Origin of the sequence: Flavobacterium psychroterrae, from assembly GCF_018380615.1 — a bacterium.
Taxonomy (GTDB): domain Bacteria; phylum Bacteroidota; class Bacteroidia; order Flavobacteriales; family Flavobacteriaceae; genus Flavobacterium; species Flavobacterium psychroterrae.
This window is the reverse complement of sequence record NZ_JAGYVZ010000017.1, coordinates 1-115,343: the sequence shown is the minus strand read 5'-3', so window position 1 is coordinate 115,343 and position 115,343 is coordinate 1. Positions and strand designations below refer to the sequence as shown.

Here is a 115,343-nt window from a genome sequence, read left to right as displayed (position 1 = left end):
ATGCCGGACTTGCTGCAATACAGCACAATTACCGTTGCTGATCTAGATGCGATTGAAATTTATTTTGGAATAAAAACGGATAACAAAGATTCAGACGAAGATCGTTTTCATAAAACATTTGAATTATTAAAAGCAAAAATGCCTTTTCTAAAAACACTGGCAATGAGTTTTAGAAAATCAGACGGACCTGCACATTTATACAAAGGTTTATTGATTCATGAAGGCAATTTTTATCAGACACAAGAACATAAAATACACGTTGTAACAGACCAAATTGGTTCCGGAGACGCTTTCAATGCAGGATTATTATATGGATTATCCCATAAATTTTCCGGACAAGAATGTATCGAATGGGCAACGGCTTGCGGCGTCATCAAACAAAGTATTCACGGAGATTTTGCCATAACAAGTCTGAATGAGATAAGTCATTTTATTAAAAACGGCTCAAGTAATAGAATTAACAGATAAATAAAGAATATGTACAGCATTTTAAAAGCACAAGGCGTACTTCCGTTAGTAACACAAATCAATATTGAAACCGCACAGATTGTATTACAATCGGCGGCTGATGCTGGCATAAAAATTATCGAGTTTGCTGCTCGTGCAGATAACGCTAAAGAAGTTTTTACTCAAATGATCGCCTTTAAAAAAGCGAATAATCTTGATGTTAAAATAGCTGTTGGATCGATTTTAAGTGTTGATGATGCTGAAACTTTTCATCAATTAGGAGCAGATTGTATTGTTTGCCCTCACACTGATTTAGAGATTGGCAATTATTGTTTCAAAAATAATATTTACTGGATTCCCGGCGCTGCGACTTTAAATGAAATACTGCACGCTAATAAATTAGGAGCCGAAATTGTAAAGCTTTTTCCAGCCGATAAAATTGGCGGTCCAGGATATGTAAAAGCCATTAGAGCACCTTTCCCAAATTTGAAAATAATGCCAACCGGAGGCGTAACGCTTGAAGAAAGCAATTTGAAATCATGGTTCAAATCCGGAGTCGTTTGTGTGGGAATTGGTTCTAATTTATTTTCGAAAGAAATGCTTTTGAACTTAAGTTATGAAGAATCATTAAACGCTTTTCAAAATTTAATTGAAGTTGTAGAAAAAACCAGAAACTAAAAGTTATGCAAGACAATTGGTGGAAAATTAATTCCGAAATCCGCGTTGATACGCCATTTTTAGCTGTTTACGAAGATCGTATTCAGTCAAATATTGAGCGTTTAATTGAATCCGTAAATGGCGAAACTCAAAATTTACGACCGCATATAAAGACACATAAAATTGGTGAGATTCTGGATTTATTTAAAACCTACAACATCAATAAAATAAAATGTGCTACAATTGCCGAAGCTGAACTTTCTGCCATACATGAAATTTCAGATGTGCTTCTCGCCTATCAGCCCGTTGGAGTAAAAAAAGAAAGATGGATTTCATTGATTCAAAAATATCCAAATACTGCTTTTTCGACTATTGTTGACAATTTTGAATCGGCGAAAGCCTTAAATGAAATTGCGGAGAAAAATAATTTGAAACTTACTGTTTATCTGGATCTCAATACCGGAATGAACAGAACCGGGTTTTCAACTTCTGAAAATTGGAGTGCGTTGATTATTGCCATTATTCACTTAAAGAATCTTCACTTTACAGGAATTCATATTTATGATGGTCATTTAAAAGGCGATCTGGACGAACGAATTGCTGCGGCTTCAAATGCCTTTTTCAGCATCAATGAAAAGATTAAGGAAGTAGAGCAGAATTTAGATTATAAACTAAAAATTGTCGCCGGAGGTTCAAATACATTTCCGTTTTATTCATCAGAAAAAAATGTAGAATCAAGTCCCGGAACTTTTGTTTTTTGGGATTCAAATTATCAAATTCATTTACCGGAACAAAATTTTGAACCGGCTTTGGTTATTGTTGGAACCTTAATTTCAAAACCAACGAGTACTACATTTTGTATTGATATTGGATACAAAGCTGTGGCTTCTGAAAGTCCTATTGATAAAAGATTATTGATTTTAAATGATGAAAATCTAATCCCAACGGCACATTCAGAAGAACATTTGATTATAGAAAACAGAGGAAAAAACGAGTATGCTATTGGCGACACGATTTATGCCGAGCCTTATCATGTTTGCCCAACTTGCGCCCTTTATGATTCGGTTCAGGTGGTAAATGCAGCGCATGAAATTTGCGATCAATGGCAGGTTGTTGCCCGCAGCAGAAAAATTAATATCTAGCAGCAAAAAAAGAGAATAAAGGAAAAAGAATAGAAAATAGAGCGAAGAAGAAAGAGAAGAGATCTCATAATAACACTTGTATAAAACCTCTGAGCCTTTGGAACTTTGTGCCTTAAAAAATAATACTATGTTTATAATAGACGCCCATTTAGACCTGAGCATGAATGCGATGGAATGGAACAGAGATTTAAGAAATGATGTTCCCACGTTGCGCCATCTCGAAAAAGGAATGACAGACAAACCAGATCGCGAACGCGCTACGGTTTCTTTTCCTGATTTACGACGCGGTAATATTGGTATTGTTGTGGCAACTCAAATTGCAAGATTTGTAAAACCTGACAGCATTATTCCGGGTTGGAATTCTCCTGAACAAGCCTGGGCACAAACTCAGGGACAATTGGCGTGGTACAAAGCAATGGAAGAAGCCGGAGAAATTACAGCAATTACCGACAAAAAATCATTACTAAAACAAATAGATTTATGGAATGACGGAACGCCAAACGATAAAAAACCTATTGGTTATATTTTGAGTCTGGAAGGTGCTGATTCTATTATTGATGTTTCGTATTTAGAAAAAGCATACAATTACGGATTGCGCGCGATTGGACCTGCGCATTACGGACCCGGACGTTACGCAAACGGAACGGACGCAACCGGAAAAATGCAACAAAACGGACTTGATTTATTGAAAGAAATGGAGCGTTTGAATATTATTCTGGATGCAACGCATTTATGCGACGATGCTTTTTGGCAGGCTTTAGATCATTATAACGGGCCTGTTTGGGCAAGTCATAACAATTGCAGAAGTTTGGTTGATCATAACCGTCAATATAGCGATGAAATGATTCAGGCTTTAATTTCTCGCGGAGCAGTTATTGGCGGAGCTTTAGATGCGTGGATGTTAGTCCCGTATTGGGAACGAGGCGTTTCGACTCCAAAAGGCACGAATTGCAATCTGGAAAGTATTTTCAAACACATGGATCACATTTGCCAATTGGCCGGAAATGCAAATCATATTGGTATAGGTTCTGATCTTGACGGTGCCTTTGGCACAGAACAAGGTCCGCATGATTTAGATACGATTGCCGATTTACAAAAATTAGTTCTGATTTTTAAAAACAATGGCTATTCTGATGACGATTTGGATAAAATCTTTCACCAGAACTGGATCAATTTCTTAATAAAAAATTGGGATTAACTAATATGGCAGTCTGCAAAGAATATCAAACTTGTTTTTTTGCCACAAATTTCTCGAATTTTCTCGAATTTTTATTTTGAAACTGCTTAAAAAACTAGTCCTAAATTGCACAGATTTATACAGATTTGCTAATCTGTATAATTAAGTAATTCGGGGTAATTCGAGAAATTCGTGGCAAGCTTTTTTATATTATTTTGGTTTGGTATTTGCCACGTATAGTCATATTAAATAAAAACTAAACTGGGAACTGCCTTCTTATACGATTGTAATTTTTCGTCGTTTGGATCAACTTCCGTGACAACGTAATCAACCTCGGATAAGTTGGCAATTTTCATTTTTAGAACTGTATCCAGTTTTTCAGAAATAGTAAGAATCGCTGTTTTTTCAGAAGCCTGAATCATTGCTTTTTTTACCTGAACGGTTTCCCAATCAGAATCTGAGAAACCACCTTCGATATCAAGAGCATTGGTTCCTAATATTAACAAATCGACTTTGATATTAGCCAACTGATTATAGACATCACCGCTCACACACATTTGACTATAAGACGAAATGCTACCGCCAATCATAATAATTTTAACATTGGGTTTGTCCAGAAGTTCAACGGCTGACAAAACGGTAACGGTAAAAATAGTAAGATTTAAATCATCAGGAATCAAACGGATGAACTCACGAATTGTAGTTCCTCCACCAATTAACAAAACCATTCCGTCATGAAGTAATCCTAAGGTTTTTTGCGCAATGATTTGCTTAGATTCACCTGCATAAGTTTGATTATTAGTCGAAGAATGGTGATATGCTTTTGTCATCGCACCGCCTTTTACCTTAATCAATAAAGATTCTGATTCAAGTTCGTTAATATCACGTCTCACAGTATCTTCTGAAACAAATAATTTTGCCGAAAGTGTTTCAAAACTTACACGGGTATGCAAATTTATCTCTTTTAGAATAAGATTTTTACGCTCTTCCTTGGTGTAATTCACCACTTCATTATCAGTATTCATGCAAATATGTTTTTGTTGGAACAAATGTAAACAATAAATGCAATATTATTGCGAAACAAATTACAACACTAAGTGATGAAAAAGTTAATTGCGCTATTTTAAAGACATTTAAAGACAAATAAGTTTTGCAAAAAAAATGCAAACTTAACATACAAAACATAAATTTGTTTAACAAACCAAAAAAGCAACCATGCACAAACGTATACTCCTCTTTTTGATATTTTGTTATTACTTTGGGAACGCTCAAACTTCTTCTGATAATACTACTATAATTCCTGCTCCAAATTCATATAAAGCAACCGGAGATAGCATTCGTTTAAACGGAAAAATAAAAGTTGTTTTTGAGAATCATAAATTCAGTGCAAAAGAATTCAAAACGGCACAAATTTTCGAAGCTGCCATAAACTCAAATTTAATAAATAAAAAAAGCAATGTTGAAGTTTTGTTCATTACCAAAAATCCGTCTTCATCTTTAAAAAAAGAAGCGTATAAAATCAATATTACGCCTAAAAAAATTACCGTTACAGGAAGCGAGGAAGGATTATTTTATGCAGTTCAGAGTTTATTACAGCTTTTACCCAATAAACCAAAAAATGAGGAAGTAAAATTGCCTTGCCTAACGATCGAAGATGAGCCCAGATACAACTACCGCGGGCTTCATCTGGATGTTTGCCGTCATTTTTTCTCCGTCGATGTTATAAAAGATTTTATAGCACAAATGTCCAGTTATAAGTTAAATAACTTTCACTGGCATTTAACGGACGATCAGGGATGGAGAATTGAGATAAAAAAGTATCCAAAACTAACTGAAGTAGGTTCAAAAAGAGCACAGACTTTAGTGGGAAATAAATTCGAAAGATCACCCTATTTTTTTGATGGAAATCCGTACGGAGGTTTTTATACTCAGGAAGAAATCAAAGACGTCGTGAAATTTGCCGAAGATCATTATGTTAATATTATTCCGGAAATCGAAATGCCCGGTCATGCAACTGCAGCCGTTACGGCTTATCCAAATTTATCCTGTTTTCCGGATCGTCAATATAAAGTTATAGAATATTGGGGTGTTTTTGATGATATTTTCTGCGCTGGAAAAGAGGAAACCTTTACTTTTTTAGAAGATGTTCTAACTGAAGTTATCGCTTTGTTTCCGAGTAAATATATTCATATTGGCGGAGACGAATGTCCGAAAACAAGATGGAAAGAATGCCCGAATTGCCAAAAACGAATCAAAGATTTAGGATTAAAAAACGAACACGAATTACAAAGTTACCTGACCACCCGAATAGAAAAATTCCTAAATGCACACGGAAGACAAATTTTAGGCTGGGATGAAATGCTCGAAGGCGGGCTCGCACCAAACGCAGCTGTAATGTCATGGCGAGGTGAATCGGGCGGAATTAGCGCAGCAAAACAAAAGCATAATGTAATCATGAATCCGGAACAAGTTCTTTATCTGGATTATAACCAAGGCTATTCACCACAGGAACCTTTAACCGTAGGAAGACTAATTACGGTTGACAAAATATACAATTACAATCCAACTCCTGTTGATAGCTTAACGGTGGATGAACAAAAATACATTATGGGTGTTCAGTCTAATCTTTGGTCAGAATATATAACAAGTCCGGCTAAATTAAATTATCAGCTTTATCCACGAGTATTTGCCTTAGCAGAAATTGCCTGGACAGAACCTCAAAACAAAAATTACAATCATTTTATTTTGAACCAAATTCCTTATCATTTAGAAAAACTGGAAACTCAAAAAAGATTATACAAAGTTCCAACTCCTTTCGGCTCGACCGAAACCGCTTTAATCGCATATAAATATGTTTTGGATTTAAAACCAACCATCAAAAACGGACAAATTTTCTACACGATTGACGGTTATAATCCGGATGAAACTGCAGAACTTTATACAAAGCCTGTAACGATAAATATTCCGAAAGGAGAATATCGAATTATCAAAACCGTTCAAATCAGTCCGAGCGGAAGAAAAAGTTCTATCAATAAAATACTGGTTAGAAACCCAGATCTAAAATCGGCCTTAGCCATAAAACCAACGAAGAAAGGTTTGAAATTTGATTATTACACAGGAACATCATTCCAACAAGTACAAGATCTAGAATTAATAAAACCTATTAATTCGGGTATTTTTGAAGGCGCAGTTAGAAGTGAAAAATGGAAATCAAAAACAGAGCGTTATATCGGCTTAAAATTTGACGGATATGTCTATATCGCAGAAACGGCAAATTATACCATTTCGACGCTTTCAGACGACGGGTCTAAGCTTTTTATCGATAATGAATTAGTGGTTAATAACGATGGCATTCATTGGCTCAACGAAGCTTACGGAGTCGTAAAACTCGAAAAAGGTTTTCACAAATTGAACATTAGTTATTTTGATCAGATTGGCGGGACTACTTTAAGTTGTTTTATCCAGCAGGAAGGAAACGAAAAACAAGAAATTATTGCTTCGCAATTGTACTATGAATAGGATATAAAAAAAAGCATTCGCCACCGCGAATGCTTTTTATTTAAATTTCGTAGAAATTATTTGCTTATAGCTTTACTTAAATCTTCAAAATCATCATCTTTTAGATTGTAACTTCCGCCGCCATAAAAATAATACGCAGGTGATCCAGTTTTTGCATTTACAACTTGTAGATATTTGTTTGCATTCATACTCACATATCTTAAATAATAGATGTCTTCATTATTTAAAATCTTCTTTTGCAAATCCTCATCTTTTATAAACTGATACTTATATTTATAATCTTCTAAAAGTTTTTTAAGATCCTTTTCATCTCTAAGTTTATCAGTAATTTTCCAAGGACTAAACTCCATCATATATGCCTCAGGAATATAAAGTGTAGCTTCTTTTAAATTTTTAATTTCCGGTTTTGTAAAATCATCATAAAGCCCGCTATGTTCTCCTTTGCTAATGATTTGATTAATGTCCTGAAAATAATTTTTCAACATTCCTAAATTGGTATTAGTAAAACTATTTTCTGTATATATTTTTTCAAATACAATTTGTGCTTTTTCATCCGTTCTTGCTTTCATTGCCTCAGCTATGTAAACAGCATTAGCAGATAAAGGAGCTCTCGCAATATAAATTAAATCTTCTCTGAAAAGCTCTTTTATTTTTCGGTCATAGTTTTTGTCGTCTGGTTTTAACTTTTTTAATCGCTTATCGATTTTTTCTTTATCTAAAATTCTTACAGCAAAATTGGTATGAACAAACGTAGTTCCTTTTGAAGTTATTTTTATATCTGCGTCAAAATCAGCAATTGAATAAGTTCCATCAGCATAATCTAACATTTTAAAATCTTTATATTCCACGACTTTATATGGTGTAACTGTCCAGACTTCTTTCAGGATTTTTTCATAATCTTCTTTTTTGTTAATTTGAGGTAATACAAAAATAGTAGTTGTAGCCTTAAATCTTTCTAGCTCTCCTTTTTCAAAAGGATCATTTGCGCCACGATAAGAAGGAGTCACAGCTACCTGAGCATAATTTTGAATGCTTAGGGCAAGCATTACAATAAGTAAAATTCTTTTCATTTAATACGATTTTTTTTTGGTGTATATTATTTTTAGGTGCGGTAAAAATAGTACAAAAAAAACGCATTCAATTTAATGAATGCGTTTTTATATCAACTAAATATATGTTTAGATTATCCTTGTAAACTTGCTGATAAATATTCACGGTTCATACGTGCGATATTTTCAAGAGAAATTCCTTTAGGGCATTCTACTTCACAAGCTCCAGTATTGGTACAGTTACCAAAACCTTCGTGATCCATTTGGTGAACCATGTTTAAAACACGATCAACTGCTTCAATTTTACCTTGAGGTAATAAAGCATATTGAGATACTTTTGCAGCAACGAACAACATTGCCGATGAGTTTTTGCAAGTTGCAACACAAGCTCCACAACCAATACAAGCAGCAGCATCAAATGATTTATCTGCATCGTGTTTGTTAATCGGAATTGTATTCGCATCAATTGTATTTCCTGAAGTATTTACAGAGATAAATCCTCCTGCATGTTGAATTCTGTCAAAAGAACTTCTGTCAACTACTAAATCTTTAATTACCGGGAAAGCTTTTGCTCTAAATGGCTCGATAAAAATCGTGTCACCATCTTTAAACATACGCATGTGTAATTGACAAGTTGTAACTCCTCTGTCTGGTCCGTGTGCTTCTCCGTTAATGAATAATGAACACATTCCGCAAATTCCTTCACGACAATCGTGGTCAAATGCTACTGGCTCTTCACCTTTGTTGATCAATTGTTCGTTAAGAACATCAAGCATTTCAAGGAAAGACATATCTGGTTCGATTCCGTCAATTGGGTAATCAACAATTCCCCCTTTATCTTGGGCGTTTTTCTGACGCCATATTTTTAATGTAAGTTTCATACTGTTTTAGTTTGAAAGTCCTAAAGTCGAAAGTCGAAAGCCTTCTTTGAGACTTTTGACTTTCGACTTTCGACCGAATTTTATTTGTAGCTTCTTTGAACTAATTTAATGTTTTCGTAAACCAGAGGTTCTTTGTGTAATACGGCATCACTTGGTTTTCCTTTATATTCCCAAGCTGCAACATATGCAAAGTTTTCATCATCACGAAGTGCTTCTCCTTCTTCTGTTTGGTATTCTTCACGGAAGTGACCTCCACAAGATTCATTACGGTGCAATGCATCTTTCGCGAACAATTCTCCTAACTCTAAGAAATCGGCAACACGTGTCGCTTTCTCTAATTCCTGATTAAATTCGTTAGCGCTTCCAGGAACTTTTACATCTTTATAAAACTCTTCACGTAAAGCAGCAATTTCTTCGATAGCTTCAGATAAACCTTTAGCATTACGAGCCATACCAACTTTATCCCACATGATTTTTCCTAATTTCTTATGGAAATAATCTACAGAATGAGTTCCTTTATTATTGATAAATCTGTCAATTTGATCTTTTACTTCTTTTTCTGCTGCTACGAATTCTGGTAAATCTGTAGAAATTTCTCCCATTTTAATATCCGGAGCTAAATAATCTCCAATAGTATAAGGTAATACGAAATATCCATCAGCTAAACCTTGCATCAAAGCAGAAGCTCCAAGTCTGTTTGCTCCGTGATCAGAGAAGTTAGATTCTCCAATAGAGAAACATCCCGGAATTGTAGTCATTAAGTTATAATCAACCCATGTTCCACCCATTGTGTAGTGAACCGCAGGATAAATCATCATTGGCGTTGTATAAGGATCTTCGTCAACGATTTTGTAATACATCTGGAATAAGTTTCCGTATTTACTTTTCACGATTTCAGCTCCTAATTTAGTTACTAATGCTTTATCATTAGCATCTAAACCTTTTACAAAAGCTTCTTCAGTTCCGTAACGATTAATTGCTGCTGCGAAATCTAAGTAAACAGCTTCTCCGGTTTTGTTAACTCCAAAACCAGCATCACATCTTTCTTTTGCAGCACGAGACGCAACGTCACGAGGTACTAAGTTACCAAAAGCAGGATATCTTCTTTCCAAGAAATAATCTCTCTCAGCTTCAGATAAATCAGTTGCTTTTTTCTTTCCTTCACGAATTGCTTTTGCATCTTCTTGTTTTGCAGGAACCCAAATACGACCGTCATTACGCAACGATTCAGACATCAAAGTCAGTTTTGACTGGTGATCTCCAGAAACCGGAATACATGTTGGGTGAATTTGCGTGTAACAAGGATTTGCGAAAAACGCTCCTTTTTTATGTATTTTCCAAGCTGCTGTTGCGTTACTTCCCATAGCATTTGTTGAAAGGAAAAATACGTTTCCGTATCCTCCTGAACCAACTACTACCGCGTGAGCAGAATGTCTTTCTATTTCTCCTGTAATAAGGTTACGAGCGATAATACCTCTCGCTTTTCCGTTCACGATAACAATGTCTAACATTTCGTGACGGTTGTACATTTTTACTTTTCCACGACCAATCTGACGGTTCATTGCAGAATAAGCTCCTAGCAATAATTGTTGTCCGGTTTGTCCTTGTGCGTAAAAAGTACGAGAAACCAAAGTTCCTCCAAAAGAACGGTTATCTAAAAGTCCACCATATTCACGAGCCAATGGTACACCTTGAGCTACACATTGGTCAATAATATTAGCCGAAACTTCAGCCAAACGGTGAACGTTTGCCTCACGTGCACGGTAGTCACCACCTTTTACAGTATCATAAAATAATCTGTAAACCGAGTCACCATCCCCTTTATAATTTTTTGCTGCATTGATACCACCTTGTGCCGCAATAGAGTGCGCACGTCTTGGTGAATCCTGAAAACAAAATGCTTTTACGTTATATCCCTGCTCAGCCAAAGTAGCCGCAGCTGAACCTCCAGCCAAACCTGTACCAACGATGATAATATCTAAATTACGTTTGTTTGCAGGGTTTACTAAATTAATATGATCTTTATAATCTGTCCATTTGTCCGATATTGGGCCGTGTGGAATTTTTGAATCTAATGCCATTATAATTGATATTAATTATTGAAATGATGAAATAATGCGATAATTACGAAAAGTGCCGGTACTACAACTGCAAAACCGTAACCTACTTTACTTAAAAATCTTGAGTACTTATTATGCATCCCCATTGATTGAAGAGATGAACCGAATCCGTGCCAAAGGTGAAACCCTAATAACACAAATGATACACAATATATTCCGGTACGAATTGGGTCATGAAATTTATGAACTAATTCATCATAATATCTTGTAGCATCTGGTGCAACACCTGCAATATATTTATAGTTAACCTCCGGAAACCAGAAATCATAAAAATGCAATCCTAAGAAAGCCAAAATAACCAATCCAGAAATAATCATATTTCTAGAACTCCATGAAGCATTTGCAGCTCCGTTGTATTTTGCATAAGCAATTGGTCTCGCAGCAGTATTTTGAGCAGTCAATACGAATCCCATAACGAAATGGAAGATTACTCCGATTGCCAAAACTGGTTGCATTACATATTGAATCAGCGGATTGTATCCCATAAAGTGAGATGCTTCGTTAAAAACATCTTTACTAATAATAGAAATGAAATTTAAGGAAACATGCAGCGCTAAAAACGTGATTAAGAATATTCCCGAAAGGGCCATAGCCACTTTCTTTAAGATGGAAGCATTCAATAGTGCAGATTGTGCCATAAGTGTTTAAGTAGTTTGTTTTAAAAAATTACACAAAAATAACTCAATTAACAAAGAACTACAACCATTTCGCTGTTATTTATAATGATTTTAAAATACATTATACATAAGTACTTTTACGTATGAAAAATAATCAATACCAAATAATTTTATTATAAAAAGCTATTAATATACCTTTTAAAGAAGCGAATTAGTACAATCCCATACAATCCGGATCATCTCAAAAATTTATCATATTAGTATTTTAAGTAAACTTTTAATTTGTTTTCTTCAAAAGTGTCGTTCGGTACAATTTTTATAGATTTAAAAAGTTGTCATTCCATAACATAATTTTACCTTTATCAGCTTCAAAAAAAATGATAATGAAAACAGGAATTGACGCTATCTCTTTTGATGTAGCCAACATACATTTGCCCATAAAAACTTTGGCAATAGCCAGAAATATTGAACCCGAAAAATTAGAAAAAGGTCTCGGATTAATTAAAATGACTTTGCCTGACGTTCATCAGGATGCGGTTGTTTTTGGAGCGAACGCTTTAACCAAACTAATTCTTGACAGTGAAATAAACTTAAACGAAGTTAGTCGGATTTATGTGGGAACAGAAAGTGCAATCGATAGTTCAAAACCAATTAGTTCTTTCTTAATCAGCTTGATGGAACAGAAATTTGGAGAAGATTCCTTAACTGAATGCGATGTTGTCGATTTTACTTTTGCCTGTATTGGCGGTGTTGATGCTTTGCAAAACTGTATTGATTTTGTAAAACTAAATCCGACCAAAAAAGCAATTGTGGTTACGACCGATTTTGCGAAATACGATTTAAATTCCACCGGAGAATATACACAAGGCGCCGGAGCTGTTGCAATGCTGATAACTTCGAACCCAAAAATTATTGCTTTTGATGAAAATTGGGCAACAAGTACAAAAGGTGTTTTTGATTTTTTCAAACCCTACAGAACTATCTCAAAAGAAGCCATTAACCAAAACGAAAACAACGATCCGTGGTTTGATAATTTAGAAGCCGAAATAGAAATCCATAAAGATCAACCGGTTTTTGACGGACAATATTCGAATCAATGCTATATGGATCGTACGAGATCTGCTTACTTTTCATTCAAGAAGTTAAAAAACACGACCGAAACATTATATAATTCATGGAATAGTATCATCATGCACCTTCCCTATTCTTTTCAGGGACGCCGAATGTTATCTGAAATATATGCTTTAGATCATGCTGATAAAATTATTGCAGAAAATATCGAACCAGCAGATTACCAAACTAAAATTAAGGAAGTTGGAAAATCTGATGAATATAAAAAGTTCGTAACCGAGAAATTACAACCCGCAGAATTAGCTTCATCGCTAATCGGGAATCTTTATACAGGATCTATTTTTATGGGATTATTATCAACTTTGGCGCATTATTATGATACAAAAACAGATGTTGCAGGAACTAAATTCGGATTTCTTGCTTATGGAAGCGGATCAAAATCGAAAGTTTTTGAAGGAACAATTCAACTGGAATGGCAATCGGTTTTAGCCAAAGTCAAACTTTTTGAGAATCTGAAAGAAAGCACTGAAATTGATTTTGAAACTTATGAAAGTCTTCATAAAAAAGAACAAAAAGAAAGCATTCGAACTCCTAAAAATGAATGGGTTTTAGATCGAATCGAAAAAGAAATTCCTAATTTGATTGGAGCGAGATATTATAAGTGGGTTGAATAGTTAAATTAGGAATTTTCTAAATTCCTAATTCCAATAAAAAAAAAACCGAAGCTAATTGCTTCGGTTTTTTTAACCTTATTCTTTATTTAATTCTTCATCATAATGTTCTTTGATTTCTTTCAGGATTTCAAAAACTACCTCATTGTTCTTTTCTTTAAAACGCCTTGCCCAAAAGCTATAAATCCAGGTTGTGGTAAGTTGTGAACTATACTCTACATTACTATTATTTCTTTCTGAATCTGTTTCTGAATTTTTATTTACTAAATCCAAAACGGCTTCTGACGCGTAAGGACTTATCTGGTCATAATAATATTTAGGAAATTCCTTTTGAGAACCAAAAATCATTGTTTTGTAAATCTTATTTAAAGCCTCTTCAGGATTTTCAGTTTCATAAATATCTTCATGACTGTTTAATAAAGCATCGACAATAAGATTCAAATTGGACTCAACATAAATTTTATCTGATAAAAAAGCGTAAAGAAAAGGACTGTAAGTATCAAAAGTTTCCTTTATCGCTTCAGGATTTTTTCTTATCTTTTTATCAACCTTTTTTATTTCTTCATCATAGGCGAACCCTCTTTCAATTGCACTTCTTAATTCCATAAAAGACTGACCTTTTTCCAATTCCATAAAGCTGAACAAAAAGATCTTTGTAAGATCCTGCGTTTTTTCATTATCATAATTCTGATCTTCAAAGAGTTCTTTAAAGTATTCTTTTGTATCAATATCAGGAAAACTCATTTCGTTAAAACCGTAATAATCAGATTCTGACTCTGGCTCTTCACCCTCTCCTTCCCCTTCACTTTCCTGATAAACCGTTTCTTCTGTTTCATTTACCGTATTTATGGTTCCTATCATACTATCACCACTATAAGATCGTACTTTTAAAACATTTAATATAGACAGATATAAGGAAAAAGCAAAAATAAGGATTGAAATAAAGACCAATAAATAGTTAGATAACTTATTTATTTCACTAACTGATTCTTTTATTCTTAAAAAAAGACTTATAATCAAACTGGAGATCATTATAATTCCTATGGAGAGAAAAAATCTATAAATATAATCAGAACTAACAACTCCGACTTCCAATTTTAAAACGGAAGAAATAATAGAAGAAAGGAAAGTTAAAACACCAAAAATCGCATTGATAAAAAATGCGTTCTTCCAAAATTTATCAATCGACATTTTCTCCTTATCTATTTGATCATTTGTTGAATCTGAATAAATAACAGCAACTATCAATTTTTGAATTATTATTGAAATTGTCAATAAAATTAAAGGCGAAAAGCCAATTATCAATAACTGAATTGTTGGTATTAACTGAATATCATCATAATATTGTGCTTTAAAAACAAAACCAAAAATCAGTAATATTATAGACTGGGTTATTAAAATTATTTTATAAGATTTTATCATTCTTCGTCTGAGTTTGAATTTGGGTCGTAATATTGTTTTATTTCATTTAAGATTATCGCAATTTCTTTACTATTTCCCTCGTGATTTCGTCTGGCCCAGAAACTGTAAAACCACATAATATCAGCGTCCCTAAATTCAGAATTATCCAAAAACTTTTGAGATTTAAGTTTTTCAATTGTTTCGTCAGAGAAATGTTTTTCAAAGTCTGAATAATGCTGCTCCATATTAGGTCGGGGAGTATCGTAAGGAACATCCATGGCCTTATAAATTTCACTTAATTTTTCGCTTTCTGCACCAATATCATCATAAGTCAACAATAAGCCTTCTACAATTTTGTCGAAATTAGCATTGCGATACGTTTGTGGTGAAATAATACTGTAAATAACTGATCTGTAATTCTCGAACCCTGAATAAAGATCATTAGGACGTTCTCTCAGATTATCAATATACTGAACCAAATAATAATAGTCGTTTTCAGTGATATGATCGTCTAAACTTCTGCCAATCAAAATCCTGACATCATAAAAATTATATTTTCCGGTAATTCCTCCCCAATCCGGAATTAAAGAATTCCAAGACGAAATTAATTTCGATTTTTCGACCTCGGCATCTACTTCTTCGCTTTCATCACTTTCACCTGAATAATCTTCTGATGCTTCACCAGTATCAGATGACAGTCCTTTTTCATCTCTTTCTTGAATATATGTTGCAGAGCGCTGCATAGAAACAATTATGAATATCGAATCGAAAATTACGGAGCCACCAATAATTAAAAGACTGAAGATGAGAATTACGATTCCCATTGATTTATTTGTTTTCCAATAAATCCCTGCTGCCAACAAAAATGACGCTGTCACTAAACTTAATAAAATTACGAGCAGTGATCTGGAAAGCACTATACTGTAAAAAATAATAGGATAATCAAGTACTAATGGATCTCTTTGGGCAATACCAATTAAAAAAATGGTAATGATTACCAAAAAGAACAAATTGCAATAAAAAGCGAATTTCCAGAAATTTTTCTGACGCTTTTTCTTTTGTATTTCTTCTTCAGTTTCTTCAATAGTTTCAGGCTCTGAAAACAAAGTAACAGTTGAAAGAAGAAGACAAACAATAAAGAAAATTAAAGGAATTGCATATCCATAATTAAATTCATATGGATGAAGTCCTCTAATATTAAGTAATTTTTGAGGTCTGTAATTCATTACAATTAAAAGACCAAGTAAAAGAGCGGGAACAAATTGAAGTAAAAGTACAGTTTTAAAAAATTTGGTTTTTTTGTCCATAATTAGGATTAGTGGTTGTGTAGGAATTTGCCCAAAACTATTAAAAAAAATTAACATTTAATCTAAAAATCATTTTTTTGACATAAAAATGAAATATATTTTAACTTGAGTTATATTACAATTATAATAATTTGATTTACAGTAATTTAACATTTATGAATTTATTAAAGCAAAAAACCGAAGCTAAAACAGTTTCGGTTTTTAATCAATCCTTTTTATGCTGTTCTGTATAATTCTGTTTTCCTTTAATGGATTCATCTTGCGTTTGCATTCCGTTCGCCATTCCTAACATAAAGGCAGTCATAATTACAAGTATTTTTCGTTTTAACCAATGAAGTGGTCGTTTAGATTGCGCTAAACATGTTTTGTTTTTGTGTTTATACATTTTGAAAATGATAAATGATTAGACATTATTTTATCATCATATGCGTTGAAGCGCATAAAAGCCTAGGATTTCTAAGCGCTGTATAAACTTTGGTAAAAATTATTTGAAGTGATTATTTCGTTTACAAAGACAGATCGTTTTATAAATGAATTTATATTTTGATAAAGATATGTTCGCCATTTTAAAAAAACCAGAACCTGAAAAGTGCAGATTTGCTTCACTTCCAGAAAATTTATAGGAATTAAAAATGCGATTTTTATTCGGGAAATAAATTGATTGAATATGTAAACACGAGAAGTTGCAAAATCTAATTCTCTTCTTAAAATAACATACGAAGATCGATAATAATCTGATTTTTTCGATTGAAAATCTACCGTACAATCATTCGCAATCAGACTAAAAGCCAGAAAGAGTGAAAGCAGATATTTTAGATATTTATTCAATCGATTTGATTTGGATTATTTTTCCAGTTGAACGAAAATACGAATTAAAACAAAACCCACAATTTTATGACTCATTTTGTTTATTGATTACTTTTTTTGCTTTCGGTTCTATAAAGCAACAAACCCAATCCCAAAACAAAAACGACGCAACTCAACAACATACAAACTCCGTTTTTCAATACAAAAAAAGAAAATCCTATTGCTGGCGAAGCAAGAATAACCATTAAGGAACTTGTTGTATTTGTTTTGATAAAATTGAACGCATGAATAGAAAGCCCAACAAATAATAATGACGGACCAACAATAATAAATGGGTATAAAATTGATGGAGTATTACTAATTTGTTGACTTAATGCTTCTCTGGCGAGATCATTATTACCAAAACTCCACATTATAAAATCGATTGTACAAAGACCAATATGCGCCATAACACCTAAAGCGGTGACAATTGAAGCTATAGTATTTAATCTGTTTTTAGGAAACATGTTATTAAAGAATAATAAAAAACATGCTCCCATAAGATTAAACCAATGAGCAAAATCGATTGGTTTTTGAAAGTCCGGCAAAACTTTAGAAAATAGTAAATAACTGATCAGAAAAAATAATAATCCCAAAAGGCAAAGGTGTTTAGTTGTCATAATTAATTTTTAAAATTGATGAGACAAAACTAAATCATGAAACTTGCTCAGATACCAATATTATTGACTTTGGTACAAAACGCATTGTTTTAGGTACGAAATTATAAGGTCAATAAACTTTCTTTATAATTTTTAGAAACCGGAAGCTCAATTTGAGTCAGAATAATTGTATTTTGGTTTCTCCAGGATTTAAAATGCAATGGATTTATTAAATGAGAACGATGAATTTGCATTAAAAAAGTAAAATCTTCCTGGACTTTTTTAAGCGAAGACCGAATTATTTTTGAACTGAGTTTACCATTTTCTAAATAAAAAATCTCGACATAATTTTGTGCATTAGAAATACAAACCAAGTCAGCTTTTTTGATTTTTAGAATATCTAGTTTATTTTCTCCTTTAAAAATCAGAATATCATCTTTTACTGGAATCAATTTTATCAAATATCGCCTCGCCAAAACAATTACAGGAGTTAAAATCAAAGTAACTTTGATAAATATTATCGAAGAGAACTCCGCTAAATTATATCCACCTTTTAAAATCGGGCTTTTATAATAACCGAAAATCCCAGTTAAATAAATCAAATAGAAAAATAGAATACTTGCTATTTCTAAGCTAATATTCCATTTTCCTGTTTTTTTGTAGATCATTTTTTGAAGAAAAGCAAGAATTGAATAACCTAAAAATGCCAGCAAACTAAACCCAAAACTCATTAAAAACCAAGATCTGAAATTTAAAGTTCCGTCATCAAAAGGTTTTATAATAATGGCGAAAATAAAAATCCATAACGCAATAAGTAATCCTACTATTAAATTATGTTTTATCGACGGATTTAATTCTTTCATCTTTTTTAAAGCAATTATTAATGTACAATATTAGAATAAAAACACAAAAAAAGAAGGAATTTACCCCAAATTTATCTTGAAAAAACAAAAAGATTGCAGATTCTCAAAAAATAAATCCAAATCGAAAAAGCTCTTTTTTGTAAGTATTTATCTAAAAAATAATTTGTATTTTTATCACAGTCGTATCCGAAAAACTTATAGAGTAGGAAACCCAAAAAACAAATTACTATGAAAAATTTCCAAAAATTATCAAAAGAAGAATTGAAATCAATTAACGGTGGCACTGGTGCACCCTGCACACCATGGCCGTTATGTAATGGTCAAGAAGTCACTTTTTATACCATAAACTCATGTGGTTGGTATTTATACAAAACATCAACAAATAGTATCTGTATGGAATACGGAGCGACATAATCATCAATTTATTAAAAACTGCTATCAACAAGATGGCAGTTTTTTTATGCTCAATCTTTTCATTACTGAAAAGATTAATCTGTTTTATAATTAACTTATATCCCTCAATCTAATAATTTTATTATCTAAAAACTCAAAAACAGACTTTCCTGTTAAGTTTAATTGTTCTCCTGTTTTCATTCCGTTCGGCAAATCCATTGCTAAAACACCATGATAATCAATATCTATTTCGGTCTTAGAATCTGAATGTCTGAAGGTTTCCACAGTTTGAAATCTTTTCGAAAAATACTTTTTTGCTTCTTTCGCCTGATTTTTAAATTCTGCGAATCCTGTTAAAGTCATATTTACTTCACCATTTTGGATATTCTCAAAAATAATTTTATCATCAAAATCAGCAATCATTTTATCAATATCAAATTGATTGTAACCATCAATATAATTCTGTATTATTTTTTCTCTGTCAATCATAATATTAAAATAGATTATTATTAATTACAAATATTCAGTCAAATCCAGTCGCTCAAATTTAACTTTATATTTTTGAACGTATTCATTCCATTCTGGTTTATGTGGTTCATTATTATAAATTGAAGCTGCATAATCAACAATTTCTTTACTAAAATGATTTCCAAAAACAGCGTTAAGATTTTGTATTCCGGAATCAATTACGCGTTTTAAAATCGATACTTTATCTATTCCGTTCTCTTTACAAACCTTATCGAGCCATAAACCTTTGCCAATTTTCACATATTCTTCGAGCAAACTTTCTGTAATAAATTCAGAAGGAACATCGTTTATATTCGGTTCATGTTTGCCATTTTCAAATGTCGTTAAAATCAATTCTTCAGAATAAAATTCACTTGGAAACAACGAAATCAAGGTTCCGCTTTGAGCCGCTTTTAAACAGAGTTCTTTTGTTATAAACTGATCCGGAATTTTCTGAATCGCAAATCCATTTTTACCAACTATTTTTTCACAAAGTTCCGGCGTAATAAAGTCCTTATCGACATAATCCAAAGCATGAAATGTAATTTTCAATGCTAACTCAAACAATTCTTTGGTTTTAAATTGAGGCGGAACTATTTTTAAATCTCTATAATTTGAAGCGACTCTTTTTTGCCAATATTCGTAAGTTTTCGGCGGCGGATTATTTTGTTTTAAAACCAATTCTCCATGCTCTAATTCGCGCATTAATTCTTCGAAAGTTGTTATTAATGGATTATCCAGATGTTTTCGCAATTCATCTGAAATAATATATTCGTCAGTTTCAGAATCGTATTCGCAATCATTTTTTAAATCCGAATTCTCTGTTTTATCATTGTAATAAAACAAATCATTTTTTCGTCCTGAAAATGTCGTATAATGATCGTCAACAATAAAAACAGGAGATTCAATAATGCCGGAACATTTAAAATTACCATGATTATAGGATGTCATGACAACTTCTTCAGCTGTGACATTTCCTTTTATTTCAACATAAGAACCGCCTAATAATAAACTTTGGCAAGTCACATTTCCGCTAATAAAAACATACGGTCCATAATCTCCTTCGGCATTTATGATGGTGCCGTTTGTGGTGAAATTTCCGTTTATTAAAATGCCTTCGATTCTTATGGAATCAATTTCTTTTAATGGAAGATTCAATATACTGGAAAGCCATTTTTTATGTTCATCTTCATAAAGATCGAGATAAAAATCGCCTTCAAAATTTACATTTTCATCAGAAACTAAAAAGAAATCTTCGTCTTGCCAATCTTCAGAATAATCAAATCCTTCGTGATCGATTAAAAATGGATATTGCGTTTTAACGTCTTTAATGGTAACTAATTTGAAAACTGAATTGTGCATTTTATTTTTTATTGAATGGCTTCGGAATTTATATATCAAGATTACGCAATTCTATTATAAAAATCAACAACAGTCAGAAAAATTGTATTTTTATGCCACGAGAAACAAATCGCAAAATGTATTTTACAAACAAAGACTTGTTTCCCACCGAAACCAAAAACGTAACCGAATTTTAAATATCTTTGAACTATGAGCACAGATACAAAACCAAAACATATTGGGCGAAACATTAGCCGAATCAGGGAACTTAGAGATATGAAACAAGACGCACTTGCAATTTCAATGGGTGTAAGTCAGCAAACTATTTCTATTATTGAAGGAAGTGAAACCGTTGACGACGAAAAACTAAAAACAATAGCCGGACTTTTGGGCGTTACTCCTGATGTTATAAAGAATTTTTCAGAAGAAGCTGTTTTCAATATTATTGGAAATACTTATCAAGATAACGCTTCATCTGTAAATCATGGCTGTACATTTAATCCGCTTGATAAACTTCTTGAAGCTTTTGAGGAGAATAAAAAGCTTTATCAACAATTAATTCAGGCTGAAAAAGAGAAAGTTGCTTTTTTAGAGAAGTTGTTGAGCGAAAAATAATTTTCATTTAAGATTTTATAATACGTTATACACCTTTGTCAAAGTTTTAAAACTTTGACAAAGGTTTTTTTATGCGCAATATTGTCATTCTGAGGAACGAAGAATCTTCGCGATAAATTCCGTAATGTTAAGAAATACTTTGTCGAGTTACTTGCGGAGATTCTTCGTTCCTCAGAATGACAAAGCTTGAGAATAAGCCAAAACACTTTTCTCGATGACAAAAAAACTTAAAAATTCAATTCCATTATTGGCAAATAACGATCTTTAATCGAAGTTTCTATTTGACCAATTTTCACAAATCCGAATTTTGCATAAAAAGTTTCTGCATTTGGCTCTGAGTTCAAAATAACTTTTTGACCGTCAATATTTTTTAATTTGTTTAGAAAATCATTCATTAATATTTTCCCGAATCCTTTGCCGATAAAGTCAGGCAAAACAAACAAATTATCCAGTTTTATAGTGTTTTCACTTTCGTGGAAGAAGGAATAATATCCAATAATTTTGTCTTCAATAACTAAATTATAAACTGGATTTGTTTCGATATATTCTTTTAGAAACCGTTAGAAATTCAGACCAAATTTCGATTTGCTCATTTGAATATCCCCAATGTGCTTTTGACTTTTTGGTTATTTGGGTTAAGATTTCGTGGTCGTTTGAATTTGCTTTTTTGATCGTCATTTTTTAATAATCGATGGTTTTGTGGATTTTGTTTGCCGGCAGAGATTAGAGATATTTTTTTATGTAGTTGCAAATCTTCTTTTTTAAACTCAATTATAACAATTATCCTTTATATGTTTCTTTTAGTGGATCAAGAAATGTTTCTTTAAAAGTTTCAGCAAATTGATAAACATACGGAAAATCTTTACAATAATCATTTAATGTATTGCTTTTAATCATTTCAAAATATTTCTTAATACCAACAGTATTAATAATTTGAATATCTTTTTCAAAATCTTCACATGAGCGTAGATGGTAAGGAAACTTAGATAAAAGTTCTTGATCTAATTTTTCTCTTTCAAATTCCGATACTATATAATTATTTAATATTAACATAATTCGTGGATTAAAATTGATATACCAAGTTTCTAAAGTTAAAACAAGTGGAATAAACTCCAAAGTCTTGTCAAATTTCAATGTAGGATATTCATTGTGTCTATAATCTAGGTATGTTTTATAAACTTGAGCAACAAAACCAGCCATTTTTTTCAAATCCCTAACTAATCCCTTTTTTATATCAAGTTCTGTTTTTGAACCAATAGTCAAACGCTTAGTTTTGCACTCAATAAACAAAATCGCTTTCGAATCTAGTAAAATCCAATCAGTAGTTCTTTTTTCTTTCTTTCCATATTTTTCTTCTGGATAAATCCCTATATCATTGTTATTTATAGTATTGTATAAAACCTCACCTATATAATTTTCAAATGCATTACCATAAGCATTTTCAAACCCCAATTCATTTACAATCGAATAATAAAGCCCGTTCGTTATCTGCCAAAAAAGGAGTAAATGCATTGGACAAATAAAAGTATTTTCAAATATTAAAATTGGTTTAGCATGCAATGGATTATATGAATAAAATAGATTCTCATTCATTTGCTGAGATTCTTTTAATTCCTTCTTAGCGTCATCTGTAGTTATAGAAAAATTCTGAAAAAAAACATCAAGTTTTTCGTTAGAAATCATGTCAAAATCAGATTTAAAAGGTAAAGGAAGCCTAAAAGTATTTGCAGTATGCCTAAAAAGAAAAAAACCTATTATAAAAATTTCAAATGGAGACATCTTAAATCTTTTTTCTATAATTATTTTTAATTCCTCATTACAATAAATTTTGTAATATCTGAATATAATATTTAAATTAAAACTTTTTTGCCAGCTAAACTGACGATGAGCCATTCTATGAAATTCAATTAAAAAATCTTCTTCCAATTCCAAACCATCGATCGAAATTTTAGATATGCCTTCACTAAGGGTTTTTCTTGAATAATTGATAATTTTTGATAATCTTTCTCTATTTCGAATACTAATTTTTGAATGCTTATTATCACAATTAATTAATATTTGTTTTAATAGAAATTCTTGTTCATATTCTGGAACACCATAATAACGTCGGTTATCAATTTTATCATTCATTACAAAGCCAGCGGGTAATTCAATATCCTGAGGAATTTCTAAATTAAATGTAAAATTTCTTGAATAACACCAAATCACATATATACTGTCAATTTGATTTAATTTTCTAAGTAGATTTCTAAATGGGGTATAGAGCGAGTAAATTTTGTTATTCTGATTGCTATTAAACATTCCTTTCTGATTAATTATAAATAAATTTCTCTCATTTAATGACAATATACGAAATACTACAATTGGAAAACTTATTCTTAATTTAAATAATAAAGTCGTACGAAGCGGAGTTCGCGTGAGGGATTGAGGCGGTATCCTTTTATAAAGTGGAACGGAATAAAAGATATAGCCGAAAGCCCGACCCGGAGGGGCACGCCATTATTATCAAGATTCTAAGGTTCTGAGAGGCTAAGTTGCTAAGTTATCAAACCCAAAAGGTTTTAAAAACCTGTCGGGTTTACTTTGCGGAGCCAATTACGAATTATTGTGTAAAAAAAACTTTGCGACTTAATGTCTTCGCGTCAAAACCAAAACAAATAAGAAAACTTTAATAAAGCAATCTGATGCCATTCTCTAAAAATTAGTAATTTTGAAATTCGAAGTTCAAAAATTAAGTTATTATGAAATATCATCAAATAAACAGCGCTCTTTTTGTAAAAAATCGCAGAAAATTTACGGCAGAAATGAAACCTAATTCTGTTGCCGTTTTCAACTCAAACGACATTTATCCGGTTAGTGCTGATAGTACTTTGCCATTTGCACAACACAGGGATATTTTTTATCTGAGCGGTGTAGATCAGGAAGAAAGTATTTTGCTTTTGTTTCCGGATGCGCCTTATGAGAACCAAAAAGAGATGCTTTTCCTGAAAGAAACAAATGATCATATCGCCGTTTGGGAAGGCGAAAAGCTAAGTAAAGAACGTGCTTTTCAGGTTTCGGGAATCAGAACGGTTTATTGGTTGCAGGATTTTCATAAGGTTTTGAACGAAATGATGACGTATGCTGATACAATGTACATTAATACAAATGAACATTATCGCGCAACTGTTGAAACTGAAACTCGCGAAGCTCGTTTTGTAAAATGGTGGAAAGAGCGTTATCCTGCACATAATGTTGCGAAAAGCAACCCGATTTTGCAACGCATTCGTTCTGTAAAAGAAAGTGAAGAAATAGATTTGATTCAGCACGCTTGTGATATTACTGAGAAAGGTTTCCGTAGATTATTGCCTTTCGTGAAACCAAATGTTACCGAATATGAAATCGAAGCCGAGTTGGTTCATGAATTTATTCGTAACCGTTCTAAAGGTTTTGCTTATACGCCTATTATTGCTTCGGGAAATAATGCAAACGTTTTGCATTACATCGAAAACAATCAGCAATGTAAAGCGGGAGATTTAATTTTATTAGATGTTGCGGCTGAATATGCTAATTATTCAAGCGATATGACGAGAACGATTCCGGTTTCGGGAAGATTCTCTGAAAGACAAAAAGCAGTTTATAATGCAGTTTTGAAAGTTAAAAACGAAGCTACAAAAATGTTGGCTCCGGGAACTCTTTGGAAACAATATCATATTGAAGTAGGTAAAATCATGACTTCGGAATTACTTGGTTTGGGTTTACTTGATAAAGCCGATGTTCAGAACGAAAACCCTGAATGGCCAGCTTATAAAAAATATTTCATGCACGGAACTTCTCATCACATGGGTCTTGACACGCATGATTATGGCTTACTTCACGAACCTATGAAAGCAAATATGGTTTTTACTGTTGAGCCTGGAATTTATATTCCTGCAGAAGGTTTCGGAATTCGCTTGGAAGATAATGTTGTCGTTCAGGAAAAAGGAGAGCCTTTTAACCTGATGCGCAATATTCCGGTTGAAGCAGATGAAATCGAAAGTTTGATGAATTCTTAAGTGAGGAAAGACTAGAAGAAGAAAGAGTATAGAAGAAAGATGGTTGGCGTAAATGCTGACCATTTTTTTTATTTTAACCATATAAGTGATATAAGTTCATTTCAGGTTGAGCTGAATACTATCTTTTTTAACTAAATGAACTTATATGGTTTAATGTTTTTTTACTTTTAAGTTTTCTCTAAAATTGAACTCGATAAGCATTTTTAAACTAAAATGGACTTATATCACTTATATGGTTTAATACTTTATGTTTTTATGCTTCCTTTAAATGAACTGAATAACGTATAATTTTAACTCGAATGAACTTATCTTTTAATATGGTTTTGGGTTTTCTTATATTTGTGATTCAACTTTAAAACATCATTTTGAAAAATATTCTATATAAAAACACTAAAATATCTTTTACTGATTCAGGTAAAGGAACTGCGATTGTATTACTTCACGGCTTTCTGGAAAATAAAAAAATGTGGAAGGAATATGTTGATCTTTTCTCTGAAAATTATCGCGTTATCACAATTGATTTATTGGGTCATGGTGAATCTGATTGTTTGGGATATGTGCATTCTATGGAGGATAATGCAAATGCTGTTCACGAGGTTTTAGATCATTTAAAAATCGAAAAAGCGATTATTCTAGGGCATTCTATGGGAGGTTATGTTGGTTTGGCTTTTGCCGAATTATTCCCAAAGAAAATTAATAAATTAGTTTTATTAAATTCCAGCTCAAAAGCAGATAGTCACGATAAAAAAATAAACCGAAATCGCGCCATAAAAGCAGTAAAACAAAATTATGTAAACTTTGTAAGCCTTGCAATTGCTAATTTATTCAGCGAAAACAACAGAACAAGACTAGAAGATGAAATCGAGAAGGTGAAAATTCAGGCTTTAAAAACTCCTTTGCAAGGAATTGTAGCTTCGCTTGAAGGAATGAAGATTAGAAAAGACAGAGAATCGTTATTGAAACAGGATTTGTTTCCTGTATTATTGGTTTTAGGCAAAAAAGATCCCGTTTTAAACTATGACGAAAATACTGCTCAAATAGAAAATACAACTGTAAAACTGGTTTCTTTTGATGACGGACACATGAGCCAGATTGAAAACAAGGAAGAATTGAAAACTGTTTTATTAGACTTTTTTGAATAAATCAGTTCTAAAATAAAAAGCAAAAAGGCCGTTCAAAAAATTTTGAAACGGCCTTTTTTCATTATTGGGGCAAAATTATAGTTTTGAAATAATGTCTTTTTTGAATTTAGCTAAAGTTGCTCTTGTTAATCCAAGGTTTGCTTTAGTTGAATCAACTGCTAAATAAATAAAATATTTACCATCTTCAGATACATCTATAATATGTATTTGATCTGTAAGTGTAATTAAAATATCATTGATTTTTTGATTTAATCCTAAAGCTTTAATAGCGTTTAATTTTGCTTTTACAACTTCTAAATTATAAGCAGATGCTAATTCCGGGTCAAAATCTGGATTTAGAGAAAGAGAGCAATAAGACATTCCTGTTTCAACTTCGGTTACTGAAACGGCAATAAATCCATTTACATTTTCTTTTAAATCGTTTTGAAAATTCTGTAAAAAATCTGACATGTTTTAAATTTTAGTTTAATTAATTATTGAAAACGGTATCCATTTTGCGTAGCAAAAGTCCCATTTTGCTTATATCTTTAGAAAGCAGTGCAACACAGTTATCGTCTTCGTCTTTATTTGCGACTACAATACCGTCTTTATTTTTAATCATTACTTGTTTAAGATCTCCGTTATTCACGTCTTCAGACATCTCTAAACACATTTTTAATATCATCCCAATCATTGCAGCCACGTTTCCATCATACTCTAAATTAACCGATTCCAGCAAGATGCCATCTATGTTAAAACTTAACCCAGATTCAGCTCCAGTTTCTTCGACAAGTGTATTCAAATCTATCATATTGCTATTATTTCATTTTTAAGAAGGTTCAAAGATATTTTAATAATATAGTATTGCCTGATAAACACTTGTTAAAAAAGAGTTGCCCGTAACCATTTGAATTACTTTTATTTATCCTATAATGTTTCTTTATTTTTTAAATAATATTTGTAAAAAAGAACAATAAAAAAAGTGGAATTGTTTGAAAAATTTGGATTCTGTTTGGGATATCTTAATTAATATCTTAACGTTTGTAACTATCGATGTTTACTGGGAGTTTTTCATAACTTTGCAAAAAAAATTGAACGATATGAAAACTGTTGACGAAGTACGTTTTGACTTAAATGTGAAATTAATGAAATTTAGAAGGTTTCGTTTTGAAAACGGAAGCATAAACAATTCTAACTTACAAGAACAAGCAAAAAAAGGATTTTTCAAAAAAATCTTTAGTTAGAAAAAATCGCTATAAAAAAGCTGAACTGGTTAGATATCCTTTATCAACAAGTTCAGCTTTTTCTTTGATATAATGGGTTTTACCATCTTTGATCAAAATCAATTGAGTCGAAATCTTAATTACATTTTGATAATTGTGATCTGTAATGACAATTCCCTTTTTGTACGAATTGGTTTTTATCAATTCATTGACTATATCTACCATTATTGGCGACAATCCGTTATAAGGTTCGTCTAGCAAAACAAATTTTGAAGCATTAAATAGAACAATTTTAATTTCAAGATATCGCAACTCTCCACCTGATAAATGATTTATTCGTTTAAACAAAATCGACTGAATAAACTCATCTTCATAGAAAAATTTTATTTTTTGTTTATCGACTGATAATATCACTGCCTTTTTTACAGACAAATGATTCGGAATGAATTGTTCCTGCGACAAGTAACTAATATCGTTCAATAGAACATTTTGGTTGTTTTTTGAAACAGAATCTATCCGAATACATTTATTTGGAGCTGATATTACTCCGAAGATTATTTTTAGCAAAGTCGATTTTCCAGAACCATTTCTTCCTAACAAACCAATAATATCCGAAGTTTCACATTTCAGATAAACATCTGAAAGAATTACTCTTTCACCATATTTTTTTTGGATTCCATCCACTTCTAAAATGTTTTTTTTCAAAATATCTTCTTTATTAAAAAAGTGATACAACCTATTAAAATTGCCACTCCAAAAGTAAAAAAATAGCTAAAAACCAAAAGTTGTATTTTCGAAATTCCATTATTTGCATAAAACAGATATTCGTTTTTACGATATAATTCTTTAAAACCTATGCTCATTAAAAAACCAAAACTTAAAAACAGAATGAAAAAGTAATCAAAACCTCCCAACAAAACAGCAATAGCACAAACAGTTAAGTTGATAACTAAAGTGGTTTTAAAAAATTCGAATATGTTTTGTAGTTTTCTAATCTCTTAATTTATTTTTTCCTCGAAAGGAATAGTAGCATCAAAAATTTCTGATAGTAATATTACGATTTCTTCTGTATAATTGTTCAGAATTTCTTTTGTAACGGTATAATCCAATTCTTTTTCTTCTTTAAATCCAAAAGGAAGAAAGCCGGACTTCAGGTTCTTAAACGAAATAATCCCAACTTCAATTGGCAAATCTCCTGCTTCTTTTTCAAACATAAAAGCATAAGCCAAAACCTGAATAATTTTATCGTTTTTAAGCTCTTGTGTTAATCCGTTCCAGGACTTAAGGATAATATTCGTTTTTTCAACTTTTCCCGTCTTATAATCGATGATTCTTATTTTTCCATTACGTTGTTCAATTCTATCGACATTTCCTTTAATTAAAACCGGAAATGGCAACTTTGGATGATGCAATTCACGCTCGTAAGTTTTTTCTAAAGCAATAATTTTAATTGCATCTCCGCTTTTAATAGATTCTGATTCCATTTTTAAGAAATTAGAAACATTACGTTTTGCCACTTCGAATGCCAAAAGATTACGACCCTTTTTAATTTCACCTTCTTTATAAATCATTTTGAATTGTTTTAAAACTTCTTCATCTAAGAGCTTAAAACAATTTTCAAGGTCAGTTTGGGATATAAATCTACCCACAAAAGGATCATACAATGCTTTTAAAGTTTCGTGAATAATAGTTCCCAAAGTATTTAACGCAATATTCTCTTCGACTTCATCAACTTCCCGAATACGTAGAATTTTTTGGAAATAAAACTGAATCGGATTCCGAATATAACTCGTCAATGCCGAAGGTGAAAAACCTGCAATTGCGATTTCTTTTAAACGTTCCATCACAGCTTCAGATTTTGGAACCGTCATTGGTATATATGCCATAGTTGGCAAAACAGGATTATAAATATCAAAAGTCAGATTATGCTTGTGTTGTTTCTCAACTTCTAATTGTGTTATAAATCTACTTCTTTCGCCGGCATCTAATCCATCATTTTCAGTATTATAAATTAGATAAATATTTTTTGCACGTTGTAGTAAATGATAAAAATGATAGGTATAAATAGCATCTTTTTCTTTAAAAGTAGGCAGACCTAATTCATTTTTAACATCATAAGGAATAAAGGAGTTTTGAGATTTTCCGGCAGGAAATTTTCCTTCGTTCATAGAAGTTACAATTACAGTATCAAAATCCAGAACACGACTTTCAAGAACACCCATAATTTGAAGTCCATGCAAAGGTTCTCCTTCAAACGAAACTTCGGCTACATCAATAATCTGCTTATAAATAGCATGTAAAGTGTCGATATTATCTATATGATGATGTTGCGAATAATAATTTATCAGCTTATTAATCACTTTAAAAACTGCAAATACAAAAGCTTTCGCAATCTTTTCTTCTGCGTTATCATTACTGAAATTCTCTTTTATCAAAAGCAAAAGTGCCGATACATTTTCAAGAACAGCAATTGATCCACTTTCCCATTTTTGAAACAATAATTCAAACAATCGTGTTGGACTGGAATTTAGTTCAACAACTCTATTATGTGTAATAAAAGTATAATTATTCTCTTTTATAATCCTTACTAAATTACCTGCATTTGCATAAGGCTCCACTAATGGATGGGTTAAAATATCAAGTACATCTTTATAATAAAACACATAGCTATCGCCTTTTCTGGAAAGCGCATTTGTATGCATTTTAAATAGTTTTGCTATTAATATTTGAGATGGGTTATTTTTTCCGGAATATCCCATGGTAATATTCAAACTCCCTACTGATGAAGGCAGTGAATATAAAATTGGCATCAGTAAATTTTCCTCACCCAATACAATAGCGACTTTATCCAGAGAAGTCATTGGATTTTCGTTGATTATATTTTCAATAATACTTCCTGCTAATTTCGCCTGCCCAATAGTTTTAGGAGTTCCTATTACCTGAATATTTTTAGATTGAGAAAAATCATCTACAATCCATTCAAAAATATTTGTTTTGTAATGTTTCCAGCTTTCTTTAAAGCATCTCACAAAAAGTCCGGCATCATGATATGGATCATTTAAAAATGTTTGATCAACATCCCAATAAATTTTAGCCTGATCCAGTGCCAAAAGATGTTGTACTATTTTTTCTTCTGCAGCATTTAATGCATTGAAACCTGCAAAAATAAAAGTTCGGTTTGAAATAGTATTTGAAAAGTGATTCAGGTTATTTACTGCTTCCCTATAAATTAAACCTTGATATCCTATCGATTTATTCAGTAAATGATTGTACAATGCATCGTAATACATTGGTAGCAATTTCCAGAAATCAATGTAGTTTTCTAATAGCTTGGTACTATTTTCAACTTCTATTCCCCATTTTTTAATGTCTTCAATGTCTTTTAAATATGACAAAACATGACTTGGATCTAAAAGGTAACGATCTATTTCGTTAAAATCCTGTAAAAGTGTTTTTGCCCAATTTGCAAATAATTCAAATGATTGCTGATTTTGCTTATCAGTGACAGAAAGATAAACTTCATAAAACTCAAACAAAAGTTCGATTGCATCTACAGATCGTATTGAAGCAACATCTTGCACAAAGTCTTCAATACTAATAATTTCGGGAGAAAGAATTGTATTTTTAGTTTCATTTTTCAAAGCTTCGATTAAAAAAACCTTAGCTCTTTTATTGGGCAAAATAATTGTTGTTTCAGCAATTTTCGCCGAATAATCCTGAATTATAACGGATGCTATTTTACCAAGAAAAGAAGTATTTATCATTTTATAAAAATAAAAAAAGCCATTCAATTAAGAATGGCTTTTATCATTTATTTACGAAGGTAAATTATAGTTTACCTTGGTATTTAGAACCAATATGTTTGATTTCAGTTCTTCTGTTTTGTGCTTTACCTGCAGCAGTTTTATTGCTTGCAACTGGTTGAGACTCACCAAAACCTTTAGATTGTAAGTTATCAACGTTAACTCCTCTTTCGATCAAGGCGTTCATAACTGCAGCAGCTCTGTCTTCAGAAAGTTTTTGATTCAATTTATCAGAACCATCGCTATCAGTATGTCCTTCAACGCTAAATTTAGCATTAGGATAGTTGATAAGGATTTGTTTGATTGCATCTAATCTAGCTAAAGTTTCTTTGTCTCCAGTTTTGAAAGTAGCTTTACCTGAGTTAAAGTATACCGCTCTAGCTTGAACTTTAAGATCTTCTAACGCTTCAGCAGTTACTTCAGGACAACCTCTATTACTAGCAGGACCTGCAACTGTAGGACAATCATCATCTTTGTCAAGAACACCATCTTTATCAGCGTCTAAGAAAGGACAACCACCATTTTCTTTAGGACCAGCAACTGTAGGACATTTGTCATCTTTATCAGCAACACCATCTCCGTCAGTATCAGGACAACCTTTTAAAGCAGCTAAACCAGCAACATCTGGACAAGCATCATCTTTATCAGCAATTCCGTCTCCGTCAGTATCAGGACATCCGTTTAATGCAGCTAAACCAAATACATCTGGACAAGCATCACTAGCGTCAACGATTCCGTCTCCATCAGTATCAGGACATCCGTTGAATTGTTTTAGACCAGCAACATCTGGACAAGCATCATCTTTATCGTAGATTCCGTCTCCGTCAGTATCTTTACCTCCGAATTTGAAAACTAGACCTGCAGTGTGTTGAAAGTGAGATGGAGCATCTGGAGCTCCAGAAGCATCTTGTCTATCACCACTAACTGACCATTTGTATCTTGAAGCAAGCTCAAGACCAATAGCATCTGTAAACCAGAAAGTTACTCCAGCACCTGGATTAACTGTTCCGTAGCTGCTATCACCAAAGAAAGTGTAACCTCCACCAACAGATAACGAAGGATCAACTACTTTAGATTTGATTAATTCCTGGAAGCTATATTTAATAGTAGCATCAATTCCATAATACATCAAATCACCAGGATTAGTTACAACGTTACCTCTTGAATCATGCCCTGCAGCATTTGGATTGAAAGTAACATATTTATCAATTTTGTTTACAGATCCTTGTAAACCAACAGAGAAACCACTACCTACATATCTAGACACACCAATGTAAGATAAAGAAGGAAGAATATTCCAGTTGTCTTTTACAGCGAATGGCTGAGAAAAGTGTTGATCAAAGAAACCACTTCCTGCACCAGAACTGGTTCTAGTGTCAACGGCATTAACTCCAAAAGAGATAGCCCATGGATTGTTACTGTCTTGTGCGTGAGAACTTAAACCCATCACCATCATCACAGCAACTAAAAGTTTGTTAAGATGTTTCATACTTAATTTTTTTAATTACAATTTAGTTAATTACAGACAAAAGTAACACCAAAATTTTTAAATACAAAATGAAATGTTAAAAAAAACCTACAAAAATTCCAGCAAATGGGAATTATATAACTTTTAACAAATGTCCGACAACTTTAAATGCCTCTATTGCCCTGTCTAAGTGGTCTTTGGTATGTGCAGCTGACAGCTGAACTCTAATCCTTGCCTTATCTTTAGGAACTACAGGAAAGAAGAATCCGATTACATAAATCCCTAGTTTTAAAAGCTCATCAGCCATTTTTTGAGATAATTTTGCATCATATAACATTACTGGCACAATTGCAGAATCCCCTTCAATTATATCAAAACCGGCTTTTTTCATTCCGTCCTTGAAATAATTTGTATTCCATTCTAATTTATCTCTTAAAGAAGTGTCTTTTTCTAATAATTCAAACACTTTTATAGAAGCTCCCACAATTGCCGGCGCCAAAGAATTTGAAAACAAATAGGGTCTTGAACGCTGACGAAGCAATTCAATTATTTCTTTTTTTGCTGTTGTATAACCTCCCATTGCTCCACCAAGAGCTTTACCAAGAGTACCTGTAATGATATCAACTCTGCCCATTACACCTTTTGCTTCAAGCGTACCTTTGCCTGTTGCACCAATGAATCCCGCAGCATGACATTCATCAACCATAACCATTGCATCATATTTATCAGCCAGATCACAAATTTTATCTAATGGCGCCACAACACCATCCATAGAAAATACACCATCAGTAACAATTATTTTAAAACGCGCTCCTGCTTCATTAGCTTTAATTAGCTGCTGTTCTAAATCTTCCATATTACTGTTTTCATAACGGTAACGTGCTGCTTTACACAAACGTACACCATCAATAATAGAAGCATGATTTAAACTATCAGAAATAATTGCATCATTTTCACCTAACAATGGCTCAAAAACTCCTCCGTTTGCATCAAAAGCTGCTGCATAAAGAATTGTATCCTCGGTACCATAAAATTCAGCGATTTTTTTCTCTAAAGTTTTATGAATATCCTGAGTTCCGCAAATAAAACGCACTGATGACATTCCGAAACCATGAGTATCCATAGCGTCTTTAGCAGCTTGTACTACTTCAGGATGTGATGAAAGCCCCAAATAATTGTTTGCACAAAAATTTAAAACCTTTTCACCTGTCGAAATAGTAATTTCAGCATCTTGTGCCGAAGTTATAATTCGTTCCTTTTTAAAAATTCCGTTCTCTTCAATAGTTTGCAACTCACTTTGCAAATGCTCTTTAATTTTACCGTACATTTCTATTTATTTAAAACGTTAAAAATTAACAACTTACACCTGTTAAGACGTCAACTATCCTTTAACATCTGATTAATTTCTTCACAAATTTACTACATCGATTTCTGTTCCTATATACACCAAAGCCTTTTTTAACACTTTGTATCCTAAATCTTCAATAGCATCTTGGTATTCTTGAATTTGTTGTGCATATTTTGAATTTATCATCCCGGTTTTATAATCCAAAAGATAAGCTTCCTTATTTTGAGTCAAAACAATTCGGTCAGGTTTTAAAATCCGGCCTTCTTTCTGAACTATTGTTTGCTCATTTAAAACAGTATAATTACCATCAAAACAAATACTTAATTCAGGATGATTTACAATTTCACCAAGAGTTTTTAAAACTAATTCTGTCTGATCGATTGTAATCAATCCATTTTCAAGCGCTTTGGTAACAGCCAAATTAATATCTGATTTACCTTTAACGAACGCTAAAATCTCATGAATTATATTTCCATACGATATTGCTTCCTGCTGATGCGTTCCCCACATCAAAGATTCACGTTGTGCAATTCGGATATTTTTCGGATTCAAAACTTCTGAAACAACCGGTATCGTTTTCACTAAATCAAAAGAATCTACAAACTCCGAAAGTCTGGTTTTGTTTCCAAATTCATATTCTAATTTTTCAGGATCATAAACTCCTTTATTCATTAAATATTTAATAAAAAAAGAAGCCATATTATTCGGAAATTCACCGTCTTTTCTTTCTTTTAAAGATTGCGAAATAACATATAACTGTTCTTCAGCACGAGTTAGCGCCACATACAAAACATTAATATTATCCAGTAATTCTTCTTGTTTTTTTAAATTAAAAACTGCCGAAGCACTTTCACCAAAACCTTCAACCGCGCTACTATTATCAATTAAGGCTTTTGGAACACCTAAATCACTATCTTCTGTATCGAGCCATAATTTATCTTTTGGTTTTCGATTATAATCTTCTTCTGCAAAAGGCATAATAACAACAGGAAACTCTAATCCTTTCGACTTATGAATCGTCATAATTCGCACGGCATTATTTCCTTCCGGCGACGGAATACTAAATTTCTCTCCGTTTTTATCCCAGTAACTTAAAAAATCTGCAATTCCAGCCTGATTTCTAATATCCCGCTCTAAAACGATATCAAGAAAAAACTGCACATACGCATTTCCTTCTGAAATCATTACGAATTTTGAAATGATAATCTCGACTGCTTCGTAAAGTGATTTTTTCCGAATATTTTCAAAAGACAGTGAAACATCAAAAGTCAATAGCCATTTTTCAAAATCAGCTTCAACCCTTTTCGCCATTCCTGCAGCAATAAAATCATGAATTGGCATTTGAATATCTTTACCTGAAGCCAAAAAGTGGAGGAAATTCGCTTTCGATTCTAAATCGGCACTATTGTTTAAATATTTCAATAAATGAACAATCAACCGAACTTCCGTAGCATTTTGAATCATCAGGGTTTCGGAAGACAAAAGCGGAATATTCTGCTCGGTTAAATAATTTGCAATTGCAATTCCCTGATCTCTTTTACGGGTCAGAATTACAATATCTTTATATAAAAAACCTTCGCGAACCACTTTCTGAATCGCATTTAAAGTTGCCAGAACATACAAATCTGATTTTTCTACAACTTCTTCTTCATCTGCAAAATCATTTTTTTCTATTATCGGAAGAAAAGAAATATTGACATAACCTCCTTTTTTTGAATTTGAATTCTGAAAACTATGATTTTCATATAAATCTTTATAATCTTCATTTGAAAACTCTGCAGAAATCAAACTAAAAAAAGCGTTATTAAAATCAATTACTTCGCTATAACTTCGATAATTGGTATCTAAATGCTCGACTTTCTTTTCATGATTAAAAAAAGAAGTTCCTTCCTTTCCTAATTCAATAAATTGCTCTGCTTTTCCTCCTCTCCATCGATAAATGGATTGTTTTGGATCGCCTACAATCATCAAAGTTCCTTTATTACCAAAATCATCCTGACCGGAAAGTGAATTATGGATTAACGGAATCAAATTTTGCCATTGCATCTCTGAAGTATCCTGAAATTCATCAATAAAAAAATGGCGATATTTTTCTCCCAGACGTTCATAAATAAAAGGCGCGGGCTGGTTTTGAATTTCGCGATGAATGATAGCGTTAAATTCAGAAATTGACAAAATATTTTGTTCTGATTGTATTTTCGCCAATTCGTTACTCACAGTGTTTAAAAGCGAAAGCGGCGTTATATTTTTTAGAAATGCTTTATAAAAATCTCTTTTTTCGAAATTCTTATAAATCTTCTCTAAAATCTGAAGCAGTTCCGGAATAACATTTTCTATTAACGCTTTGTCTTTTGCCGTTTTATTAATGGCAATATCATCGAATTCATGAAAAGTTTTATTTCGTGGATTAAATTTTCCATCACGAATACTTTCTAAGTGATTCGGAAAAGTTCCGCGGGAAAATGATTTTAAATCAATTCCGTTTTTATCGATTAAAGCAAGAGCTTCAACTGCAAAATTTTCATTTTCAGATTCTAACTCTTTACAAAGAGCCTGCATTTTCTTTTTTATTATTACGAATTCTTCGATCGAAGTGTCCTGAAAATGCGAAATCTCATTTCTGTTATTTTCATTTAAAACTAATCGTCCTGTCTCCAGAATTTCACGCGAAACGTCCCAACTTTTATCATCGTCGGTTTTTTCCATTGTAAAATCGATCAGTAATTTTGTCAAAGTTTCATCCTGTCCTGCCTGAGCAATAATGGCATCAACGGCTTCTATCAGTAAATTCTCAGTATCTAAAGTGACTTCAAAAGTCATTGGTAAATTCAAGTCATGCGCAAAAGCACGAATTACTTTATGGGTAAATTTATCAATTGTAGAAATATCAAAAGCAGCATAATTATGAATAAGATGCTTGATTATATTCTGGGATTTTGTTTTGATTTTAATAATAGAAAGTCCCGTGGCACGAGATAAATCCTCCATTAAATCTAACGCTTTTGCTGACGGCTGCTCTTTTGTAAACTCAGACAAACTCCCAACAATACGGCTTTTCATTTCGTGAACTGCTTTGTTGGTAAAAGTTATTGCGAGAATATTTCGGTAAGCATCATTTTTAGGAGAGGAAAGAATAATTTTGAGATATTCCTTAACTAACGTATAGGTCTTTCCTGAACCTGCTGATGCATCATAAATAGAAAAAGACGGACTTTGCATAAGTTCAGTTTTATAAAGCAAAAATAGCACAATAAAAGATCAAATCCCAATAATGTAAAATTCCAAATTCCAATACTTGCAGGCAATGAATGCTTCAAATATTGGAATTTGGAATTTATTTATCTTTTATTTTAAATAATTATGCTGTTTTAGGAAAAGCTCTTTTATTAAAGAATAACAAAATACCAACTCCTGTAGAAATTGCCATATCGGCAACGTTAAAAATAGCATTAAAAAAAGAAACTTCTTCTCCGCCCCAAACAGGAAACCAAGTTGGCAAAGTTCCTCTCCAGATAGGAAAATAGAACATATCTACCACTAAACCATGAAACCATGTTCCGTAAGGTTCAGGTGAAAAAAGTATTGCAAGATTACCATGACTGTCATCAAAAATAACTCCGTAAAAGACTGAATCGATGATATTTCCTGCTGCTCCTGCAAAAATTAAAGCAATTGAAACTATCAAATAAGTCGAATGGCGCTTTTTAATTGAATCAGATAACCAATAGGCAATCCCGAATACTGCGAAAATTCTAAAAACCGTCAGAATCAATTTCCCATATTGTCCAGGTATTTTTGTTCCCCAAGCCATTCCTTCATTTTCAATAAAATGAATTCTGAACCAATCAGCGCCCATCACCTTTACTTCTTCGCCTAAAACAAAATTTGTTTTTACATAGATTTTTGAAAGCTGGTCAACAATTAAAACTAAAAATATAAGGAAATACGCTTTTCGTAATGACATTTTATTAAATTTTGATGCGCAAAAGTAACAATTTAATCAAAAAAAACGCCCCAATTGGAGCGTTAATTCTTTTATAATATATATCTAAGCAATTAAAATTACTTTTTAATATCGCAAGATCTATTTTTTTACATTTTGCTGAGTCGTTGTCTTGGGTGTATCACTAAAAAATTCAGAAATAGATTTCAGCAAACCTTTTCCTTCTTTTCCGGAAGCTGCTTTTTTTGCTTCAGCCTTTTTTACATCGGCTTTAAGCTTAATACGAATTTTTTCAAAATCCTTCATTCTGCTTTCTACATCAGAGTTTACATCTTTGAATTTCAATACTTTAGCCATTATGTAAGTTTTTTACGTTAAATAAATAAAATAATTAATGATTTGGTATTACAATGATACAGAATTTAATTTATATTTGTTAATAAAAATTAACACTTGTTTAGAACAAAAACTCATATTTAGCCCAATGCCCTAATAAAACCTAGTGAATTTAACAACTTTACCAAATCTTACAAATATGAATGAAATTACAACTACTCTAAACGATTTCCTGGTTAATACTAAATCTTCGGCTGCTTTAATTTTAAATGGAAAAGGAAAATTAATCACTTCCCTGAATATTGATTACGCAGATAGTGTTGCCGCAATGAGTGCAGCAATTTTATCAATGAGCGAAAAACTTTTAATCGATCTTGATAAAGGCGCCCTGAAACAGCTTTTTTTAAAAACATCAGAAGGTGTTTTTATAGGAAATAAAATAAGCGGCACGAATTTTATAATTGCTTTTTCAAAAGACGGGAGTAATCTCGGTTTATTAATGCGATCAACAGATGAAGTTGCGTTAGAATTAAGTAAGAATTCCCTATTAAAATAACATAGATCTATTAACCCAACAAACCCACCTAAATTATGAGTAATGACTTTTTAAACGTGTTTTTAAATGAAATAAAAACCAACGTAAATGGCTTTATTGCAGTTGCCGTAACCGAAATTGAATCAGGATTAAGTTTTGGAAACCTAACAGTAGACCCTTCGTTTGATCCGGAACTTGCTGCAGCTTACAATCTTGAGGTTGTTAAAGCAAAGTTAAACGCAGTAAAAGCTTTAAATTTAAAACAAGATATTGAAGATATTTTGATTACCCTTACTAATCAAATTCATATTATCGATATATCTCCAAACAAAAAATTTATGATTTATCTTGCTGCAGATGCCAGTAAGGCAAATCTAGGAATGACAAGAGCTGTTTTAAGAAAACACAAATTAGAATTAGAGAAAAACTTAGCTTAGTTATTTATCTTATTTTTTTATTAGAACTATCTTGATTGAAGATAGTTCTAATAAAAATTATTTTTTCACTGCGCCAAATCGAAGACTTTTCTCTTCTTACAAAATACAGAGTTCAAATTCAAGATTCTCTTTATTACTTGCAATTAAATTCTTTCAAAAGCTTTACAATCCTTTTAAGCTTCATTTCAACAAAACATTAAACAAAAAAACGCCCCTAAAAGGAGCGCTTATTTATTTAATATTGATTATCGTTGCAAGTTCTTTGCTTCGATACTCATTGTAGCGTGAGGAACGATTTTTAGCCTTTCTTTGCCAATTAACTTTCCTGTTACTTTACAAATACCGTATGTTTTATTTTCAACACGGAATAATGCGTTTTTCAGGTCGCGTATAAACTTTTCCTGTCTGATAGCTAACTGTGAATTTGCTTCTTTTGACATTGTTTCGCTTCCTTCTTCAAATGCTTTAAAAGTTGGAGATGTATCATCTGTTCCGTTATTCAAATCATTCATGTAAGCACTTTTTATTAAATCCAGATCAGCTTGTGCTTTTTGTATTTTATTTTGGATTATTTCTTTAAACTCTGCCAAATCAGCGTCAGAGTATCTTGTAATTTCATCTATCATGGTATTTATATTATTTTGAAATTAATATCATTGTTTTAATATCATCAAATTCAATTTCTGTGCCGTTTTCTAAAGCATCCACAAAAACTAAATCTTCTGTTAGTGTCTCAGACTTAATATAGTCTACATTTTTCAGAATTGCTTCTTCTAAGATTCCGCTTCTTTTTATTTGAACTTTAATTTTATCGGTAACTTCAAATCCAGAATCTTTACGGATATTTTGAATCCTGTTAACCAGCTCTCTTGCGATACCTTCGTTTTTCAACTCTTCAGAGATTGTAATATCAAGCGCAACTGTGATTCCGTTTGAGTTTGCAACCAACCAACCTTCAATATCCTGAGATGTTATTTCGACATCTTCTACTGATAAAGTTACGTTATTTCCAGCAATAACAATATCTAACGTCCCTTGCTTGTCCAACTGATTGATCTGATCTGCTGATAAATTTTGTATCTCCTTAGAAATCAATCCCATATCTTTACCAAAACGTGGTCCTAACGCTTTAAAGTTAGGCTTAATCTGTTTTACCAGAATACCTGAATCATCATCTAAAAGCATGATTTCTTTCACATTTACTTCTGCTTTTATAAGCTCAGAAATAGCCTGAATTTCAGTTCTTTCTTTTTCGTCAAGTACCGGAATCATTACCTTTTGCAGAGGTTGACGTACTTTAATTTTTTCTTTTGCACGAAGCGATAAAACCAATGATGATATGGTTTGCGCTTTCTGCATTTTGCTTTCTAACGTTTTATTAACAAAGTTTTCGACAAATTTTGGAAACTCAGCCAAGTGAATACTGGCATATTGCTCAGATTCTGTTGAAATCGTTAAATCACGATACAATTTATCCATGAAAAAAGGAGCGATTGGAGCGCTTAATTTACTGATCGTTAACAGACAAGTATAAAGCGTTTGATACGCAGCAATTTTATCATGAGCATATTCTCCTTTCCAGAAACGACGACGGCATAAACGAACGTACCAGTTGCTTAAGTTTTCCTGAACAAAATCAGAAATTGCTCTTGCAGCTTTTGTTGGCTCATAATCTTCATAACATTCATCAACAAATTTTACTAATGTGTGTAATTCAGATATAATCCATTGATCGATTTCCGGTCTTTCGTTTAACGGAATTTCTGCTTCAGCGTATTTAAAACCATCAATATTGGCATATAACGAGAAGAAAGAATAGGTATTGTATAATGTTCCGAAGAATTTACGACGAACCTCAGCAATTCCTTCAAGGTCAAATTTCAAATTGTCCCAAGGATTTGCATTCATGATCATGTACCAGCGTGTGGCATCAGGACCATATTCTGCAATAGTTTTAAAAGGATCAATAGTATTCCCTTTACTCTTAGACATTTTGATTCCGTCTTTATCTAAAACCAAACCATTTGAAACGACGTTTTTATACGCTACTTTATCAAAAACTAATGTTCCAATTGCGTGTAATGTATAAAACCATCCACGAGTCTGATCAACACCTTCAGCGATGAAATTCGCAGGGAAATCTTTATTCTCGTCAATTTTATCTTTATTCTCAAAAGGATAATGCCATTGTGCGTAAGGCATTGCTCCTGAATCAAACCAAACATCAATTAAATCACTTTCGCGTTTCATTGGCTGGCCTGAAGCCGAAACTAAAGTAATCTGATCGACTACATTTTTATGTAAATCGATTAAATCATAATTAGATTCAGACATATTTCCGATTTCAAAACCTTTAAACGGATTTTCTTTTTGAAAACCTGCTTCAATAGATTTTTCGATCGCATTGTACAATTCTTCAACAGAACCAATAAGAATTTCTTCTTTTTTGTCTTCAGTTCTCCAAATTGGCAACGGAATACCCCAATATCTAGAACGAGATAAATTCCAGTCGTTGGCATTTTTTAGCCAGTTTCCAAAACGTCCTTCACCAGTAGACTTAGGTTTCCAATTGATAGTTTCGTTCAGGTCGAACATTCTATCTTTTACATCGGTTACTTTAATGAACCAAGAATCTAGTGGATAATATAATAACGGTTCATCAGTTCTCCAACTGTGTGGATAACTATGTACGTATTTTTCAACCTTAAAGGCTTTATTTTCTTCTTTTAACCGAATAGCAATTTCAACATCAACAGAACGTTCCGGAGCTTGTCCTTCATCGTAATATTCGTTTTTTACATATTTACCGGCAAGATCTCCTAAATGCGACGTGAATTTTCCTTGTAAATCGACTAAGGGAACTGGTGTTCCGCTTTCGTCTAAAACTAACATTGGCGGAATTTCAGGTTTTGCTTCTTTTGCAACCTTGGCATCATCAGCACCAAAAGTTGGAGCAGTATGTACAATTCCGGTTCCGTCTTCGGTAGTAACAAAATCTCCTGCGATTACTCTAAATGCGTCTTGTGCATTTTGATAAGGCAATACATATTGCAATAATTGTTCGTAACGAATATCTACTAAATCAGTACCTTTTGCTTCAGCTAAAATTTTGTACGGAAGTTTTTTATCGCCTTCTTTTACATTATCAAAATCAGCATCGTCTTCGCTTGCAAAAAATCCTTTCCCAAATTGTTTCCCAACTAAATTCTTAGCCAAAACAACATTTACAGGTTCAAATGTATATTGATTGAAAGTTTTTACTAAAACATAATCGATTTTTGGGCCAACGGTCAAAGCTGTATTTGATGGCAATGTCCAAGGCGTTGTAGTCCATGCTAAAATGTGGATATCTCCAAAACCTTGCAAAAATGAAGGCAACGTTTCCGGCAATGTTTTAAACTGAGCTACAATTGTAGTATCTGTAACATCACGATAAGCTCCAGGCTGGTTTACTTCGTGAGAAGACAATCCTGTCCCTGCTTTAGGAGAATAGGGCTGAATTGTATATCCTTTGTACAGCAAACCTTTATCGTAGATTTGTTTTAAAAGCCACCAAACAGACTCCATATATTTTGGTTTATAAGTAACATATGGATCTTCCATATCTACCCAATATCCCATTTTTTCGGTTAGGTCATTCCACACGTCAGTATAACGCATTACGGTTTTTTTACACGCTTCGTTATATTCTTCGATAGAAATTGTTTTACCAATATCTTCTTTTGTAATTCCAAGTTCTTTTTCGGTACCTAATTCTACAGGTAATCCGTGCGTATCCCATCCGGCTTTTCTTTTTACCTGAAAACCTTTTTGAGTTTTATAACGACAAAAAATATCTTTAATCGCACGTGCCATCACGTGGTGAATTCCCGGTAATCCATTTGCTGAAGGCGGACCTTCAAAAAATACGAAAGGCTCTGCACCTTCGCGAGTTGTTACGCTCTTTTCAAATATATTTTCTTCCTTCCAAAAATCAAGTACTTCTGACGCTATTGCTGGCAAGTCAAGTCCTTTGTATTCAGTAAATTTTGTGCTCATTTTATCCTTTTCTTAATCGAGGTGCGAAAGTAAGGAATTTTGGATTATTGACCACCACTTTATTAAAATTTCACAAACTTTTGTTGGGATAATGGGTACAAAAACAAAAGAATTGATTAGTTTCCGATACTAATCTCAAAAAACTGAGTAAATAAACCAGAAACCAATCAATTCTAATTATTCTTTTTCAGAAGATAAAATGACTATTTAAATCCTCCGAAATAAACTTCTTTCATGAAAATTCGATTTCCAAAAACAGGATTAACTTCTACTTTTTCACGGATTTCCTGATATTGGGTTTCTCCATTAAAATCTTCGATTTCATAATTAACTTTATGCGGAATCTTCCCTGAATTTAGTGCTGCAACCGGACGATAATCTCCAAAAAGTCTTCTTTCGAAAAAACTTTTATTGCCGTTATCAAACTCTGTTTTTTCGGTTGAAACTATATTAAAATTTTCTTTATCAATAAAAACATGATAATCTGTTTTAGGAATTGTCCTGTTACCTGAACTCAGCGTTTTTTCAAAATAATTTAAGTGATAACACAATCTTCCTTCGTACATTTCATCTTCCAGAACTTCAAAATTATTCCACAAATCAAGCCTTAAATCTGTTAGAAAGTTGATCAAATCGACATTCTTAGACAAATTAGTATAATCGTAAGTTGATGATTTCGCCCATTTAGCATTCAAACCACTTTCGCGATCGTCATGAGTCCAGGATTCTGCACCGTTTACAATTTCATAATAACTTTCAGGCATTTTTTTCCTAAGAAGATAATTGGAGTTTGTTGCCCATTTTTCTTCTGTCTGAGGTACTTTATTTCCCTCTATAGAAAGCTTAGAAAAGAAATGTGCTTTTTCGACTTTTTTCAGCGCCTGACTTCCTCCTAAATTATCCACAACTTTAGCCAGCAAATTAGCGTTAACCTGATAAGCAATGGAATCAAGCATATTGTACCTTTGCAATTTTGCTTTCTCTAATTTTGCCTCACGGTTCGATTTCTCGATTTCCCATTCTGCATCCTGCTGCTCTATTTTCTCAAAAAATGCTAATCTTAATTCTTCTTTTTCTTCGGCAATTTTAACTCCTAATTTTTTAAGATCAGCAAAACGGGAAGTATGACTTCTTATTTTTTTATCTGCAAAATAGCCATTGTTAACTCTTTTGATAATCGAAGATCCTCTTGAATCCTGCTTATCATTTTCAACAAGTAAATTGGCATACGTTAATGCTTTTTCTTTGTTTTCGAGCATGAAATAGGTTTCTGCCAAATTGTTTGTTACGATGAATCGGATATTTTCATTTACAGGAGAAGGTGGATATTTAACCAGCAAACTTTCCAGATATTGCAAATGTGGGGTTAACAGCTTTTCATCCAGCCCTTTTTCAAGTGTTACTTTTTCCATTTGAGTTGTAATTTCGTTCTCAAAAGCTAACATCTGATTGTATTCAGAATGTCCCTTTGAGGTTACAAACTCAAATCTTTCTTTCGATTGATCGACATTATAGCCTAATTTATAATTTAGATAATTCTGAATTCTATTAACAGAGCTATAAATCACATGATCTATACCTAATTCTTCTGCAGAATAATCATTGTTTTTTTCGGCTTGTGCGCTTCTTTTATTACTTAATTCTACAGCAAGTTTTACACTGCCTTTCTCGTATGAACCTCCAACTATATTTGATTCTATACTATTAAAATCCTGGGTGAATAAAGTTTTATCACCACATTTAGCATCAACTTTTATTCTAACATCATAATTAGAATAAACCTGAAATTGCCAGCTATTTCTTTTTTTATCAAACGTACTATCTACTTTTGTTGCATTAAATTTAGGCAATGCAATCGTTAAGTAAATCTTTAATTTTCCGTTTGCAGGATCTTTTATAAAACCATCTATATTAAAATAATTTTTCTTTAAAATAATTTCCTCTTGTATCAGCTCTTTATCCATTTGATAAAAAGTGGTTTGTGTTAAAACATTATCAAGAACCGGAAACTCAGAATATCTAATTGTTGGTATATAAAATTTCTTCTTTTTTGAGCTTATTTTTTCTTGTGCCTGAATTGAGGTAATTGCAAGCAAAACAATAAAGAGTAAAGTTTTTTTCATAGGCAAAAAAAAAGCCATCAGAAATAAATCCTGATGGCTTTTATGTGTTTATTATTATTTCTTATTGAAAATTTGAATGGATTTATCAGACACATAAAAAATGTTTTGTGTCGCTGGATCTATTTCATAAACTGGTTTATTGTTGTTGAAAATAATTTTATCAACTTCAACTCCGTCAGCTTTATTTACTTTAACTAAGATTTTTTCTCCTGTATCTGCTTTTGCAAAAATGTATGAGTAATCTCTGTTTTGTTTCATTGCATTGAAACGAGAATTAAATTTAGCAGCTACCAAACCTAAAGCTGCTGAAGCTCCTGCCATATTTTTAGCCTGATTCATTTTTGATTTATCTTCTTCTTTAATAACAGTAGATCTCATGTTTCCGCTAGAATCACGATATGTCATTGTTAACTCAGAAGCCTGAACAGCGCTTACTGCAGAACCAACTCCTAAACCAATACTTCCTGCAATTGCAGCACTTTTAAGTAAACGTCTTGTTCCTTCACCTGGTTGCGTGTAAACGTGGTGGTATTTTACAGTTCCATCTAAATTAACTCCCATAACCTCAACCGGTCCTGAAAGAACAACTCCCCAAGGAAACAATTCGATGCTGTTTAACTCTTTTTCTTTTTTGATATTTACTTTAGCAAACGGCTCTGGCTTATCGCTGATGCTTGGATCAAATTTGTATAATTTCTCATCATTATAAACTAAATAAGAATTTGTAGCTTCATCATAAGTTGGTAAAACCGGACGATCTTTATCAAACTGAATATTACGTTTCCAAAGTTTTACTCCTGTTTTATAATCTACCATGTTCCCGTAAGTTCCTGTTAGGTACATTACTTTTTCACCCACTTTTCCTAAGTAGTAAATTGGATCTTCTTTATCATCAGAAATTTCAATAAATTTTTTCCAAATTTTCTCTCCGTCTTTGTTGATTAACATCATTTCGTTTTCAGCAACGTACAAGAAATCCTGTTCAATTGGGATTACTCTTTTCAATCCGTCTCCACGTGCGTCTTTTTTCCAGATTTTTTCTCCTGTATTTAAGTCAAAAAAGTTAAAACCACCATAATGAGCAATTAATAATTTTGTACCCCAATCTTCAAGATAAACAACTCTTTTTGTTTTAATAGATTCTTTCCAGATACTTTTTCCTGTTTCTGTATTCAAAACGTTTAAATATTCTTTGGCAGCAAATAAACCTTTACTGTTTACTACTACAATATTTTTATCATTTTGAGTCAAAAAGAATCTTGAATATTCTTCTTCAGCTTTCCAGTTTAATTTTCCTGAGTTTCTGTCAAATGAATATAGTTTTCCGTACAATAAGTAATAAATTACTGATCCGTGTACTGTTGCTTTATTTGTATTTGCAGATTCTTTTAATGAAAAACTAAATAATGATTTTGCTTTATCTACAGTCGTATTCCATTTTAATTCTCCCGTTTTCATATCTAACAAAGCAATTGCCATATCTCCGTCTTTTTTCAAAGTAAGCAAATACTCATCTGTTTCAGGAATAAAATCTGACTGCATTACCCAAAAAGATTCTTTAGACGAATTGTAAACTACTTTACCTGTGTCAGTATTAATGATAATATATTTACTGTTGATATAAGCCTCTACATAAGGACTTCCGGCAACACTTGTTAAATCTCTTTTATCTTTAAAAACTTTTCCAAAATCACGATCTGTTAATATATCACCTGCTGATATTGATCCAAAATCATCTTTGGTTAAAGTCCAGACTATTTTTTTAGTTTCAGGATCTAAGCCTTTTACGGTTCCACCCTCTTTAAAAACAACAATTCCTGTAATTTCGTTTTGTACTAAATCCTGTACGGTATTCTCTGCGTTAACTATTTCGTCATATTTCCTTTGGGAAATAGCCGAAACGCTAACTAATAAAAGTAAAATAATCGAAAATGTAATTTTCTTCATAGTCGTTTTCTTTAAAAAAATTAATAATTAAGCTGGGGATTTTTGTTATTACGTCAACTTATTAAAATAATAATTATGAAAATTTTAATAAAAATTCACTGCGCAAATATATAAAAATAGCATTCAGTTTATAAAAATATTTCTTACTGAAATTTGAGTCTCTCTATTCTGTTAAATATCTATAAATGAAATATATAACAACTATTAAAAACATAAATAAAAACTTACTTTTAGTATTTAAAAAACTGGAAAAATCTTTAACTTAAAAATCAATTAGTATTCTAAATCGGCAATACGATTATCTGAATCATGAATTTACTGTAAGAATTAATAGCTTTTTTGCGAAAAACTTAAGAAGACTTAAATTCACAAACAATCTTATTAAAAATTAACACATAATGCGTTTTTCTTGTTAATTGCAAAATTAATTATTGTAGTTTTAGCCAAACTTTTAAAAGAAATTTATGAAAACAAAATTACTTATTGTAGCCTTATTTAGCATAGGCTTAGCTCAGGGTCAAAATCTTCTTCAAAACGGTAGTTTTGAACAGTTTACCGGTACCATACCAAATTCATGGACTCTTGTTAGTGGTTCATCTGATACTGAAACTACCACATTTAATCATGGTGCAGCTAGTCTAATAGCATTACCAGAGAGCTCACTTCCTTTTTCTGCACCTTTTTTCTGGATTTCTCAAGACTTCACATTAAATAGTGCAGAAGTATATACTCTAAAATTTGATTATTATATTCCAGGAACTATGATGAGCAATTATATTAGCCGTGTTGGTTTTGAACTTTCATTAAATAATTCAGCAGAAGCTTTTTTCTTCCCTAATTACCCAACAATTCCGGTAACTTATGGAACATGGAAAACTGTAACATTTGATTTCAATATACTACTTAGATCTCCTGCTACTTCAACTTCACTTAAACTTACATTACAAGCTAATACTGACGTTGGATTTAGTGGTAATTATATGTACTTTGACAATGTAGTAATAGCTAAAAAAAGCACATTATCAACAGTCGATTTCACTAAAAAAAGTGCCCCAATTGTATCGATATCTAAAAACGAAATAGTATTAAACAGTGAGTACAAAAATTCATCTTACGTAATTTATTCTATAGATGGTAAATCAGTAAAAAGAGGAAAGAATTCTTCTGAAAGTGTTGAAATCTCAGGATTAGCTACGGGAGTTTACTTTTTAAAACTAGAAGATGTAAGTACATCAGTTAAATTTGTAAAACAATAATTTACAAATTCAACTTATAATATAAACGGGGCTGAATTGATATTCAGCCCCGCTTTTTTATTTAAATATCTCCTAAGAAAATATTTCCTTTAAGACATCTAAAGATTTTGGTCTTTTAAATCCATCTAAATGAAAGCTGTAATAATCAATCAGGATTTTCAATAGAATCTGTCTTTCAGTCACATTAAAAACTTTTTGAGCATTGTCAAATTTCAAATCAATCAGTTTTTTAAACAAGTTTGTTTCGTGTTCTGTAAGCGCGCTTAAACCATGAAAAAGCGTAAAAACTCCATCGTTCATTTCAAAATAAGGCAAATCAATATCTGAAACATCAGGATAAAAACCCAGATACTTTGTAATCTCTAAAAGTAAAATCAAATGAAAATTAGAAATTTCGTCATGATGATCAAGCCACGTCAAAGCTGTTTCTAAAAAAACAAAAAGAGATTCATTCTTTTCTTCTTCCTGAATAGAATAATGCAACATTTCTGATAAAAACATAACCATTGTGCTTTTTATAATATCAGTATGAATGCTTTGAAACGGTACTGCAATTTTTATTTCTTTGAAATTTTCTAAAGTGCCTTTGTTTTTATGAACAGCTTCAATTTCAAGAATTGACAAAGGTTGAAAATAAGCAATTTTCTGGCTGGCTTTTCTGCTCGAAAAAGCATCGCGTACAAAATAAGATTTCAAGCCGTTTGAAAGTGTAAAACATTTTACAATCAAACTCTTTTCCTGAAATTTTAATGATGAGATTACTATTGCTTTTGTTTTGACTAACAATTTTAGATTTTAGATTTTAGAAAACTGAGACTGAAAACTGAAACTAAGAATAAAAGCTAACGAATAATCATCACTTTTTTAACCTTGGTTTCACTTCCATCCTGAGCCGAAATAAAAACCATATATATGCCTGACGCAACTTTATATCGACCAAAAGCGGTTGTATCCCATTCTATTGTTCCGCCTTCTGAAGTCGTTTCATACACTAGATTTCCTTCAATATCGGTAATTTTAATATTAGCCTTATCAATTAACCCGGCAACTTTTACAGTTCCAGAATAATTGGGGCGTACAGGATTTGGATAGATATAAGCGTTATTCAAATTTTCGTTTGCGTCGGTTGCAATTCCGTTAAACGAAACCATTCCTTTATTTGTTGCAATAAAAACCTGTCCCGTTGCGCTATTAATTTTAATATCATTGATAAAATTACTAGGTAAAGGCGAATTATTAATCGTGAAATGATACTTAGTTTCCTGACCATTTGATGACACCATAAAAACTCCCGCATCAACAGTTCCAATCCATTTATTATTAGCTCCGTCTACTACAATCGAAGTTATAAATTGCTCATATAATAATTCCTGAGCTAAATTCTCCTCTATTATAATAATTGGATTGGCTTTTAACTGACTTTCGGTTTGAAAACTTCCAACATTAGACAAAACTCTTAATCCTTTAGATGTTCCAATCCATAATTGATTTTTAGTATCAACAGCAACTGATCTCACATTGGCAATTGGTAAATTTCCTGCGTCAACACCAACAGTTATTTTTTTAAATGTGTTGGTACTTTCATTAAAACCAACAACTCCATTTTTATCTGTCGCAATCCATTTCGTATTGTTTTTATCAATTGCAATAGCAGCATAACTGCCAGCTTCGGCATCATCAAGAATTGTCGCCAGAGAATAACTTTGCCATTGTCCGTTTGTTTTTAAAACTTTCAAACCATTTTTTATCCTGCTGTTTGTTACCCAAAGATTTCCTGATTTATCAAAAGCAGTTCCGTTGATACGAACATCAATATAATCCGGACCTAAAAACGATATAGATTCTAAACCACTATTTTTTTGATTATATAAAATCGTGGGTACATCTTGCTCGAACTTTAATAAACCTGAAAAAAAAGAACTGGCATACACTTGCTTTTCATTATTGGGGTTCACAATAATTTTTGTAATTGATTTGGCTCCAAAAACATTTTCATACGGAATATTTAACCAACCTGACGTACTGTATTTGCTAACGCCAAAACTATCAAGTGGGTATGGATTATAAAAAATATCATAGTCTCCATAAACTGCCCAAAGGGAATTGGGAGTAACATCAATAGAAAAAATATTATTACCTATTGGTCCGCCTGGTGTATTGTTTTCAAAAACTGCAGAGTTTGACAAAGCAGATGAGAACAATCCTTTATCTTTTGTACCTATATATAGAATGTCACCAATGGCAGTTGCACAGGTAAAAGTTAACGTATTATTTAAAACCTGAGTATTTGTAATCTGACGGTTTAAAACCATTTGATTATTATAAATAAAAACTGTATTTGGCGTTGTTATAAATAATTTACCGTTCACCGCCCGCATATCTGTCGATGCTTGCGGAAGTTGTAAAAAACCAATAAATGTATTTGAATTATAACGATGAATATATCCCGCAGTATTTATCGCTATAAGTTCTGTATCTAAAGTTTCTATACTTGACCAATTTCCGGGATTCACTAAAAGCCATTGGTTAAAATCAATCAGGTTTGTATTTGTGCTGTTTGCTTTTCTAATTCCGTTCGAAGTCGCCGCATAAATAAATCCGTTAAAATAGGCGGTTTGTTTTACACTAATTTCTGATCCATTATCGCCAATAAAATAAGTATCTCCAAATTGAGATGTTGCTAAATTAAATTGCACAATTCCAAAATCACATGAAACATAAACCAAACTGTTATGTTCCATAAAATGATTGATTTTTTTAAGGTTTGTCGGTAATTGTTTGTTGATAATATCCACAACTTTCAAAATACTGCCATCCGTTTCATTTACTACGGTCATTAATCCGTTTTCATAACCAATTATTGTTTTCTTGAATCCTTCGCTATGATATACAGCCGAAATAGTCTGTCCGGAAAGTCCATCAACGGTTGTTGTTGTTTTTAAAACATTTGTAGCTGCATTTTTAGAGAACAAAGCATTCTCTGAAGCTGCAAAAACTGTTGTGGAAGATTGTGAAATATCTTTTATTTCGTTAAACGAAAAATAACCTTGCCAGGACAATTTATTCTGTGCGAAACTAAATTGAAACAGCATTAAAAATAAAATATACAGAAAACTTCTCTTCATTATTTGACATATTCGAATAGACAAATATACTACAAACGTGGTTATTTGAATTTCGTTCTTTAGAAATAAAAAAAATGCCTTCAATCATCTTTAAAAAAGACAAATGAAGGCATCCTAAATTGCAATTAAAATTTACACTACACCCTGAGCCAGCATAGCATCGGCAACTTTAACAAATCCTGCAATGTTAGCTCCTTTTACGTAGTTAACATAACCATCTTCTCCAGCACCGTATTTTTTACATTGGTTGTGAATTCCAACCATAATATCTTTCAATCTCAAATCAACTTCTTCGCTCGTCCAGTTCAAACGAATTGAGTTTTGTGTCATTTCTAAACCTGATGCAGCAACTCCACCTGCATTTGCAGCTTTTCCTGGAGCAAAAAGTACTTTATTATCTAAAAACAATTTAATAGCATCAAGCGTAGAAGGCATATTTGCGGCTTCAGTAACACATAAAACACCATTGTTAATTAGTTTTTGAGCATCTTCTCCTGTTAATTCGTTTTGAGTTGCACATGGAATAGCAATATCAACTTTTACTTCCCAAGGACTTTTTCCTTTATGGAAAACAGCATTTGGATATTTCTGAGTATAAAGTTCAGCTCTATTATCTCCGGTTGCTCTCATCTCAACCATATGCTCAATTTTTTCTCCAGAAATACCTTCTTCGTCATAAATATAACCATCAGGACCAGAAATCGTAACTACTTTTCCTCCTAATTCATTTATTTTTAGAGCTACTCCCCAAGCTACATTTCCAAATCCTGAAATTGCAACTCTTTTACCTTTTATTTCATGTCCGATAGTACGAAGCATCTGATCTGTAAAATAAACCACACCATATCCTGTAGCTTCCGGTCTTATTAATGAACCTCCATAAGCAAGACCTTTTCCTGTCAATACTCCTGTAAATTCATTTCTGATTCTTTTATACTGACCAAATAAATAACCAATTTCTCTTGCACCAACACCAATATCTCCAGCAGGAACATCAAGGTCCGGACCAATATGACGACATAATTCAGTCATAAATGATTGACAGAAACGCATGATTTCTCCATCAGATTTACCTTCAGGATCAAAATCAGAACCTCCTTTTCCACCACCCATTGGTAATGTTGTCAAGCTGTTTTTAAAAACCTGTTCGAAAGCAAGAAATTTTAAAACAGATAAATTTACAGTGTGATGAAATCTGATTCCGCCTTTGTATGGTCCAATTGCTGAATTCATCTGAATCCTGAAACCTCTGTTTACAATTATCTCTCCCTCATCATTAACCCACGGAACTCTAAAAATTATAGATCTTTCAGGTTCAGCTATTCTCAGAAGCAGATTTTTTCCATCGTACTTTTTTCTTTCAGCGATAAATGGAATTACCGTTTCTGCAAATTCTCTAACGGCTTGAAGAAATTCCGGCTCGTTTGGATTTTTTGACTCCACAAGAGCCATAAATTCATTTATTTTTTGTTCCATTTTTAAATAAATTATTCAATAATAGGTTATAAACTCTAATTAATTAAACAAGAAAATACGTTTTAAGAAAACGTTTTCGTAATGACACGCAAAGGTAAAACAAAACTGTGATGGTTTGTGATTTTTTTTCGTTTTTGAAACAAAATTGTGTAATTTTCAAACAATCTTAAAAATACATTTTAACACTTACTCTTTTGTATCAAAGACCTTACTTAAAGTTAAGAAATTAAGTGTTTTGTTACTAATTTTTTAATAGATGTATTTAATATTTTGATTAAACCATGTTTTTTATATATTTGCCTAGATTTGTAAGCCCAAAAACATGTTCAAACCTATAATACTCACGATATTTGCCTTTTTTGGCATCTCTAATATTGCCATAGCCCAAAGTGATTTGGCACAAGAAGTAGGAATAATATTCGGTCCCACAACTTTTCAATCTGATTTTGGTGAAAGAAATAACTTTGATACCAATGTTGGAAACAATGGATTTGGTATAGGAATTGTTCACTTTATAAACTTTTCTGCTAATAACAACAGAGAAAGTTTTTTTACAGAGCATTTTAAAGTAAGATCTGAGTTATCTTTCAATCATACAAAATTAGAACATTTTGGTGAATGGGTTGAAAATGAGAAAAGAAAAAATCTCGTACAACACCTTAGAGCCATGCACGGTACTTCTACTTTAGTAAACCTTGGAGCCCAGTTAGAATTTTCTCCCTTTATGAAAATTCATGATTTTGAAAACACAATAGGTAGTTTTAGTCCCTATATAAGCTTAGGTTTTCAGGTAAGTTATTACAATACTAAAGTTAGTTCAAGATTAGGTCAATTAGGACTTCCTTTAACTACTTATCCAAAATACCTTACTCCTTCAGACGGTCGCCAATTTGGTTTTTCAAGTGAAAACGGAGTAGTTTTATCCGCAACATTAGGTGCCGGAGTACATTACAAATTAACTACAATGAGCGATTTAATGTTTGAAGTACGTTACCAGGGATATAATTCTGACTGGATTGACGGTTTAAATCCAAATAAAGATATTTATAAAGAAAACAAATCAAACGATTCACAAGTTTGGTTCAACGCAGGATACATTTATTATTTAGAATTTTAAAGAAATCCCAAAAATATAAAATCCCAAATTCTACAATAACTAATATTGGAATTTGGGATTTTTTTTATTTTTAAATTTAATCCTTTATGCTAGAGCTTGTTCGATGTCTGCTATTAAATCATCTGCATCTTCGATACCAACGCTTAATCGTACCAAATCATCTGTAATACCAACTTCTGCTCTTTTATCTGCAGGAATAGAAGCGTGTGTCATTAAAGCAGGGTGATTCGCTAATGATTCAACTCCACCTAAAGATTCTGCCAAAGTAAAAACTTTTAGTTTCTCTAAAAATGCAATAGAATCTTCTTTTTTACCTGATTTAAAAGTAAAAGAAACCATTCCGCCAAAAGCCTTCATTTGCTTTTTAGCAATTTCATGAAAAGGATGACTTTTTAAACCTGGATAATAAACCGTATTTATTTTAGGATGATTGCTTAAATATTCCACCACTTTTTCTCCGTTTTCACAATGTCTCTGAACTCTTAACGAAAGTGTTTTTATCCCTCTTAAAACTAAGAAACTATCCATTGGCCCAAGTGTAGCTCCGGTTGCGAATTGTTGAAAATGCAATTGCTCACCTAAAGCTTCATCTTTTACAATTAAAGCTCCGGCAATAACATCCGAATGTCCGCCTAAATACTTTGTAGCAGAATGCATTACAATATCAGCTCCTAAATCAAGAGGTTTTTGTAAATAAGGTGTTGCAAAAGTATTATCGACAGCAAATAAAATTTTATTGGCTTTAGTAATTTTTGCTACTTCCTGTATATCTGCTAATTTCATTAACGGATTTGTTGGTGTTTCTACCCAAATCAATTTTGTGTTTTCATTTATTAATGATCTCAATTTCTCGATATCAGTCATATCCACAAAATGAAACTTAATCCCTGAATCTTTATAAATTCTGGAGAACATTCTATAAGTTCCACCGTATAAATCATCCATTGCAATAATTTCATCTCCCGCTTTAAATGATCTCAAAACGCAATCTGTCGCTGCTAACCCAGATGAAAAAGCTAATCCGCGAGTACCATTTTCAATACTTGCCAAAGCATTTTCTAAAGCTGTACGAGTTGGGTTCGAAGCTCTGCTATACTCATAATCCGCTAAAGGTTTTCCCGGACTTGTTTGTATAAAAGTTGAAGTTTGATATACCGGAGGCATAACAGCTCCTGTACTTGGATCATGATGCTGACCTCCATGTATTACTTTAGTATTGAATTTCATATAATTACAAATTTTAAATGCTTAAATGTGCTGCAAATTTACCGTTTAATTTATTTTAATCCCGAAACAACTTCTTACCTTTATAATAAATTAACACTTTTTGACATGAAACATTCTATTTTTTTAGCCTTTTTAGTTCTAACTTTTGCAAGTTGCAGCAAAGAGCTTTCATTTGACAATGAGACATTTGAAAAAAAATCAACCATTCCCTGCGAAAAAGATTGCCCTAAAATAACTATTGATATTCCGATTGCAAAAAATGTTCCTATCGTGAAAGACAGCATTAACAAAAAAGTGTTTTCTGTTATAAAAGAGATTGTTTACTTTGAAGAAGATCCATCAAAAGCAAAAGATTATAAAACTTTAGCCGAATCCTTTATTGCATCTTATGAAGAAATGCACAAAAAATTTCCCACTGAAACTTTTGGCTGGGAAGCTAAAGTAAAAGGAAACGTTGAGTTTGAATCTGATCAGATTATCAATATAAAAATCGAACATTATACTTTTACCGGCGGCGCTCACGGATATCAGGGTTTTCGGTCTTTATTATTTCATCCTAAAACCGGAAAAACAATCTTTACAGATGAAATCTTCAAAAACGCAAAAGAATTTAAGGCTTTCGCCGAAAAAGAATTCAGAAAAAAATATAAGATTCCTGAAAAATCAAATATTAACGCAACAGGTTTAATGTTTGAAAACGACAAATTTCAATTGCCACAAAATATTTTTTACACAACCGAAGGTTTGCTGTTATACTACAACTCGTATGAAGCCGCTTCGTATGCTGATGGATCAAAAGAAATCTTGTTTCCTTATGCTAAAATTGGTAAGTATTTAAAATATCAATAGTAGAGGCGCAAAGCAGTGCGTCTAATAAAAAAGTGAAATAATTTGGCTAAAGCCCATTAAAAACAAACAATTATATCTCCAGCTAAAGCTGGAGGCAATTCAAAAAATCAAATTTTTCAGAAAAACCTTTGTAACTTATTTAGAACCTTCCTGAAAGTCATACTTCATCTTTCTCAAAATCCTCAAGGCCTCTTTAAACGATAAATAAATATTCCCAAAAGGCTTTAAAAGTAATTTAGCGTCAATTAATTTTTGTTTGGCATCATCAAAACCATTCAGATAACAAATCATAAAAGTGGACGGAAGATTTTCGAGATCTTTTAATTCACGTTCTGATAAAGCAATACCTTTTTGCAATTTTTGGAGTAATGCCGTATTTGCATTATAAATATGATATAACATTTTCCTGTTGAATTCCGGAGGCTGAAAAAGCATTTGCCTTTCAATTTTATAATATCCGTTATCAAAAAAATGAATCGTTTGCTGTTCTAACGGATAATAACTTGTTTTGTCGTTTAATCCAAGCGGAACATATTCGGTTATCGTAAAACTATCGTCATCAAAAACTATCGTAACCACATCCTGAGCTGAGTAAAAAAGTTTTATCTGCTCGTTGATCAACTCAATATCTACCCGGGATAAAAAAGTTTTATCACGTGATTTATGCGGAACTCCTGCCCAGCAAATCACGAATAATTCTTTAAAAACATGATATTTTGGCGACATATCTTTGTGCCTGAAATTCATAAAATCGATTACACCATCAAGCGTATATTGAATACTATTTCGGGAACTATTTTCAATTCCAATAACCGTTTCAGTATTCTGGTAGTTTTTTTCGATTTCGCCTTCAACAGGAACCGAATTACTGCCTCGCCGGATAAAAACACTATTGGCCGGAGTTGTATGAATTCCTTTTTTGAAATACGAAATTTTGCTTTTGGGCTTAATCGTAACCAATCCCACAACTTTGTCTTTGGGAAGATTCGGAAACGGTACATTTTCATACTGAATCTTAGGCGGATTTTCCAGAAAAGCATTGACAAGATTCTGGATTCTACTATCGTCAAAAAAATCATCGCCTACAATTTCGTTATCCTGATCTTCAACTCCAACAACGATATAAGAATTATTGGTTGGGTTTGAATTTGATAATGCACAAATGTGTTTTAAAAACTTTCCTTTTCCTTCACGTGAATGCAGGTTCAACTGCCTTTTTTTATCATAAAAACTGCTCTCGTCATTATGAGCGAGTAAATTTTTTATTAAAAGGCGTTTGTTAATCATTTTTTAGACTTCTTAGAAAGTTACATTATTAGACTTCTTAGATTTTCTGAGATTACTTTTTTTCGAGACCTCTATTGTTCTTAGATTTTTAGATTAATTCATCTTAAAATCTAAGAAGTCTAAGTTAGTCTAAAAATGTAATTAATCTGATTAATCTCTCTTAACGATCGTCGACGATGCTTGCGCTGTACTCATCACCATCAAATCGGCAATATTTACATGATATGGTCTTGAAACCACAAAGTGAATAATATCTGCAACATCTTCTGCCTGTAACGGATCAAAGCCTTTGTAGACATTCGATGCTCTGTCAGCATCACCTTTAAAACGAACTTCGCTAAATTCTGTAGCAACCATTCCGGGATGAATTGCTCCAACTCTAATTCCAAATGGATTTAAATCAATTCGCATTCCCGCTGTAATAGCGTCAACTGCATGTTTTGTTCCGCAATATACATTTCCGTTTGGATAAACTTCTTTGGCAGCTGTTGAACCAATATTGATAATATGCCCCGATTTTCTCTCAGTCATTTTTGGAATTATCGCTTTCGAAACATACAAAAGTCCTTTTACATTAATATCAATCATCGCATCCCAATCGTCTAAATCTCCCGTTTGAATTGGATCTAAACCGTGAGCATTTCCTGCATTATTGATTAAAACATCAATAGTCGAAAATTCGGCAGGAAGAGAAGCAATACTTTCAAGAACATTCTTTTTATCACGAACATCAAAAGACAATGAATACACTTCGGTAAAAGTCGAAAGTTCTTTTTCAAGTTCTTCTAAACGGTCTTTTCGTCTTCCGCAAAGGATCACTTTATAGTTGTTTTTAGCCATCAATTGCGCAGTTGCTTTTCCAATTCCGCTTGTGGCACCAGTAATTAAAACTGTTTTTTTCATTCTTTATTTATTTTGTTTTTTTGCCACAGATTACAGGATTAAAATGATTTTTCAATCTGTGAGAATCTTTTAATCTGTGGCTAATATTTTTATCTGAATACTGACACTGAAAACTTAAAACTATAACTATTTTTAAGCCACATCATCGCCCATACTTTCTGTCCAAATTGCGAACCAGTCTTCTTTATCCATTTCCAGTTCAACAGCTTTCATCAGCGATTGAATTCTGGCAACGTTTACTGTTCCTGCTATCGGAATTACTCCCGATGGATGTTTTAAAATCCAGGCAAGTAAAATTGTATCAGATCCAAAACCATATTTTTTAACCAATTCTGAAAGCAGTTTTTTCAAGCGACGAGTTTGTTTTGTATCTTCTCTAAAGACAGTTCCAAGCGGATTCCATGACAACGGGCAAATACCGTGCGTTTGCATATAATCAAAACTTCCGTCAACCATTGGTTCAAAATTTGTTGCCGAAAATTGTACCTGATTGTAACTCACTTCTGTTTTCTGACGAATTAATTCGGTTTGAGAACTCGTGAAATTTGAAAGTCCAAAATCAATAATTTTCCCTTCTGTTTTTAATTTCTCAACAGCTTCTGCAATTTCATCGGCTTGCATTAAAGGACTTGGTCTGTGCAATAAAAAAACATCAACATAATCTGTTTTCAGTTTTTTTAATGATTCTTCGACAGACCAAATTATATAATCTTTAGAATAATCGTAATGCTTAATTGTGTTTTTACGTCCTTCAGTAATTAATTGAATGCCGCATTTGGTGATTAATTGTAGTTTTTCGCGTGAAATTTTGCTGGCATGAAATGCTTTTCCAAAATCAGCTTCTGTGGTATAAGATCCGTAAATGTCTGCGTGATCAAAAGTGGTAATTTTGTTTTCGATACAAATTTGTATCATGTTTTCCATTTCTTTTGGCGTAAGGTTTTTATCCCAAACACCCCAATTCATAGTACCCGAAATTATGGGCGATAATGTTGTTTTACTCATGGTTGTATTGCGTTATTTTTGGTAATAAATATGCTTTTCTGAAACATAATCACCAAAGTTCTTAAAAATATAAAAATAGATTCACAATTAGTCCTTAAAATTAGGTCATTGGTCGAAGTTTTAACCATTCTTTAACATCTTACTTATCAAAAAATATTCAATTTGCACTCTCAAAAGTAAGGCATAAAAATCAAGGTTTTAAAAAGGTTTTAAAAATATTTATATGGAAGAAAATACAACGACTTTAGACATTAGAGCGATAAATGAAAAAATTGAAAGAGAAAGTGCTTTTATAGACCTTCTTACAATGGAAATGAACAAAGTTATTGTGGGCCAGAAACATATGGTCGAGCGTTTATTAATTGGACTTTTGGGACAAGGGCATATTTTGCTTGAAGGTGTTCCGGGATTAGCCAAAACTTTAGCGATAAATACATTGTCGCAAGCGGTTCAGGGTTCGTTTAGCCGTATCCAGTTTACTCCCGACTTATTACCTGCCGATGTTGTTGGAACGATGATTTACAACATCAAAGCAAACGAATTCTCGATTAAAAAAGGACCAATCTTCGCTAATTTCGTCCTTGCGGATGAGATTAACCGTGCTCCGGCAAAGGTACAATCGGCACTTTTGGAGGCGATGCAGGAAAAACAAGTAACAATTGGCGACACAACTTTCAAACTTGATCGTCCGTTTTTAGTATTGGCAACTCAAAATCCTGTTGAGCAAGAAGGAACATACCAACTTCCGGAAGCGCAAGTCGATCGTTTTATGCTTAAAACCGTAATTGATTATCCAAAAATTGATGAAGAGCGTTTTGTAATTCGTCAAAACCTGAAAGGATCTTACGAAAAAGTAAATGCCGTAGTTTCTGTAGAACAAATTTTACGTGCTCAGGAAGCAGTTCGTGAAGTTTACATGGACGAAAAAATCGAAAAATATATTTTAGATATCATATTTGCTACTCGTTATCCAGAGAAGTACAAACTAGCCGACTTAAAACCTCTTATTAGTTTTGGAGCATCACCACGTGGAAGTATCAATTTAGCCGTTGCGGCAAAATGTTACGCTTTCATCAAACGTCGTGGATATGTAATTCCGGAAGATGTTCGTGCAGTTGTACATGATGTTTTACGTCACAGAGTTGGGATAACATATGAGGCTGAAGCCGAAAATATTACTTCTGTAGACATTATCAACAAAATCGTAAACGAGATTGAAGTACCTTAAAAATAGTTTTCAGTTTTCAGTCACAGTGAACACCTTATTTAAGTAAACTGCGACTGAAAACTGCGACTGAAAACTAAAGAAATGGATACAAAAGAGCTTTTAAAAAAAGTACGGAAAATAGAAATCAAAACCAAAAGACTGAGTAATCATATCTTTTCGGGTGAATACCACTCTTCATTTAAAGGGCGCGGGATGACTTTTAGTGAAGTACGTCAATACCAATATGGCGATGACATTCGTAACATCGATTGGAATGTAACTGCACGCTACAATGAAGCCCACGTAAAAGTTTTTGAAGAAGAACGCGAATTGACCATGATGTTAATGGTAGATATTTCCGGTTCAGAAGGTTTTGGTTCAAAAAGTCAATTCAAAAAAGACATCGTCACCGAAATTGCGGCAACGATGGCTTTTTCGGCTACACAAAATAATGACAAAATTGGTTTAATATTATTCTCTGATAATGTAGAGTTGTATATTCCGCCAAAAAAAGGGCGTTCGCATGTTTTGAGAATCATTCGTGAATTAATCGAATTTCAACCAAAAAGCCAGAAAACAGATGTTGGAGCTGCTTTAAAATTTTTATCGGGAACTCAAAAGAAGAAAGCAATCGTTTTTGTAATTTCCGATTTCATGTCTGAAAATTATGAGCAAACCTTAAAAATTGCTTCTAAAAAACATGATATTACCGGAGTTCGGGTTTACGATATTCGCGAAGAAAAAATCCCTAATTTAGGAATGGTTACAATGCTTGATGCCGAAACCGGAAAAATTCAATTGGTCGATACAGGTTCAAAAACAGTTCGAATGAATTACGAAAAACATTATCATGAAAGAGTCAATTATTTCAAGGAAATTTTCAGTAAATCCGGAGCAGGCGTAGTAAACACAAGAGTTGATGAAAATTACGTGACGAAATTACTGGGATATTTCAAGTCAAGATAATGTTTAGATTATTAGACTTCTTAGATTTTAAGAAATATAAAATCCAAAAATAAAATCCGTTTAAATCAGTGTCATACGTGTGCCATAATTAAGCATTCATTTTAGAATAAAATCTGAAATTAAAAAAATCAAATGAAATTAAAGTTTTACATCTTTTTATTTTTACTTTCCTCTGCTGTTTTTGCACAACAAAAACAGATTGAGACGAGCATTGATACTACAAAAAATAAAATTGGAGCCGAGTTTAAGTTAACGCTTAAAACGGTTGTCAGCTCAAAATCGAAAGTTGTTTTTCCTAAACTGAAAACCATTGGACCTTTAGAAGTAATTCAATCTTATCCAATTGACACAGTCAAAAAAAATGACACTTACGAGTTAATAAAAAAATATGGTTTAACACAATTTGATTCCGGAAAATACGTAATTCCAAGTGTTCAGATTCTGATTGACAAAAAACCTTATTTCTCAGATTCTATTCGTGTTGAAGTTGCGAGTATAAAAGTCGATACTTTACAACAAAAAATGTACGATATTAAAGATATTACTGCTGCTGATAACGGCATTGGTGATTGGTGGAAATACATTTTGGCTTTAGTAATTATTCTTGGAATTGGCGCTTTTGTATATTGGTTTATCAAAAAACGTCAGCAGAAAAAAATTGAAGAAGAAGTTTATAAAACTCCAATCGAAAAAGCGACAAGTTTATTAAATAATTTAGAGCAAAAAGAACTTTGGCAAAAAGGTGAAATCAAAGAATATTACAGTGAGTTAACGGATATTGCCCGTAATTATATTGAAGAAGCGATTCATATTCCAGCAATGGAAAGCACAACATCTGAATTGATTCTCGCGATTAGAGATGCTTCGACTAAGAAAAAAATGGCTTTAACTCCTGAAACGGTCGAAAATTTAGAACGCGTTTTACGTCAGGCGGATTTAGTAAAATTTGCAAAATCTAAACCTTTAGAATTTGAAATTACCGAAGATCGAAATAAAATTCAAAAAGTAATTTTAACGTTAGATAACGCTATTCCGACTGAAGTTCCGGATGAAGAAGATCAGTTATTGAACGAAGCGCAAAAACAAAAGCAAATAAAATTACAACTATTAAAAAAACGCAACAAACGTATTGCAACAGCAGTAGGAACAGTTTTGTTTTTAATAATTGCAACAACCGGATTTTTTATTGCTACGAAAGGTTTTAAATATGTTAAGGATAATGTATTAGGAAATGCTTCTAAAGAATTATTAGAAGGCGAATGGGTAAAAAGTGAATACGGAAACCCCGGCGTTGTAATTGAAACTCCGCAGGTTTTAAAACGAATGGACACTCAAAAAGTACTTCCAAAAGAAACAATGGCTTTAATCAAAGAAATGCAGCTTTTTACTTATGGAAGCATGATTGATAATTTCTTCGTAACCGTTTCGACAAGTAAGTTTAAAAACCCTACTGATATTGATTTAGCAAAAGCTTTAGAAGGTTCTCTTAAAGTTATTGAATCTCAGGGTGGACAAAATATTATTGTAAAACAAGAAGATTTTCAAACTAATCAAGGTATTCAGGGAGTTAAAGGATATGGAACAATGACTATTTTAAACCCGCTTGATAAAACAAGTACAAAAGCTTATTATGAACTTTTACTGTTTAAACAAGATCAGGGATTACAGCAAATTTTGATTGTACACGAAGAAGGCGACACATACGCCAATGATATTACGACAAGAATTTTAAATTCTGTTGAACTTAGAAAAGCGGGCAACTAATGAATAAAATAACTTTTTTAAATCCAGAATTTTTTTGGTTGTTTATATTAATTCCAATTGCCATTACATGGTTTTTCTGGAAACGAAATCAGCAAACCGCAACTTTAAAAATGAGCTCGACGCAAGGTTTCAAAAACAGCGAATCGCTTTTAACGAAATTAAAACCTTGCTTGTACGTTTTTAGAGTTATTGGTTTAAGTTCTCTAATCGTTGCATTAGCAAGACCGAGAACGGTTGATATTAGCAGTCAGACTAAAACCACAAAAGGAATTGATATTGTTTTGGCAATTGATGTTTCAGGAAGTATGCTTGCAAAAGATTTAAAGCCAAACCGTATGGAAGCTTTAAAAAGAGTGGCGGCAGATTTTGTGGGAGAAAGACCAAATGACAGAGTTGGACTGGTTTTATACGCTTCTGAAGCCTATACAAAAACTCCGGTTACAAGTGATAAAGCGATAATTCTTGAAGCGATAAAAGGAATTAAATACGATACGACTTTACAAGACGGAACCGGAATAGGAATGGGATTGGCAACCGCCGTAAACCGTTTAAAAAATAGTAAAGCAAAAAGCAGGGTTATTATTTTAATGACCGATGGTGTTAACAATGCCGGTTTTATTGAACCGGAAACAGCATCAGACATTGCAAAACAATACGGAATAAAAGTATATACAATTGGTATTGGAACAAACGGAATGGCAGCATCGCCATACGCGTACGCACCAAACGGAGGTTTTTTATTCAAAATGCAAAAAGTTGAAATCGACGAACGATTAATGAAAAGTATCGCCCGTAAAACCGATGGAACTTATTTTAGAGCAACCAGCAACGATAAATTAGCCGAAATATACAATTCGATTAATAAATTAGAAACTACTGAAATCCAGGAATTAAAATTCTATGATTACGACGAAAAATACAGAGTTTTTGTTTTACTCGCAGCTTTTTTATTATTGTTAGAAGTTGGTTTAAGAAACACCGTTTACAGAAGCTTTATATAAATTTCAGTCGCAGTTCTTAGTCACAGTCGCAGTTCTCAGTCTCAGTTTAAACTGAAATTATAATAAACTGAAAACTGAGACTGAAAACTGAAAACTGAGACCGAAAACTAAAATTAAAAATGGAATTAGACGAAAAAAAATATTTATACCTTTTATTATTACTCCCAATTGTGGTGTGTGTTTTCCTTTTCAACATGTATTGGAAAAGAAAAAAACAGCTTGAATTTGGCGACTTGGAAATGGTAAAAAGGCTGAGCCCTGAAAAATCTGTATTTAAACCGGTATTAAAATTAAGCGTAATCCTTTTGGCACTTGCCTGTTTGATTATCGGATTAGTGAATCCGAAGATTGGGACAAAAATGGAAACGGTAAAACGCGAAGGAATCGACATCGTTTTTGCTGTCGACGTTTCTAAAAGTATGCTTGCCGAAGATGTTGCGCCAAGTCGTTTAGAGAAAAGTAAACAATTGGTTTCGCAAATCATCAACAACTTAGGAAGTGACAGAATAGGAATTGTGGCATACGCCGGAAGTGCTTTCCCTGTTTTACCAATTACATCAGATTATAGTGTTGCCAAAATGTTCCTGCAGAGTATGACGCCGGACATGGTTTCATCACAAGGAACATCACTTGATGAAGCGATCAAATTATCATCGACTTATTTCGATGAAAAGAGCAAAACCAGCAAGTTATTGATTTTAATTTCTGATGGAGAAGATCATTCTGAAGGAGCTTCGACAGCAGCGGAAGAAGCCAACAAAATGGGAATGAAAATCATTACGATTGGTGTTGGAACAGAAAAAGGAGGAACAATTCCGCTAAAAGAAAATGGCGTAGTCAAAAGCTATCAAAAAGATCAAAACGGAGAAACAGTTATCACAAAACTAAATCAGGAAGGTTTAAAAACCATTGCAAAAGCTACAAAAGGCGGTTATGTATATGGCGGAAATACTAAGGAAGTTTTAGAATATGTAAAAAATGCTTTAAACAATATTCAAAAAACAGAATTTGAAGCAACACAAATGGCAGATTTTCAATCGCAATATCAATGGTTCATTGGCTTTGCCTTCTTATTATTGTTTATTGACATTTTTCTTTTAGAGAGAAAAACAAATTGGATAAAAGAGTTGAATTTATTTAACGAAAAGAAATAATAAAAAGTTAGCCACTAATTACACGAATTTACACGAATAAAATTATTTAAACTCTATTTGTAAAATTCAAACACAAAGAATTAATTAGCGATAATTAGTGACATTCGTGGCAAATAAAAAACATAAAAATCAGAATGAAAAATTTACTTCTTTATATTTTACTAACGTTTTCTTTGGCAGTTTCAGCTCAGGAAAAAGACAAGACATTGCCTGATGCCAATGAAGAATATAAGCAGAATAAATTTGTTGATGCTGAAGCTAATTACAGGATTTCAGAATCAAAATTTTCAAAACGTGCAACGGCTCCATACAATTTAGGAAATACTATTTACAGACAAAATCAGGTTTCTGAAGCTAAATTCGCTTACGCGAAAGCGATAAAAAATGCTAAAACCCGACCTGAAAAACATAAAGCTTTCCACAATTTAGGAAATGTTTTAATGAAAGAGAAAGATTATACGCAAGCTGTTGAAGCTTATAAAGAAGCATTGCGAAATGATCCTACTGACGATGAAACACGTTATAATTATGCTTATGCAAAACAAAAATTAAAAGAAAACCCTCCTAAAAACGATAAAAACAAAGACAAAAATAAGGATAAGGACAAAGACAAGGATAAAAACAAAGATAAAGACAAGGACAAGGATAAAAATAAAGACAAGGATAAGGACAAAGACAAGAAAGACGACAAAGGCGATAAAGACAAGGACAAAAAAGATGGTAAAGATGATCCTAAAAAAGACGACAAGTCTGATAATAAAGGAGAACCAAAACCACAGCCAGGCGGAATTTCTAAAGAACGAGTTCAGAATTTATTAGATGCAGTGAACAACGAGGAAAAGAAAGTTCAGGATAAAGTGAACGCTCAAAAAGTAAAAGGCAGTCCTAGAAAAACAGAAAAAGACTGGTAGGATTTTGGGTTAATCGTTTATTTGTTAATCTACTTATTCGACCAAACTGTAACGCTTAAACAGTTAAACAAATAAATGATTAAACAATAAAAAAACGATTAAACAGTTAAAACAAACAACGATTAAACATTTAAATGAGAAGATATTTAATTCTATTACTATTCACTTTTCAAGGGCTTATGGCTCAAGTTCAATTTGAAGCCAGAGTAAGCAAAAATACGCTTGGACTGAACGAAAGATTTCGTATTGACTTCATTATGAATGTTGATGGAGACAATTTTGACCAACCTTCATTTGAAGGATTTAGAATTGTAGGCGGACCAAGTCAGCAAGTAAGTCAGTCCTGGGTAAACGGAAGAAGTTCTTTTCAAAAAATATATTCATATATTTTACAACCCAACCAAAAAGGAACTGCTTACATCAAACAAGCTGCTATAGAATATAATGGGCAAATCTACAAAACACAGCCTATAAAAATTGTAGTTACAAATGCTGTTGCGCAGGAAAGAGATCCTAATGCACAACAAGGTCAGGGTCAACAAGGCGGTGGAAATGAAACATTACATCTAATTGCAGAAATTTCCAAAACAAATCCGTATTTGAATGAACCAATTACTGTGGTTTATAAATTATATTTCAATAATATAAATGTTACCGGTTTTAAGGAATTAGCTAAACCTAAATACAATGATTTCTGGAATCAGAATATAGACATCAAACAATTATCAATTGCAGAAGGAACTTTTCAAGGGCAAAGATGTTATTTTGTTGTCCTGAAAAAGACCATTTTATATCCTCAAAAATCAGGAAGACTTACTATTGAACCTCTTTCATTAGATATTGGCGTACAATTGCCTTCAAATCGTCGTGATATGTACGGTCAGATGATTTTAACAGATGATAACAGAGTTGTTTCGGCTGGAGCCAAAACGATTAACGTGCGTCCTCTTCCGGAAGCATCGAGACCAGAAAGTTTTGGCGGAGCTGTAGGTAGATTTAATTTTACAGTTACACCATCAAAAACAACATTGAAAAGCGGTGAAAGTCTTGATTTAATTGTAAATGCTTCAGGAAACGGAAACATGAAATTGTTTACTTTACCAAAACCTGTTGTGCCTAATGCGTTAGAAATGTACGATCCGGTTCATGACGAGCAAGTAACAACTTCGCTTTCAGGAATGTCTGGAAAAATTACTGATAAGTATTCTATCGTTCCTCAATACAAAGGAAAGTATGCTATAAAAGCGATGCAGTTTTCGTATTTTGACTTGAATTCAGGTTCTTATAAAACGATTACTTCGCCGGAAATCATGGTCGATGTTTTAGACGGTCCTGTTCAGGCGGAAGCCAATACAGCTGCAAACGCTTCTAAAAACGTGATTGCAAAAACAGAACAATTCAAATATATTAAATCGAAAACAACTTTAGTTTCAACAGCAAAAGATGATTTTTACGGTTCTGATTTATATTATATTTTATTATTTGCGCCTTTTATAATTTTGCCAATTATTGTTTTGGCTAAGAAAAGAAAAGAAGCAATTGACGGTGACGTTACCGGAAACCGAATTAAAATGAATAATAAATTAGCTAAGAAATATTTATCTGAAGCTAAAAAACAATTGAATAATAAAGAAGCTTTTTATATTGCGCTGGAAAAAGCGATGCACAATTTCCTTAAAGCAAAACTGCATATTGAAACCTCAGAAATGAGTAAAGACAATATTCGTGAATTACTGTTGTCAAGAAATGCAAATCCGGAATCAGTTCAGAATTTTATTAATCTGACAGAAAACTGTGAGTTTGCACGTTATGCTCCGGCATCAAGCGCTTCGATTCAGCAGGATTATGATAAAGCTGTTTTGATTATTTCGGAACTTGAAAAGCAGATTATTTAACGTAACTTAATTTTACCGCAAAGTTTGCTAAGATATAGATTTAGATTGCGATGATTGTAAGGTCGCAAAGTTGAATTACTAAGTTTAAAAAATCAAACCTGACAGGTTTTAAAAACCTGTTGGGTTTAACAAAAATAAAATGAAAAATATAGTATATCTTTTTTTATTAATCACACAGGTTTTCTTTGCTCAAAGCAGCTTTGAAAAAGGAAATGCATTGTACCAAAAAGGACAATATCAGCAAGCCGTTGATGTTTACGAGAGTATAATCAAAGAAGACAAACAGCAATCGGCAGAGTTGTATTTTAACTTAGGAAATTCGTATTATAAATTGAACAAAGTAGCACCTTCAATTTATAATTATGAAAAAGCTTTGGTTTTAAAACCGCACGATCCTGAGACTTTAAACAATTTAAAATTTGCAAAAAAACTAACTATTGACGAAATCAAGGAGATTCCAAAAGTAGGTTTTGCAAAATTAATTCAAAGCTTTACCGGAATATTTGATTACAATACCTGGGCAAAAATTTCTATTGCAATTGCATTTGTCTTTTTATTGAGTTTTATTGGCTATTATTTCTCCCAGCTTACACTTTCAAAAAGGTTGTATTTTATAGGAATGTTTGTTCTTTTAGTAGCTTTATTATTGAGTGTTTCTGCTGGAATAGCAGAAAAAAACCATTTCGATAATGATCGTCCGGCAATTGTTTTTGCTGAATTAAGTGAAGTTCGCAGCGAACCGCAAAAAGCTGGCACTGCTATTTTTCTATTACACGAAGGCGCAAAAGTTTACGTTACTGAAACTATAGGCCAATGGAAAAAAGTTGAATTAACTGATGGAACTGAAGGTTGGATTGATGCTTCGACTATTAAAGAAGTTAAGTAGGCTTTTGAACCATATAAGTGATGTAAGTTCATTTCAGAAAAATGCGATTCTTTAAAACTTTACGAATACACCAAAAGATAAAGCCAAGTATTATAAGTAAACTAAAAAAATCCTCCATATCATATTTTTCATTAACATGTTCATTGTTTACGGATAATAATTTCATTTTATTATTTCCCTTTTCCATACCAAAAACACTGTCATTTAATTCAAAAACTTCAGTGCTTTTTGTTTCATAAACAGATTTTTTTGATCTTATTTTATAATTATAAACCGTAGAAATTCCATTATCAGAATCTTGATCTTGAGTCTCTATATTAATGATTGTTCCTTTAACGTAACAATTAAAATAAGCAACATCTTTATACAAAATAGTAGTTGATAAAAGTAATCCACCGAAGAAAAAAAATCCAATAATAAACAAAAGGAAATTATTCGATATAAACCTAAAAAAATTTACCATAGACAAGAACTACTTTAATTTACTTACATTACTTATATGGTAAAATTAAAACCTATAAACCTTTTCAGGAGTTACACAATAATCCAACTTCACATCTGATTCAAAGACATCATCGATTTGATTTTCGGCTTCAAAAAAAGAAAGTCCAATTTTGATCGTTTCCAGTTTGCATTCTGCCAGGAATTTATCGTAAAACCCTTTTCCGTAACCTACTCTATTTCCAAGATTATCAAAAGCCAAAAGCGGTACAAAAACCACATCAATAGTTTCTGATGGAACCGGCAAACCATTTACAGGTTCTGGAATATTATATTCGTTTTTTTTGATTTTAGTATTATCCGTTAATAAAAAATGTAACATTCCGCGAGTTTCAAAATCACTTTTAGAAATTACGATTTCCTTATCTTTTCCGGAAAGCAAATGCAAAACATATTCTGTATTTACCTCTTTTTGTTCTTCGATAGGAAGAAAAACATGATAATAGGTTTTATCCCAAATTGGTAATTGAATTAGATTATTGGCTACAGCCAAACTCTTTTCTTCAATATCATCAGGAGAAATTTCTTTGCGTAGATTTTTATAATGTAATCGTAATTCCTTTTTATTCTTCGGCATCTTCTGGGTTATTTTTAGACATATGATAAATCGCATCCCCTTCATAAACAATTGGCGAATGATTGGCATTGATGACAAATCCGTCGTGTGGTGCTTTTACTTTCTGTTCAAATTTACCAAACGGATCTGTAATGATTGCCAAAATAGAACCTTTAGTTACATATTTACCAACTAAATTATAATCATGAAGCAAACCGGAACATTTAGCACGCAACCAAACCGAATATTTGATATAAATTGAAGGATCGTGCGCTTTTTCCACCACTTGTTTCGGATCGAGCATATCCAGATAATGCAGCAAACGCTTCACTCCCATTACACCTTCATTTGCAATCACATTATTGATGTCTAATGATTTTCCACCTTCAAAAAGGAGCATTTTTATATTTGCTTTTTCGCAGGTATTTCTAAAAGAACCGCTGATATTTTTAGAATATAAAGTAAAAGGCGCATTAAAAACATCCGCCAGCATTTTCAATTCGGGGTTATTTTCGGTAATTCTGATTTGCGGAGCATTAAATCGGCTAGCTCCTCCGGCATGAAAATCGACCGCATAATCTATAATTGGCAAAACTTCGGCAACAATATGATAGGCAAAACGACTCGCCAAAGAACCTTTTTTACTTCCCGGAAAAACACGATTTAAATCTCTTCCGTCAGGAAACTCACGGGATTTATTTACAAAACCGTACATATTGATAATGGGAATACAAATAATAGTTCCTTTTAACGGACGATTAATTTTTTTACTGATAATCTGGCGTACCACTTCAACGCCGTTAATTTCGTCGCCATGAATTCCCGCCGAGAATAAAACTACCGGACCTTCAAGTTTTGACCGCCGTACAATAACCGGAATATTAAGCTTTGTAGTGGTGTGTAACCTGGCAATTTCAACGTTTATTGTTTTGTTTTCTCCCGGCAAAATCGATTCGCCAAAAATAACTAAGGGTTTACTATTTTTCATGTAGAATTATAAAATCTAAATATAGAAATTATTCTTTTGATTTCGTAAATTTGGAACTAAATCCATGTTAAGCTTTTTTTCGAAATCGGAATGATTTTTGAAAAAGCTTATCAGCTACTTCAGAAAAAAAACAGAATGCAAAAATCGTCCTTAGATCTTCAAATCCTCAGCTTGCCGGACAATCCCGGTGTGTATCAATATTATGATAAAGATGGAAAGATCTTATACGTAGGAAAAGCCAAAAATTTAAAAAAAAGGGTTTCTTCTTATTTCAATAAAATTCATGACACCAGGAAAACGAATGTATTGGTTCGGAAAATTGTAACCATAAAACACATCGTCGTTCCTACTGAAACCGATGCACTTTTATTAGAGAACAATTTAATCAAAACCTTACAGCCGCGTTATAATGTATTGCTTCGCGATGACAAAAGTTATCCGTGGCTTTGTATCAAAAAAGAACCGTTTTCGAGAATATTTTCGACCCGAAGAATGGTCAAAGACGGCTCAGAATATTTTGGACCTTATACCAGTTTCAAAACTGTACATACTATTTTAGAATTAATCAAGGAATTGTATCCATTACGAACGTGCAATTATGATTTAAGCAAATCAAATATCGATTCAGGCAAATTCAAAGTTTGTCTGGAATATCATATTGGTAATTGCAAAGGTCCTTGCGAAGGTATTGTTCCGCTGGAAGAATACCAGCGACAAGTTGATGCTATTCGCGAAATCCTGAAAGGGAATTTTAAAGAAAGCATGAAAGATTTCAAGCGATTGATGAACCAATATGCGCAGGATTTACGTTTTGAAGAAGCACAGAAAATCAAGGAAAAAATTGAAGTTCTGGAGAATTACCAATCAAGATCAACGATTGTAAATCCTAAAATAACCAATATCGATGTCTTTTCGATTGTGTCTGATGAAAGTGCGGCTTATGTCAACTTTCTTCAAATTTCGCACGGATCGATTATTCGTTCACATACTTTAGAAATGAAGAAAAAACTGGACGAAAGTGATGAGGAATTACTAGAACTTGCGATTGTAGAAATGCGCGAACGTTTTAATTTATTATCAAAAGAAGTAATTGTTCCGTTTGAAATTGATTTGGGAGAAAACATCAAAACAACTGTTCCGCAACTTGGGGACAAAAAACAGATTTTAGATTTATCCATCAGAAACGCTAAGTTTTACAGAATCGAACAATTAAAACAATTGCAAATTGTAGATCCTGACCGACACACAAATCGTATTATGGCGCAAATGCAAAAAGATTTGCGTTTACCATCTGAACCGCGCCATATCGAATGTTTTGATAACTCGAATATTCAGGGAACAAATCCCGTTGCGGCTTGTGTCGTATTTAAAGACGGAAAAGCGAGTAAAAAAGATTATCGCCATTTTAATGTGAAAACCGTTGAAGGTCCTGACGATTTTGCTTCGATGACAGAAATTGTCTATCGCCGTTACAAAAGATTATTAGATGAAAATCAGCCTTTGCCACAACTAATTATTATTGATGGTGGAAAAGGACAATTATCTGCCGCATTAAAAAGTATAGACGCACTGGAGTTACGTGGAAAAATTGCCATAATCGGGATCGCAAAACGTCTTGAAGAACTATTTTATCCCGGCGATTCAATCCCTTTATATCTGGATAAAAAATCTGAAACATTAAAGGTAATTCAGCAATTACGAAACGAAGCACATAGATTCGGGATCACTTTTCATCGCGACAAACGAAGTAAAGCAGCGCTAAATTCCTCAGTAGAAAGCATTCCAGGAATAGGCGAAAAAACCATGCTTACATTAATACAACATTTCAAAAGTGTTAAAAGATTGAAATTGGCGACTGAAAAAGAAATATCTGACGTGATTGGAGTGTCAAAAGCCAAAAAAATTGTCGACTTTTACAAAACCAACTAGTTATTTTTTATGCGCCAAAAACAGCTGTCCATTTCAAATACTCGGTCAAAACGATTTTTTTCTACTATAAAAAAAGGAGCTTCTAAAGTCGCTCTTTTTTTACGGGGAAAAATATCGCTTTTTCTCTCGCAGTTTTCCATTCCGATAGCTATCGGAACCAAGACCGTACAGTTGGTAATTTTCACGCTTTTATTTTTCAGTTCACAAAAATCATTTTCACAGGAAACCACCGAAAAACAAAAACAAGCCGAAGCCCGAAGACCCAAAATAGGTTTAGTTTTATCTGGCGGCGGAGCAAAAGGATTTGCGCACATTGGCGTTTTGAAAGTTCTTGAAGAAGCCGGAATCAAAATCGATTATATTGGCGGAACCAGTATGGGTTCAATCATTGGCGGACTTTATGCATCGGGCTACAATGCATCTCAAATTGATTCTATTTTCAAAAGAACTAATTTTGACGAACTTATTAATGATTATATTCCGCGATCTTCAAAAAACTTTTACGGTAAAAAAAATGACGAATTATATGCGATCGTTTTACCCTTTAGTAATTTCAAAGTTGGAATTCCGGAAGCGCTTTCAAAAGGAATGTACAATTATAATTTATTAAGCGGTCTTATCAGAAATGTGCGCCATGTACGCGACTTCAACAAACTTCCAACTCCGTTTTTATGTATTGGTACCAACATTGAAACCGGCGAAGAAGTTTTATTAAACAAAGGCAATTTAGTTCAGGCAATGATGGCGAGCGCTGCATTTCCGTCGTTATTTACTCCCGTTGAAATTGACGGCAATTTATTAGTCGATGGCGGTGTTGTCAATAATTATCCTATAAAAGAAGTTCGTAATCTTGGTGCCGATATTATTATTGGTGTTGATGTACAAGATGATTTAATGAAACGAAAAAACCTGAAAAACGCGACCAGAATATTGGTTCAGATTACCAATTTACAGTCGATTGATAAAATGAAAGACAAAATAAAAGATACTGATGTTTATATCAAACCGGACATTCGTGATTATGGAGTCATTTCATTTGACAAAGGCGAACAAATTATTAGAAAAGGGGAAGAAGCCGCTTTTGCCGTTTACGAAAAAATTAAAACATTAGTCAACGACGACACTTTTTATAAAAAACCAAAACTAAAAGTTGTAACTGACACCATTGAAATAAACAAAATCAACAGTGAAAAACTAGACAACTTCACAAGGGAATATATCCGTGGAAAACTCCGTTTTAAACCCGGAAGCACTATTACTTATGATGATTTAAAAACAGGAATCAATAACCTGAATGCGACTCAAAACTTTAGCACTATATCTTATTGTTTACAACCAGACGGCGAAAAAGATAATCTTGATTTAGTATTACGAGAAAATCCGACACAAACGTATTTAAAACTTGGTTTACATTATGATGGACTTTATAAAAGCGGAATTTTATTAAATCTAACTCATAAAAAAACATTCCTAAAAAATGATATTACCTCATTAGATATTATTTTAGGCGATAATTTTAGATATGATTTTAACTATTATGTCGAAAATGGATTTAACATCAGCTTTGGATTTCGTTCCAGATTAAATCAATTTAATCGTAATGTTACAACAAGCATTAGCAATTTGACCATTGAAAATCCAAATGTAAATTTGATCAATGTAGACTTTTTAGATCTTACAAACCAAGCGTATTTTCAAACCATTTTTGTCCAAAAGTTTTTGATGGGTGGAGGTTTTGAATATAAATACCTGAAAATAAATTCACCTACACTTTCTAATAGTGAAAACATTATAGAAAAAAGTAATTATTTCAGTCTTTTTGGCTACTTAAAATATGATTCTTTTGACAATAAAAGTTTTCCACATTCAGGATTGTATTTTTCCGGAGATCTTCAAACGTATATGGCATCATCCGATTATACAAAACAATTCAAGCCTTTTTCAATTGCAAAAGCTGAGATTGCTTTTGCCCGAACTTTATTTAGAAAAGCTACTATTAAAATTGGAGCTGATGCAGGATTTAATATTGGCAGTGATAGTGTACCGTTTTTTGATTTTATACTGGGAGGTTTTGGCTATAGCCGAATAAACAACTTCAATTATTTTTATGGATATGATTTTCTAAGCATTGCCGGAAACAGTTTTATAAAATCGGCTATTACTTTAGATTATGAACTTTTCAAAAAGAACCACGTTAACATTACAGCAAACTTTGCCAATTTAGGTGATGACATTTTCACGACTGTTGACTGGATTTCAATGCCTAAATATTCCGGATATGCCGTAGGATATGGTTTAGAAACTATTATTGGTCCAATCGAAGTCAAACAATCATGGTCGCCGGAAACTTCAAAAAGTTATACCTGGTTTAGTATTGGATTTCAATTCTGATAGAAATATTTGAATCGATGAAAATCTTAGTAATTTTATACTAAAAAAATATTTCATTTTTTAACGTTAATAATTGATATAATATATAATTTAAATCAATAATAATTACGACATTTGTTATAATGAAAACAAAATGGACAGGTTTATTAGAGTATCTTCAATTCCTTATCAAGAGAAATCCTGAATAAAACTACCGAATTGAGATAATTAGTCAATTATAACATTGATCTGATTGTCTGTTCCCACAATTCAAATTTTTCGAATTATCTAATTTACAAATTATCTAATTGAAAAGCCATGCCATTATATCACAAACTCGGAGACTTTCCTCAAAAAAGACATACCCAATTCGAAAAACCTAACGGAGGTTTCTATTACGAACAATTATTTGGTACCGAAGGTTTCCACGGACATTCGTCATTATCATACCATGTTCACAGACCCACTCAGGTTAAAGAAATTTTAAATTCCTATTCGGTTGAACCGAAAATTGCAATTGGAAAAAACATAAAATCATTACTTTTTAAAGGTTTCGAATTAAAACCTGAAAATGATTTTCTTGACAGCCGCAAAGCCATGTTAGTCAATAAAGATTGCGTTATAGGATTAGCAGCTCCAAAAGAATCTCTGACAAAATATTTCTATAAAAATGCCGATGCTGATGAAATGCTTTTCATCCATAAAGGAAAAGGAAAATTAAGAACCATGTTAGGAAATATTCCTTTTGAATATGGCGATTACCTAATTATTCCAAGGGGTATTATATATCAAATAGAATTTGAAACCGAAGAAAACCGACTTTTTTATGTCGAATCACATTCTCCTTTTTACACTCCAAAACGTTATAAAAACCAATCAGGTCAGCATTTAGAACATTCGCCATTTTGCGAACGTGATTTTATTTTGCCTAATGAATTGGAAACACATGACGAAAAAGGTGATTTTTTGATTAAAATCAAAAAAGAAGGCATGATTCACGAAGTAGTTTATGCCACACATCCTTTTGATGTTGTGGGCTGGGACGGTTACAATTTCCCATACGGATTCTCGATTCATAATTTCGAACCTATCACCGGACGTGTTCACCAACCGCCTCCGGTACATCAAACTTTTGAAACGGCAACTTTTGTCGTTTGTTCATTCTGCCCGAGACTTTATGATTATCACCCAAAAGCAGTTCCGGCGCCATACAATCACAGCAATATAGATTCTGACGAAGTTTTATATTATGTTGATGGCGATTTTATGAGCCGTAATAATATCGAGCAGGGTCATATCACTTTACATCCAAAAGGAATTCCGCATGGTCCCGCGCCTGGAGCAATGGAACGCAGTATTGGTCATAGAGAAACTGGTGAATTAGCCGTTATGGTTGATACTTTCAGACCACTTATGGTTACGGAGGAAGCGATGGGACTTGATGATGGAAAGTACTACAAGTCCTGGACTGAATAATCAGAATCGATTTAACCGCAAAGTCCGCAAAGGATCTTACGCAAAGTTCACAAAGATTTTCTGGTGAAGTTTTTATCAAAACAAGTTCGCAAAGCTTTGTGATCTTTGTGTTTTTTTACAAACTCTTATTGATAAAAAAAACTTTGTGCTCTCTGCGGTAAAAACAAATTTTAAAATCAACACTTCGGTTTTTCCAAATTAACGAATAGCCGATTAAACAAATAAACATCATGTCAAAAGAAGTAAAATCAGTAGAATACGGATTAGAAAAAATCTTTGAAGGAGCTCAAGATTTCCTTCCATTATTAGGAACAGATTACGTAGAATTCTACGTAGGAAATGCAAAACAATCTGCGCATTATTATAAGACAGCTTTCGGATATCAGTCATTAGCTTATGCAGGATTGGAAACCGGAGTTAGAGACAAAGCTTCTTATGTTTTGAAACAAGACAAAATCAGAATTGTTTTAACAACGCCTTTAACACAAGATTCGCCAATTCATGCACATCTTCAGAAACATGGCGATGGCGTAAAAGTTGCTGCACTTTGGGTTGAAGATGCCAGAAGCGCTTATGAAGAAACTATAAAACGTGGCGCGCGTTCGTTTATGGAACCAACAGTTGAATCAGACGAATTTGGTGAAGTAGTTCGTTCAGGAATTTATACTTACGGAGAAACAGTGCATATTTTTGTGGAAAGAAAAAACTATAACGGTGTTTTCCTGCCCGGTTATAAAGAATGGAAATCAGATTACAATCCTGAACCAACCGGTTTAAAATATATTGACCACATGGTTGGAAATGTAGGTTGGAACGAAATGAACACCTGGGTAAAATTCTACGAAGATGTTATGGGATTTGTAAATTTCCTGTCTTTTGATGACAAACAAATCAATACTGAATATTCGGCATTGATGAGTAAAGTAATGTCAAATGGAAACGGAAGAATTAAATTCCCAATCAACGAACCAGCCGAAGGAAAGAAAAAATCACAAATCGAAGAATATTTAGACTTCTACGGCGGACCCGGAATCCAACATATTGCAATTGCAACAGATGATATTATTAAAACTGTATCTGACTTAAAATCCAGAGGAGTTGAGTTTTTATCTGCTCCGCCTCACACCTATTACCAGGCAATTCCTGAAAGATTAGGCGTTCATATGGACATGATGAAAGAAGATTTAAGCGAAATTGAAAAATTAGCCATCATGGTCGATGCAGATGAAGATGGTTATTTGTTACAAATATTTACCAAGCCAGTTCAGGACAGACCAACCTTATTTTTCGAAATTATTCAAAGAATGGGAGCGAAAGGATTCGGTGCAGGGAACTTTAAAGCCCTTTTTGAGTCAATTGAAAGAGAACAAGAATTGAGAGGTACATTATAAAACCGCATTATTTTTGCATTATATTAACATATTCTCGATAAAACCATGCTTTTAATGCAAATGATATGTTAAACTTGCCTTTTGCTATTTGTTTTTTGAACTTTCTATCTATCTTTGCACTCGCAAATCAAGAAGGGGTGGTTTCCTTCTGAATTGATATAAATTTCATAATTTATAGTTTTTTGGTTAGTTAATAGCATAAAAACTCAGTCATTCCTTGACTGAGTTTTTTTGTTTTGGTACATTTGGAATAGAATTTGCATTTCTTTATCTTTATAATGAAATGTAAATATTGTACTATGAAAAAGTTAATCCTCATCATATTAATTCTCACGACACTTAGTTTCGATACTTTTAAAGAAGACGCTTTCGATATTGGAGAATACTTCAAATTCCGAATTCATTACGGAATTGTAAATGCCGGTTACGCAACACTCGAAATAAAAGATGCCACCATAAACAATAAAAAAGTGTTTCATGCTGTGGGTAAAGGTTATACAACCGGAATGTCAAAATTTTTCTTTAAAGTCGAAGATTTATACGAAAGTTATTTTGACAAACAAACCGGAGAACCTTATCGTTATGTTCGAAAAATCGACGAAGGCGGTTACACAAAAAATCAGGAAGGTTTTTTTAATCAAAGCGAAAACAGGGTTTTAGTAAAAGATTACAAACGTAAAACAGAAAAAACAATCGTTTTAACAGATAATGTTCAGGACATTATTTCTTCTTTTTACTATTTAAGAAATCATCCTAATATTGACAAACTAAAATCTGGCGACGCCATTACTATTGACATGTTTTTTGATGAAGAAATCACAAAATTTAAGTTAAAATATATAGGTCGTCAGGATATTACAACTAAATTTGGAACCGTTTCTACAATGGTTTTTAAACCTTTGGTACAAACCGGTCGTGTATTTAAAGAAAAAGAAAGTGTAACACTCTGGATTACAGATGACGACAATAAAGTTCCGGTTAGAATAAAAGCAGATCTTGCAGTAGGATCACTAAAAGCAGATCTCGACGAATATAAAGGATTAAAAAATCCATTTAAAGTAAAAAAATAATGAACCTTACTGATCATTCAGAATCAATTTTAAAAGAAATTGACCTTAAATTCCAAGCTATAAATCAAAAAACTGATGTTCAATTAGAAGGATTACTTTGGTCAAAACCAATTACTTATTGGGATTATATTCAAACCGACGCTCTTTTAAGCCTACAAACGCAGCGTACTACACTTCCTGACGAAATGGTTTTTATCATGTACCATCAGGTAAATGAATTGATTTTTAAAATGATTTTATGGGAAATTGATCAAATTGCCAACACGCAAAATATTCAGGTAGATTTTTTTAGTGAAAGATTATCAAGAATCACCCGTTACTTTGATATGCTGACAAATTCGTTCAGCATTATGGAAAACGGAATGGAGGTTGATCAATACATGAAATTTAGAAATACGTTAACTCCTGCAAGTGGTTTTCAAAGTGCACAATATAGATTGATAGAATTTGCCTCGACAGATGTAATTAATTTAACGGATCGCAGATATAAAGAAAATTTTGACGAAAATACTGACTTAGAAACCAGCTTTGAACATTTATATTGGCAAGCTGCCGGAAAAGATTATCACACAGGAGCGAAATCATATTTACTTCAGGAATTCGAAAACAAGTATAAAGATCAGTTTTTAAGACAAATTACTACTTTTAAAAATAAAAATATCTGGCAAAAATTCACACAATTACCTGTGGAAGATCAGCAGAATCAAGACTTAATTCAGGCAATGCGTCACTATGATAAAACAGTGAATATCACTTGGGTTATGCAACATTTAAATACCGCAAGAAAATATATTTTAGAAAGTGGAAAAGGTAATGGGGAAGCTACAGGTGGAAGTGACTGGCAAAAATATATGCATCCAAAATACCAAAGACGCATCTTTTTTCCTAAATTGTGGACCGAAGATGAATTGTCCAATTGGGGAAATGAAACAACCACTTAATTTCCTAAAAAAATTTAAAGTTTGAAAAAAGCATTCGTACTTATAATCTTAGCATTCTCAATATTTTCATGTAATAAAACCGCTGAAAAAGTTGAAATTAAAATCACTAAACCAAAAACTAAAAAAGTAGAATTTGGATTTAATTATGCGGATTTTAACGTTCTTCAGGACACCATAAAAAAAGGAGACTCTTTTGGATCTATCATCCAAAGTCAAAATATTGGAGACAAAAAAGTTTATGACATCGTTGAACAAATAAAAGATTCTTTTAATGTAAGAACGATTCGGTACAACAAACCTTATACTCTACTTCGATCAAAAAATAAAACAAACAATCTTCAGGTTTTCATTTATCAGCCGGACGCGTTGACTTATTATGTTATTGATTTTCGCGACAGTATTTCTAAAGCTTATAAAAAAATAAAACCCGTTACGCTTAAACGCAAAATTATTGGCGGAGTTTTAAAAAGTTCATTGTCTGAAACTTTAGGAAACGAAAGTGTAGAAGCAGCTCTTGCCAGCAGAATTACTAAAGTCTTTTCATGGTCAATAGATTTCTTCAAACTTAAAAAAGGAGATCGTTACGGATTAATTTTCACGGAACGTTTCATCAACGGGAAAACGTATGACGGTGTTGAAGATCTTGAAGCCGCTTTTTTTGAATATAAAGGTAAAATTGTTTATGCTTTTCCATTTGAAAAAGACACCATGTCAGGAAAAATAGAATATTATGATGACGAAGGAAAAACACTAAAAAACTTCTTTCTGAAAACGCCAATCAAATTCAGCCGAATCACTTCACGATTTACAATGAATAGATTTCATCCAGTACAACATACGTGGAAAGCGCACAAAGGAACAGATTATGCTGCGCCAACCGGAACGCCAATTTCAACAACAGCATCCGGAATTGTTGAAGCAACAGGATATACAGCAGGAAACGGAAACTTTGTAAAAGTAAAACACAACAGCACCTACTCTACTCAATATTTACACATGTCGAGAATTTTAGTACGTCGCGGTCAACGTGTTACACAAGGACAAACTATTGGATTAGTAGGAAGCACAGGACTTGCAACCGGACCTCACGTTTGTTATCGTTTCTGGAAAAACGGAATTCAGGTTGATGCACTTAGACTGAATCTACCTACAGGAGAATCATTGACAGGAAATGACAAAACGCGTTTCATGAATCAAATGGAACCTCTAAAAAGAGAATTGGATAGTATTGGGAATTTGTAAACAATTTTTCATCAGAAATAAAATATTCAGTAAATAAAAAGAGAACATGAAAAATGCCCGAATCAAATCGATTTATAATGAAACATTTTCAGGTTTAAAATTATTTTACAGAGACACTAATCTTTCTGACGCATTAATTGCCAATTATAAAGTTGGGCAAATAATTCAGGAAAGAGGTTTTACGGATATGAGTTCAATTGGGGGCGGACTTTCGGGTAATTTTAGATATTTAATTGCAAGCGCTCATGCAAAAGACATATCCAAGTTCAATCCTGATTCGGGAAAAAACGGTCACTTTCTTTTAGATTCTATTGCTTATTTTAAGGTTTTGGACATTCAGAAAATTGATAACAAAACACAAGTTTTTCTTTTAAACATCCCGGATAATTCAATTTCACTTCTTAAAAATTCTACTTCAAACTTAGAGGAAGAAATCATAGAAAAAGCCCGGAAAAAATTCACAGATAAAATTCATTCAGCCTTAATTCCGGAATTACAAACAGAAGACTGGAAACTAAGAACCAAATCTCCTCTGGGAATAAATGAAAATGGAGAACTATTTTTTGATGATTCGAAAATTAAAATCGAAAAACTAAAGTAATAGAAATTGATATTGTCAACAAAACAATTAAAGTTGACAAAAAGCCCTGGTGGAAGATTTGGTAATTACCATAATAAAATTTTACGAAGTCACAAACAATTATAATTACCAAAATTTGGTAACTTTACAAAAATTATATTATCATGGGACGAAACACATCTGTATCTTTAGGTGATTATTTTGAAAATTTTGTTGACAACAGAATTTCAGAAGGCAGATTTAAAAACGCAAGTGAAGTAATTCGTGCTGGCTTAAGATTGCTTGAGGAAGAAGAGAGCAAAATAATTGCTCTGAAAAAAGCGATCAATGAAGGAATTGACAGCGGTATTGCTGAAAATTTCAAACCTATCCATCATCTGGAAAGTTTAAAAGCAAAAAAAAGGAATGGCTAAATATTTCCTTACTAACAAAGCTGTTGACGATTTATCTAAAATTTGGAATTATTCTTATGAAGTCTGGTCAGAAAAACAAGCTGATAAATATTACAATGAATTATTAGGCGATTGTCATGAATTAGCAAAAAATCAAAATTTAGGCAAAATTTATTCTGAAATATACAAAGACCTATTTGGTTACAAATCCGGAGAACATATTATCTTCTACAAAATTTTGAACACAAAAGAAATAGAAATCATAAGATTCCTACACTCTGCTATGAATTTAAGAAGTCGTATACGAGAATAAAATTTAGCTCAATACAATAAGATACTTTATATTCGAAAAACATTCTTAAAAATCGTTTTCGTAACTATTTGTTATATAATTGTGAAGCTTAAAGCTATTAAAAGTAATTTCAGTATTTTTGTTTTTTATAACCACTTTCTCAAATTAAACAAAAAATGGCTTTAAACACAACAAACCCAACCGGGACTGAAGCGTGGAAAAATCTGCAAAACCACTATAATGCAATTCACGAAACTACGATACAAGAATTGTTTCAACAAGATAATGCCCGTGTTGAAAAATTCAATTTACAATGGAATGACTTTTTAGTTGATTATTCTAAAAACAATATCACTCAGGAAACTGTTTCTCTTTTACTGGAATTAGCCAATTCAATTGGATTAAAAGATGCAATCTCTCAATATTTTGGCGGAGAAATAATCAACCAGACAGAAAACCGTGCGGTTTTACATACTGCATTACGTGCTCCTGAATCTGCTGTTATAAAAGTTGACGGAGAGAATGTGATTCCTGAAGTTTATGAAGTAAAAAACAAAATCAAAAAATTCAGTCATGAAGTAATTTCCGGAGAACGAAAAGGTTTTACAGGAAAAGCTTTTACTGATATTGTAAATATTGGTATTGGAGGTTCTGACCTTGGTCCGGTTATGGCAGTTGAAGCTTTACAATTTTATAAAAATCACTTAAATGTTCATTTTGTATCGAATGTTGATGGCGATCACGTTAATGAAGTTATCAAAAAACTAAATCCTGAAACAACACTTTTTTTAATCGTTTCTAAAACTTTTACTACTCAGGAAACTTTATCAAATTCAGAAACTATTAAAGAATGGTTCTTAAAATCGGCTTCACAAGAAGATATTGCAAAACATTTTGTTGCCGTTTCTACTAATATTCAAAAAGTAACAGAATTCGGAATTAATCCAGACAATGTTTTCCCGATGTGGGATTGGGTTGGAGGAAGATTTTCATTGTGGAGCGCTGTTGGGTTAAGCATTAGTTTAGCAATTGGCTTTGATAATTATAACGATTTATTGAAAGGTGCTAATGAAATGGATGAACATTTTAAAACAGCAGAATTCGACGAAAATATTCCGGTAATATTAGCTTTACTAAGTGTTTGGTACAACAATTTCTTTGGAGCCGAAAGCGAAGCTTTAATTCCATACACACAATATTTATCAAAACTGGCTCCTTACTTGCAACAGGCAACTATGGAAAGTAACGGAAAAAGCGTTGGACGTGATGGAAAACCTGTTGACTATCAAACCGGAACTATTATTTGGGGAGAGCCTGGAACAAATTCTCAACATGCGTTTTTTCAACTGATTCATCAGGGAACAAAACTGATTCCGACTGATTTTATTGGATTTGTAAAACCATTGTATGGCAATGAAGATCATCATGATAAATTGATGTCTAACTTTTTTGCCCAAACAGAAGCTTTATTAAACGGAAAAACTGAAGTACAAGTTCAGGCAGAATTTGATAAACAAGGCCTTCCTTCAGAAAAAGCATCTTACTTATTACCCTTTAAAGTTTTTACAGGAAATAAGCCAACTAATACAATTCTAATTCAAAAACTGACTCCAAAAAGTTTAGGATCTTTGATTGCTTTATACGAACACAAGATTTTTGTTCAGGGTGTAATCTGGAACATTTTTAGTTTTGATCAATGGGGAGTAGAATTAGGGAAACAATTAGCCAATTCTATTTTAGATGAAATTAACACTAAGAAGGTTAATAATCATGACAGCTCGACAACATTTTTATTAAATCACTTTTTAAAGCACAAATAGAAAGCTATTAAGATAAAAAGCACAAAAACTATAACGCCTTAATTTTACATAAATTAAGGCGTTTTTTACGTATAAATACTACAACAAATTACGATAAAATTGCCATTAATGAAAGTTTAAAGCTACAATATAAGGCAAATTAATACAGTTTTAACAAAATACAAGGCTATAAACTCATTAAAACATTAATTAACCTAATAAAAATATCAAAAATATCTTTAATTCGCAATCAAATAGACAAAAGTTAACGTCCTTAACGTTTTGATAACACTATCTGATTTAAATGTTATAATTTTGCCAAAAACAATAAACTAATAACAAATGAAGACAATGAAAAATTGGTTGCTTACTGGACTTTTGTTCATGATAGTTTCAACCGCATTTTCTCAAGGAAAAATTACTGGTATGATTACCGACGGTACAGGTTCTTTACCAGGAGCAAACGTAGTGATCAAAGGATCTGCGACTGCAACTTCTACAGATTTTGATGGTAAATTTACTCTCAACACAACAACAAGTACAGGGGAAATCGTTATTTCTTTTTTAGGTTACGATAACTTAACTTTAAAATTTTCAGTTACAAATGGCGGAACAACTAACTTAGGAACAATCGTTTTAGCTTCAAATTCTAATGAATTGAGCGAGATAGTTGTAAAAAGTAGTATTGTTGACGTTGCTAAGGACAGAAAAACTCCTGTAGCAGTTTCTACAATTAAAGCTGCTGAAATTCAGGAAAAATTAGGAACTCAGGAATTTCCGGAGATTTTAAGAAACACTCCTTCAGTATATGCTACTAAATCAGGTGGTGGTTTTGGAGATTCAAGAATCAACATTCGTGGTTTTGATCAAAAAAACATTGCTGTTATGGTTAACGGTATGCCTATCAATGATATGGAAGGTGGAACTGTTTACTGGAGTAACTGGGCTGGTCTATCAGATGTTACTACTGCAATGCAGGTTCAAAGAGGTTTAGGTTCATCAAAACTTGCTGTAGCATCAGTTGGTGGAACAATCAACATTATCACTAAATCTTCAGACAAAAAAGAAGGTGGATCTTTCTCTTCTGGTTTTGGAAATGGAAGAAATTTCAAAATCCAGGGTTCATACAATACTGGAAAATTAGAAAATGGTCTTTCTGCATCTATCTTGTTATCTCAAACAATGGGAGACGGATATATCAACGGAACTCAATTTGAAGGTTCTAACTACTACGTAGCTTTAGGATACTCTACAAAAAATGACAAACATGACTTCCAATTTACAGTAACAGGTGCTCCACAATGGCACAACCAAAGATCTACTGTTTCTACAATTGCTACTTACCAACAATATGGTTCACTTAGTGATCCAAATACAAGATACAATCCAGACGCTGGATATTTAAATGGTGAAGCTTATAACATCAGAAAAAACTATTACCATAAACCTATTGCTTCTATCAACTGGGATTATAAAATTAACGAAACTACAAAACTTTCTTCTGTATTATACGCTTCAATGGGTCGTGGTGCAGGTGCTAGCGCAACTGGTGGAATTAGAGGAAAAAGTTATAGTGATGTCTTAGCTTTTAGAACTGCTGACGGATTAGTAGATTACGATAAAATCGTAGCTTACAACTCAGGTACACCAGTTTTAATTAATGGATTTACAGGTTTACAAACAAGAGCTCAAGTTGGAGGTGTTTACCAAAACACTTCTTCTACAGGTTCTAACGCAGCAGCTGGAGCAAGTACAGGAACTTCTGGTATTTCTCAAACTTCATCAATCAACTCACATGACTGGTACGGAGCTGTAATTAATTTGAATAAAAAATTAACGAACACTTTAACTTTAGATTTTGGTGTTGATGCAAGGACTTACACAGGTTATCACTATACAGTTGTAAATGATTTATTAGGTGGCGGAGAATATTATGACACATTAATGAAAAGTGATCCGGCAAGACACATCACATCAACTTACCCAACTGATGTTCAATGGAATGTTTTTCAGAAAAAAGACTACGATAAAATAGCTTTTAACAGTACTGGAAAAGTACAATGGCTTGGTGCATTTACTCAATTAGAGTATTCAAAAGATAACTTAACTGCATTTGTACAAGGATCTGTATCTCAACAAGGATACAAAAGAGAAGACAGTTTTGTTTACTTACCAACTGATCCTTTAGCTTCTACAGATTACGAAAAAATCATAGGTGGTAACGTAAAAGGTGGTGCAAACTACAACATTAGCGAAAAAAGCAATGTATATGTAAATGCAGGATACTACTCTAAACAACCTTTCTTTAACTCAGTTTACCCTAACAACAGATCTACAGTAAACCCTAATCTTACTAATGAAAAAATCATTGGTTTTGAAGCTGGTTACGGATTCCGTTCTAAATATTTTAATGGTACTGTGAATGTTTACAACACAAACTGGAATGACAGATACCTAAAAGGTAACCCACTTCCAGCTGCTGGTTTAATCGCTGCAAACACAACTTACACAGAGTACTTAGGTCTTGATGAAGTTCACTCAGGAATTGAATTCGAAGGAAGTTCAAACATTACAGAGAAATTAAAAGTTACCGGTATGTTCTCATACGGAATTTGGGAATACAAAGGAGATGCTACCGTTAATGCTTATTTCCAAGCAGATAACACGCCAGTTCCTGGATTCACAGGAATTCCAGTATATATGGACAAAGTAAAAGTAGGTGATGCTGCTCAAATGACTGCATCTGTAGGAGCTTCTTACGAAGTTGTTACAAGAGTAACAGTTGATGCTAATTACAACTTTAATGATAAATTATACGCTGGACTTACACCTGTTAACTTTACTTCTCCAGACAATAAAGGAGCTTTAGAATTACCTTCTTACGGATTAATGGATGCTGGTTTTTCATACAAAATGTTAACTGGTAAAAACAAAGACAAATCTGTAAACTTCAGACTTAACGTAAACAATCTTTTTGACAAAGTTTACATTGCTGAGTCCAGAACTAATATTTTTGCAGATGATAATCTTCCTGTTTCAGGAACACAAGCACCTGGTGCAAACGGAACTTACGCATCTAAAGGATTACTTTATGATGGTGTTGCTACAAGCAATCAGGTATTCTTTGGTTTCGGTAGAACTTGGAACTTTACATTACGTTACGATTTCTAATATTTAGAATCTAAATAAATACCAAAAACGGCATTGACTTTTAGTCCAATGCCGTTTTTTTTATACCTTTTTTGCTATATTTGTTTTAACAAAAAATAAAATTTATGTACTATTTTCTACAAAAATTCCATTCTGGCTGGGCTTATTTAGCACTTTTACTTTTATTAATTGCAGTTGTAAATGCTATAATCGGCTTAACTTCAAAAAAAGAGTTTACTGCTAAAGATCGCAAAATAGCATTGTTTGCCTTAATAGGAACTCACACTCAGTTATTGATTGGAATAATTCTTTATTTTGTTTCTCCATTAGGAAAAGCAGCATTTGGACAAATGTCTAATGCAGAATTAAGATTAACTTCTTTAGAACACCCCTTAATCAACCTTATAGCAATTGTCTTAATTACTATTGGATGGTCAAAACATAAAAAACTAATTAATAGCGAAGCTAAATTTAAAACTTTTGCTATTTATTACGGATTAGGATTATTGCTTATTTTAAGTAGAATCCCATGGAACTTATGGTTCTAAAACTAACTAAAGCCCTAAAACAATAGGGCTTTTTTTATCTCGGCATATTATTTGTACAAACTCCCCAAGTCTGAAAAAAAATAACCCATGAGAAGTAAAAAAAATATTATACTTACAACAATTTCATTAACTTTTTTAAGCTGTTTTACTTACGTTATAAGTCAAACAAAACCAGGAACAGAAACCAAAATAATTCAGGATACAGTAAAAACGGCAAGACCAGACATACTTGCAATTCCAACTGATTCAGTTTTTACTGACAAAGGCCTAAAATTAAAAGCTTATAAAAAAAACGCTCACGCCTCATATTACGCTGACCGCTTTAACGGAAAAAAAACCGCAAGCGGAGCAAGATTCAACAACAGTAAATATACTGCAGCGCACAAAAAGCTCCCATTTGGAACAAGAATAAAAGTTACAAATGAAGCGAACGGAAAATTTGTAATAGTGAAAGTCACAGACCGTGGCCCATTTGTAAAAACAAGAGAACTCGATTTGTCTAAAAGAGCTTTTATGGAAATCACCAAAAACAAAGGTGCCGGCGCTATGAAAGTTACAATTGAAACTATAGTAGAATAGTAATTAATCTATATTCAAACCCGACATGTTTTAAAACCTGTCGGGTTTATTGCTTTTAAAGAATCCTTAATAATCAAAAAGTTAAACAAATTTTCTAATACTCATAATTACGCCTGAATGAAGTCCTTCATGATAATTATTAAACTCCAGTGCGCCGTGAATATCTCTTAACGTATTCCCTAAGCTAGTTGTATATTCCTGAAAATTTACAAATATACGATCATCAAAATCCTTTTGCGTTTGGTGCAAAGTCGTAGAAAGTAATATTTTAATTTCATCAACTTCATCTTGGTTTACATCACCTTCCGGCTTTGCTCCTTTTGAATATTTTAATATAAACTCTTTAGAAACCATTGCCGATAAACCAGACAATTTATATACTAAAGCTTGTTGAACAGCAATGCAGTGTGCGGCGTTCCAAATAATATTATTATTAAAACCCTGCGGAATTTTATTCAATTGTTCTAATGAATAATTATCTAAAAATTTCAGAAGAACTTCTCTAATCGTTTTCTGCGTTTCAAAAACTGAATTCATAGTTGTGTTTTTTTTATAAAATTAGGCAATTATCTATTTCAAATGAATTTTCTTTGTATTCAAATAAATCAGCAATCATGAACAAAATATATTACTTAGCTACTTGCGATACATGTAGAAAGATTATTAAAAGCTTACCGAAAGACAATAATTTGGTTTTTCACGATATCAAACAAAATCCGATTACAGAAGCAGAACTTGAAGAAATGCACCAACTTGCAGGAAGTTACGAAGCTTTATTTAGTAAAAAAGCGCAATTGTATAAGTCGATGGATTTAAAAAACCAATCTTTGACTGAAGCTGATTACAAAAAATACATTTTAGAACATTATACTTTTTTAAGCCGTCCGGTTTTTATTATTGATGATAAAATTTATATTGGAAACAGTCAGCCTGTTACATTACAAGTTTCTAAAGCTCTGGCAAAATAACGTAAAGTTCTAGTAAATCCGGGTTTGCGTTAGGGATAGAAGCGGAAATCCTTTTTTTGAGCTTTTTCTGCTCAAAAAAAAGATTGGGAGCGGATAGCTCGACCGAAGGGAATGCCCAAATTAAAATTTTGACTATAAAAAAGTTAACCGCAAATTTCACAAATTTTCACAAATTGTTTGTTGAGCTTAAAAATAATGCCACAGATTAAAAGATTCTCTCAGATTGGTAAAATCTATAAAATCATTTAATCTGTGGCAAAATACAATTCATGAATTCCCACTAATAAATTCGCGCTAATTTGTGAAATTCGTGGCAAAAAAACTTTACACAAAGCTGTCTTTAACAGATTAGCGATTTAAAACTCAAGACTGCAAAGTTTTATTTATCTTTGCGCCTTTATACTCAATTATATGATACAATCGATGACAGGGTTTGGCAAAGCTTCTTTGCAATTGCCGACAAAAAAAATTACCGTTGAAGTAAAATCCTTAAACAGTAAAGGTTTAGATTTAAACGTAAGAATGCCATCGCTTTATCGCGAAATGGAGTTAGGTTTAAGAACTCAGATCTCTACGAAACTTGAAAGAGGAAAAATTGATTTCGGGATTTATATCGAAAGTACTTCTGAACAAACTTCAACGAAAGTAAATGTTCCGGTTGTAAAAAACTATATTGCTCAATTAAGAGAAGTATATCCCGCTGCTGATGAAACTGAATTAATGAAAATGGCGGTTCGTATGCCTGATACGCTAAAAACGGAGCGTGAGGAAATCGACGAAAACGATTGGGACCAAATTAAGGTTATCATTGAAGAAGCTTTGCAAAATATCTTGACTTTTAGAAAAGATGAAGGTGAATCTCTTGAGAAGGAATTCAATTTAAGAATTGGAAATATTCGCCAATATATGAACGATGCTTTAGCACTTGATCCGGAACGTGTTCAGGCAATTAAGGATCGTTTGCAAACTGCAATAGCTGAATTGAAAGTGAATGTTGATGAAAATCGTTTCGAACAGGAATTGATTTACTATTTAGAGAAACTTGATATTACGGAAGAAAAAGTTCGTTTAACGAATCATTTAGATTATTTCTTAGAAACTATAAAAGGTACTGAAGCTAATGGTCGTAAATTAGGTTTTATTACTCAGGAAATGGGTCGCGAGATCAATACAATGGGTTCAAAATCAAATCATGCTCAAATGCAAAAATTGGTGGTGATGATGAAGGATGAATTGGAGAAGATTAAAGAACAGGTTTTGAATGTTTTGTAATCTGAGATTTTTGTTATGGAAAAAATATTTCTTCTTTCGTGTTTACTAATTCTCAATATTAGCTGCGTTTTTAAAGGAGAAGAGTTTTCAATAATTGGCAAATGGAAGGCGATCGAATCAATAAGCAGTAACGGAGCTACTCAATCCAGGACCGATATTGAAGATGGAGATGAAATTATTTTTGAAAAAAATAATATTGTAATTGATCATCTTAAAAATAAGGGTAAATATGAAATTATAGGAGATAGTCTGCATCTTATTTTTCCTAAAGAAGAATTTTTCTATTTCTGCCGTACTAATGAGTGGAGTTCTAAAAAAATGACTTTAGATCCTGTAACTAATGAGTATCAATTTATTTGTGATGAAGGCTGTTCTACAATTTATAAAAAAATAGAATAAATATTTAGCGGTAAACGCGAAACAACATACGAATTAAAGCTTAAAGCATAACGCTAAAAGCCAAAAGCATACATAATGAACAAAGGAAAATTAATTGTTTTCTCAGCACCTTCGGGATCGGGAAAAACAACTATAGTAAGACATTTACTTGGGAAAGAGGATTTAAATTTAGAATTTTCAATCTCAGCGGCTTCTCGCGACCCACGCGGAGAAGAAGTTCACGGAACAGATTATTATTTTATCTCGTTACCGGAATTTAAAAAGCATATTAAAGCCGAAAATTTCCTGGAATGGGAAGAAGTATATCGCGATAATTTTTATGGTACTTTAAAATCTGAAATTGACCGTATTTGGGCTTTAGGAAAAAATGTTATTTTTGATATTGATGTTGCCGGCGGATTGCGGATTAAACATAAATTTCCGGAACAAACTTTAGCTGTTTTTGTTAAACCTCCAAGCGTTGATGAATTGAAACGCAGACTTAAAGAGCGTTCTACCGAAAGTGATGACAAAATCAATATGCGAATTGCAAAAGCATCTGTTGAATTGGCCACTGCGCCTCAATTTGACACGATTATAAAAAATTACGACCTTGATACTGCTAAAGAAGAAGCCTATCAATTAGTAAAAGCTTTTGTTAATAAAGATTAGAAAGGTCAAAAATCAATACTATTTCACAAAAACAACCGTTAGCTTTGATGTATAACATCAATTAATATTTGTATCATGATTAATTTATTTGAAGTAAAAAGAAACGAGAATTACCTGAGCATAATTATTCTTGTAATTAGACTATCGGTCGCAATTTTAATGATTATTCATGGTTTGTCTAAGTTAAATATGCTTTTAAAGGGAGGAGATATTCAATTTCCGGATCCGTTGGGAGTAGGAAAAACGGCATCTTTAACTCTTGCAGTTTTTGCCGAAATAATCTGTTCATTTCTTCTTTTCATAGGTTTGGCAACCAGATTAGCTACTTTACCTTTAATAGTTACAATGCTTATCGCTGTATTTGTGATTCATGGAGCTGATCCTGTCGACGTTAAAGAAATGGCAATCTTATATTTATTATTTTATTTACTATTGCTTGTAACGGGAAGTGGAAAATTCTCTGTTGATTATTTGATTTCTAAAAAAAGCCGCTTTTAAGCTTATTTAATATTACAGTATCACTTTTATGAAAATAGGCCTTTATTTCGGAACGTACAATCCCATTCATGTTGGTCATTTAATTATTGCCAATCATATGGCTGAGTTTGCGGACTTAGATCAGATTTGGATGGTGGTTACGCCACACAATCCGTTAAAGAAAAAATCTACTTTGCTGGACGATCATCAACGTTTGCAAATGGTTTTTCTGGCCACAGAAGATTACCCCAAGATTAAACCTTCGGATATTGAGTTTAAATTACCTCAGCCTAATTATACCGTAAATACTTTGGTTCACTTACAAGAGAAATATCCAACTCATGATTTTTCATTAATTATGGGAGAAGATAATTTGAAAACGCTTCATAAATGGAAAAACTACGAAGTGATTCTGGATCATTATGATATTTATGTTTATCCAAGAATTTCTGAAGAAGAAGAAAACATCGAATTAAAATCGCATCCCAAAGTGCATATGATTGATGCTCCAATTGTAGAGATTTCATCTACTTTTATCAGAAACAGTATTAAAGAAGGAAAAAATATCCAGCCTTTATTGCCTCCAAAAGTTTGGGAATATATTGATCACAATAATTTTTATAAGAAGTAAATGCCTTTCTCAGCTTCGATTTTTTACCCAAATAAATCCAGACAATTCGACTTTACTTTGTCTGAAAAGCTAACGTACTATTCTTTAATTACAATTATTTCGTATGTTTTATTGCTTCTGCTTATAGAAACTTCATTTGGATATGACATTTCAAAATATGCATATTGCTTACTTATAGTTCCAGTTATAATGTATTTAATTGGTGGTGCCATTAGACTAAACGAATACGAAAACTTAAATGGGTCTTTTATAGGAACCATTTCTTTTGAAGATAATTTTTTAATTATTGATACCGAACAGTATCAATACAATAAAATAGAAAATTTAATTCTACAAGCAAACTCTTATTCTGGTCAAAGCAATGAAAACACAAGATCTGGCCCCATGTACAGCAACGGAGTACAAAATTCCATTTCTTTTATTTATGATCATCAAAAAATTTTCCGAAATTTTAAATTAGATTCTGAAAGACACATTGATGAATTGCAATCAGTTTTATTGGATATCATTACAAATGAAAAAATTCCATATCAAAGAAAATATCTAAATTTAATAAATTCTGAATATCGTTTATTCATTGAATTTGAATTATTTGTTGCAAAATTAATCAAAGAAAAAAGAATGGAATGCACAGAAGGATTGCTTTTTATAGGATACAATTCTGATCAAGAAGCAAAAGAAATGAGAGCAAAATACTGCTGCTAAAAAACATCATAACAAAAACAAAAAAGCCTGAATTTTAAATTCAGGCTTTTCGCATTTTATAGCGTAACGCTTATTTGAGCTTTTACTCGTGATCTAATATCACTCAAAGATTGCTCTATTAAAAGTTTTCCATCTCTGAAAACTTCTTTCAATTCTCCTTGTTTTTCTTCTTCCCACGAAACATTATCGGTTAAATGATATACACCATCAACTAAGTCAATTTTCATTAATCCTTTGGCAGATTTTTTAGTTCCATCATCTGTAATAGGGTCTTTAAAAATAGCTCTTCCTTCTCCATCTACTTCTCCGTAAGTCGCTTTCATTGCAAACCCAAATGTATCTCTGGTATTGTATTGATATGTAAATGATCCAATTCCAAGAACTACGTTTGTAGATGCAAAACCTTTTGCTTTTAATCTTTCGCAAATTTGGATAGATCTCGCAACGGTAATACTATCGCCGTAAATAGCGCCAATTTGCGGAATAAGCTCTTTATATCCTTTTGCATTGGTTGTGCCTCCAAAAACATCCCAAAGCAGCTCAATTACACCTTTCTTCTCTTCTTCGGTTTTTCCGTCCGGATTTCCGCAGATAATATCAACCGGATCTCCACTATCAGGACGAATCACGACTTTACCTTCTCTGGCAATAATATCTTCTTTTAAACGCGGCAAATAATCGGTTAGCACTTTCCATAAATCCCAGGTATCAGAAACGATAGACACAATTCCTTTTGGATAAACCTCAGTAACTAATCTTTTAAAAGTTTCACATTCTCCTTCGGTAGTTCCCATACACATTACAGAGTGCTCTGTTGCAGCAACTGAACCTGCGATTAATTCCTGATCAGAATTAGCGTAGTAATAATCTTCGAAGAAATCAATTACCGGAATGGTATCAGATCCTGTAAAACTTAATAAATGTCCGGCTGCAGAAGTTATTGCAGCTTCTATTCCGCCCATTCCTCTCATAGAGAAATCATGCGCCTGCCAATCTACAAATTCAGGAACTGATGAAGTTTCACCAGCATATTTATCTAATACTTTTCTATATTCTCTCGCAATTGTAGCGGAGTTACAAGGCAACCAAACTACTGCAGAAAGTAAGGTTTCGAAATAATTCGTCAGCCAGAAAAATTCCGGAAGCGTATTGTACATGGTGAACATTGGCACTCTTAACGGAACGCTCGCTCCTTCCGGCAAGGCTTTAAAAACCATTGGGATATATCCTAAATCATGTAAATCTTCAATGTGTTTTGTTCCAACCTGGTTTTCACCTAAATAATTATTGATTCGGCGAGAATATTTTTTAACTACTTCTTCTTTTGGCTTTTTGAAAAAATCAGCATCAAAATCATGAATGATATATTTTTTAATGAAATATTGTAATCCAAAAAATACTACCTCATCAATTCCTTCGATTCTTGATTTTCTGGGTGTCCAGTTAGAATATACTAATGTGGTTTTGTCCGGATATTGTCTTCTGTGGTCAACTTTGTAACCGTCTGTTAATAATAGTGGGTTCATGTTTTGTTATTTTAGTAAATTTTGGATTAATTCTTCTAATGTTTTAAATTGTTCTATTGAATATCTGTTGCAAACAATATCAATGTTGCCTTTGCGCCAAAAGTTTTCTTCAACGACTACTTTCATTTTATTTGATTGGGCATAAAGTCCAAATTCAAGCAAAGATATTGGTGACATTGTATCTTTTGCAAAATACATAATAATTATATCTGCTTTTTCTAATGCGTTAAGTTCCCAATCTACCTGTTTCTTAAAATTGTCGTTTTCTATTGTTTGTGACCAACTACTATCCCACTGACTTCTTCTGGGATTAAAGATAATAAACTTGTCTTTTAATAATTCTTCGCAATGTTTTTGCCAATCAATGGCTTTGTCCATTTCTATAGATCCGGCTAAAAAAATGGTTTTAAATTCACTTTGCAAAGGAATTTCTTCAGGAGCTTTAAAAATTTTCTTCATCTATTTATTTCTTCCTTTTTCTGTTGGATAAAATGTCTGTACTACATCACTTTGCCAAAATTCTTTAGTTGCTGAATCAAGACAAGTAAGTTTACCATAAAAACCTGCTCCGGTATCTATATTCCAAACATTGCAACCTTGCATCGGGATTTCAACATTATAATGAAGCGTTGGTGTATGGCCAATGTAAATTTCGTTATAAAGCAATAATCTTTTCGGATATGATACTGAATCTTTTTGGATTCTTGTATCCATTGTCAAAGCCATTTCCCAAAGTGTTCTGTCCCAACTGTAATTGGATGCATAATGTTCTTTTTCCGGACCATGCATGGATGAAAAACCTGCGTGAATAAACAAATTATTATTTTCATCTACAAAATAATCTTTCATATTGGCAAAAAAATCAAGATGCTTCTCTTTAGATTCAATATTCTGATAACTTTCAATAGTCGATTTTCCTCCATGTAAAAACCAAATATCATTTATTACATCATTCATCAGAAATTCGTGACACCATACATCATGATTACCTTTTATAAAAACGCATTCTTGTTTTTGAGATAATTCAATCAAAAAATCAATTACTTGCGCTGATTCTCCCCAACCATCAACATAATCTCCCAGAAAAATAAGTCGGTCGTTTTGTTTTACCTCAACTCGTTCTAATAATTGAATTAAGGCTTTTAGACCTCCGTGAATATCTCCAAAAACTAATGTTCGTTTCATGATTAGAATATCTAATTAAACTTAGTAATGAGCTTTTGGTCTAATGTAATCAGAAAATCTTTTCCGAATTTATCATTTTCTAATTCTTCATATAAAAATGAAGGCAAAACTTTATCGCATTTTTCTTTATGACTTAAAATCGCCATACACAAAGCTGCAACGGTATCTGTATCTCCGCCATAATCGATACTTGTTTTCAAACAATCTTGCATTGAAGTTGCTTCTGAAACGATTTTGATAACGGCCTGCGTCGTTGGATAACCGTGCATATCAATTGGAGAAGTTATTTTATAGGTTTCGTTTTCTTTTAAAGTTTCATTTAAAAACGATATCAAAGTTGAGTCATCGCCCAAATTATATTTGAAATAGTGCACGGCTAAAGCAATTCGTTTTGCACAACTAATTCCTTCAATTGTATCATGAGATGTTTTCGCCTGAATTTCGCAGAATGTTTTTATTTGTTCAATATCTTTCAGATATCCAATAGAATACGCTCGCATCGCCGAACCATTTCCGTTACTTGCATTATTGATTATTTTAATGAAATCAGCTCCATTTTTACTGGCATCCAAAGCATTATAAACCCTGTCTGAATATCCTCTTCTTTTATCTCTGTGAAATACTTCGACAAATTTATCTGCGACTTTAATCTCGTTCCAATTATCATCTTCTAATAACAATTCTGAAATTGCAATTGCCATTTGCGTATCATCTGTATATCTTTTATAGATTTCAGTATACATTCCGTGTGTATGATATTGTGTCAAATTATTATTTTGAGAAATAAAATCTAAATCGCGAAATTCAAATCCTGCTCCGTATGCATCGCATATTGCTGCTTCTAATATCATAACTTTATTTTTTTATTGTTAATCAGGATTATTCTTAAGATGAATAAATACGATTTTAATTAAGTGAATTGAATGTATTTCGGCGGAACTTCATCTGTTAACCAAACATTGTTTTCAGACAAATAAAATTTAAAACCGTCTTTGAACATTTCGCCACTTTTAACGGTTAGAATCTGAGGAATCCCTCTTCTTCCGCCTACCTTTATTGCTGTTTCTTTGTCTTTGGAAAGATGTACATGCTGACGGCTCATTTTTTGAAGTCCTTCTTTTTTGATGTTTTCCAAAAATTTCCCCACCGTTCCATGATATAAAAACTCCGAAGGTTCTGCTTCATTCAAATTCAGTTCAACTGTAATTGAATGTCCCTGACTTGCTCTGATTTTCGTTTTGTCTTCATTAAAAGCAAAACGTTTTTTATCATTGTTTTCTACCACATAATCCAGAAGTTCTGCATTTAATGAATTTCCTTTTTTAGAACATTTTTCGATTAGTTCTTCTACATCAGCCCAACCGTTTTCGTCTAATTTTAAATTTATAGTTTCCGGCGAATGTCTGAGAACTAAACTCAGAAATTTGCTTATGTTTTTTGCTGTTTTCTCATTCATTTTACCTAATCATTTAATAATATTATCTTCAGATGTACTGATTTCTGATTCAGTTTTTTCAACTTCTTTATATTCTTTATCTCCAATCTTTTGCATTTTAATTCTTTGAGCAGCATAAAATTTCATTTTCTTGTCTACTACATCAGTTCTTAAAGCAAAATTGAACCCTTCAGTTGGATAGATTGTACTTGGATACAAAATGCCATCAACTTTATCTATTAATAATACATAATTGGTAAATGCAGAAGTAATCTTGTAATGATTTGAATTATTTCTAAAAGATGTTGAAAACTCTTTCGATAAAAATTGAAGTAAATCTCTAACGGCAAAACCATTTTCATCATTTTGAGAATCAATTAAATCTTCAAAACTTTCAATAGATTGATCAAAATCAACATGTTGTCCTTTCGTATTTTCATTAGTTAATAAATTAACTACTATTATATCCTCAGTTGAAATCCAAACTCCAGAAGTAATATATTCAAAATCCTTTTTTTCATCCTCTCTTACTACAGAATTAGTTTCTGCAAATGAAACTATTGCATTATTTGCACAATAAAATATCGATTGACCAGGTTCATTAGCTCTACCAAATTTCTTAATATTTCGGATATCTTTACGATAAGAAAGTTGATCTACAGTTTCGAAAAAATCTTCATCTTCCTTATGTGCTCTACTTCTAACAAACTTCGTTCCCTTTAGATAAATTGTAATTGGAAGTGGAAATTCAATCGAATCTAGTATGTTCTTGATATAAATGTAACTTTCTATAGATTTTTCATCTTTTGCTTTCGATAAAGATTCTAATAAACTATCTAACTCTTTTTTATTTAAAATTTCTTCCATAATCTGGTTTATTTCAATTCATCCCTAACTTCCATCAAAGCAAAACCTAATAGATTCAAGCCTTTCCATTTTGCAGGATTCAAAACATCTTTATGATCGCCGGCCATTCCAATTCCCCAAATTGCATCGACTGGGCTGGCTTCTACTATAACCCTGTCTTTTGTATTGAGCAAAAAAGTTTTTAAGTCCGGATTTTGAGAGAATTTATGGTAATTTCCTTCTTTCACAATGTCAAATCTGGCAGCTAACCAAAGCGTTTCATTATAATTTTTTACTTCTCTTCCAAATTTTTTGGCTTCTGCCGGAGATTTAGCCTGAAGGATTTTTTCCAGAATTTTATCATCTTTAAACAATTCGGCTTTTTTCGCCATCATCCAGTGTTCAGCAGTTTTATAAATCACTTTATCAACTTCAAAAGAACTCAGCCACCATTGACTAAAGCAAGTTTTAATTATTGTTCCGTCTAAACTTGGCTGATGTCCCCAGAAAAATAAAAATTTACTTTCCGGAGCTATATTTTGTATATTATATTTCATTTTTTCTCTTTATTGAAACAAAGAAGTCATTTGTTTAAAATCTTTAGAATCGGGTGAAAATGATCCGTAAATTTCATTAAACTCAGTTGTTAGATTTTCAAACCCATAATCAGTTTCTATCTGATCCATACATGTTACAACCAGGTTTCTTTTTGCGTTTAAACTATAAGCTGCGTCAAGCTTTAAGGCATAATTTAATAGATTATAATCTAAATCGCCTCTTCGTAATTGACCTTGAAATTCGTTATAGACACAGGTTTCTTCTTCGTTATTTTTTAATTTTAATTCCCTTTCATTACTCATCCAGCCGTTTCCATGTCGGGTTGAATAACTTCTGGTCACATAATAAATGTTGATATCCTCAATTTGCAGCTTCTTACATATTTCACAAGCATTTTTTGATGTTGTATTCGCATACGTAACATTCGGGAAAACACCATGATCCATGTCGAGTAAAATGCCCTGACTACCTTCGAAAATAAGATTCGGGAAATTTTCTAAAAAGCTGTAATCGCTGATATTCCATTTTATTTCATCAATCACTTCAAGGAAATGATTTACTTCTTCATCGATTTCACTTTCATTTAAAAAACCGTAATAATAAGCGATCTTTTCCAGTTTCTCTAAAAGCATTTGTCTTGGTGCGATTAAGTCAATTGCATATAGTTTGTATTGACCTTCGTTACGTTTCATGGTTGCGCCTACGCCTTTACCGCAAGTTCCGTGATCAAGATTTCTCACGTTATTTCGGTTTTGCCAAACATCAAACGGAGTTGTGATTTTGGCTAATGGATGAATATTAAGTTCGATATTTCCGCCTTTTTCTTCTAATTCTTCCCTTTCATTGAATAAAAAAACAGGATGAATCGTGCAATGTTCGCTGTAATACGAAGGCAAACCCCGAAGCGCGCCACTTGCAAAACTCGAATGAACGTGTTTTTTGTCACCAATAATTACGGTATGTGCGGCTTGTTGTCCTCCTGAAAACCGAATAACTATAGATTCAGGATTTTGCTTCGCCAGAAAATCTGTTGTAATTCCTTTACCTTCATCACCAAATCCTAAACCTATAACTATTTGAGCTGTTTTCATTTTGTACAATATTATTTAAACACATAGAAACATAGATTTTTGGAAACTTTAAAAGGCGTTTCACTAGTTTAAACAAACATAGTACTATGTGTGAGAAACTTGTTTCTTTTTATTTTCTTTTAATCACACTAACAAAAACCTATGTTTCTATGTGTTAAACATTTAAAGCATTTCTATATTATCTAAACCATCTAATGAGACAGTCCCTAAACCTAATCCTGAACTTTTATGTTTATCACAAATGATTTTCTTGATTACATTCGGGATTTCTTTGTGATCTTCAATAGACAAACAATTTTGTCCCAGTAATTCTTTCCATGCCACATTTGCTCTTATCGCCTGATCTGAGTGTAATACACTTATATGATAGACTTCGTAACGTTTTTGCGCTTCTTTTAATAACTCAAGATGTGTATAGGTTTGTTGTCCTGAACCCATAATTTCCTTAATTGCTGATGCCGGAAGTGTATCTAAATTAGGTTCGTCACCTACGGTAAACAATAACCCTTTTTGACCTCTTTTTTCAAAAGCATCCGTTTTAGTATGAAAAGCGGCAAAATACCAGGCTAGAAGATAACTTTCACCAGCATTTCCTCCTCCACCGCCTTCAATATAAGTTCTCGTTAACCACATATCAAGTTCTGCATCACCAGATTCAAATTGTCCCACCTGCAACGGATATCTGTCGCATTCATGATCTCCAATTCCTAAAAATAATAGTGCCGGATCCGGAACGCCACCCTGAATAATTCCTCCCATTAATTTTGGAAGTCCGTCTTTTATCAATTCATGAGGAATATGTCCCATACTTCCTGTAACATCAAGTGCTAAAATAATTGGAACTGAATTGGGATGAACCTCAGAATCTCTGGCTTCACGAAATGTGATTCCGTTTGGGTTCATAGATTCATGCGCCACATGTAAAGAATTTTGCGTAAAAATCTCACTTGCTGATTTTTTTCCGTAACCAGCTGCTTCTGCTCTGCTCAAACGAGCGCCTAAGTCATATCTTGTACCTCCCATAACTAAAATGTTTTACCAAATAAATATTCAAATCTCTTTTTTGATACTTCAAACTGAATGTTTAAATTTCTAATTGTCAGTGACAATTCCATGTCTCTTTGCACAAAGGCTTCAGGTTGAAAATCAGCAAAAGTCAAACTGTTTTTATCAAGCGGACTAATGTCAATCAATCCTTCTTGTTCTCTTTCTAATCTTTTTATTTTCAGTTCAATATCTTCAACTCGTCGTCTGTATATTAACTCAGAATCCTCGCCAATTGTTTTGGCTCTGTCTTCTCTAATCTGATCATTGTTTCTTTTTAAAGATTCAATAAATCTTGGTTTTAAATCATCACTCATCGTTTTGTGTGGTTTTTGTTTCAGGTTTTTCTTGTTTCAGGTTTCAGGTTCTCACGAGACTTGAAACTTGGAATTTTAAACTTGAAAACGGTTAATAGTTTTTTTGTTTCAGGTTTCAGGTTTCAGGTTCTCTACAGCAACTTGAAACCTGAAACTTGAAACTTTTTTAAACAGTAATTTTAACAACTTCGACTTCTTCTCCTTCGAAGTCTTTAAAAGAATTCGTAGTAAATATTTTGTCGAAGCAGTTTAAAACTTCAAATCCTTTATTGAAGATTCCGTGGCTTACAGCTAGATATAATTTTCCTGCATTTTTCTTTTTTAATTCTTCGGCTAAACCAACGAAAGTTCCGCCGCCATCGCAAATATCATCAACGATTAAACAATCAATTCCGTTTAAATCGTCTTCATAGACTTTAAATCCTGATAATTTTCCTGTTTTTACGTCACGGCTTTTGCTGCATTCTACTACATCAACTCCTCCTAAAAATTCAGAAACTTTGTAGATTTTTTTTAGAGCTCCACCGTCCGGAGAAATTAGTTTTACGTTATCGCCAATAACTTTTAGAACTTCTTTGATAAAAGTATGATTTGGAATCACCTCGCAATTGTTTACTAATGCCGGAGTAACTTCAGAATGCGCATCAAAAACAAAAACTTTATTCAATTGAAGTCCGTTGATGATATCAGCATATACTTTTACAGATAAAGATTCTCCTTTGATCATCACACGATCTTGTCTTGCGGCCGGGAAATACGGAATAAACAAATCGATTACTTTAACATCCATTCTGCGTAAAGCATCTACCGTAATACACAATAAACCTAAATCGTTGAATGAATTTAAACGGTGTGTGATAGTTACTTTTTGAGTCGTATCAAAATTAGGATCAATTTTAATGTGTGGTTCTCCGCCAGAAAATGTAAAACTTTGAAATTTGATTTCTTCCTGATTAAGGATCGGAGTGAATTTTGGGTCTAAATTAAGTATCATAGTTTTTGAGTTTGCGTTAATTATACGCAAATATAGATTTAATTATTTAATAAACAATTTATTTTGTGTAAAAATTACGCAAACTTTATTTCGAAGTGAAATCCTTTCTCAATTAATTCATTGTATTTCAATTTATTAAACTTAAAAAGCTTTGCAGGACGACCGCTTTTTATAGGCGAAAAATGCTCTGTCTGATCTAAAAAACCATAACTGAGTATTTTTTTTCTGAAGTTTCGTCGGTCAATTTCTTTTTCAAGAATAGTACAATAAAGGTTTTCAAGGTCTGAAAAAAGAAATTCGTCCGGAAGCAAATCGAAACCAATTGGCTCGTAAGTCAGTTTTGCTTTTAATCTTGTTATCGCAGTTTCAAGAATTAAATTATGATCGAAAGCTAAAGCAGGGATTTCGTCTATTTTAAACCATTGTACTTTCTCAGCATCGGTATCAGCTTTAATTTCGAGATTCGAAGCGTCTACCAAAGCATAATACGCAACAGAAATGACGCGGTTTCTGGAATCTCTATTAATATCCTCACCAAAAGTGAATAACTGCTCCATAAAAGTCAACTGAACACTGGTTTCTTCGTGCAGCTCTCTTGTAACTGCATCGCTTAATGATTCATCGTTTTTTACTAATCCGCCTGGCAAAGCCCAATATTTATCGGTTAAACCAAATTTCTGCTCAATTAAAAGCACGTACAAATTGTTGTTCTTATAACCAAAAACAATAGCATCAACGGCGATTCTAATATTTTGAAAATTTTCCATAATTTAAAAAAAGGGTTTGCCACGAATTGCACTAATTTTCACGAATTAATATTTAATTGATTAACAAAAATTAGCGCTAATTCGTGGGATTCGTAGCGAAAAAAATTATAACCTATTACCAAAAAACAACTTTAATTCTTTAGATATAATATCAAAAAAAGAATTCAAATTATTGTTTTTAGCACTTAATAAATAAACATATTCTTCCGGCACGTGAAAACTATTCCATAATAACTGCAACTTATTCTCTTTAATATATTTTCTCGCATTACAATTCCAGGTTATGGCGACTCCTTCATTATCTGCTAACATTCTCAGCATTTCAGATTCTGATGGAATAATATAATTAGGCACCATCGATGGTCGTTTTTTATTAAAAGCATGCAGCCAAAATAATTTTATATGCGGAATTCTGGCATCATGACTGTACCATTTTTGTTCATTGAGCCAAAGTTCTAACTCAGTAAAATTATCTGCTTTTAATTTCTGCCGAAATTCTGCTGCATCCAAATTTATTGGCGCTACCATGATCAGTTTTATTTTTCCTACGATTTCATAAATAGTGTCAAACGTATCAAATCTTTTTGTTGTGATGGCAAAATCTAGTTTTTTAGCATCGACAAGGGCAAAAAGTGCATCGTCGTCTGCAAAGGTAAAATCGATCAAATCAAACTTAGCAATCAACAAATTACCAATACAATTAAAAAGATCTTTTGAAATACCAACCGATATTAATCTGTTTGCGTCCTCTGCTTTCGCCCTAAAAGTACTCTCTACATTTTCAAGACGATCGAGCGCATCAATGATTAAATTATTCAGTAACTTAGCGTATTCCGTTGGTTCTACGCCTTTTGACTTACGGTTAAACAATTTATTACCAACATGAGCTTCCAGCATAGAGATTTGCTGGCTCACTGCAGGCTGACTCATAAACAACTCTTTTGCAGCGATAGAAAAATTTCCGTTTTTATAAACCGCTTTAAATGTCCTATACCATTCGAGATTTACCATGACATAAATTTATTTATAACAAACATAGTTTATTTTATTTTTACAAATATCACTTAAGCCGTAAATTTGATGAAAATTTAAACTTATGAAAAAGATAAAATTACTTACAATTATAACATTCGCAGCTTTTAGCACAATAGCTATAGCTCAAAAAACAAATAAAAAAAGTATGAAAAAAGTATTATTTGTTGTAACCAGTAATGATAAACTGGGCAACACAGGAGAAAAAACAGGATTTTGGTCAGAAGAACTTGCTGCACCATATTATGAATTATTAGATCAGGGGGTAGAAATTACGATTGCAACTCCGCTTGGAGGCCAGCCGCCAATTGATCCAAAAAGTGCTGATCCATCGGCTGCAACCGAAGACACAAAACGTTTTGATGCTGATAAAACATTACAGGAAAAATTAAAACACACGGTTAAACTTTCGACTATTAATCAAAAAGATTACGATGCCGTTTTTTATCCTGGAGGTCACGGACCACTTTGGGATTTAGTTGAAGACAAAAATTCGATTGCTTTAATTGAATCTTTTTACACACATAAAAAACCAGTTGCTTTTGTTTGTCACGCTCCGGCAGTTTTGAAAAACGTAAAAGTTAATGGTGAATTTTTAGTAAAAAACAAAAAAGTAACCGGTTTTACTAATGAAGAGGAAGAAGCTGTAGGTTTAACCAAAGTTGTTCCGTTTTTATTAGAAGATGCTTTGACTCAAAATGGAGGTAAATTTTCAAAAGGACCAAACTGGGCACCTTATGCTGTAGAAGACGGACTTTTGATTACAGGTCAAAACCCTGCTTCGTCTAAATTAGTCGCTGGTAAATTATTGGAAAAATTAAATAAATAAAAAAGGTTCTAAGTCGCTAAGGTACTAAGTTGCTAAGTTTTAAGCAGCATAGAAAAAACTTAGAACCTTAGCAACTCAGAATCTTAGTAGCTAAAAAAGAAAAAAAAATGCTAAACTTTGAATTATACAATCCGACGAATTTAATCTTCGGAAAAGGACAAATAGAGAAACTTTCGACTTTGGTACCAAAAGATGCTAAAATCTTATTGGCTTATGGTGGTGGAAGTATTTTTAAAAACGGAATTCACGAACAAGTAATCAACAATCTTAAAGGTTTTGATATTGTTGAATTTGGCGGAATTGAGCCAAATCCTCATTTTGAAACTTTAATGAAAGCTGTTGAAATTATTAAAGCAGAAAAAATCGATTTTATTCTTGCCGTTGGCGGCGGATCTGTTATTGATGGTGTGAAATTTATTTCGGCAGCCGTAAACTTTGATGGAGATCCAATTGATATTTTACAAAAACGTTTGTTGATTAAGGAAAATGCTGTGCCTTTCGGGACTGTTTTGACTTTACCGGCAACAGGAAGTGAAATGAATTCCGGATATGTCGTAACGATTAAAGCTACACAGGAAAAATTAGCTTCTGGCGGAAGTGCTTTATTTCCAAAATTCTCAATTTGCGATCCAACAGTTATTGAATCATTACCAAAAAGACAATTACAAAATGGTGTTGTAGATGCTTATACGCACGTAATGGAACAATACCTTACATATCCGCATGAAGGTTATTTACAAGATAGAATTGCTGAGGGGATTTTACAAACGTTGATTGAAGTTGGACCAAAAGTAGTTGAAAGCCCAACGGATTATGCATTAGCTTCTAACTTTATGTGGAGTTGTACAATGGCATTAAATGGACTGATTCAAAAAGGTGTTCCTTCTGACTGGGCAACGCATATGATTGGTCATGAATTAACAGCACTGTACGCAATCGATCATGCACGTACTTTGGCGATTATAGGGCCAAGTTTATACAACGTAATGTTTGACACGAAAAAAGAAAAATTAGCACAATACGGAAGAAGAATCTTCAACTTAAGAGGTTCCGATGAAGAAGTTGCGAAAGAAGCGATCAATAAAACCGTTGAATTTTTCCATACAATGGGAATGGATACTAAACTTTCTCAATATGTGGATGATTACAGCAAAACTGCAGATTTCATCGTAAATCGTTTTGACGAAAGAGGCTGGAAAGGATTGGGAGAAAAACAATTGATTACTTTAGATAAAGTGAAGTCAATTGTTGAGATGAGTTACTAATAAATAGTTTTCAGTCGCGGTATTCAGTCGCATTACAAACTGTAAACTGTGACCGTAAACTGTAAACTAAAAAAAAAGGCGTTCTTGAATTTTCAGGAACGCCTTTTTACAATACTAAAACAAAACTAACTAACTCAATTTTTGCTAAACTCATTAAATTCTAATTTACAATTAGTTATAACGTAATAGTTTTGTTTTTATTGTGTATGATTAAAAATAATTTTTTGTTTTCCTAAAAGTCTTTTACTTAAAATCTTCATTCATTTTCTTTTCAAAATTTGATGTCATTATTTTAACCTCTTTTCTGATATTTTTCATCTCAATATTTTTCTTTTCTTCCAAAACTTTTCCATTTAAAAATGATTTTAAATCATAGGAATTGTTTTTGTTTTTTAATACTAAAATTCCAATTTCCGGCTTTTTAGATCCGTTAAACCTTAACCCTGTTAGTATATCAGCATTATCGCCTTTGCCAAACATGGCTTCTATATTTTTGCTTGTCGAAAAATCATGCGCTATTGAATTGAAGTTTTCTTCTGTGGTTTTAGCACTATTAACTGTTGATGCAAAAATTTCATAAAACATCTCTGATTCTCGTCGGCCTTCATAATCTGTTTCTTTAGAGTCTATAATTTTAGCCTTGATTATTTGATCCGATTCATAATACATGATACTGCCCGTTTGTTCGGGCAATTCATTATCTAGTTCGATTGACGAACTTGACATTACTACTTTATCCCCTATAATTAATTGGCAGATATATTTATTACCAATTTTTTCTCTGGCAATTCTGCCTTTTTGTTTTTTATTAAATTCTGTAATCTCAATACCGTTATTTTTCAATTCAAAATGAAAACGATTAAAATAATGCATTGCAAAAAGATCTACATCAAAGCTTTTTAAAACTCCTTTTTTCCAATATTTTGAAATAAATTGGCGGTCTAATTTTATATATTCTACACCGTCTACTATTTTCCCGTCTTTATAAGTAGATTTTATATCGTAATTTGGATATTGATACTTTTCAAGGTTTTCTAAATAATTATTAGAATACTGATACTTTTTTATACCGTTTTCATAGTAATCTATATAATTAAACTCGCGCAAATCAGCAGAAAAATACCCGGAATATGGCGTATCGTTTTTATAATTTCCAACATAAAAATCCTGTTTGTCCAGAGTAATTAAAAAAGAATGATTAATAATTTTTGTTCTTTTTCCGTTTTCAAAGTATATTGATTTTAGAATATTATTCTCGTCTGTACTTTCATATTTACTTCTGTAGAAAATCTGTTGTACGATTTTCCCGTTTTTATAAATTGTTGCTGTTTGAGATTCTACTAATTTCCCTTCATACGGCAAACCGTTTTTATATTCGAGTTTTCCTATGACTTTTCCATCTTCATAAAAAACAGTTTCGCCATTTACCACATCATTCAGAGAAGTATAGGTTTTAACAATAGCGTCAATATTGTAATTAAAAACTTTTTGTAATCCGTTTTTCTTAAAGTCGCTAACATGAATTAATTCATGACGATCTTCTCCGGTTTTTAAAATAAAGGTTCCGTTATAAGGTTTATCACTTTTATAAATACCTTGTGCGACGATACTGTCTTTGTCGGTTTTTACGATTGCTTCTCCTTCTTTTAAACCTTTACGATAATTTGCATTAAGTAATAATCTTCCTGTAAAATCTTCATCAAAATTACCTTCAAAAGGCTCTCCGTTTTTATACGTTCGCTTTTTCATTATCGTTTCATTTTTATTATAAACGATTGCATCGCCCACTTTTTCTCCATCCTGATATTTAGTGAATTCCTGAATCTTACCATTTGGATAGTATTTAATTTCCTCACCGGATTTCTGAGTTTCTTTATAAGTTGTTTTCGATTTGATGGCGACTGCAAATTGGTTTTGAACATAATATTCGTAAGCAATACCATTAGAAACGTTACCACTATATTCTTCAAAATTACTTTGCTCTATTGTTTGCAGCACTTTTCCCGCCAGATCGTAATTTATCTGTTTAAAACGATACATGCGGTCATACTTAATATCATACCATGTTTCCTGTGCCAATTGTTTAGAGTTGATCCAGAAGATCTTGCTTTTAATTATTTTCTTTATGACCTGTTTTTTAGTTCCAGCAGAATAATCTTCCACTATAGGTGCTGCTTCAACAATAACATCATTATCCTTTTCATTAGCTTCTCCATCTGACCTGTTGCTCTGATAGTCTTCCCAGTTTCTAACTTCTTGAAAATCTCCTTCAACCGGTTTGCCATCAATATATTTTCCTTTCATTAAAACAGTTCCATCCTGATGATAAACAATCGAAAATCCGTTTTTCCTTCCGTTTTTATATTGAATGGTTTTGCGTTTTTTTCCAGTGGGATAGTAATACGTTAAAACTTCAGCCGCAGTATTGTTGTAATATTGATAGACTGCCGAATCGAAACCATTTTCATCGTACCAAACGATATCTCCAACATAACTATTTTCGTCGTTTTGCAACGAGTAACCTTGAAATTGAGGGGTTTTATTAATATAGAAATCTTCGATTAAAACCAGATCACCTAATTTTTTTAATGGATTAATTCTATAAAAAGAAGCATTTTCTTTAGTAGTTTCTTTCCACTTTTTGTCAAAATAAATCGGATCTGTGTTTTGTGAGAAAGAAAGCCAGTTAGTGGCTATTAAAATAAGGCTGAAAATTTTACTAGTCATATTTGAGAGAAATTTCATCAAAAATAATAATTTTTAATTCATTTATCCTTTATTCAGGAAAAGATAGTCAACTCATTGCTTAAATTAAGCTTTCATTTTAACAGCAAAATTTTCTCAAACTCTGTTTTCAAAATTTCTTAAATCAGATTTTGTATTATTACTGCATTATTAAGTACTTTTGTTTTAAATTATTAAAAAAATGAGCGAAAATTTAAAATTTGCAGTAATTGGAGGAGGAAGTTGGGCTACGGCAATTGCAAAGATGTTATGCGTAAATCTTTCGGAAATTGCCTGGTATATGCGTAATGACGCTGCGATCGAGCACATTCAGAAATACAAACACAATCCAAATTATTTAAGTTCGGTTGAATTTGACACCAAAAAACTTAAATTAACTAATAATATAAATGAAGCGATTGAGTATGCAGATTACGTAATTTTTGCTATTCCGTCTGCTTTCTTAGATTCAGAACTTAAAAACTTAACGGTTTCTTTGTCTGATAAAATTATCTTTTCGGCAATTAAAGGAATTGTTCCTGAGACAAGTTTAATTGTTGGTGAGCATTTCCATATTCAATATGACATTCCCTACTACAACATTGGCGTTATTACAGGTCCTTGTCACGCAGAAGAAGTAGCTTTAGAAAGACTTTCGTACTTAACAATTGCTTGTGGAGATCCTGATAAAGCTCAAATCGTGGCAAAACGTTTATCCGGAAACTATATCAAAGCAAAAATATCCGATGATATTATTGGTACCGAATATGCTGCAATGCTTAAAAACATTTACGCCATTGCTGCCGGAATCGCGCACGGTTTAGGTTACGGAGATAACTTTCAATCGGTTATGATGAGTAACGGAATTCGTGAAATGAAAAAATTCATCCGCAAAGTACATAAAATGAAACGTAACATTAATGATTCGGCTTACTTGGGCGATTTATTGGTTACGGGATATTCAGTATTCTCCAGAAACAGAATGTTCGGAAATATGATTGGAAAAGGGTACACGGTAAAAAGCGCGATGATGGAAATGAGCATGGTTGCCGAAGGTTATTATGCTACCAAAAGTGCTTATAAACTAAATCAGGGTTATGGTGCAAAAACGCCAATTATCGACGCAGTTTATGCGATTTTATACGAAGGAAAAGATGCTAAATCTGTATTTAAGAAATTGACGGAGTCTTTGGATTAAATCTCTCTCTTTTTAGATGCAAGAAGCAAGACTAAATGTAGGCTTTTTGTTTATAATATAAAAAAAACCAAGACTAATTTATTTAGATCTTGGCTTTTTTTTATTCTTTATATCTTGCTTCTATTATCTTGCTTCTTGCATCTACCAATCTTGCATCTACTCTTACTTCACCATCACTCCCTCAACAAACAAAATTGGCACTTCTTCAGTATCGTTTTCGTTGATTAAGTTTGATTTAAAGATGAATTTCTTGTCGTAGAGTTTATTGTCAATGAAAAATGTTACCATAAACTCATTGTTTAAAACCAATAAACTTTTTTCGATCATTTCAATTTTAACTACAGAAACTGCCGGAACTTCAACAAAAGCATGACGAAGAACTGATGTTTTTTTCATTTCGCCATCAATAGTTCCAAATGCTTTTGAAACTACCATTACGCTGTCTAAATTAAAGTCACTATCGTTTACAAGATAAGCATACCACACTTTCTCCATAAAATCGTCGCTCCATTCCTGAACAGCTGCCAGAAATACGTTTTCTACTTCTGGGATTGTTATATCTTTTTTCATATGAGTCAAAAATTTAAAAGTCAAAAGTCATAAAGTCGAAAGTCATAAAGCCATTACTATGAGACTTTCAACTTTCGACTTTATGACTTTTGACTTAAATTATATATTTGCTTTGAATTGCTCTAAGAAACGAACGTCATTTTCGTAAAACATACGAATATCACCAATTTGGTACAACAACATTGCAATACGCTCTACTCCCATTCCGAAAGCAAAACCGTTGTATTCGTCTGGATTGATATCGCAGTTTTTAAGAACGTTTGGATCAACCATTCCGCAACCTCCAATTTCCAGCCAGCCAGTTCCTTTTGTGATACGGTAATCGGTTTCGGTTTTTAAGCCCCAATAAATATCAATTTCAGCACTTGGTTCTGTAAACGGAAAGTATGACGGACGTAAACGAATTTTTGATTTTCCGAACATTTCTTTTGTAAAATAAAGTAATGTTTGTTTCAAATCTGCAAACGAAACATCTTTGTCAATGTACAATCCTTCTACCTGATGGAAAATACAGTGCGAGCGTGACGAAACTGCTTCGTTACGAAATACACGTCCCGGAGAAATAGTACGAATTGGCGGTTTGTTATTTTCCATATAACGCACCTGAACAGATGATGTATGCGTACGCAACAACACATCAGGATTTGTCTGAATAAAAAATGTATCCTGCATATCACGCGCCGGATGGTATTCCGGTAAGTTCAATGCGGTAAAATTATGCCAGTCATCTTCGATTTCCGGACCTTCGGAAACGTTGAAGCCAATGTTGGCAAAAATATCTATAATTTGATTTTTAACGATCGATATCGGGTGACGTGAACCAATAATTACCGGTTCTGCAGCACGCGTTAAATCGCCAAACATTCCTTTTATTTCTTCTTTACTTTCAAGTTCTTCCTGAATAACTCTTACTTTTTCCTCAGCAACAGCTTTTAAAGTGTTTATTACTTGTCCAAAGTCTTTTTTCTGGTCGTTAGGAATATTTTTGAACTCGGTAAAAAGTTCTTTTAACAACCCTTTACTACCTAAATATTTAACACGGAATTGCTCTAAGGATTCTTTATTTTTATCATTAAAGGCTTTAGCTTCCTCTATATGCTGTTTTATCTTATCTATCATTTTCCTTCAATAATTGAGAATACAAATTTACATAATTTGTTTCAAGTTTAAAGTCTAAAATTTAAAGTTTCCTTTGCAAACTGTGATATTCCTTCACAACTATTTTATCAGACTTATTTTGCTTTCTATTTCCTGTACTTTTTTGAGCCAAAAATCTATTCCATCCTGATTTTTAACAATCTCTTTTTTAAAGTTTGCCGAAATAGCATTTAATGTTCCCCAGTTTCTCTGATTGTCTTTGTCACGCTCGACTTTGGTCAAAGGTTCTATTCTGGTTCTCCAAAAATCAATATTTTTAAGATAGTTTGTTTTCAAATCCTCAAAATATTCAATTAATTTTTCTTTTGAATTAGGAATGTATCCCGGACCGCTGCAACCACAAGAATGAAAAGTAATGCCAACCGAATATAAGCTTTTCAAATGTTCCCATTTTTTCAAGTCGTCTTTTTTTGGTGATTCAAAATCAAGTCCCATATTTGCCATTAAGCCACCGCATTCCGGACACTTTGCTTCCAGAACTGATTTTTCACCCCTTTTGATGTCATTCATTAATCTTCTCTTAAATGTCTTCCGACAATTAAAACAAGCATAATGTGGTTTATAGGCAACCATTGAATATCTACACATCTTTTTTCTCAGTTTACAGTTTACAGTCTCAGTCTCAGTCTCAGTCTCAGTCTACAGTAACTGAAAACTGAGACTGAAAACTGAGACTGAAAACTACTCTATAAGTTCTCTTTCTAAAAAATAATTCACAATGGCTTCTTTCATCAAAACTGATTGCTCTCCTGCTTTTAATGCCGGTAATTCTTCTTTTACTTTGTAATGTGGCCATCCTTCGGCATCAAAAAAGTCGAATTCGTAAAACCCGTAAGGTTCTAATAATCGACAAATCGCGATGTGCATCAGGTTTAATTTTTCGTCTTTTTTGAATTCGCGGTGTACTTTTCCGAGTTCCTGAACTCCAATGAGGTAAATTATGGCATCTAAATCTAAGTCTTCTCCTTGCGAAAATTGATTAGATAGTATATCGACGAGCTTTTCCCATCGCTCTTTTAGTTGTGTATCTCTGGACATTATTATAATTGTGAATTATGAATTATGAATTATAAATTCAAAAACCATAAAATTTAGCTCGCAAAGATACGGACTTCGAAGCCAATGACCTAAAATTAACGGTTTGCCTTGTTGTATTGGATTAATTGGCCACGGATTTTAACAAGTCTAACGGATTAACACAGGTTTTTATTTTTTTTCATCCTGTAAAACCTCTAACATTTAATTAGCCAAATAATTTAATCTGTGCAAATCCGTTCAATCCGTATAATCTGTGGGCTAAAAACTAACCACAAAACTTTGCCAGCATAAAGCAGATAATTCTTTTATATTTGCGCCTCAATAAAACCACAGAAAATATGAGTCTTTTTGACATGATTTTTGGAGCGCTTTTGGCTTTCAGTTTATATAAAGGAATTAAAAACGGACTTTTTGTAGAAATCGCTTCTTTTATTTCTTTGTTGTTGGGAATTTATATTGCTATTAAATTCTCTTATTTCATGAAAGAATTAATCATGAAACACGTTTCATGGAATCCAAACACAATCCAGATTACGGCTTTTATCCTGACTTTTATTCTGGTTGTAATTGGCGTTTATTTTTTAGCCAAAATCCTTACCGGAATTGCCGATTTTGCTTTTTTAGGATGGCTGAATAAATTAGGCGGAGGTTTTTTCAGAGTTCTGAAAACAATCCTGATTATAAGTGTTTTTATTGCGCTGTTTGAGAAAATAAACTTCAATGAAACTTTTGCCAAAAAAGAAACTCTGGATAAATCTATTTTTTATAATCCGGTAAAAAAAGTAGCGGCTTTTGTTTATCCTTCTATCGAAAAATGGTATGATGCTTTTAAGGAGGAACATGCTAAAAGTGAGAAAAAATCGAATGAAACTTCTTCTGAAACTAACAAAGAATAAACGTATTTAAAGCGAAACCGACAGTTTTTAATACATTTTTTCTTTGAAGAATCAAGTCCTAGAAGGACGAAATATTTATAGAAATTTATAACCATATAGTAACAGAACCCCAGCGGGGTGAAATATATAGCTCCGATGGAGCTTGAATCAACTAACTTATAATTATTGGGCTATAAATATATCGCTCCGATGGAGCTAGAAATAATAAACCCGACAGGTTTTTAAAACCTGAACTGCCCCCAAAAAGTTAGACACTATTTGGGGGCATTTTTATGGAAAAAAGAGTAAAATATGATTATGAGTTTAAGCTTGGCTGTATAAATAAAGTTTTAAAAAACAACATTCCAGTTTATTC

At 32.7% G+C, this 115,343-nt stretch carries 107 protein-coding genes (1 of these 107 running past the window's edge); 49 read left to right on the top strand and 58 right to left on the bottom strand.

All coding sequences use genetic code 11. The features are described 5' to 3' along the window. The 4 genes from KHA90_RS17595 to KHA90_RS17580 form a co-directional block, all read left to right on the top strand. On the top strand, nt 1–468 hold the 3' end of the coding sequence (locus KHA90_RS17595; RefSeq protein WP_213303712.1) for a sugar kinase. Its footprint begins 561 nt before the window's first position; 468 of the gene's 1,029 nt are visible here — the last part of the coding sequence; the start codon falls outside the window, past its left edge; the stop codon is at nt 466–468. A gap of 9 nt (nt 469–477) precedes the next feature. Further along, the gene (locus tag KHA90_RS17590) at nt 478–1,125 is read left to right on the top strand and encodes a beta/alpha barrel domain-containing protein (protein ID WP_213303709.1); all 648 of its coding nucleotides are present in this window, start codon (nt 478–480) and stop codon (nt 1,123–1,125) included. A gap of 5 nt (nt 1,126–1,130) precedes the next feature. Beyond that, nucleotides 1,131–2,246, top strand: a complete 1,116-nt coding sequence (locus KHA90_RS17585; protein ID WP_213303706.1) for a D-TA family PLP-dependent enzyme — start codon at nt 1,131–1,133, stop codon at nt 2,244–2,246. Nucleotides 2,247–2,373: 127 nt separating this feature from the next. Next, complete coding sequence (locus tag KHA90_RS17580) at nt 2,374–3,444, top strand: dipeptidase (RefSeq protein ID WP_213303703.1); 1,071 nt, start codon at nt 2,374–2,376, stop codon at nt 3,442–3,444. Between the two features lie 224 nt (nt 3,445–3,668). Here KHA90_RS17580 and KHA90_RS17575 read toward each other — a convergent pair whose 3' ends face one another. Next, on the bottom strand, nt 3,669–4,448 hold the full coding sequence (locus KHA90_RS17575) for a DeoR/GlpR family DNA-binding transcription regulator (protein ID WP_213303700.1): 780 nt from the start codon (nt 4,446–4,448) through the stop codon (nt 3,669–3,671). Between the two features lie 190 nt (nt 4,449–4,638). Here KHA90_RS17575 and KHA90_RS17570 point away from each other — a divergent pair, with 190 nt between their 5' ends. Then, the gene (locus tag KHA90_RS17570; protein ID WP_213303697.1) at nt 4,639–6,942 is read left to right on the top strand and encodes a family 20 glycosylhydrolase; all 2,304 of its coding nucleotides are present in this window, start codon (nt 4,639–4,641) and stop codon (nt 6,940–6,942) included. Between the two features lie 56 nt (nt 6,943–6,998). Here KHA90_RS17570 and KHA90_RS17565 read toward each other — a convergent pair whose 3' ends face one another. From KHA90_RS17565 to KHA90_RS17550, 4 genes are all read right to left on the bottom strand, one after another. Beyond that, a complete protein-coding gene (locus tag KHA90_RS17565) occupies nt 6,999–8,012 on the bottom strand; it encodes a hypothetical protein (protein ID WP_213303694.1) in 1,014 nt (337 codons plus the stop codon). A gap of 113 nt (nt 8,013–8,125) precedes the next feature. Further along, entirely contained in the window at nt 8,126–8,872 is a 747-nt protein-coding gene (locus KHA90_RS17560; protein ID WP_072964183.1) for a succinate dehydrogenase/fumarate reductase iron-sulfur subunit, read from the bottom strand. Between the two features lie 80 nt (nt 8,873–8,952). Beyond that, nucleotides 8,953–10,953, bottom strand: coding sequence for a fumarate reductase/succinate dehydrogenase flavoprotein subunit (locus KHA90_RS17555; RefSeq protein ID WP_213303691.1), 2,001 nt, complete (start codon nt 10,951–10,953; stop codon nt 8,953–8,955). A gap of 11 nt (nt 10,954–10,964) precedes the next feature. Further along, nucleotides 10,965–11,630 (bottom strand): succinate dehydrogenase cytochrome b subunit, encoded by a 666-nt coding sequence (locus KHA90_RS17550; RefSeq protein ID WP_213303689.1) that lies wholly within the window; start codon nt 11,628–11,630, stop codon nt 10,965–10,967. 362 nt (nt 11,631–11,992) lie between these two features. Between KHA90_RS17550 and KHA90_RS17545 the strand changes: the two genes are divergently transcribed. Beyond that, the gene (locus KHA90_RS17545; protein WP_213303686.1) at nt 11,993–13,354 is read left to right on the top strand and encodes a hydroxymethylglutaryl-CoA synthase family protein; all 1,362 of its coding nucleotides are present in this window, start codon (nt 11,993–11,995) and stop codon (nt 13,352–13,354) included. Between the two features lie 75 nt (nt 13,355–13,429). Here the strand turns inward: KHA90_RS17545 and KHA90_RS17540 are convergent, their stop codons facing one another. The 6 genes from KHA90_RS17540 to KHA90_RS17515 form a co-directional block, all read right to left on the bottom strand. Continuing rightward, nucleotides 13,430–14,773, bottom strand: a complete 1,344-nt coding sequence (locus KHA90_RS17540; RefSeq protein ID WP_213303683.1) for a hypothetical protein — start codon at nt 14,771–14,773, stop codon at nt 13,430–13,432. Next, on the bottom strand, nt 14,770–16,059 hold the full coding sequence (locus tag KHA90_RS17535; protein ID WP_213303681.1) for a hypothetical protein: 1,290 nt from the start codon (nt 16,057–16,059) through the stop codon (nt 14,770–14,772). Before KHA90_RS17535 ends, KHA90_RS17540 begins: the two co-directional genes overlap by 4 nt. Before the next feature lie 205 nt (nt 16,060–16,264). Continuing rightward, on the bottom strand, nt 16,265–16,444 hold the full coding sequence (locus tag KHA90_RS17530) for a hypothetical protein (protein WP_213303679.1): 180 nt from the start codon (nt 16,442–16,444) through the stop codon (nt 16,265–16,267). Nucleotides 16,445–16,515: 71 nt separating this feature from the next. Further along, the gene (locus KHA90_RS17525; RefSeq protein ID WP_213303677.1) at nt 16,516–16,887 is read right to left on the bottom strand and encodes a hypothetical protein; all 372 of its coding nucleotides are present in this window, start codon (nt 16,885–16,887) and stop codon (nt 16,516–16,518) included. A gap of 80 nt (nt 16,888–16,967) precedes the next feature. Beyond that, on the bottom strand, nt 16,968–17,525 hold the full coding sequence (locus KHA90_RS17520; protein WP_213303675.1) for a hypothetical protein: 558 nt from the start codon (nt 17,523–17,525) through the stop codon (nt 16,968–16,970). A gap of 101 nt (nt 17,526–17,626) precedes the next feature. Next, nucleotides 17,627–18,367, bottom strand: coding sequence for a LytTR family DNA-binding domain-containing protein (locus KHA90_RS17515; RefSeq protein ID WP_213303673.1), 741 nt, complete (start codon nt 18,365–18,367; stop codon nt 17,627–17,629). Between the two features lie 228 nt (nt 18,368–18,595). Between KHA90_RS17515 and KHA90_RS17510 the strand changes: the two genes are divergently transcribed. Beyond that, complete coding sequence (locus KHA90_RS17510) at nt 18,596–18,781, top strand: bacteriocin-like protein (protein WP_213303671.1); 186 nt, start codon at nt 18,596–18,598, stop codon at nt 18,779–18,781. Between the two features lie 90 nt (nt 18,782–18,871). On the opposite strand, the gene KHA90_RS17505 is transcribed toward KHA90_RS17510, so the two are convergent. Beyond that, the gene (locus tag KHA90_RS17505; RefSeq protein WP_213303669.1) at nt 18,872–19,249 is read right to left on the bottom strand and encodes a nuclear transport factor 2 family protein; all 378 of its coding nucleotides are present in this window, start codon (nt 19,247–19,249) and stop codon (nt 18,872–18,874) included. Between the two features lie 24 nt (nt 19,250–19,273). After that, nucleotides 19,274–20,629, bottom strand: coding sequence for a bactofilin family protein (locus KHA90_RS17500; protein WP_213303667.1), 1,356 nt, complete (start codon nt 20,627–20,629; stop codon nt 19,274–19,276). Between the two features lie 189 nt (nt 20,630–20,818). Here KHA90_RS17500 and KHA90_RS17495 point away from each other — a divergent pair, with 189 nt between their 5' ends. Next, nucleotides 20,819–21,223 carry a helix-turn-helix domain-containing protein gene (locus KHA90_RS17495; protein WP_213303665.1) on the top strand — a complete coding sequence of 135 codons (405 nt, stop codon included), beginning with the start codon at nt 20,819–20,821 and terminating at the stop codon, nt 21,221–21,223. A 227-nt stretch (nt 21,224–21,450) separates the two neighbouring features. Here the strand turns inward: KHA90_RS17495 and KHA90_RS17490 are convergent, their stop codons facing one another. The 3 genes from KHA90_RS17490 to KHA90_RS17480 form a co-directional block, all read right to left on the bottom strand. Then, the gene (locus KHA90_RS17490) at nt 21,451–21,735 is read right to left on the bottom strand and encodes a GNAT family N-acetyltransferase (RefSeq protein ID WP_317197398.1); all 285 of its coding nucleotides are present in this window, start codon (nt 21,733–21,735) and stop codon (nt 21,451–21,453) included. A gap of 7 nt (nt 21,736–21,742) precedes the next feature. Then, nucleotides 21,743–21,901: a hypothetical protein gene (locus KHA90_RS17485; protein ID WP_213303662.1), complete on the bottom strand. Its 159-nt coding sequence runs from the start codon at nt 21,899–21,901 to the stop codon at nt 21,743–21,745. A 102-nt stretch (nt 21,902–22,003) separates the two neighbouring features. Continuing rightward, nucleotides 22,004–23,524 carry a hypothetical protein gene (locus KHA90_RS17480; protein WP_213303659.1) on the bottom strand — a complete coding sequence of 507 codons (1,521 nt, stop codon included), beginning with the start codon at nt 23,522–23,524 and terminating at the stop codon, nt 22,004–22,006. Nucleotides 23,525–23,964: 440 nt separating this feature from the next. Between KHA90_RS17480 and KHA90_RS17475 the strand changes: the two genes are divergently transcribed. Both KHA90_RS17475 and KHA90_RS17470 read left to right on the top strand, forming a co-directional pair. Further along, on the top strand, nt 23,965–25,257 hold the full coding sequence (locus tag KHA90_RS17475; protein ID WP_213303656.1) for an aminopeptidase P family protein: 1,293 nt from the start codon (nt 23,965–23,967) through the stop codon (nt 25,255–25,257). Between the two features lie 365 nt (nt 25,258–25,622). Further along, nucleotides 25,623–26,399: an alpha/beta fold hydrolase gene (locus KHA90_RS17470; RefSeq protein WP_213303653.1), complete on the top strand. Its 777-nt coding sequence runs from the start codon at nt 25,623–25,625 to the stop codon at nt 26,397–26,399. A gap of 75 nt (nt 26,400–26,474) precedes the next feature. Here KHA90_RS17470 and KHA90_RS17465 read toward each other — a convergent pair whose 3' ends face one another. Together KHA90_RS17465 and KHA90_RS17460 are read right to left on the bottom strand one after the other, a co-directional pair. Continuing rightward, nucleotides 26,475–26,849, bottom strand: coding sequence for a hypothetical protein (locus KHA90_RS17465; RefSeq protein WP_213303650.1), 375 nt, complete (start codon nt 26,847–26,849; stop codon nt 26,475–26,477). 19 nt (nt 26,850–26,868) lie between these two features. Then, nucleotides 26,869–27,189, bottom strand: a complete 321-nt coding sequence (locus KHA90_RS17460) for a roadblock/LC7 domain-containing protein (protein ID WP_213303647.1) — start codon at nt 27,187–27,189, stop codon at nt 26,869–26,871. A gap of 181 nt (nt 27,190–27,370) precedes the next feature. Between KHA90_RS17460 and KHA90_RS17455 the strand changes: the two genes are divergently transcribed. Beyond that, nucleotides 27,371–27,622, top strand: coding sequence for a hypothetical protein (locus tag KHA90_RS17455; RefSeq protein ID WP_213303645.1), 252 nt, complete (start codon nt 27,371–27,373; stop codon nt 27,620–27,622). A gap of 9 nt (nt 27,623–27,631) precedes the next feature. Here the strand turns inward: KHA90_RS17455 and KHA90_RS17450 are convergent, their stop codons facing one another. The 7 genes from KHA90_RS17450 to KHA90_RS17420 form a co-directional block, all read right to left on the bottom strand. Further along, nucleotides 27,632–28,306: an ATP-binding cassette domain-containing protein gene (locus KHA90_RS17450; protein WP_213303642.1), complete on the bottom strand. Its 675-nt coding sequence runs from the start codon at nt 28,304–28,306 to the stop codon at nt 27,632–27,634. A 293-nt stretch (nt 28,307–28,599) separates the two neighbouring features. Continuing rightward, a complete protein-coding gene (locus KHA90_RS17445) occupies nt 28,600–31,365 on the bottom strand; it encodes a PD-(D/E)XK nuclease family protein (protein WP_213303628.1) in 2,766 nt (921 codons plus the stop codon). A 64-nt stretch (nt 31,366–31,429) separates the two neighbouring features. Then, a complete protein-coding gene (locus KHA90_RS17440; RefSeq protein WP_213303625.1) occupies nt 31,430–32,893 on the bottom strand; it encodes an OmpA family protein in 1,464 nt (487 codons plus the stop codon). A gap of 112 nt (nt 32,894–33,005) precedes the next feature. Beyond that, nucleotides 33,006–34,199: a glycine C-acetyltransferase gene (gene kbl / locus KHA90_RS17435; RefSeq protein ID WP_213303622.1), complete on the bottom strand. Its 1,194-nt coding sequence runs from the start codon at nt 34,197–34,199 to the stop codon at nt 33,006–33,008. 81 nt (nt 34,200–34,280) lie between these two features. After that, nucleotides 34,281–37,439 carry a UvrD-helicase domain-containing protein gene (locus KHA90_RS17430; protein WP_213303619.1) on the bottom strand — a complete coding sequence of 1,053 codons (3,159 nt, stop codon included), beginning with the start codon at nt 37,437–37,439 and terminating at the stop codon, nt 34,281–34,283. Between the two features lie 139 nt (nt 37,440–37,578). Beyond that, on the bottom strand, nt 37,579–38,184 hold the full coding sequence (locus tag KHA90_RS17425) for a lipoprotein signal peptidase (protein ID WP_213303616.1): 606 nt from the start codon (nt 38,182–38,184) through the stop codon (nt 37,579–37,581). Nucleotides 38,185–38,304: 120 nt separating this feature from the next. Continuing rightward, complete coding sequence (locus tag KHA90_RS17420; RefSeq protein ID WP_213303613.1) at nt 38,305–38,520, bottom strand: hypothetical protein; 216 nt, start codon at nt 38,518–38,520, stop codon at nt 38,305–38,307. Nucleotides 38,521–38,698: 178 nt separating this feature from the next. Between KHA90_RS17420 and KHA90_RS17415 the strand changes: the two genes are divergently transcribed. Further along, the gene (locus KHA90_RS17415) at nt 38,699–39,055 is read left to right on the top strand and encodes a roadblock/LC7 domain-containing protein (protein ID WP_213303610.1); all 357 of its coding nucleotides are present in this window, start codon (nt 38,699–38,701) and stop codon (nt 39,053–39,055) included. A 35-nt stretch (nt 39,056–39,090) separates the two neighbouring features. Further along, a complete protein-coding gene (locus tag KHA90_RS17410) occupies nt 39,091–39,471 on the top strand; it encodes a hypothetical protein (protein WP_213303608.1) in 381 nt (126 codons plus the stop codon). Between the two features lie 245 nt (nt 39,472–39,716). On the opposite strand, the gene KHA90_RS17405 is transcribed toward KHA90_RS17410, so the two are convergent. The 4 genes from KHA90_RS17405 to KHA90_RS17390 form a co-directional block, all read right to left on the bottom strand. Beyond that, nucleotides 39,717–40,097 (bottom strand): TraR/DksA family transcriptional regulator, encoded by a 381-nt coding sequence (locus KHA90_RS17405; RefSeq protein ID WP_007807070.1) that lies wholly within the window; start codon nt 40,095–40,097, stop codon nt 39,717–39,719. A gap of 10 nt (nt 40,098–40,107) precedes the next feature. After that, nucleotides 40,108–43,509: an isoleucine--tRNA ligase gene (gene ileS, locus KHA90_RS17400; protein ID WP_213303606.1), complete on the bottom strand. Its 3,402-nt coding sequence runs from the start codon at nt 43,507–43,509 to the stop codon at nt 40,108–40,110. Nucleotides 43,510–43,712: 203 nt separating this feature from the next. After that, nucleotides 43,713–45,632, bottom strand: coding sequence for a hypothetical protein (locus KHA90_RS17395; protein ID WP_213303596.1), 1,920 nt, complete (start codon nt 45,630–45,632; stop codon nt 43,713–43,715). Between the two features lie 54 nt (nt 45,633–45,686). Further along, nucleotides 45,687–47,579 (bottom strand): outer membrane protein assembly factor BamB family protein, encoded by a 1,893-nt coding sequence (locus tag KHA90_RS17390; RefSeq protein WP_213303593.1) that lies wholly within the window; start codon nt 47,577–47,579, stop codon nt 45,687–45,689. A 464-nt stretch (nt 47,580–48,043) separates the two neighbouring features. Between KHA90_RS17390 and KHA90_RS17385 the strand changes: the two genes are divergently transcribed. Beyond that, entirely contained in the window at nt 48,044–48,835 is a 792-nt protein-coding gene (locus tag KHA90_RS17385) for a T9SS type A sorting domain-containing protein (protein WP_213303589.1), read from the top strand. A gap of 72 nt (nt 48,836–48,907) precedes the next feature. Here the strand turns inward: KHA90_RS17385 and recO are convergent, their stop codons facing one another. The 3 genes from recO to gdhA form a co-directional block, all read right to left on the bottom strand. Then, nucleotides 48,908–49,621 carry a DNA repair protein RecO gene (gene recO / locus KHA90_RS17380; RefSeq protein ID WP_213303587.1) on the bottom strand — a complete coding sequence of 238 codons (714 nt, stop codon included), beginning with the start codon at nt 49,619–49,621 and terminating at the stop codon, nt 48,908–48,910. Nucleotides 49,622–49,677: 56 nt separating this feature from the next. Beyond that, nucleotides 49,678–51,960, bottom strand: coding sequence for a type IX secretion system anionic LPS delivery protein PorZ (gene porZ, locus KHA90_RS17375; RefSeq protein ID WP_213303584.1), 2,283 nt, complete (start codon nt 51,958–51,960; stop codon nt 49,678–49,680). A gap of 132 nt (nt 51,961–52,092) precedes the next feature. After that, nucleotides 52,093–53,436: an NADP-specific glutamate dehydrogenase gene (gene gdhA / locus KHA90_RS17370; RefSeq protein ID WP_213303567.1), complete on the bottom strand. Its 1,344-nt coding sequence runs from the start codon at nt 53,434–53,436 to the stop codon at nt 52,093–52,095. Between the two features lie 322 nt (nt 53,437–53,758). On the opposite strand from gdhA, the gene KHA90_RS17365 reads away from it, so the two are divergent. Further along, a complete protein-coding gene (locus KHA90_RS17365) occupies nt 53,759–54,553 on the top strand; it encodes a THC0290_0291 family protein (RefSeq protein ID WP_213303564.1) in 795 nt (264 codons plus the stop codon). Nucleotides 54,554–54,637: 84 nt separating this feature from the next. Here the strand turns inward: KHA90_RS17365 and KHA90_RS17360 are convergent, their stop codons facing one another. Further along, nucleotides 54,638–55,780 (bottom strand): cystathionine gamma-synthase, encoded by a 1,143-nt coding sequence (locus KHA90_RS17360; protein WP_213303560.1) that lies wholly within the window; start codon nt 55,778–55,780, stop codon nt 54,638–54,640. 105 nt (nt 55,781–55,885) lie between these two features. Here KHA90_RS17360 and KHA90_RS17355 point away from each other — a divergent pair, with 105 nt between their 5' ends. Next, the gene (locus KHA90_RS17355; RefSeq protein WP_213303557.1) at nt 55,886–56,629 is read left to right on the top strand and encodes a DUF3298 and DUF4163 domain-containing protein; all 744 of its coding nucleotides are present in this window, start codon (nt 55,886–55,888) and stop codon (nt 56,627–56,629) included. Nucleotides 56,630–56,764: 135 nt separating this feature from the next. On the opposite strand, the gene KHA90_RS17350 is transcribed toward KHA90_RS17355, so the two are convergent. From KHA90_RS17350 to KHA90_RS17340, 3 genes are all read right to left on the bottom strand, one after another. After that, nucleotides 56,765–57,916 (bottom strand): ATP-binding protein, encoded by a 1,152-nt coding sequence (locus tag KHA90_RS17350; RefSeq protein ID WP_213303555.1) that lies wholly within the window; start codon nt 57,914–57,916, stop codon nt 56,765–56,767. 150 nt (nt 57,917–58,066) lie between these two features. Beyond that, the gene (locus KHA90_RS17345) at nt 58,067–58,819 is read right to left on the bottom strand and encodes an SDR family NAD(P)-dependent oxidoreductase (RefSeq protein WP_213303552.1); all 753 of its coding nucleotides are present in this window, start codon (nt 58,817–58,819) and stop codon (nt 58,067–58,069) included. Between the two features lie 132 nt (nt 58,820–58,951). After that, nucleotides 58,952–59,824, bottom strand: coding sequence for an aldo/keto reductase (locus KHA90_RS17340; RefSeq protein WP_213303549.1), 873 nt, complete (start codon nt 59,822–59,824; stop codon nt 58,952–58,954). A gap of 223 nt (nt 59,825–60,047) precedes the next feature. Here KHA90_RS17340 and KHA90_RS17335 point away from each other — a divergent pair, with 223 nt between their 5' ends. The 8 genes from KHA90_RS17335 to KHA90_RS17300 all read left to right on the top strand — a co-directional run bounded on the left by KHA90_RS17335 (nt 60,048) and on the right by KHA90_RS17300 (nt 69,608). Next, nucleotides 60,048–61,052: an AAA family ATPase gene (locus KHA90_RS17335; protein ID WP_072964260.1), complete on the top strand. Its 1,005-nt coding sequence runs from the start codon at nt 60,048–60,050 to the stop codon at nt 61,050–61,052. Nucleotides 61,053–61,133: 81 nt separating this feature from the next. Beyond that, the gene (locus KHA90_RS17330) at nt 61,134–61,997 is read left to right on the top strand and encodes a DUF58 domain-containing protein (protein ID WP_213303546.1); all 864 of its coding nucleotides are present in this window, start codon (nt 61,134–61,136) and stop codon (nt 61,995–61,997) included. 132 nt (nt 61,998–62,129) lie between these two features. Further along, nucleotides 62,130–63,761 carry a hypothetical protein gene (locus tag KHA90_RS17325; RefSeq protein ID WP_213303544.1) on the top strand — a complete coding sequence of 544 codons (1,632 nt, stop codon included), beginning with the start codon at nt 62,130–62,132 and terminating at the stop codon, nt 63,759–63,761. Next, a complete protein-coding gene (locus KHA90_RS17320) occupies nt 63,761–64,762 on the top strand; it encodes a vWA domain-containing protein (RefSeq protein WP_213303541.1) in 1,002 nt (333 codons plus the stop codon). Before KHA90_RS17325 ends, KHA90_RS17320 begins: the two co-directional genes overlap by 1 nt. A 119-nt stretch (nt 64,763–64,881) precedes the next feature. After that, nucleotides 64,882–65,916, top strand: a complete 1,035-nt coding sequence (locus tag KHA90_RS17315) for a vWA domain-containing protein (RefSeq protein WP_213303538.1) — start codon at nt 64,882–64,884, stop codon at nt 65,914–65,916. A gap of 134 nt (nt 65,917–66,050) precedes the next feature. Next, complete coding sequence (locus tag KHA90_RS17310) at nt 66,051–66,827, top strand: tetratricopeptide repeat protein (RefSeq protein ID WP_213303535.1); 777 nt, start codon at nt 66,051–66,053, stop codon at nt 66,825–66,827. Between the two features lie 134 nt (nt 66,828–66,961). Next, nucleotides 66,962–68,722 carry a BatD family protein gene (locus KHA90_RS17305; protein ID WP_213303532.1) on the top strand — a complete coding sequence of 587 codons (1,761 nt, stop codon included), beginning with the start codon at nt 66,962–66,964 and terminating at the stop codon, nt 68,720–68,722. 139 nt (nt 68,723–68,861) lie between these two features. Then, nucleotides 68,862–69,608 (top strand): tetratricopeptide repeat protein, encoded by a 747-nt coding sequence (locus tag KHA90_RS17300; RefSeq protein WP_213303529.1) that lies wholly within the window; start codon nt 68,862–68,864, stop codon nt 69,606–69,608. A 28-nt stretch (nt 69,609–69,636) separates the two neighbouring features. Here KHA90_RS17300 and KHA90_RS17295 read toward each other — a convergent pair whose 3' ends face one another. The 3 genes from KHA90_RS17295 to KHA90_RS17285 all read right to left on the bottom strand — a co-directional run bounded on the left by KHA90_RS17295 (nt 69,637) and on the right by KHA90_RS17285 (nt 71,653). Further along, a complete protein-coding gene (locus tag KHA90_RS17295) occupies nt 69,637–70,032 on the bottom strand; it encodes a hypothetical protein (RefSeq protein ID WP_213303526.1) in 396 nt (131 codons plus the stop codon). Between the two features lie 84 nt (nt 70,033–70,116). Then, a complete protein-coding gene (locus KHA90_RS17290; protein ID WP_213303523.1) occupies nt 70,117–70,686 on the bottom strand; it encodes a 5-formyltetrahydrofolate cyclo-ligase in 570 nt (189 codons plus the stop codon). After that, complete coding sequence (locus KHA90_RS17285) at nt 70,673–71,653, bottom strand: succinylglutamate desuccinylase/aspartoacylase family protein (RefSeq protein ID WP_213303520.1); 981 nt, start codon at nt 71,651–71,653, stop codon at nt 70,673–70,675. The genes KHA90_RS17290 and KHA90_RS17285 overlap by 14 nt, the downstream gene beginning before the upstream one ends. 135 nt (nt 71,654–71,788) lie before the next feature. Here KHA90_RS17285 and uvrC point away from each other — a divergent pair, with 135 nt between their 5' ends. The 14 genes from uvrC to KHA90_RS17215 all read left to right on the top strand — a co-directional run bounded on the left by uvrC (nt 71,789) and on the right by KHA90_RS17215 (nt 89,412). After that, the gene (gene uvrC / locus KHA90_RS17280) at nt 71,789–73,582 is read left to right on the top strand and encodes an excinuclease ABC subunit UvrC (protein ID WP_213303517.1); all 1,794 of its coding nucleotides are present in this window, start codon (nt 71,789–71,791) and stop codon (nt 73,580–73,582) included. A gap of 9 nt (nt 73,583–73,591) precedes the next feature. Further along, nucleotides 73,592–75,973 carry a patatin-like phospholipase family protein gene (locus tag KHA90_RS17275; protein ID WP_213303514.1) on the top strand — a complete coding sequence of 794 codons (2,382 nt, stop codon included), beginning with the start codon at nt 73,592–73,594 and terminating at the stop codon, nt 75,971–75,973. Nucleotides 75,974–76,270: 297 nt separating this feature from the next. Beyond that, nucleotides 76,271–77,428 (top strand): homogentisate 1,2-dioxygenase, encoded by a 1,158-nt coding sequence (locus tag KHA90_RS17270; RefSeq protein ID WP_213303511.1) that lies wholly within the window; start codon nt 76,271–76,273, stop codon nt 77,426–77,428. 230 nt (nt 77,429–77,658) lie between these two features. Next, entirely contained in the window at nt 77,659–78,819 is a 1,161-nt protein-coding gene (gene hppD / locus KHA90_RS17265) for a 4-hydroxyphenylpyruvate dioxygenase (RefSeq protein WP_213303508.1), read from the top strand. 299 nt (nt 78,820–79,118) lie between these two features. Continuing rightward, a complete protein-coding gene (locus KHA90_RS17260; RefSeq protein ID WP_213303505.1) occupies nt 79,119–79,889 on the top strand; it encodes a DUF3108 domain-containing protein in 771 nt (256 codons plus the stop codon). Next, nucleotides 79,889–80,830: a tryptophan 2,3-dioxygenase family protein gene (locus KHA90_RS17255; protein WP_213303501.1), complete on the top strand. Its 942-nt coding sequence runs from the start codon at nt 79,889–79,891 to the stop codon at nt 80,828–80,830. The genes KHA90_RS17260 and KHA90_RS17255 overlap by 1 nt, the downstream gene beginning before the upstream one ends. A gap of 21 nt (nt 80,831–80,851) precedes the next feature. Beyond that, nucleotides 80,852–82,072, top strand: coding sequence for a M23 family metallopeptidase (locus KHA90_RS17250; protein WP_213303498.1), 1,221 nt, complete (start codon nt 80,852–80,854; stop codon nt 82,070–82,072). A gap of 46 nt (nt 82,073–82,118) precedes the next feature. Beyond that, the gene (locus KHA90_RS17245; protein ID WP_213303495.1) at nt 82,119–82,673 is read left to right on the top strand and encodes a hypothetical protein; all 555 of its coding nucleotides are present in this window, start codon (nt 82,119–82,121) and stop codon (nt 82,671–82,673) included. Between the two features lie 143 nt (nt 82,674–82,816). Then, nucleotides 82,817–83,065, top strand: a complete 249-nt coding sequence (locus KHA90_RS17240; protein WP_213303492.1) for a type II toxin-antitoxin system ParD family antitoxin — start codon at nt 82,817–82,819, stop codon at nt 83,063–83,065. Next, a complete protein-coding gene (locus KHA90_RS17235; protein WP_213303489.1) occupies nt 83,058–83,357 on the top strand; it encodes a type II toxin-antitoxin system RelE/ParE family toxin in 300 nt (99 codons plus the stop codon). The genes KHA90_RS17240 and KHA90_RS17235 overlap by 8 nt, the downstream gene beginning before the upstream one ends. A gap of 155 nt (nt 83,358–83,512) precedes the next feature. Then, nucleotides 83,513–85,156, top strand: coding sequence for a glucose-6-phosphate isomerase (gene pgi, locus KHA90_RS17230; protein ID WP_213303486.1), 1,644 nt, complete (start codon nt 83,513–83,515; stop codon nt 85,154–85,156). A 321-nt stretch (nt 85,157–85,477) separates the two neighbouring features. Then, nucleotides 85,478–88,306 carry a TonB-dependent receptor gene (locus tag KHA90_RS17225; RefSeq protein WP_213303484.1) on the top strand — a complete coding sequence of 943 codons (2,829 nt, stop codon included), beginning with the start codon at nt 85,478–85,480 and terminating at the stop codon, nt 88,304–88,306. A gap of 104 nt (nt 88,307–88,410) precedes the next feature. After that, complete coding sequence (locus KHA90_RS17220; protein ID WP_213303481.1) at nt 88,411–88,833, top strand: hypothetical protein; 423 nt, start codon at nt 88,411–88,413, stop codon at nt 88,831–88,833. 87 nt (nt 88,834–88,920) lie between these two features. Further along, the gene (locus KHA90_RS17215; protein WP_213303478.1) at nt 88,921–89,412 is read left to right on the top strand and encodes a septal ring lytic transglycosylase RlpA family protein; all 492 of its coding nucleotides are present in this window, start codon (nt 88,921–88,923) and stop codon (nt 89,410–89,412) included. An 81-nt stretch (nt 89,413–89,493) separates the two neighbouring features. Here the strand turns inward: KHA90_RS17215 and KHA90_RS17210 are convergent, their stop codons facing one another. After that, nucleotides 89,494–89,949, bottom strand: coding sequence for a DinB family protein (locus KHA90_RS17210; protein ID WP_213303475.1), 456 nt, complete (start codon nt 89,947–89,949; stop codon nt 89,494–89,496). Nucleotides 89,950–90,026: 77 nt separating this feature from the next. On the opposite strand from KHA90_RS17210, the gene KHA90_RS17205 reads away from it, so the two are divergent. The 7 genes from KHA90_RS17205 to KHA90_RS17175 all read left to right on the top strand — a co-directional run bounded on the left by KHA90_RS17205 (nt 90,027) and on the right by KHA90_RS17175 (nt 94,515). After that, complete coding sequence (locus KHA90_RS17205; protein WP_213303472.1) at nt 90,027–90,380, top strand: arsenate reductase family protein; 354 nt, start codon at nt 90,027–90,029, stop codon at nt 90,378–90,380. A gap of 411 nt (nt 90,381–90,791) precedes the next feature. Then, the gene (locus KHA90_RS17200; RefSeq protein ID WP_213303458.1) at nt 90,792–91,652 is read left to right on the top strand and encodes a YicC/YloC family endoribonuclease; all 861 of its coding nucleotides are present in this window, start codon (nt 90,792–90,794) and stop codon (nt 91,650–91,652) included. A 15-nt stretch (nt 91,653–91,667) separates the two neighbouring features. Then, nucleotides 91,668–92,051, top strand: coding sequence for a hypothetical protein (locus KHA90_RS17195; protein ID WP_213303456.1), 384 nt, complete (start codon nt 91,668–91,670; stop codon nt 92,049–92,051). Between the two features lie 75 nt (nt 92,052–92,126). Next, on the top strand, nt 92,127–92,702 hold the full coding sequence (gmk, locus tag KHA90_RS17190; protein WP_213303453.1) for a guanylate kinase: 576 nt from the start codon (nt 92,127–92,129) through the stop codon (nt 92,700–92,702). A gap of 75 nt (nt 92,703–92,777) precedes the next feature. Continuing rightward, nucleotides 92,778–93,200 (top strand): DoxX family protein, encoded by a 423-nt coding sequence (locus tag KHA90_RS17185; RefSeq protein ID WP_213303450.1) that lies wholly within the window; start codon nt 92,778–92,780, stop codon nt 93,198–93,200. A gap of 28 nt (nt 93,201–93,228) precedes the next feature. Beyond that, on the top strand, nt 93,229–93,810 hold the full coding sequence (nadD, locus tag KHA90_RS17180) for a nicotinate (nicotinamide) nucleotide adenylyltransferase (RefSeq protein ID WP_213303447.1): 582 nt from the start codon (nt 93,229–93,231) through the stop codon (nt 93,808–93,810). Continuing rightward, on the top strand, nt 93,811–94,515 hold the full coding sequence (locus KHA90_RS17175) for a hypothetical protein (protein WP_213303444.1): 705 nt from the start codon (nt 93,811–93,813) through the stop codon (nt 94,513–94,515). A gap of 56 nt (nt 94,516–94,571) precedes the next feature. Here the strand turns inward: KHA90_RS17175 and KHA90_RS17170 are convergent, their stop codons facing one another. The 13 genes from KHA90_RS17170 to KHA90_RS17110 all read right to left on the bottom strand — a co-directional run bounded on the left by KHA90_RS17170 (nt 94,572) and on the right by KHA90_RS17110 (nt 105,289). Further along, complete coding sequence (locus KHA90_RS17170; protein WP_213303441.1) at nt 94,572–96,041, bottom strand: nicotinate phosphoribosyltransferase; 1,470 nt, start codon at nt 96,039–96,041, stop codon at nt 94,572–94,574. A 6-nt stretch (nt 96,042–96,047) separates the two neighbouring features. Beyond that, nucleotides 96,048–96,500, bottom strand: coding sequence for a nucleoside 2-deoxyribosyltransferase domain-containing protein (locus tag KHA90_RS17165; RefSeq protein WP_213303438.1), 453 nt, complete (start codon nt 96,498–96,500; stop codon nt 96,048–96,050). Continuing rightward, nucleotides 96,501–97,226 (bottom strand): metallophosphoesterase family protein, encoded by a 726-nt coding sequence (locus KHA90_RS17160; protein ID WP_213303435.1) that lies wholly within the window; start codon nt 97,224–97,226, stop codon nt 96,501–96,503. An 11-nt stretch (nt 97,227–97,237) separates the two neighbouring features. Beyond that, nucleotides 97,238–98,077 carry an ADP-ribosylglycohydrolase family protein gene (locus KHA90_RS17155; RefSeq protein WP_213303432.1) on the bottom strand — a complete coding sequence of 280 codons (840 nt, stop codon included), beginning with the start codon at nt 98,075–98,077 and terminating at the stop codon, nt 97,238–97,240. Nucleotides 98,078–98,136: 59 nt separating this feature from the next. After that, complete coding sequence (locus KHA90_RS17150; protein WP_213303421.1) at nt 98,137–98,682, bottom strand: RNA 2'-phosphotransferase; 546 nt, start codon at nt 98,680–98,682, stop codon at nt 98,137–98,139. 9 nt (nt 98,683–98,691) lie between these two features. Continuing rightward, nucleotides 98,692–99,528: an RES domain-containing protein gene (locus KHA90_RS17145; RefSeq protein ID WP_213303418.1), complete on the bottom strand. Its 837-nt coding sequence runs from the start codon at nt 99,526–99,528 to the stop codon at nt 98,692–98,694. An 8-nt stretch (nt 99,529–99,536) separates the two neighbouring features. Then, the gene (locus KHA90_RS17140) at nt 99,537–100,064 is read right to left on the bottom strand and encodes an NADAR family protein (protein ID WP_213303415.1); all 528 of its coding nucleotides are present in this window, start codon (nt 100,062–100,064) and stop codon (nt 99,537–99,539) included. Nucleotides 100,065–100,073: 9 nt separating this feature from the next. Further along, on the bottom strand, nt 100,074–101,156 hold the full coding sequence (locus KHA90_RS17135; protein WP_213303412.1) for an adenylosuccinate synthetase: 1,083 nt from the start codon (nt 101,154–101,156) through the stop codon (nt 100,074–100,076). A 162-nt stretch (nt 101,157–101,318) separates the two neighbouring features. Next, nucleotides 101,319–102,179 (bottom strand): hypothetical protein, encoded by an 861-nt coding sequence (locus KHA90_RS17130; RefSeq protein ID WP_213303409.1) that lies wholly within the window; start codon nt 102,177–102,179, stop codon nt 101,319–101,321. A 2-nt stretch (nt 102,180–102,181) separates the two neighbouring features. Further along, complete coding sequence (locus tag KHA90_RS17125) at nt 102,182–102,517, bottom strand: hypothetical protein (RefSeq protein WP_213303406.1); 336 nt, start codon at nt 102,515–102,517, stop codon at nt 102,182–102,184. Between the two features lie 166 nt (nt 102,518–102,683). After that, nucleotides 102,684–103,511, bottom strand: coding sequence for a ribose-phosphate diphosphokinase (gene prs / locus KHA90_RS17120; RefSeq protein ID WP_213303403.1), 828 nt, complete (start codon nt 103,509–103,511; stop codon nt 102,684–102,686). Between the two features lie 74 nt (nt 103,512–103,585). Further along, entirely contained in the window at nt 103,586–104,278 is a 693-nt protein-coding gene (locus KHA90_RS17115; protein WP_213303400.1) for an NUDIX hydrolase, read from the bottom strand. A gap of 105 nt (nt 104,279–104,383) precedes the next feature. Next, nucleotides 104,384–105,289, bottom strand: coding sequence for a LysR family transcriptional regulator (locus KHA90_RS17110; protein ID WP_213303397.1), 906 nt, complete (start codon nt 105,287–105,289; stop codon nt 104,384–104,386). 85 nt (nt 105,290–105,374) lie between these two features. Between KHA90_RS17110 and KHA90_RS17105 the strand changes: the two genes are divergently transcribed. Continuing rightward, on the top strand, nt 105,375–106,139 hold the full coding sequence (locus tag KHA90_RS17105; protein ID WP_213303394.1) for a type 1 glutamine amidotransferase domain-containing protein: 765 nt from the start codon (nt 105,375–105,377) through the stop codon (nt 106,137–106,139). A 107-nt stretch (nt 106,140–106,246) separates the two neighbouring features. Then, a complete protein-coding gene (locus tag KHA90_RS17100; protein WP_213303381.1) occupies nt 106,247–107,404 on the top strand; it encodes an iron-containing alcohol dehydrogenase in 1,158 nt (385 codons plus the stop codon). Between the two features lie 243 nt (nt 107,405–107,647). On the opposite strand, the gene KHA90_RS17095 is transcribed toward KHA90_RS17100, so the two are convergent. Beyond that, the gene (locus KHA90_RS17095; protein WP_213303378.1) at nt 107,648–110,131 is read right to left on the bottom strand and encodes a toxin-antitoxin system YwqK family antitoxin; all 2,484 of its coding nucleotides are present in this window, start codon (nt 110,129–110,131) and stop codon (nt 107,648–107,650) included. A gap of 199 nt (nt 110,132–110,330) precedes the next feature. On the opposite strand from KHA90_RS17095, the gene KHA90_RS17090 reads away from it, so the two are divergent. Then, nucleotides 110,331–111,326, top strand: a complete 996-nt coding sequence (locus KHA90_RS17090; protein ID WP_213303375.1) for an NAD(P)H-dependent glycerol-3-phosphate dehydrogenase — start codon at nt 110,331–110,333, stop codon at nt 111,324–111,326. 162 nt (nt 111,327–111,488) lie between these two features. On the opposite strand, the gene KHA90_RS17085 is transcribed toward KHA90_RS17090, so the two are convergent. From KHA90_RS17085 to KHA90_RS17070, 4 genes are all read right to left on the bottom strand, one after another. Further along, entirely contained in the window at nt 111,489–111,896 is a 408-nt protein-coding gene (locus KHA90_RS17085; RefSeq protein ID WP_089352261.1) for a hypothetical protein, read from the bottom strand. 99 nt (nt 111,897–111,995) lie between these two features. Beyond that, nucleotides 111,996–113,015, bottom strand: a complete 1,020-nt coding sequence (gene pheS / locus KHA90_RS17080) for a phenylalanine--tRNA ligase subunit alpha (RefSeq protein WP_213303371.1) — start codon at nt 113,013–113,015, stop codon at nt 111,996–111,998. Nucleotides 113,016–113,114: 99 nt separating this feature from the next. Beyond that, on the bottom strand, nt 113,115–113,564 hold the full coding sequence (locus KHA90_RS17075; protein WP_244860412.1) for a hypothetical protein: 450 nt from the start codon (nt 113,562–113,564) through the stop codon (nt 113,115–113,117). 171 nt (nt 113,565–113,735) lie between these two features. Beyond that, complete coding sequence (locus tag KHA90_RS17070) at nt 113,736–114,092, bottom strand: hypothetical protein (protein ID WP_078006785.1); 357 nt, start codon at nt 114,090–114,092, stop codon at nt 113,736–113,738. Between the two features lie 338 nt (nt 114,093–114,430). Between KHA90_RS17070 and KHA90_RS17065 the strand changes: the two genes are divergently transcribed. Next, the gene (locus KHA90_RS17065; RefSeq protein ID WP_213303354.1) at nt 114,431–114,988 is read left to right on the top strand and encodes a CvpA family protein; all 558 of its coding nucleotides are present in this window, start codon (nt 114,431–114,433) and stop codon (nt 114,986–114,988) included. The last annotated feature ends 355 nt before the right edge of the window (nt 114,989–115,343 follow it).

Coding starts and splice junctions, on each gene's coding strand:
- KHA90_RS17590 (WP_213303709.1), top strand. CDS start 478: ATGTACAGCATTTTAAAAGCACAAGGCGTACTTCCGTTAGTAACACAA.
- KHA90_RS17585 (WP_213303706.1), top strand. CDS start 1,131: ATGCAAGACAATTGGTGGAAAATTAATTCCGAAATCCGCGTTGATACG.
- KHA90_RS17580 (WP_213303703.1), top strand. CDS start 2,374: ATGTTTATAATAGACGCCCATTTAGACCTGAGCATGAATGCGATGGAA.
- KHA90_RS17575 (WP_213303700.1), bottom strand. CDS start 4,448: ATGAATACTGATAATGAAGTGGTGAATTACACCAAGGAAGAGCGTAAA.
- KHA90_RS17570 (WP_213303697.1), top strand. CDS start 4,639: ATGCACAAACGTATACTCCTCTTTTTGATATTTTGTTATTACTTTGGG.
- KHA90_RS17565 (WP_213303694.1), bottom strand. CDS start 8,012: ATGAAAAGAATTTTACTTATTGTAATGCTTGCCCTAAGCATTCAAAAT.
- KHA90_RS17560 (WP_072964183.1), bottom strand. CDS start 8,872: ATGAAACTTACATTAAAAATATGGCGTCAGAAAAACGCCCAAGATAAA.
- KHA90_RS17555 (WP_213303691.1), bottom strand. CDS start 10,953: ATGGCATTAGATTCAAAAATTCCACACGGCCCAATATCGGACAAATGG.
- KHA90_RS17550 (WP_213303689.1), bottom strand. CDS start 11,630: ATGGCACAATCTGCACTATTGAATGCTTCCATCTTAAAGAAAGTGGCT.
- KHA90_RS17545 (WP_213303686.1), top strand. CDS start 11,993: ATGAAAACAGGAATTGACGCTATCTCTTTTGATGTAGCCAACATACAT.
- KHA90_RS17540 (WP_213303683.1), bottom strand. CDS start 14,773: ATGATAAAATCTTATAAAATAATTTTAATAACCCAGTCTATAATATTA.
- KHA90_RS17535 (WP_213303681.1), bottom strand. CDS start 16,059: ATGGACAAAAAAACCAAATTTTTTAAAACTGTACTTTTACTTCAATTT.
- KHA90_RS17530 (WP_213303679.1), bottom strand. CDS start 16,444: ATGTATAAACACAAAAACAAAACATGTTTAGCGCAATCTAAACGACCA.
- KHA90_RS17520 (WP_213303675.1), bottom strand. CDS start 17,525: ATGACAACTAAACACCTTTGCCTTTTGGGATTATTATTTTTTCTGATC.
- KHA90_RS17515 (WP_213303673.1), bottom strand. CDS start 18,367: ATGAAAGAATTAAATCCGTCGATAAAACATAATTTAATAGTAGGATTA.
- KHA90_RS17510 (WP_213303671.1), top strand. CDS start 18,596: ATGAAAAATTTCCAAAAATTATCAAAAGAAGAATTGAAATCAATTAAC.
- KHA90_RS17505 (WP_213303669.1), bottom strand. CDS start 19,249: ATGATTGACAGAGAAAAAATAATACAGAATTATATTGATGGTTACAAT.
- KHA90_RS17500 (WP_213303667.1), bottom strand. CDS start 20,629: ATGCACAATTCAGTTTTCAAATTAGTTACCATTAAAGACGTTAAAACG.
- KHA90_RS17495 (WP_213303665.1), top strand. CDS start 20,819: ATGAGCACAGATACAAAACCAAAACATATTGGGCGAAACATTAGCCGA.
- KHA90_RS17485 (WP_213303662.1), bottom strand. CDS start 21,901: ATGACGATCAAAAAAGCAAATTCAAACGACCACGAAATCTTAACCCAA.
- KHA90_RS17480 (WP_213303659.1), bottom strand. CDS start 23,524: ATGTTTAATAGCAATCAGAATAACAAAATTTACTCGCTCTATACCCCA.
- KHA90_RS17475 (WP_213303656.1), top strand. CDS start 23,965: ATGAAATATCATCAAATAAACAGCGCTCTTTTTGTAAAAAATCGCAGA.
- KHA90_RS17465 (WP_213303650.1), bottom strand. CDS start 26,849: ATGTCAGATTTTTTACAGAATTTTCAAAACGATTTAAAAGAAAATGTA.
- KHA90_RS17460 (WP_213303647.1), bottom strand. CDS start 27,189: ATGATAGATTTGAATACACTTGTCGAAGAAACTGGAGCTGAATCTGGG.
- KHA90_RS17445 (WP_213303628.1), bottom strand. CDS start 31,365: ATGATAAATACTTCTTTTCTTGGTAAAATAGCATCCGTTATAATTCAG.
- KHA90_RS17440 (WP_213303625.1), bottom strand. CDS start 32,893: ATGAAACATCTTAACAAACTTTTAGTTGCTGTGATGATGGTGATGGGT.
- kbl (WP_213303622.1), bottom strand. CDS start 34,199: ATGTACGGTAAAATTAAAGAGCATTTGCAAAGTGAGTTGCAAACTATT.
- KHA90_RS17430 (WP_213303619.1), bottom strand. CDS start 37,439: ATGCAAAGTCCGTCTTTTTCTATTTATGATGCATCAGCAGGTTCAGGA.
- KHA90_RS17425 (WP_213303616.1), bottom strand. CDS start 38,184: ATGTCATTACGAAAAGCGTATTTCCTTATATTTTTAGTTTTAATTGTT.
- KHA90_RS17420 (WP_213303613.1), bottom strand. CDS start 38,520: ATGGCTAAAGTATTGAAATTCAAAGATGTAAACTCTGATGTAGAAAGC.
- KHA90_RS17415 (WP_213303610.1), top strand. CDS start 38,699: ATGAATGAAATTACAACTACTCTAAACGATTTCCTGGTTAATACTAAA.
- KHA90_RS17410 (WP_213303608.1), top strand. CDS start 39,091: ATGAGTAATGACTTTTTAAACGTGTTTTTAAATGAAATAAAAACCAAC.
- KHA90_RS17405 (WP_007807070.1), bottom strand. CDS start 40,097: ATGATAGATGAAATTACAAGATACTCTGACGCTGATTTGGCAGAGTTT.
- ileS (WP_213303606.1), bottom strand. CDS start 43,509: ATGAGCACAAAATTTACTGAATACAAAGGACTTGACTTGCCAGCAATA.
- KHA90_RS17395 (WP_213303596.1), bottom strand. CDS start 45,632: ATGAAAAAAACTTTACTCTTTATTGTTTTGCTTGCAATTACCTCAATT.
- KHA90_RS17390 (WP_213303593.1), bottom strand. CDS start 47,579: ATGAAGAAAATTACATTTTCGATTATTTTACTTTTATTAGTTAGCGTT.
- KHA90_RS17385 (WP_213303589.1), top strand. CDS start 48,044: ATGAAAACAAAATTACTTATTGTAGCCTTATTTAGCATAGGCTTAGCT.
- porZ (WP_213303584.1), bottom strand. CDS start 51,960: ATGAAGAGAAGTTTTCTGTATATTTTATTTTTAATGCTGTTTCAATTT.
- gdhA (WP_213303567.1), bottom strand. CDS start 53,436: ATGGAACAAAAAATAAATGAATTTATGGCTCTTGTGGAGTCAAAAAAT.
- KHA90_RS17365 (WP_213303564.1), top strand. CDS start 53,759: ATGTTCAAACCTATAATACTCACGATATTTGCCTTTTTTGGCATCTCT.
- KHA90_RS17360 (WP_213303560.1), bottom strand. CDS start 55,780: ATGAAATTCAATACTAAAGTAATACATGGAGGTCAGCATCATGATCCA.
- KHA90_RS17355 (WP_213303557.1), top strand. CDS start 55,886: ATGAAACATTCTATTTTTTTAGCCTTTTTAGTTCTAACTTTTGCAAGT.
- KHA90_RS17350 (WP_213303555.1), bottom strand. CDS start 57,916: ATGATTAACAAACGCCTTTTAATAAAAAATTTACTCGCTCATAATGAC.
- KHA90_RS17345 (WP_213303552.1), bottom strand. CDS start 58,819: ATGAAAAAAACAGTTTTAATTACTGGTGCCACAAGCGGAATTGGAAAA.
- KHA90_RS17340 (WP_213303549.1), bottom strand. CDS start 59,824: ATGAGTAAAACAACATTATCGCCCATAATTTCGGGTACTATGAATTGG.
- KHA90_RS17335 (WP_072964260.1), top strand. CDS start 60,048: ATGGAAGAAAATACAACGACTTTAGACATTAGAGCGATAAATGAAAAA.
- KHA90_RS17330 (WP_213303546.1), top strand. CDS start 61,134: ATGGATACAAAAGAGCTTTTAAAAAAAGTACGGAAAATAGAAATCAAA.
- KHA90_RS17325 (WP_213303544.1), top strand. CDS start 62,130: ATGAAATTAAAGTTTTACATCTTTTTATTTTTACTTTCCTCTGCTGTT.
- KHA90_RS17320 (WP_213303541.1), top strand. CDS start 63,761: ATGAATAAAATAACTTTTTTAAATCCAGAATTTTTTTGGTTGTTTATA.
- KHA90_RS17315 (WP_213303538.1), top strand. CDS start 64,882: ATGGAATTAGACGAAAAAAAATATTTATACCTTTTATTATTACTCCCA.
- KHA90_RS17310 (WP_213303535.1), top strand. CDS start 66,051: ATGAAAAATTTACTTCTTTATATTTTACTAACGTTTTCTTTGGCAGTT.
- KHA90_RS17305 (WP_213303532.1), top strand. CDS start 66,962: ATGAGAAGATATTTAATTCTATTACTATTCACTTTTCAAGGGCTTATG.
- KHA90_RS17300 (WP_213303529.1), top strand. CDS start 68,862: ATGAAAAATATAGTATATCTTTTTTTATTAATCACACAGGTTTTCTTT.
- KHA90_RS17290 (WP_213303523.1), bottom strand. CDS start 70,686: ATGCCGAAGAATAAAAAGGAATTACGATTACATTATAAAAATCTACGC.
- KHA90_RS17285 (WP_213303520.1), bottom strand. CDS start 71,653: ATGAAAAATAGTAAACCCTTAGTTATTTTTGGCGAATCGATTTTGCCG.
- uvrC (WP_213303517.1), top strand. CDS start 71,789: ATGCAAAAATCGTCCTTAGATCTTCAAATCCTCAGCTTGCCGGACAAT.
- KHA90_RS17275 (WP_213303514.1), top strand. CDS start 73,592: ATGCGCCAAAAACAGCTGTCCATTTCAAATACTCGGTCAAAACGATTT.
- KHA90_RS17270 (WP_213303511.1), top strand. CDS start 76,271: ATGCCATTATATCACAAACTCGGAGACTTTCCTCAAAAAAGACATACC.
- hppD (WP_213303508.1), top strand. CDS start 77,659: ATGTCAAAAGAAGTAAAATCAGTAGAATACGGATTAGAAAAAATCTTT.
- KHA90_RS17260 (WP_213303505.1), top strand. CDS start 79,119: ATGAAAAAGTTAATCCTCATCATATTAATTCTCACGACACTTAGTTTC.
- KHA90_RS17255 (WP_213303501.1), top strand. CDS start 79,889: ATGAACCTTACTGATCATTCAGAATCAATTTTAAAAGAAATTGACCTT.
- KHA90_RS17245 (WP_213303495.1), top strand. CDS start 82,119: ATGAAAAATGCCCGAATCAAATCGATTTATAATGAAACATTTTCAGGT.
- KHA90_RS17240 (WP_213303492.1), top strand. CDS start 82,817: ATGGGACGAAACACATCTGTATCTTTAGGTGATTATTTTGAAAATTTT.
- KHA90_RS17235 (WP_213303489.1), top strand. CDS start 83,058: ATGGCTAAATATTTCCTTACTAACAAAGCTGTTGACGATTTATCTAAA.
- pgi (WP_213303486.1), top strand. CDS start 83,513: ATGGCTTTAAACACAACAAACCCAACCGGGACTGAAGCGTGGAAAAAT.
- KHA90_RS17225 (WP_213303484.1), top strand. CDS start 85,478: ATGAAGACAATGAAAAATTGGTTGCTTACTGGACTTTTGTTCATGATA.
- KHA90_RS17220 (WP_213303481.1), top strand. CDS start 88,411: ATGTACTATTTTCTACAAAAATTCCATTCTGGCTGGGCTTATTTAGCA.
- KHA90_RS17215 (WP_213303478.1), top strand. CDS start 88,921: ATGAGAAGTAAAAAAAATATTATACTTACAACAATTTCATTAACTTTT.
- KHA90_RS17210 (WP_213303475.1), bottom strand. CDS start 89,949: ATGAATTCAGTTTTTGAAACGCAGAAAACGATTAGAGAAGTTCTTCTG.
- KHA90_RS17205 (WP_213303472.1), top strand. CDS start 90,027: ATGAACAAAATATATTACTTAGCTACTTGCGATACATGTAGAAAGATT.
- KHA90_RS17200 (WP_213303458.1), top strand. CDS start 90,792: ATGATACAATCGATGACAGGGTTTGGCAAAGCTTCTTTGCAATTGCCG.
- KHA90_RS17195 (WP_213303456.1), top strand. CDS start 91,668: ATGGAAAAAATATTTCTTCTTTCGTGTTTACTAATTCTCAATATTAGC.
- gmk (WP_213303453.1), top strand. CDS start 92,127: ATGAACAAAGGAAAATTAATTGTTTTCTCAGCACCTTCGGGATCGGGA.
- KHA90_RS17185 (WP_213303450.1), top strand. CDS start 92,778: ATGATTAATTTATTTGAAGTAAAAAGAAACGAGAATTACCTGAGCATA.
- nadD (WP_213303447.1), top strand. CDS start 93,229: ATGAAAATAGGCCTTTATTTCGGAACGTACAATCCCATTCATGTTGGT.
- KHA90_RS17175 (WP_213303444.1), top strand. CDS start 93,811: ATGCCTTTCTCAGCTTCGATTTTTTACCCAAATAAATCCAGACAATTC.
- KHA90_RS17170 (WP_213303441.1), bottom strand. CDS start 96,041: ATGAACCCACTATTATTAACAGACGGTTACAAAGTTGACCACAGAAGA.
- KHA90_RS17165 (WP_213303438.1), bottom strand. CDS start 96,500: ATGAAGAAAATTTTTAAAGCTCCTGAAGAAATTCCTTTGCAAAGTGAA.
- KHA90_RS17160 (WP_213303435.1), bottom strand. CDS start 97,226: ATGAAACGAACATTAGTTTTTGGAGATATTCACGGAGGTCTAAAAGCC.
- KHA90_RS17155 (WP_213303432.1), bottom strand. CDS start 98,077: ATGATATTAGAAGCAGCAATATGCGATGCATACGGAGCAGGATTTGAA.
- KHA90_RS17150 (WP_213303421.1), bottom strand. CDS start 98,682: ATGAATGAGAAAACAGCAAAAAACATAAGCAAATTTCTGAGTTTAGTT.
- KHA90_RS17145 (WP_213303418.1), bottom strand. CDS start 99,528: ATGGAAGAAATTTTAAATAAAAAAGAGTTAGATAGTTTATTAGAATCT.
- KHA90_RS17140 (WP_213303415.1), bottom strand. CDS start 100,064: ATGAAATATAATATACAAAATATAGCTCCGGAAAGTAAATTTTTATTT.
- KHA90_RS17135 (WP_213303412.1), bottom strand. CDS start 101,156: ATGAAAACAGCTCAAATAGTTATAGGTTTAGGATTTGGTGATGAAGGT.
- KHA90_RS17130 (WP_213303409.1), bottom strand. CDS start 102,179: ATGGGAGGTACAAGATATGACTTAGGCGCTCGTTTGAGCAGAGCAGAA.
- KHA90_RS17125 (WP_213303406.1), bottom strand. CDS start 102,517: ATGAGTGATGATTTAAAACCAAGATTTATTGAATCTTTAAAAAGAAAC.
- prs (WP_213303403.1), bottom strand. CDS start 103,511: ATGATACTTAATTTAGACCCAAAATTCACTCCGATCCTTAATCAGGAA.
- KHA90_RS17115 (WP_213303400.1), bottom strand. CDS start 104,278: ATGGAAAATTTTCAAAATATTAGAATCGCCGTTGATGCTATTGTTTTT.
- KHA90_RS17110 (WP_213303397.1), bottom strand. CDS start 105,289: ATGGTAAATCTCGAATGGTATAGGACATTTAAAGCGGTTTATAAAAAC.
- KHA90_RS17105 (WP_213303394.1), top strand. CDS start 105,375: ATGAAAAAGATAAAATTACTTACAATTATAACATTCGCAGCTTTTAGC.
- KHA90_RS17100 (WP_213303381.1), top strand. CDS start 106,247: ATGCTAAACTTTGAATTATACAATCCGACGAATTTAATCTTCGGAAAA.
- KHA90_RS17095 (WP_213303378.1), bottom strand. CDS start 110,131: ATGACTAGTAAAATTTTCAGCCTTATTTTAATAGCCACTAACTGGCTT.
- KHA90_RS17090 (WP_213303375.1), top strand. CDS start 110,331: ATGAGCGAAAATTTAAAATTTGCAGTAATTGGAGGAGGAAGTTGGGCT.
- KHA90_RS17085 (WP_089352261.1), bottom strand. CDS start 111,896: ATGAAAAAAGATATAACAATCCCAGAAGTAGAAAACGTATTTCTGGCA.
- pheS (WP_213303371.1), bottom strand. CDS start 113,015: ATGATAGATAAGATAAAACAGCATATAGAGGAAGCTAAAGCCTTTAAT.
- KHA90_RS17075 (WP_244860412.1), bottom strand. CDS start 113,564: ATGAATGACATCAAAAGGGGTGAAAAATCAGTTCTGGAAGCAAAGTGT.
- KHA90_RS17070 (WP_078006785.1), bottom strand. CDS start 114,092: ATGTCCAGAGATACACAACTAAAAGAGCGATGGGAAAAGCTCGTCGAT.
- KHA90_RS17065 (WP_213303354.1), top strand. CDS start 114,431: ATGAGTCTTTTTGACATGATTTTTGGAGCGCTTTTGGCTTTCAGTTTA.